General features: G+C 72.7%; 103 protein-coding genes and 2 pseudogenes (2 of these 105 only partly in view). 49 read left to right on the top strand and 56 right to left on the bottom strand.

Annotation, left to right across the window (positions count from 1 at the left end; all coding sequences use genetic code 11):
- Nucleotides 1-109 carry the start of a TetR/AcrR family transcriptional regulator C-terminal domain-containing protein gene (locus tag ABT118_RS08660; RefSeq protein ID WP_350646007.1) on the bottom strand. 587 nt of this gene lie to the left of the window's left edge, so 109 of the gene's 696 nt are visible here — the first part of the coding sequence; its start codon is at nt 107-109; the stop codon falls past the left edge of the window.
- 119 nt (nt 110-228) lie between these two features.
- Here ABT118_RS08660 and ABT118_RS08655 point away from each other — a divergent pair, with 119 nt between their 5' ends.
- Nucleotides 229-945: a DUF4386 domain-containing protein gene (locus ABT118_RS08655; RefSeq protein ID WP_350646006.1), complete on the top strand. Its 717-nt coding sequence runs from the start codon at nt 229-231 to the stop codon at nt 943-945.
- Here ABT118_RS08655 and ABT118_RS08650 read toward each other — a convergent pair.
- Nucleotides 891-1,280, bottom strand: coding sequence for a hypothetical protein (locus ABT118_RS08650; protein WP_350646005.1), 390 nt, complete (start codon nt 1,278-1,280; stop codon nt 891-893). The genes ABT118_RS08655 and ABT118_RS08650 overlap by 55 nt on opposite strands.
- Before the next feature lie 96 nt (nt 1,281-1,376).
- Here ABT118_RS08650 and ABT118_RS08645 point away from each other — a divergent pair, with 96 nt between their 5' ends.
- From ABT118_RS08645 to ABT118_RS08630, 4 genes are all read left to right on the top strand, one after another.
- Nucleotides 1,377-1,835, top strand: a complete 459-nt coding sequence (locus ABT118_RS08645; RefSeq protein ID WP_350646004.1) for a hypothetical protein — start codon at nt 1,377-1,379, stop codon at nt 1,833-1,835.
- Between the two features lie 23 nt (nt 1,836-1,858).
- Nucleotides 1,859-2,269: a pentapeptide repeat-containing protein gene (locus tag ABT118_RS08640; RefSeq protein WP_350646003.1), complete on the top strand. Its 411-nt coding sequence runs from the start codon at nt 1,859-1,861 to the stop codon at nt 2,267-2,269.
- A gap of 154 nt (nt 2,270-2,423) precedes the next feature.
- Complete coding sequence (locus ABT118_RS08635) at nt 2,424-3,137, top strand: carbon-nitrogen hydrolase family protein (protein WP_350646002.1); 714 nt, start codon at nt 2,424-2,426, stop codon at nt 3,135-3,137.
- A 189-nt stretch (nt 3,138-3,326) separates the two neighbouring features.
- A complete protein-coding gene (locus ABT118_RS08630; RefSeq protein ID WP_350646001.1) occupies nt 3,327-3,557 on the top strand; it encodes a hypothetical protein in 231 nt (76 codons plus the stop codon).
- 40 nt (nt 3,558-3,597) lie between these two features.
- On the opposite strand, the gene ABT118_RS08625 is transcribed toward ABT118_RS08630, so the two are convergent.
- Complete coding sequence (locus ABT118_RS08625) at nt 3,598-4,119, bottom strand: DUF1877 family protein (RefSeq protein ID WP_350646000.1); 522 nt, start codon at nt 4,117-4,119, stop codon at nt 3,598-3,600.
- 145 nt (nt 4,120-4,264) lie between these two features.
- Between ABT118_RS08625 and ABT118_RS08620 the strand changes: the two genes are divergently transcribed.
- Nucleotides 4,265-5,131 carry a GNAT family N-acetyltransferase gene (locus ABT118_RS08620; protein ID WP_350645999.1) on the top strand — a complete coding sequence of 289 codons (867 nt, stop codon included), beginning with the start codon at nt 4,265-4,267 and terminating at the stop codon, nt 5,129-5,131.
- Between the two features lie 123 nt (nt 5,132-5,254).
- Here ABT118_RS08620 and ABT118_RS08615 read toward each other — a convergent pair whose 3' ends face one another.
- The 4 genes and pseudogenes from ABT118_RS08615 to ABT118_RS08600 form a co-directional block, all read right to left on the bottom strand.
- On the bottom strand, nt 5,255-5,503 hold the full coding sequence (locus tag ABT118_RS08615; RefSeq protein WP_350645998.1) for a hypothetical protein: 249 nt from the start codon (nt 5,501-5,503) through the stop codon (nt 5,255-5,257).
- A 70-nt stretch (nt 5,504-5,573) separates the two neighbouring features.
- A pseudogene (locus ABT118_RS08610) lies at nt 5,574-5,747 on the bottom strand (IS982 family transposase); the annotation flags it as partial.
- 62 nt (nt 5,748-5,809) lie between these two features.
- Nucleotides 5,810-6,934, bottom strand: coding sequence for a glycosyltransferase (locus tag ABT118_RS08605; protein WP_350645997.1), 1,125 nt, complete (start codon nt 6,932-6,934; stop codon nt 5,810-5,812).
- A 113-nt stretch (nt 6,935-7,047) separates the two neighbouring features.
- On the bottom strand, nt 7,048-7,821 hold the full coding sequence (locus ABT118_RS08600) for a methyltransferase domain-containing protein (protein WP_350645996.1): 774 nt from the start codon (nt 7,819-7,821) through the stop codon (nt 7,048-7,050).
- Between the two features lie 277 nt (nt 7,822-8,098).
- Here ABT118_RS08600 and ABT118_RS08595 point away from each other — a divergent pair, with 277 nt between their 5' ends.
- The 3 genes from ABT118_RS08595 to ABT118_RS08585 all read left to right on the top strand — a co-directional run bounded on the left by ABT118_RS08595 (nt 8,099) and on the right by ABT118_RS08585 (nt 11,746).
- On the top strand, nt 8,099-9,538 hold the full coding sequence (locus ABT118_RS08595) for a cytochrome P450 (protein WP_350645995.1): 1,440 nt from the start codon (nt 8,099-8,101) through the stop codon (nt 9,536-9,538).
- 5 nt (nt 9,539-9,543) lie between these two features.
- Nucleotides 9,544-10,491 (top strand): terpene synthase family protein, encoded by a 948-nt coding sequence (locus ABT118_RS08590; protein ID WP_350645994.1) that lies wholly within the window; start codon nt 9,544-9,546, stop codon nt 10,489-10,491.
- A gap of 226 nt (nt 10,492-10,717) precedes the next feature.
- A complete protein-coding gene (locus tag ABT118_RS08585) occupies nt 10,718-11,746 on the top strand; it encodes a helix-turn-helix domain-containing protein (protein WP_350645993.1) in 1,029 nt (342 codons plus the stop codon).
- Between the two features lie 76 nt (nt 11,747-11,822).
- Here ABT118_RS08585 and ABT118_RS08580 read toward each other — a convergent pair whose 3' ends face one another.
- On the bottom strand, nt 11,823-12,344 hold the full coding sequence (locus ABT118_RS08580) for an ArsR/SmtB family transcription factor (RefSeq protein WP_350645992.1): 522 nt from the start codon (nt 12,342-12,344) through the stop codon (nt 11,823-11,825).
- Between the two features lie 105 nt (nt 12,345-12,449).
- Here ABT118_RS08580 and ABT118_RS08575 point away from each other — a divergent pair, with 105 nt between their 5' ends.
- Nucleotides 12,450-13,679, top strand: coding sequence for an MFS transporter (locus ABT118_RS08575; RefSeq protein ID WP_350645991.1), 1,230 nt, complete (start codon nt 12,450-12,452; stop codon nt 13,677-13,679).
- A 73-nt stretch (nt 13,680-13,752) separates the two neighbouring features.
- Here the strand turns inward: ABT118_RS08575 and ABT118_RS08570 are convergent, their stop codons facing one another.
- From ABT118_RS08570 to ABT118_RS08550, 5 genes are all read right to left on the bottom strand, one after another.
- Nucleotides 13,753-16,668 (bottom strand): polysaccharide lyase family 8 super-sandwich domain-containing protein, encoded by a 2,916-nt coding sequence (locus ABT118_RS08570; RefSeq protein WP_502884502.1) that lies wholly within the window; start codon nt 16,666-16,668, stop codon nt 13,753-13,755.
- 183 nt (nt 16,669-16,851) lie between these two features.
- Nucleotides 16,852-17,901 carry a LacI family DNA-binding transcriptional regulator gene (locus ABT118_RS08565; RefSeq protein ID WP_350645990.1) on the bottom strand — a complete coding sequence of 350 codons (1,050 nt, stop codon included), beginning with the start codon at nt 17,899-17,901 and terminating at the stop codon, nt 16,852-16,854.
- 57 nt (nt 17,902-17,958) lie between these two features.
- A complete protein-coding gene (locus ABT118_RS08560) occupies nt 17,959-19,977 on the bottom strand; it encodes a glycosyl hydrolase family 28-related protein (protein ID WP_350645989.1) in 2,019 nt (672 codons plus the stop codon).
- A gap of 174 nt (nt 19,978-20,151) precedes the next feature.
- The gene (locus tag ABT118_RS08555) at nt 20,152-20,979 is read right to left on the bottom strand and encodes a sulfurtransferase (RefSeq protein ID WP_350645988.1); all 828 of its coding nucleotides are present in this window, start codon (nt 20,977-20,979) and stop codon (nt 20,152-20,154) included.
- 95 nt (nt 20,980-21,074) lie between these two features.
- Nucleotides 21,075-22,466: an NsdA family TPR-like regulatory protein gene (locus ABT118_RS08550; protein ID WP_350645987.1), complete on the bottom strand. Its 1,392-nt coding sequence runs from the start codon at nt 22,464-22,466 to the stop codon at nt 21,075-21,077.
- 266 nt (nt 22,467-22,732) lie between these two features.
- On the opposite strand from ABT118_RS08550, the gene ABT118_RS08545 reads away from it, so the two are divergent.
- From ABT118_RS08545 to ABT118_RS08535, 3 genes are read left to right on the top strand one after another with little or no spacing between them, the layout of a single operon-like run.
- Nucleotides 22,733-24,499 (top strand): asparagine synthetase B family protein, encoded by a 1,767-nt coding sequence (locus ABT118_RS08545; RefSeq protein WP_350645986.1) that lies wholly within the window; start codon nt 22,733-22,735, stop codon nt 24,497-24,499.
- 28 nt (nt 24,500-24,527) lie between these two features.
- On the top strand, nt 24,528-24,971 hold the full coding sequence (locus ABT118_RS08540; protein WP_350645985.1) for an NUDIX domain-containing protein: 444 nt from the start codon (nt 24,528-24,530) through the stop codon (nt 24,969-24,971).
- A gap of 60 nt (nt 24,972-25,031) precedes the next feature.
- Nucleotides 25,032-26,351: a UDP-glucose dehydrogenase family protein gene (locus ABT118_RS08535; RefSeq protein WP_350645984.1), complete on the top strand. Its 1,320-nt coding sequence runs from the start codon at nt 25,032-25,034 to the stop codon at nt 26,349-26,351.
- Nucleotides 26,352-26,426: 75 nt separating this feature from the next.
- On the opposite strand, the gene ABT118_RS08530 is transcribed toward ABT118_RS08535, so the two are convergent.
- Nucleotides 26,427-27,074: an NAD(P)-dependent oxidoreductase gene (locus ABT118_RS08530; protein ID WP_350645983.1), complete on the bottom strand. Its 648-nt coding sequence runs from the start codon at nt 27,072-27,074 to the stop codon at nt 26,427-26,429.
- A 98-nt stretch (nt 27,075-27,172) separates the two neighbouring features.
- On the opposite strand from ABT118_RS08530, the gene ABT118_RS08525 reads away from it, so the two are divergent.
- Both ABT118_RS08525 and ABT118_RS08520 read left to right on the top strand, forming a co-directional pair.
- Nucleotides 27,173-27,553 (top strand): winged helix-turn-helix transcriptional regulator, encoded by a 381-nt coding sequence (locus ABT118_RS08525; RefSeq protein ID WP_350645982.1) that lies wholly within the window; start codon nt 27,173-27,175, stop codon nt 27,551-27,553.
- Nucleotides 27,554-27,727: 174 nt separating this feature from the next.
- Nucleotides 27,728-28,282, top strand: coding sequence for a DUF5919 domain-containing protein (locus tag ABT118_RS08520; protein WP_350645981.1), 555 nt, complete (start codon nt 27,728-27,730; stop codon nt 28,280-28,282).
- 215 nt (nt 28,283-28,497) lie between these two features.
- On the opposite strand, the gene ABT118_RS08515 is transcribed toward ABT118_RS08520, so the two are convergent.
- Nucleotides 28,498-29,430 (bottom strand): quinone oxidoreductase family protein, encoded by a 933-nt coding sequence (locus ABT118_RS08515; protein WP_350645980.1) that lies wholly within the window; start codon nt 29,428-29,430, stop codon nt 28,498-28,500.
- Nucleotides 29,431-29,519: 89 nt separating this feature from the next.
- Here ABT118_RS08515 and ABT118_RS08510 point away from each other — a divergent pair, with 89 nt between their 5' ends.
- The 3 genes from ABT118_RS08510 (at nt 29,520) to ABT118_RS08500 (ending at nt 31,618) form a co-directional block, all read left to right on the top strand.
- Entirely contained in the window at nt 29,520-29,966 is a 447-nt protein-coding gene (locus ABT118_RS08510; RefSeq protein ID WP_350645979.1) for a MarR family winged helix-turn-helix transcriptional regulator, read from the top strand.
- 216 nt (nt 29,967-30,182) lie between these two features.
- Complete coding sequence (locus ABT118_RS08505) at nt 30,183-30,560, top strand: hypothetical protein (protein WP_350645978.1); 378 nt, start codon at nt 30,183-30,185, stop codon at nt 30,558-30,560.
- 158 nt (nt 30,561-30,718) lie between these two features.
- Nucleotides 30,719-31,618 carry an NAD(P)-dependent oxidoreductase gene (locus ABT118_RS08500; RefSeq protein ID WP_350645977.1) on the top strand — a complete coding sequence of 300 codons (900 nt, stop codon included), beginning with the start codon at nt 30,719-30,721 and terminating at the stop codon, nt 31,616-31,618.
- A gap of 113 nt (nt 31,619-31,731) precedes the next feature.
- On the opposite strand, the gene ABT118_RS08495 is transcribed toward ABT118_RS08500, so the two are convergent.
- Together ABT118_RS08495 and ABT118_RS08490 are read right to left on the bottom strand one after the other, a co-directional pair.
- Entirely contained in the window at nt 31,732-32,433 is a 702-nt protein-coding gene (locus ABT118_RS08495) for a response regulator (RefSeq protein WP_350645976.1), read from the bottom strand.
- 77 nt (nt 32,434-32,510) lie between these two features.
- Complete coding sequence (locus ABT118_RS08490) at nt 32,511-33,332, bottom strand: sensor histidine kinase (protein WP_350645975.1); 822 nt, start codon at nt 33,330-33,332, stop codon at nt 32,511-32,513.
- Between the two features lie 139 nt (nt 33,333-33,471).
- Between ABT118_RS08490 and ABT118_RS08485 the strand changes: the two genes are divergently transcribed.
- From ABT118_RS08485 to ABT118_RS08475, 3 genes are all read left to right on the top strand, one after another.
- Nucleotides 33,472-34,182, top strand: a complete 711-nt coding sequence (locus tag ABT118_RS08485) for an ABC transporter ATP-binding protein (protein ID WP_350645974.1) — start codon at nt 33,472-33,474, stop codon at nt 34,180-34,182.
- Nucleotides 34,179-36,488: an ABC transporter permease gene (locus ABT118_RS08480; protein ID WP_350645973.1), complete on the top strand. Its 2,310-nt coding sequence runs from the start codon at nt 34,179-34,181 to the stop codon at nt 36,486-36,488. Before ABT118_RS08485 ends, ABT118_RS08480 begins: the two co-directional genes overlap by 4 nt.
- Before the next feature lie 153 nt (nt 36,489-36,641).
- Nucleotides 36,642-37,013 carry a hypothetical protein gene (locus tag ABT118_RS08475; RefSeq protein WP_350645972.1) on the top strand — a complete coding sequence of 124 codons (372 nt, stop codon included), beginning with the start codon at nt 36,642-36,644 and terminating at the stop codon, nt 37,011-37,013.
- On the opposite strand, the gene ABT118_RS08470 is transcribed toward ABT118_RS08475, so the two are convergent.
- The 6 genes from ABT118_RS08470 to ABT118_RS08445 all read right to left on the bottom strand — a co-directional run bounded on the left by ABT118_RS08470 (nt 37,010) and on the right by ABT118_RS08445 (nt 44,809).
- A complete protein-coding gene (locus tag ABT118_RS08470; protein ID WP_350645971.1) occupies nt 37,010-37,582 on the bottom strand; it encodes a copper resistance CopC family protein in 573 nt (190 codons plus the stop codon). The genes ABT118_RS08475 and ABT118_RS08470 overlap by 4 nt on opposite strands.
- Complete coding sequence (locus ABT118_RS08465) at nt 37,579-38,163, bottom strand: hypothetical protein (RefSeq protein WP_350645970.1); 585 nt, start codon at nt 38,161-38,163, stop codon at nt 37,579-37,581. Before ABT118_RS08465 ends, ABT118_RS08470 begins: the two co-directional genes overlap by 4 nt.
- A gap of 194 nt (nt 38,164-38,357) precedes the next feature.
- Entirely contained in the window at nt 38,358-41,252 is a 2,895-nt protein-coding gene (locus ABT118_RS08460) for a hypothetical protein (RefSeq protein WP_350645969.1), read from the bottom strand.
- Nucleotides 41,252-43,111, bottom strand: coding sequence for an HSP90 family protein (locus tag ABT118_RS08455; RefSeq protein WP_350645968.1), 1,860 nt, complete (start codon nt 43,109-43,111; stop codon nt 41,252-41,254). The genes ABT118_RS08460 and ABT118_RS08455 overlap by 1 nt, the downstream gene beginning before the upstream one ends.
- 223 nt (nt 43,112-43,334) lie before the next feature.
- Nucleotides 43,335-44,261 carry a hypothetical protein gene (locus ABT118_RS08450; protein ID WP_350645967.1) on the bottom strand — a complete coding sequence of 309 codons (927 nt, stop codon included), beginning with the start codon at nt 44,259-44,261 and terminating at the stop codon, nt 43,335-43,337.
- 203 nt (nt 44,262-44,464) lie between these two features.
- Complete coding sequence (locus ABT118_RS08445; protein ID WP_350645966.1) at nt 44,465-44,809, bottom strand: hypothetical protein; 345 nt, start codon at nt 44,807-44,809, stop codon at nt 44,465-44,467.
- A 210-nt stretch (nt 44,810-45,019) separates the two neighbouring features.
- Here ABT118_RS08445 and ABT118_RS08440 point away from each other — a divergent pair, with 210 nt between their 5' ends.
- The 3 genes from ABT118_RS08440 to ABT118_RS08430 are packed head-to-tail and all read left to right on the top strand — an operon-like array spanning nt 45,020 to nt 49,523.
- Nucleotides 45,020-46,903: an FAD/NAD(P)-binding protein gene (locus ABT118_RS08440; RefSeq protein ID WP_350645965.1), complete on the top strand. Its 1,884-nt coding sequence runs from the start codon at nt 45,020-45,022 to the stop codon at nt 46,901-46,903.
- On the top strand, nt 46,904-48,121 hold the full coding sequence (locus ABT118_RS08435) for a putative PEP-binding protein (protein ID WP_350645964.1): 1,218 nt from the start codon (nt 46,904-46,906) through the stop codon (nt 48,119-48,121).
- Nucleotides 48,122-48,140: 19 nt separating this feature from the next.
- Nucleotides 48,141-49,523, top strand: a complete 1,383-nt coding sequence (locus ABT118_RS08430) for an MFS transporter (protein ID WP_502884501.1) — start codon at nt 48,141-48,143, stop codon at nt 49,521-49,523.
- Here the strand turns inward: ABT118_RS08430 and ABT118_RS08425 are convergent.
- The 8 genes from ABT118_RS08425 to ABT118_RS08390 form a co-directional block, all read right to left on the bottom strand.
- Nucleotides 49,509-50,039 carry a hypothetical protein gene (locus tag ABT118_RS08425; RefSeq protein WP_350645962.1) on the bottom strand — a complete coding sequence of 177 codons (531 nt, stop codon included), beginning with the start codon at nt 50,037-50,039 and terminating at the stop codon, nt 49,509-49,511. The two genes, ABT118_RS08430 and ABT118_RS08425, sit on opposite strands and share 15 nt — an antisense overlap.
- A gap of 35 nt (nt 50,040-50,074) precedes the next feature.
- A complete protein-coding gene (locus tag ABT118_RS08420; protein WP_350645961.1) occupies nt 50,075-50,485 on the bottom strand; it encodes a Cif family virulence factor in 411 nt (136 codons plus the stop codon).
- 85 nt (nt 50,486-50,570) lie between these two features.
- Nucleotides 50,571-51,569 carry a methylmalonyl Co-A mutase-associated GTPase MeaB gene (gene meaB / locus ABT118_RS08415; RefSeq protein WP_350645960.1) on the bottom strand — a complete coding sequence of 333 codons (999 nt, stop codon included), beginning with the start codon at nt 51,567-51,569 and terminating at the stop codon, nt 50,571-50,573.
- Nucleotides 51,570-51,581: 12 nt separating this feature from the next.
- Complete coding sequence (scpA, locus tag ABT118_RS08410) at nt 51,582-53,822, bottom strand: methylmalonyl-CoA mutase (RefSeq protein WP_502884500.1); 2,241 nt, start codon at nt 53,820-53,822, stop codon at nt 51,582-51,584.
- Entirely contained in the window at nt 53,819-55,699 is a 1,881-nt protein-coding gene (locus ABT118_RS08405) for a methylmalonyl-CoA mutase family protein (RefSeq protein WP_350645959.1), read from the bottom strand. Before ABT118_RS08405 ends, scpA begins: the two co-directional genes overlap by 4 nt.
- A gap of 111 nt (nt 55,700-55,810) precedes the next feature.
- Entirely contained in the window at nt 55,811-56,356 is a 546-nt protein-coding gene (locus ABT118_RS08400) for a hypothetical protein (protein WP_350645958.1), read from the bottom strand.
- Nucleotides 56,357-56,427: 71 nt separating this feature from the next.
- Nucleotides 56,428-58,434, bottom strand: coding sequence for a SpoIIE family protein phosphatase (locus ABT118_RS08395; protein WP_350645957.1), 2,007 nt, complete (start codon nt 58,432-58,434; stop codon nt 56,428-56,430).
- A gap of 102 nt (nt 58,435-58,536) precedes the next feature.
- Complete coding sequence (locus tag ABT118_RS08390; RefSeq protein ID WP_350645956.1) at nt 58,537-59,505, bottom strand: GlxA family transcriptional regulator; 969 nt, start codon at nt 59,503-59,505, stop codon at nt 58,537-58,539.
- An 80-nt stretch (nt 59,506-59,585) separates the two neighbouring features.
- Here ABT118_RS08390 and ABT118_RS08385 point away from each other — a divergent pair, with 80 nt between their 5' ends.
- The 6 genes from ABT118_RS08385 to ABT118_RS08360 all read left to right on the top strand — a co-directional run bounded on the left by ABT118_RS08385 (nt 59,586) and on the right by ABT118_RS08360 (nt 67,392).
- On the top strand, nt 59,586-60,518 hold the full coding sequence (locus ABT118_RS08385) for an NADP-dependent oxidoreductase (protein WP_350646302.1): 933 nt from the start codon (nt 59,586-59,588) through the stop codon (nt 60,516-60,518).
- A 69-nt stretch (nt 60,519-60,587) separates the two neighbouring features.
- Nucleotides 60,588-61,328: a VOC family protein gene (locus ABT118_RS08380; protein WP_350645955.1), complete on the top strand. Its 741-nt coding sequence runs from the start codon at nt 60,588-60,590 to the stop codon at nt 61,326-61,328.
- 103 nt (nt 61,329-61,431) lie between these two features.
- Nucleotides 61,432-61,929, top strand: a complete 498-nt coding sequence (locus ABT118_RS08375) for a hypothetical protein (RefSeq protein ID WP_350645954.1) — start codon at nt 61,432-61,434, stop codon at nt 61,927-61,929.
- 77 nt (nt 61,930-62,006) lie between these two features.
- Nucleotides 62,007-62,540, top strand: a complete 534-nt coding sequence (locus tag ABT118_RS08370) for a hypothetical protein (RefSeq protein ID WP_350645953.1) — start codon at nt 62,007-62,009, stop codon at nt 62,538-62,540.
- 158 nt (nt 62,541-62,698) lie between these two features.
- The gene (locus tag ABT118_RS08365) at nt 62,699-63,580 is read left to right on the top strand and encodes a GNAT family N-acetyltransferase (protein ID WP_350645952.1); all 882 of its coding nucleotides are present in this window, start codon (nt 62,699-62,701) and stop codon (nt 63,578-63,580) included.
- Nucleotides 63,581-63,834: 254 nt separating this feature from the next.
- Nucleotides 63,835-67,392 (top strand): S8 family serine peptidase, encoded by a 3,558-nt coding sequence (locus ABT118_RS08360; RefSeq protein WP_350645951.1) that lies wholly within the window; start codon nt 63,835-63,837, stop codon nt 67,390-67,392.
- A gap of 66 nt (nt 67,393-67,458) precedes the next feature.
- Here the strand turns inward: ABT118_RS08360 and ABT118_RS08355 are convergent, their stop codons facing one another.
- Nucleotides 67,459-67,833 (bottom strand): hypothetical protein, encoded by a 375-nt coding sequence (locus ABT118_RS08355; RefSeq protein ID WP_350645950.1) that lies wholly within the window; start codon nt 67,831-67,833, stop codon nt 67,459-67,461.
- A gap of 224 nt (nt 67,834-68,057) precedes the next feature.
- Between ABT118_RS08355 and ABT118_RS08350 the strand changes: the two genes are divergently transcribed.
- The gene (locus tag ABT118_RS08350) at nt 68,058-69,458 is read left to right on the top strand and encodes a uracil-xanthine permease family protein (RefSeq protein WP_350645949.1); all 1,401 of its coding nucleotides are present in this window, start codon (nt 68,058-68,060) and stop codon (nt 69,456-69,458) included.
- A gap of 127 nt (nt 69,459-69,585) precedes the next feature.
- Nucleotides 69,586-69,786, top strand: a pseudogene (locus ABT118_RS08345) (transposase); the annotation flags it as partial.
- 161 nt (nt 69,787-69,947) lie between these two features.
- Here ABT118_RS08345 and ABT118_RS08340 read toward each other — a convergent pair.
- The 8 genes from ABT118_RS08340 to ABT118_RS08305 all read right to left on the bottom strand — a co-directional run bounded on the left by ABT118_RS08340 (nt 69,948) and on the right by ABT118_RS08305 (nt 74,319).
- A complete protein-coding gene (locus ABT118_RS08340) occupies nt 69,948-70,400 on the bottom strand; it encodes an ATP-binding protein (RefSeq protein WP_350645948.1) in 453 nt (150 codons plus the stop codon).
- 107 nt (nt 70,401-70,507) lie between these two features.
- A complete protein-coding gene (locus tag ABT118_RS08335; RefSeq protein WP_350645947.1) occupies nt 70,508-70,936 on the bottom strand; it encodes an STAS domain-containing protein in 429 nt (142 codons plus the stop codon).
- Between the two features lie 43 nt (nt 70,937-70,979).
- Nucleotides 70,980-71,870, bottom strand: coding sequence for a SigB/SigF/SigG family RNA polymerase sigma factor (locus tag ABT118_RS08330; protein WP_350645946.1), 891 nt, complete (start codon nt 71,868-71,870; stop codon nt 70,980-70,982).
- Between the two features lie 719 nt (nt 71,871-72,589).
- Nucleotides 72,590-72,856 (bottom strand): DUF4235 domain-containing protein, encoded by a 267-nt coding sequence (locus ABT118_RS08325; protein ID WP_350645945.1) that lies wholly within the window; start codon nt 72,854-72,856, stop codon nt 72,590-72,592.
- On the bottom strand, nt 72,853-73,317 hold the full coding sequence (locus tag ABT118_RS08320; protein ID WP_350645944.1) for a DUF3618 domain-containing protein: 465 nt from the start codon (nt 73,315-73,317) through the stop codon (nt 72,853-72,855). The genes ABT118_RS08325 and ABT118_RS08320 overlap by 4 nt, the downstream gene beginning before the upstream one ends.
- A complete protein-coding gene (locus tag ABT118_RS32735) occupies nt 73,314-73,550 on the bottom strand; it encodes a phage holin family protein (protein ID WP_502884514.1) in 237 nt (78 codons plus the stop codon). Before ABT118_RS32735 ends, ABT118_RS08320 begins: the two co-directional genes overlap by 4 nt.
- Before the next feature lie 215 nt (nt 73,551-73,765).
- Nucleotides 73,766-74,068: a WhiB family transcriptional regulator gene (locus ABT118_RS08310; RefSeq protein ID WP_350645943.1), complete on the bottom strand. Its 303-nt coding sequence runs from the start codon at nt 74,066-74,068 to the stop codon at nt 73,766-73,768.
- An 80-nt stretch (nt 74,069-74,148) separates the two neighbouring features.
- Nucleotides 74,149-74,319 (bottom strand): hydrophobic protein, encoded by a 171-nt coding sequence (locus tag ABT118_RS08305; RefSeq protein ID WP_350645942.1) that lies wholly within the window; start codon nt 74,317-74,319, stop codon nt 74,149-74,151.
- A gap of 372 nt (nt 74,320-74,691) precedes the next feature.
- Here ABT118_RS08305 and ABT118_RS08300 point away from each other — a divergent pair, with 372 nt between their 5' ends.
- From ABT118_RS08300 to ABT118_RS08270, 7 genes are all read left to right on the top strand, one after another.
- Nucleotides 74,692-75,810, top strand: coding sequence for a carboxylate-amine ligase (locus ABT118_RS08300; RefSeq protein WP_350645941.1), 1,119 nt, complete (start codon nt 74,692-74,694; stop codon nt 75,808-75,810).
- A 475-nt stretch (nt 75,811-76,285) separates the two neighbouring features.
- A complete protein-coding gene (locus ABT118_RS08295; RefSeq protein ID WP_350645940.1) occupies nt 76,286-76,828 on the top strand; it encodes a hypothetical protein in 543 nt (180 codons plus the stop codon).
- A 256-nt stretch (nt 76,829-77,084) separates the two neighbouring features.
- A complete protein-coding gene (locus tag ABT118_RS08290; RefSeq protein ID WP_350645939.1) occupies nt 77,085-77,399 on the top strand; it encodes a hypothetical protein in 315 nt (104 codons plus the stop codon).
- Nucleotides 77,400-77,543: 144 nt separating this feature from the next.
- On the top strand, nt 77,544-77,966 hold the full coding sequence (locus ABT118_RS08285) for an MscL family protein (protein WP_350645938.1): 423 nt from the start codon (nt 77,544-77,546) through the stop codon (nt 77,964-77,966).
- 204 nt (nt 77,967-78,170) lie between these two features.
- Nucleotides 78,171-78,590 carry an SsgA family sporulation/cell division regulator gene (locus tag ABT118_RS08280; protein WP_350645937.1) on the top strand — a complete coding sequence of 140 codons (420 nt, stop codon included), beginning with the start codon at nt 78,171-78,173 and terminating at the stop codon, nt 78,588-78,590.
- Between the two features lie 537 nt (nt 78,591-79,127).
- A complete protein-coding gene (locus ABT118_RS08275; RefSeq protein ID WP_502884499.1) occupies nt 79,128-80,711 on the top strand; it encodes an FMN-binding glutamate synthase family protein in 1,584 nt (527 codons plus the stop codon).
- Nucleotides 80,712-80,730: 19 nt separating this feature from the next.
- A complete protein-coding gene (locus ABT118_RS08270; RefSeq protein ID WP_350645935.1) occupies nt 80,731-82,458 on the top strand; it encodes a thiamine pyrophosphate-dependent enzyme in 1,728 nt (575 codons plus the stop codon).
- A 382-nt stretch (nt 82,459-82,840) separates the two neighbouring features.
- Here the strand turns inward: ABT118_RS08270 and ABT118_RS08265 are convergent, their stop codons facing one another.
- The 7 genes from ABT118_RS08265 to ABT118_RS08235 form a co-directional block, all read right to left on the bottom strand.
- Nucleotides 82,841-85,270, bottom strand: coding sequence for a SpoIIE family protein phosphatase (locus ABT118_RS08265; protein WP_350645933.1), 2,430 nt, complete (start codon nt 85,268-85,270; stop codon nt 82,841-82,843).
- A gap of 5 nt (nt 85,271-85,275) precedes the next feature.
- Nucleotides 85,276-89,862 carry a HAMP domain-containing protein gene (locus tag ABT118_RS08260; RefSeq protein ID WP_350645931.1) on the bottom strand — a complete coding sequence of 1,529 codons (4,587 nt, stop codon included), beginning with the start codon at nt 89,860-89,862 and terminating at the stop codon, nt 85,276-85,278.
- A 398-nt stretch (nt 89,863-90,260) separates the two neighbouring features.
- A complete protein-coding gene (locus tag ABT118_RS08255) occupies nt 90,261-90,584 on the bottom strand; it encodes a plasmid stabilization protein (RefSeq protein WP_350645929.1) in 324 nt (107 codons plus the stop codon).
- Between the two features lie 55 nt (nt 90,585-90,639).
- Complete coding sequence (locus ABT118_RS32730; protein ID WP_502884498.1) at nt 90,640-90,843, bottom strand: hypothetical protein; 204 nt, start codon at nt 90,841-90,843, stop codon at nt 90,640-90,642.
- 179 nt (nt 90,844-91,022) lie between these two features.
- Nucleotides 91,023-91,169: a hypothetical protein gene (locus ABT118_RS08245; RefSeq protein ID WP_350645927.1), complete on the bottom strand. Its 147-nt coding sequence runs from the start codon at nt 91,167-91,169 to the stop codon at nt 91,023-91,025.
- Nucleotides 91,170-91,445: 276 nt separating this feature from the next.
- On the bottom strand, nt 91,446-91,817 hold the full coding sequence (locus ABT118_RS08240; RefSeq protein WP_350645925.1) for a low affinity iron permease family protein: 372 nt from the start codon (nt 91,815-91,817) through the stop codon (nt 91,446-91,448).
- A gap of 485 nt (nt 91,818-92,302) precedes the next feature.
- Nucleotides 92,303-92,479 (bottom strand): DNA topoisomerase IB-related protein, encoded by a 177-nt coding sequence (locus tag ABT118_RS08235; RefSeq protein ID WP_502884513.1) that lies wholly within the window; start codon nt 92,477-92,479, stop codon nt 92,303-92,305.
- Nucleotides 92,480-92,920: 441 nt separating this feature from the next.
- Between ABT118_RS08235 and ABT118_RS08230 the strand changes: the two genes are divergently transcribed.
- From ABT118_RS08230 to ABT118_RS08200, 7 genes are all read left to right on the top strand, one after another.
- Nucleotides 92,921-93,184: a hypothetical protein gene (locus ABT118_RS08230; protein WP_350645923.1), complete on the top strand. Its 264-nt coding sequence runs from the start codon at nt 92,921-92,923 to the stop codon at nt 93,182-93,184.
- Between the two features lie 97 nt (nt 93,185-93,281).
- Nucleotides 93,282-93,566, top strand: coding sequence for a hypothetical protein (locus ABT118_RS08225; protein ID WP_350645921.1), 285 nt, complete (start codon nt 93,282-93,284; stop codon nt 93,564-93,566).
- Nucleotides 93,567-94,406: 840 nt separating this feature from the next.
- Entirely contained in the window at nt 94,407-95,537 is a 1,131-nt protein-coding gene (locus ABT118_RS08220) for an AI-2E family transporter (RefSeq protein ID WP_350645919.1), read from the top strand.
- Nucleotides 95,538-96,102: 565 nt separating this feature from the next.
- The gene (locus ABT118_RS08215; RefSeq protein WP_350645917.1) at nt 96,103-98,076 is read left to right on the top strand and encodes an APC family permease; all 1,974 of its coding nucleotides are present in this window, start codon (nt 96,103-96,105) and stop codon (nt 98,074-98,076) included.
- A 304-nt stretch (nt 98,077-98,380) separates the two neighbouring features.
- Nucleotides 98,381-99,010, top strand: coding sequence for a GNAT family N-acetyltransferase (locus tag ABT118_RS08210; protein ID WP_350645915.1), 630 nt, complete (start codon nt 98,381-98,383; stop codon nt 99,008-99,010).
- A gap of 900 nt (nt 99,011-99,910) precedes the next feature.
- Nucleotides 99,911-100,180, top strand: a complete 270-nt coding sequence (locus ABT118_RS08205) for a three-helix bundle dimerization domain-containing protein (protein WP_350645913.1) — start codon at nt 99,911-99,913, stop codon at nt 100,178-100,180.
- The gene (locus ABT118_RS08200) at nt 100,177-100,551 is read left to right on the top strand and encodes a helix-turn-helix domain-containing protein (protein ID WP_350646300.1); all 375 of its coding nucleotides are present in this window, start codon (nt 100,177-100,179) and stop codon (nt 100,549-100,551) included. Before ABT118_RS08205 ends, ABT118_RS08200 begins: the two co-directional genes overlap by 4 nt.
- 95 nt (nt 100,552-100,646) lie before the next feature.
- Here the strand turns inward: ABT118_RS08200 and ABT118_RS08195 are convergent, their stop codons facing one another.
- Nucleotides 100,647-101,027, bottom strand: coding sequence for a winged helix-turn-helix transcriptional regulator (locus ABT118_RS08195; RefSeq protein ID WP_350645911.1), 381 nt, complete (start codon nt 101,025-101,027; stop codon nt 100,647-100,649).
- A gap of 116 nt (nt 101,028-101,143) precedes the next feature.
- Here ABT118_RS08195 and ABT118_RS08190 point away from each other — a divergent pair, with 116 nt between their 5' ends.
- Nucleotides 101,144-101,551, top strand: a complete 408-nt coding sequence (locus tag ABT118_RS08190; protein WP_350645909.1) for a RidA family protein — start codon at nt 101,144-101,146, stop codon at nt 101,549-101,551.
- A 26-nt stretch (nt 101,552-101,577) separates the two neighbouring features.
- Here the strand turns inward: ABT118_RS08190 and ABT118_RS08185 are convergent, their stop codons facing one another.
- Entirely contained in the window at nt 101,578-102,426 is an 849-nt protein-coding gene (locus tag ABT118_RS08185) for an alpha/beta fold hydrolase (protein ID WP_350645907.1), read from the bottom strand.
- 42 nt (nt 102,427-102,468) lie between these two features.
- On the bottom strand, nt 102,469-103,155 hold the full coding sequence (locus ABT118_RS08180; RefSeq protein WP_350645905.1) for an alpha/beta fold hydrolase: 687 nt from the start codon (nt 103,153-103,155) through the stop codon (nt 102,469-102,471).
- A gap of 210 nt (nt 103,156-103,365) precedes the next feature.
- Here ABT118_RS08180 and ABT118_RS08175 point away from each other — a divergent pair, with 210 nt between their 5' ends.
- Nucleotides 103,366-106,149: an ATP-binding protein gene (locus ABT118_RS08175; RefSeq protein WP_350645903.1), complete on the top strand. Its 2,784-nt coding sequence runs from the start codon at nt 103,366-103,368 to the stop codon at nt 106,147-106,149.
- Between the two features lie 24 nt (nt 106,150-106,173).
- Here the strand turns inward: ABT118_RS08175 and ABT118_RS08170 are convergent, their stop codons facing one another.
- The 4 genes from ABT118_RS08170 to ABT118_RS08155 form a co-directional block, all read right to left on the bottom strand.
- Nucleotides 106,174-108,471 carry a helix-turn-helix domain-containing protein gene (locus ABT118_RS08170; RefSeq protein WP_350645901.1) on the bottom strand — a complete coding sequence of 766 codons (2,298 nt, stop codon included), beginning with the start codon at nt 108,469-108,471 and terminating at the stop codon, nt 106,174-106,176.
- A gap of 677 nt (nt 108,472-109,148) precedes the next feature.
- Nucleotides 109,149-109,631 (bottom strand): acyl-CoA thioesterase, encoded by a 483-nt coding sequence (locus tag ABT118_RS08165; protein ID WP_350645899.1) that lies wholly within the window; start codon nt 109,629-109,631, stop codon nt 109,149-109,151.
- Nucleotides 109,632-109,654: 23 nt separating this feature from the next.
- Complete coding sequence (locus ABT118_RS08160) at nt 109,655-110,539, bottom strand: class I SAM-dependent methyltransferase (protein WP_350645897.1); 885 nt, start codon at nt 110,537-110,539, stop codon at nt 109,655-109,657.
- A gap of 80 nt (nt 110,540-110,619) precedes the next feature.
- Nucleotides 110,620-111,573: an acyl-ACP desaturase gene (locus ABT118_RS08155; RefSeq protein WP_350645895.1), complete on the bottom strand. Its 954-nt coding sequence runs from the start codon at nt 111,571-111,573 to the stop codon at nt 110,620-110,622.
- Between the two features lie 245 nt (nt 111,574-111,818).
- On the opposite strand from ABT118_RS08155, the gene ABT118_RS08150 reads away from it, so the two are divergent.
- Nucleotides 111,819-112,646 (top strand): class I SAM-dependent methyltransferase, encoded by an 828-nt coding sequence (locus tag ABT118_RS08150; protein WP_350645893.1) that lies wholly within the window; start codon nt 111,819-111,821, stop codon nt 112,644-112,646.
- Between the two features lie 55 nt (nt 112,647-112,701).
- Here the strand turns inward: ABT118_RS08150 and ABT118_RS08145 are convergent, their stop codons facing one another.
- Together ABT118_RS08145 and ABT118_RS08140 are read right to left on the bottom strand one after the other, a co-directional pair.
- Nucleotides 112,702-112,827 (bottom strand): hypothetical protein, encoded by a 126-nt coding sequence (locus ABT118_RS08145; protein WP_350645891.1) that lies wholly within the window; start codon nt 112,825-112,827, stop codon nt 112,702-112,704.
- Between the two features lie 115 nt (nt 112,828-112,942).
- Nucleotides 112,943-113,085, bottom strand: the final stretch of a protein-coding gene (locus tag ABT118_RS08140; protein WP_350645889.1) for a hypothetical protein. The gene runs 520 nt beyond the window's last position; only the last 143 of its 663 coding nucleotides appear in the window; the start codon falls outside the window, past its right edge — the gene reads right to left on this strand; the stop codon is at nt 112,943-112,945.

Genomic DNA, 113,085 nt, shown 5'->3' with positions numbered 1-113,085 from the left:
GCATGCTGAGCGCCTCGATGCCGATCCCGTCGGCGAGCGCGACGGCGGCGCCGAGCACCCGGTCCCGGTTCAGCGGGGTCCGGCCGGTGGTCCCGGTCTGCTGGGCCATCTCTGTCTCCCTGGTGGTGGGCGGGCCGGTCGGCCCTTGACGAGTGTACGGCGTACGCCTACCTTGGGCGCAGCAGGTGTACGCCGTACACCTCGTACGTCTCGAAGGGGAGGAAGCCGATGGCTCCGCTGGGCTCCACCAGAAGAACCGCCGTGGTCACGGGAGTTCTGTTCCTGATCACCGAGGTCGCCGCGGTCGCCGGCCTGAGCCTGTACGGTCCGGTGCTGAAGGGCGGGGACTACGTGCTCGGCCCCGGCGCCGACGGCCGGGTGTTCCTGGGCGCGCTGTCCGAGATCGTGCTCGCCCTGGCCGTGGTCGGCACCGGCGTCGCGCTGTACCCGGTGGTCAAACGGCAGAACGGGGCGGCCGCGCTCGGCTACGTCTGCGGCCGCCTGCTCGAAGCGGCCGTCATCGCGGTCGGGATCGTGAGCGTGCTCGCGGTGGTGACCCTGCGGCGGGAGGGAGCGGCCGACGCCGGCGCGCTGGTGACGGTCGCTCAGGCCCTGGTGGCGGTGCACGACTGGACGTTCCTGCTCGGGCCGAACTTCTTCCTCGGCGCCAACACCCTGGTGCTGGCCTGGCTGATGCACCGCTCGAAGCTGGTGCCCCGCTCCATCGCCGTGCTGGGGCTGGTCGGGGGTGCGCTGATCTGCGCCTCCGCGACCGCCGTGCTGTTCGGGGTGTACGAGCAGGTCTCGGTGCCGGGGTCGCTCGCGGCGCTGCCGGTGTTCGCCTGGGAGGTGACGCTCGCGGTGCGGCTGATCGTCAGCGGGTTCGGCGCTCAGACCCGCTTGACGGTGAGCGCGAACGGATCTTCGGGCAGGAAGCAGCCGTAGTCCTGCAGCAGTTCGGCCTCGCCGAGGGTGAGGTGCTGCATCCGGCCCGCCGGGGAGAGCCCGTCCGGACGGTCCTGGAACCGGCGTCCGGGGAGCAGGCCGGGCGGGCCCGGCTCGTCGGCGGTCAACCCGCCGTGCCGCTCCACCAGGACGAAGGCGGCGTCCCGGACATCGCGGACGTTCTCGGCCAGCTCCTCCTCGGTGGCCTCGGGATAGAGCTCGCGAAACGCGGCCCGGGCCGCGGCCAGGAAGCGCTCCGGGTCGACGATCACCACGTCCTGCCGGGTCCGGAGACTGAGCGTCATGCCTGCTGCGGGGATCACCAGGTCGTCCACCGGTTCAAGGTACCGCCCCGGTCCGGCAGGTGGCAGGGTGGTGGGACCCCTGGCCCGGGTCGTGAGTATGGTCGTGCCGTCTCACGAGGGGGGAACATGGGAGTCCGGTTCAAGGTCGTGCTGCGCGGCGTGCTGTTCGGTGTACTGCCGGGGGCGGTGCCCGCGCTGGTGCTTGCCTGCTTCGGGTTGGCGAGCGGAGACGGCGGGCTGCTGAGCCGGCTCGGGACGGCGCTCGCGCTGGTCGCGTCGGGTGCGTCGGTGGGGTTCCTGCCCGGTACGGCGGTCGGGGTGGCGCTGGCGTTCTCGCCGCAGACGGTCTGGAACCGTCCGGCCCACGCGAGCGCGGTGGCGGGCGGTGCGGCGAGCGGCGTGATGCTGCTGGTGACCCTGTCGCTGGCCGTGGCCTCGGGCAGCGGCGTCTGGGCCGCGGCGGCTCTGGTCGGCACCCCGCTGTCGTTCCTGATCGGATGGTTCGTCAGCACGCCGGTCGCGGCGCCGCTGCGGAAGCAGTTCGAGGCGGCGGCCGAACCGGTGGCCGAACCGGTGGCCGGCTAGCGGTGTCCGGCCCGGGACGACCGGTGGCGCCGAGGGACTTCCTCGTCTCGCGCCGTCGGCACGCCACCGTCGAGCGGCAGTCCTTCGAGGGTGCGGACCTCGCTGCGGTGCGCGTGCAGCCGCTGTGGTTCACGCGCTGCACCTTCCGCGGGGCCGATCTCCGCCAAGCCACGCTCGACGGCTGCCACTTCAAGCTGTGCGACTTCCGCGACGCCGATCTGGGCGGCGCCTCCCTGCGGGGAGCCGGGCTGGCCGGCTGCGACCTGACCGGCGCCGACCTCCGGGCGGCGGACCTGACGGATGCCCGGCTCGGCCTGGTCCTCACCGGCACCCCGCCGTACGGCCGCACCGACGCCACCGGCGTCAGACTGGAGCACGCCGTGCTCCGGGGCCTCCGGCTCGACCAGGTGATCGGGTGGCCCCTGGCCGGGTAGCGGCCGGTGGGTGGCCGGCAGGTGCACGAGCGGCGCCAAGTCGGCTTCGGAGATCGCCACTTCACGGGCAGGCATCGACCGGGTCGGGTGCCCGTACTGCTGGTGAGGGGACCCGGGGTTTCCTGTGGCCCGGTTGGCGGCGATGATGTAGGCCATGATCGTTGCAGCCACCCAGTTCGCCCCGGTCGCCGGGGACATCGATGCCAACGTCCGTACCATCGCCGGGCTGATCCGGGCCGCCGGGGCCGACGGCGCCCGCATGGTCGTCTTCGCCGAGCTCGCCGTGACCGGCTACGAGCCGACGCTGATCCGGGACCTCCCCGACCTGGTCCTCACCGAGGACGACGCCCGCCTGGAACCCGTGCGGGAGGCGTGCCGCGCCGTCTCGGCGGCGGCGGTCGTCAATGCTCCCGTGCACACGGCGGAGGGTCGGCCCGCGGTCACCTCGCTCGTCATCGGTCCGGACGGCGGACTCCTCGCCCGCTACGACAAGCAGCACCTGTACGGCATCGAGCAGGAGGTCTTCGCAGCGGGCGCCCGGGACGGCCGCTTCGAGCTGGACGGCACCCGGTTCGCGCTGGCCACGTGCTACGACAACCGCTTCCCCGAACTCGCCGAGCGGGCCGCCGCCGACGGCTGCACGGTCTATCTGGCGAGCTCGGTGCTCTCCGCCGACAACGACTCGTTCGAGCAGGTCTATCCGGTGCGGGCCCGGGAGTTCGGCCTCCACGTGGTGCTCGGCAACGTCCTCGGCACCAACGAGGACGGCGTGGGCGGCGGCGCCGCCGGTGCCTGGGGCCCGGACGGCGGACGGACCGCCGACGCGGGCACCGAGACACCGGGCCACGTGCTCACCGAGGTCGGCTGAACCGGCGACGTACCCCCGCTCGCCGAGAACCGCCGGACCCTCCCGAGCCAACCCCGTCGGTGCGGAGCGGCGGGGGCCAGGTGGTCACCACCGGGGTGTCCGCCGTGCCGGCGGGGGTGCTGAGGGTGCTGGGCGGGTATCGGTAGGGGAACGGTTGGTGGGCCCGGTTGGCGAAGGGTGGGGGCGGACGTGGTCAGACGCATCCTCGGTATTGTGCTGGGGCTGGTGTTGGCGGGGATCGCCACGTTGTTGATGATCCAGGTCGCTCATCATCGCTATGTCTGGTCCTACTTCATCGCCTTGCCGTTGTACCTGGCGGCGGTGTTCTGCGCGGGCGCGCCGTTCTTCGAGGACGAGGACGGCCCGGGCGGCGGTGGGTCGGACTACAAGGGCGACGGCGGGGTCGGGCTCGGTCTTTGACAGCGTCCGCCGCCACGCGGCGTCGAGCGGAGGCGTTCGTTCAGGCCGACTCGAACTTGACCACCGCGTCGCCCGCTTCTGCGGCAGCGAGGAAGAACGTGCGGAGGGCGGCGAGGTCTTCGACCAGCGACTCCGCCCGGTCCGCGTCCCAGCGGCGGGCGAAGCCGGGCGTGTTCACCTCCAGGGCCAGGGCGCTGTCCTGGGTCCATACGCAGGTCTCGATGTCCAGGTCCCGCAGGAAGCGGGCGGCCTCCCGGACGCCGGGCGGATCGAGCACCCACAGCTCGGTGCCGACGAATCCGTACTCGGGGTGCTCCTCGCCCTCGGTCAGGAACTCGCCGCCGAAAACCGGCAGTTGAGCGGGGCCGGTCGCACTGCCGAAAGCGGTGAGGGCGCAGTGCATCAGGTAGCCGTTGCGCTCGACGCCCAGCACCAGGCCGGCCGCCCGGAGCGGGTCGAACTCCGGGTCGGACCAGTAGGGCACCAACGCCGCCAGTTCCCTGGGTGACCGCGCAGCCGGCACCTCGCCGGAGACCCGCCGCCAGAAGAAGTCCACGCTCACACCGGCTCCTCGCCCCGCGCCCGAACCGGGCACCCGCTGCCCGACGGCCGCCAGGCTACGAGCAGCCACCGACACGGCCGACCGGAGCGGCCGCCGGAGGGTAAATCGGTTGCGGGGCTTGGTGATTCGCGGTCTGATCCGGACCATGACGATTGTGCTGGGTACGCCGACTGCCGACGGGGTGCGCGGGGCCATGGCCTCGGTGCGGGAGTGGCAGGACGACGAAGCGCCGATGCAGTTGCACTCCGGGGACATCGGCTGGAACTACCGGTTCGGCACGGCCGAGACGGCCGCGGTGCTCCGGACCTGGAGCCGGGACGGGCGGATCCTCGCGGTCGGGATGATCGACTCGCCGACGCTGGTACGGCTGACGGTCGCTCCGGATGCCTTCCAGGACGGGGACTTGGCGCGACGGCTGGTCGAGGACCTGTCGCTGCCCGAGCGCGGCGTGCTGCCGGAGGGGGCCGTGTCCGTCGAGGCGCCGCTGGGCCTGCGGCTGCACGACCTGCTGGGCCAGGAGGGCTGGGGCGTCGACGAGCCGTGGACGCCGCTTTTCCGCGACCTCACCGAGCCGGTGGAGGACCCGGGCGTGCGGATCGAGCCGATCGGCCCGGAGCGGGCGCAGGACTTCGCGGACGTCCTGCGGTCGGCGTTCGCCACCTCGCGGCCCACGCGCGCGTACTGGCAGGCGATGTCGGCGGGACCGTTCTACGCCGACGCCCGCTGCCTGGGCGCCTACGACGACCAGGGCAGCGTGGCGGCGGTGGTGACGGTGTGGTCGGCCGGCCCGGGCAGGCCGGGGCTGGTCGAGCCGATGGGCGTCCACGGGGACTTCCGCGGCCGCGGCTACGGCCGGGCGATCACCCTGGCCGGGGCGGCCGCGCTGCGGGAACTGGGCGCGTCGAGCGTGCGCGTGTGCACGCCGAGTTCCAACGTCGGCGGCATCGCCACCTACCGGGCGGCCGGGTTCGAGCTGCGGCCGGAGGTGCGGGACCGCCTCCGGCCTGCCTGACGCCGGAGCTGATACAGGAACTCACTGCCGAAGAACGGCAGTTGATTGGGCTGAGTCGGGAACAAGGCCGTCTTCGATCAGGGGCTTCGTTATGGCCCGCGGCCACCGCACGATCCGTACGTATCAGGCGTCGTAGTACTCACCGTCATCGCCCTGAACCCGCGCGCCCAGGGCCTTCGCCAGCTCGCTCATCGTCGCGATCACCGGATCGCTCGGGTTCTTGGACACGATCCGCCCGGCGTTCCACCACAGCGGAACCGCCATGAGGCCGGGAGCAGCTGCGACCACCGCTTCCCACTCCGCCGCGCTGATGTCCTGGCCCTCTTCATCCCACCAGTTCTCACGGCGGGTGATGTACACGTCGTAGCCCATGACCAGCAACAGTAGGCCGCGAGACCGACATGATCGCGAAGTCACACCGGAGTACTGGATGATCTGCTCTGGCGGTGAGCCGGGGCTCGATGGCGAGCAGGTCAAGCAGCCGCTCACGCTCATCGGCCTCTGCTCCGGTCGGCGCGAACGCGACCGGTAGGCCGTACAGGTGCAGCGGCAACGCGCAGCAGTAGCGCGTGTGGCTGGCGCAGTACCCGTACTGAGCCCCTCCGGCCAGTGCGGAGGGAGTCCAAGTCGGTCCTCAAGCAGCGACCTTGGACTCCCTCCTCCCATCCGCGCAGGCCGTCATGACCGGTGGAGTCCTTCGAGCAGGGGAATGGTCTGCTCGGGTCCCGGTAGCGCGTTGATCTCCTCCCGGATCCGTTCGGAGGCTCGGCGGTAGTCAGCGTCGGCGAGCACAGCAGATACCGTCATGCGCACTTCCTCCGAGGTGACCGTGATCGGGTCCAGAACTCGGGCGGTACCGAGTTCCATGCACCGCTGCGCGTTGTACGGCTGGTCCGCGCCGAGGGGGAACAGGACCGACGGCAGGCCGTGGGCGAGGGCTCCCATGAGGGTGCCGGAGCCTCCGTGCGAGACGACCAGATCGCACTGCGGCAGCAGCAGTTCCTGCGGAACGAACTTCTCGACCCGGACGTGGTCGGGCAGCGGCCCGAGATCTGCGGGGTCGACGCGCTCGCCCACGGTCACGACCACGTTCACGGGAAGCTCCTGGAGTCCGGCCAGGACCCGGGAGAAGAGGTCAGTGGTGTTGTTCACGGTGCCGAGGGTGAAGTACACGGTGGGTGTGCGCGGCGTGGTGTCGGCCGGAACGGTGGCTGTCGGTCGGAACGAGAAGGTGCGGGCCGGCAAGGGGAAGCACGGGTTTCGGAAGCTCGGCGGGAACGGCGACAGGACCAGGCCCCGTTCCAGCACGGCGAGTTCGGGGTCCGATGGCAGGCCGTGCGCGGATCGCAACTCGTGCAGGGGCTCGGCGACGACTTCCTTGCGCAGAAAGCCCCCGGCTGCGAGCACGAGGACAGTCGCGCAGGGGAGTCCGAGCGATTCGGCTGCGATCGCGGTGCCGAAGTCGACCTCGTCACGCACCAGGACATCGGGCTTCCACGCACGGGCAAGTTCAAGGACTGCTGCGGCCTGCCGACGTGCCCCGCGCCGGGCGAACCCCTCGGCGAGTTCCCGAATGTCCGCTGCCGGATCGGGTGTCTCCACCGTCGCCCGCTCCGCGGCTTCCGCCGGTCTGCGCGGCTCGCTCGTGGCGAACGCAGTGAATCCGGCGGCCGCGATCTCGGGACCCCTCCCGCCCGAGCCGGCAACGGCGACCGTGTGTCCTGCGGCCTGAGCTGCTCGGGCCACAGGGATGAGAGGGCGGAAGTGACCGCTGCCACCGATGAACGTGAACAGGATTCGCATCGGGCGAGGGTACCGGCAACGAAGGCGCCCGCAACCAAAAGCTTCGTGCATGACTGGGATCCCGGCCGACGCCACCGCTCGCCGTGTAGGTCGGCCGGGGTGCGGAGCCCCGGTCAGCGGGTGGCGATGACGGTGACGAGGGTGAAGGTGGCGAAGAACGGGCCCTCGGCGAGTGCGGCGAACCAGCGGCGGCCGCGGGCCTCTTCGATCCGGCCGGCGTCGATGGCCCGGTGCAGGTTGCGGCCCAATGCCAGGGTGTGGTCGGCGTCCTGGAAGTCGCGGAACACCGGTGCGGCGGTGAGTACGGTCTCGACGGTGAAGCCCGCGTGCTCGGCCAGCCTGGCGAGGCTGCGTCCGACGGTGGCGTTCCGGACCACGTCCGAGGTGGTGTAGCGGGTGAAGTCGCGGCTCGTGTCGAGGTCGTCCGCGTCGACGGCCAGGGTGTCCCAGTCGGGTTCGGCGAGCGCGATCCGGGAGCCGGGGCGGGTGGCCAGGTGGAGCTGCCCGAGGACGGCGGCGGGATCGGCGACGTGCATCAGGACCCGGTCGATCTTGGCCCGGTCCACGGACCCCGGTGCCACCGGCAGCGCGTGCAGATCTCCGGCGCGGAGCTCCACGCCCGGCAGCGAGTCCACCCGGCGACGGGCCTGGTCGAGCATGGCCGGATCGTGGTCCACCCCGATCACCGTGCCGTCCGCACCGGCGAGGGCGGCCAGGTGCGGAAGATCCGTGCCCGGCCCGCAACCCGCGTCGAGCACGGTCTGGCCCGGCCGGATCTCCAGCAGGTCGAGCAGGCGCTGCTTGTAGGCGCGGCCGGCCTCGCCGGCGGCGGCCCGCAGCATGTAGGCGGCCTGATCGGGTCTGGGTGCTCCGAGAGTCGACGACATGACGGGCAGTCAAGCACGGGCGCGGCGAACGAGGCCAGGAGGGACCGCCGGCTGCTGGGAGCTGGTCGGTCCTGGCGGGCGCCCGGCGGAATACTATTCCGTTCGCCTTGAATTTCTTGTGGTGGTGCGGGAGTTGTTCCTAGGGTCCTTTTCGAGGCGCCCACCGAATTGCGTGCGAAATCGGCCCCACAGGTATTCCGGCGGAGAAGTTCCCAGGCCCGGACGGGTGAGTTCCTCCACACCTCTCGTGTGCCGTGGTCATCGGGAAGGAACCACCGTGCGTATCTCGAACCCCAAGCCGACCGACCGTTTCCGGACGACCCGGGAGACCCTCAGGACCGCTTTCCGGCTCTCCCACGACCCGCTCGGATTCCTCCGCGCCCTGCCTGCCGGAGGAGGGGTGGTCCCGGTCCGGCTCGGCCCCTTCGAAGCGCTCGTGGTCACGGACCCGGAACTGACCCGGACGGTGCTGCTCGACGACCGAGTGTACGACAAGGGCGGGGCGCTCTACGACCGCATCCGCGAGATCACCGGCGACGGGCTGGTCAGCTGCCCGCATCAGCAGCACCGCCGCCAGCGCAGGCTGCTCCAGCCGGCGTTCGGCCGGGAACTGACCGAAGGCCACGTCCGGACCATGAGTGCGCAGGCCGGTGCCGCCGCCCGGTCCTGGAGCGCGGCCGGACCGTTCGACCCGCTGGTCGAACTCCTGGCTCTGACCACCCGCACCCTGGTCGGGACGATGCTCTCGGACGCGCTGACGGAGAGTCGGATCCGGCAGGCGGTCGAGGACTACAGCACCATCCTGAAGGGCCTGTACGCGCAGGCCGTCCTGCCATCGCTGCTGTCCCGGCTCCCGGTGCCCGCCAACCTGCGCCACCGGAGGGCGCGGGCCCGGCTCAGGAGCACCCTGGCCGAGGTGGTGGCGCAGCGCCGGGCCGACGGCCGGACCGACCGGGCCGACCTGCTCTCCGCTCTGCTGCCCGGGCCGGACGCGCCCGGCGGCCCGGGGGAGGTCCCGTTCACCGACGCCGAGATCTGCGACCAGCTGGTGACCTTCCTGATCGCGGGCTCCGAGACCACGGCGGTCGTACTCGCCTGGGCGGTGCACTTCCTGGCCGCCGACCGGCAGCTCCAGCAGCGCCTGCAGGCGGAGGTCGACGGCCTGCGGCTGGACGGGCGGCCCATGGACAGTGGCGACGTGGCGGCCCTGCCGCTGACCACGAACACCGTCACCGAAGCGCTCCGCATCCGTCCGCCGGGATGGATCTTCAGCCGGCTGACCACCCGGCCCGCGATGCTGGGCGAGTACGCCGTCCCGGCGGGCACCACGGTCCTCTACAGCCCGTACCTGATCCACCACCGGGCCGACCTCTACCCCGATCCCGAACGCTTCGACCCCGACCGCTGGGCGCCCGATGCCCCCGGCCGGCCGCAGCGCTCCGCCTTCATCCCGTTCGGGGCGGGGGCGCGCAGGTGCATCGGCGAGCGGTTCGGCCTGGCCGAGGCCGTCGTCATCCTGGCCACCCTCGTCTCCCGCTGGCAGTGGGAGGAGCTCCCCGGTTCGGACGCCAGACCGGTGGCCGCCGTCTCGCTCCGGCCGAGGGGGCTGCGCGTACTGCTGACCGAACGGACCGAGCCGATCGAGCGGGCCGAACCGATCGAGCCGATCGAGCGGGCCGAGCGGACCCCGGGGTCCGTGCCGGCCGAGGGGATGTGACGGCCGTGCCCCAGGACGTCGACCTGCCGATCCCGTTCCCCAGCCGGATCAGCCTCGACCACGAGCGTGCCAGGGACACCCACCTGGCCTGGCCCCGTTCGTACGGACTGCTGCCGACCGACAGCGCCGCCGAGCGGCACGCCCGGGGCGACTACGCCGGCCTGGCCGCGAGGTTCCATCCCCCGGCCACCGGAACGGAGTTGGACCTGGGGGTGGACCAGCAGAGCTGGTTCTTCCTGTTCGACGACACCTTCGACGGGCCGCCCGGCCACGACCCCCAGGGGGTCCGGTGCACCGTCCGCTCGCTGCTGGACGTGCTCGCGGGCGGAGCCGCGACCGATCCCATGCTGTGCGCCTTCGCCGACCTGCGGCGCCGCAGCTGTGAGGGGATGTCCCGGCAGTGGCGGCAGCGCTCGGCCCGGGCCTGGCGGGAGTACTTCACCGGCCACATCGCCGAGGCGGTGGGACGCCGGGACCGCACCAGGTACTCCGTCCGGCAGTACTTCGGCATCCGCCGGGACACCATCGGTGTGACGCCGACCCTCGACCTGGGGGAGCGGGTGCGGCACGCCGAGGTGCCGGACCTGATGCACCGTCATCCGGCCCTGGCGGCGCTGCGCACCCTCGCGTGCGACCTGGTCATCATCGACAACGACATCGCCTCGGTCGAGAAGGAGTGCGCGGCCGGCGAGCTCAACAACGCCGTCCTGCTGCTGCGGCACGAGCGGGACTGCTCCACCGCCACCGCCGTCGCGCTCCTCCGGGAGGAGGTCGCCGCCCTGCTCGGGCGCTTCGAGCGGGACCGGCTCCGGCTCACCTCCGGCCGGGCGTACCTCGCCCTGCCGGGCCCGGACCGGGCCCGGGTGGACGGCTACCTCGCCGACGGCGTCCAGGCGGTGATCAGAGGCGCCTTCGACTGGCACCGGCAGTCCCGCCGCTACGTCCTGCGCTGAACCCACCGCCCACCACCCACCGCCCAGCTCTCACCACCGGCCGGGTCGACGCGGACCGGCCTCACCCGCACGAGTGACAGTCCGTCGAGGGCCTGCGAAGGGTCCACGCCGGGGACCAGACTCGACCCCGACCGTCTCCCCGCACGGTGCCCGCCCCGGCGGCCCACCGCGTGCGGTGGCGGCGGTCGGCGTGTCAGGAAGACCCCGGGTGGAGCGCGGAGGCGGCATGACGCCGTTCGGACGGACGTTGCGGCTCCTGCGTCGGCGCGCGGGCCTGTCCCAACCTGCGCTGGCGGCACGGGTGTTCGTGTCGCAGTCGACCGTCAGTCGGATCGAATCGGGCACCCGGACGCCCGACCCGGCGCTGGCCCGCCTACTCGACCAGGCACTCGCGGCGCGCGGCGCGCTGGCCGCCCTGATCCCGGCCGACCCCGACCGGGCCGCCTTCCAGGCCCGGCGGCCGGACCTGGTGGACCGGACCACGATCACCCACCTGGAGTCGGGCCTGGTCCACCTGCGCAAGCTGGAGGACACCTCCTCCTCCGCCGACGTCACGCCCATGGTGGCCGCCAGGACCGGGGCTGCCGTCCAGCTGGCCAGGAACGCGCCGTACGCCCTGCGCCCCTCGGCGATCGGCGCGGCCGCGATGGGCGCCGCCTACCTCGGCTGGTGCCACTTCCTGGCCGGACGGTACGCGGAGGCGGAGGCGGAGCTGGACCGCGCGGTCGCCTACGCCTACGAATCCCGGGCCCCCGACCGGCTGGAGCGCACCATGAGCTACCGGGGCGTCCTGGAACTGGTCTGGGGCAGCCCCGCCGCGGCGGCGAGCATGCTCGGCGCCGCCCGTCGCGACACCGGCGCCCACCCCGCCCTGCGCGCCTACGACGCGGGCCAGCAGGCCCGCGCCCTCGCCCACGCGGGTGAGACCCGTGAAGCCGACCGCGTCCTGTTGGAAGCGGACCGGCTGGCCGAACGGATCGACTACGCGGACCTCCCGGTGGGCGCCTACTGGTACACCCCCGGCTGGCTGGCCCTGCGCCGGGGCGTGGCGATGCTCGCGCTGGGCCGAACCGCCCAGGCCCGGCGCGAGATCGAACAGGGCTACGCCGCCATGCCGACGGAACACCAGGGGGCGCACTGGGCCCGCCAGTGGATCGACGTACTGGCCGCCGACCGGCCGCCCGCCGACCTGATCCTGCCGCCGCACCAACGCGGTCGGCCCACCTCGTCCGCACCCCGCCGCCCGGTGCCGTGAACGGTGGGTCAGGGCCGCGCCGCCGCCCGGGCCGCCGGCTTCGGGAGGCTTCGGGAGGCTTCGGCCGCCGTGGCGGTCAGGCCTCCTCGGTGCGGGGCCCGTCGTCGAGGGGGAAGGCCATCAGGCTGACGCCGACCGGGTGGGTGCCGGGGGTGTGGGCGGGGCGGGCGGCGGTGTGCAGGTCGTCGGCGAGGGCGGCCAGCCGGGACCTGATGTCCTGCCAGGCCTCGGGGGCGAGCCAGAGCTCGGCGTCGACGGTGACGCCCTCGCTCTGCGGCGCGCGCCGGGCGGCCCGTTCGCGGAGGGCGCCGGCCATGGTCTCGGCGAGCAGCGGGGAGGCGTCCTGCCGGTCGGAGAGCGGGGTGCCGCGGACGGTGCGGTAGCGGCGCTCCCGGCCGCCGCGGCGGGTGCGTTCCTCGGCAAGCTCGACCAGGCCGCTCGCGTCCAGGCGGCGCAGGTGCTGGCTGGCGAGGGCGTGCGAGACGTCCAGTTCGCGGGCGAGTTCGGCGGCCGACATCGGCCCCGGCCACATCAGGCTGAGCATCCGCAGTCGCAGCGGATGGGCGAGTGCGCGCAGCACCGGATCGGTCTCGGTCATGCAGGCCAGTAAACCGTGCGGGAGAGACGGGGCAGGTCGGCCCTACCCCCAAGCAAGTCATTGGGGGTAGGGTGTGCGCGATCGCCGGACCGCGAGGGGGAACTGATGGGCCGACAGCTGGCCACCGTGCTGCGCGACCGCAACGCGGTGCTCTACCTGGGCGGGGTGGTGCTCTCCGGCTTCGGGGACACCGCGATGGCGCTGGCCGCCGGGATCTGGGTCAAGACGCTCACCGGCTCGGACGCGCTCGCCGCGCTGGTCGGCCTGGGCCTCTGGCTGCCGACCCTGCTCGGCCCGCTGATCGGGCCGTTCGCGGACCGGGTCCGCCGCCGCCCGCTGCTGGTCGCGGTCCACCTGGCGCTCGCGGTGGTCATGACCGCACCGCTGGCCGTGCGCACGGCGGACGACGTCTGGCTGCTGTTCGCGGTGCTGACCACGGTCGGCGGGGGAGTGGTGCTCGCCGACTCGGCCGAGACCGCGCTGGTGGTCACCGTGGTGCCGGCGGAGCTCCGGGGCGACTTCAACGGCCTGGTGCACACCGCGATGGAGGGCATGAAGCTGATCGCCCCACCGGTCGGCGCCGCCCTGTTCACCGCGTACGGCGGCCCGGCGGTGGCCGCACTCGACGCCCTCACCTTCCTGCTGGCCGCAGCGGCCTACCGCTGCCTGCGGGTCCGGGAGAGCGCACCCGCCCCGCGCGAGCGGCGCAGTTGGAAGGCGGAGACCGCCGAGGGCCTGCGCTTCCTGCGCGAGCACCCCGTGCTGCGCCCGCTGCTGCTGACCGGTGGGACGGCCATGCTGCTGGCGGGGCTGAGCAGTTCGGCCACCTTCGCGGTGATCGACCAGGGGCTGGGGCGGAGCCCGGCGTTCTCGGGTGTCCTGATGCCGGTTCAGGGGGTCGGCTCGGTGGTGGCCGGTCTGGCTGCCGGGCCGCTGATGCGGCGGCTGCCGGAGCGCGGCTTCGCCGCCGCCGGGCTCGCGCTGTTCGCGCTAGGGGTGCTGGCCCGGGCCACCCCGTGGCTGCCGGTGGTGCTCGGCGGCAGCCTGGCGATCGGGCTCGGGCTGCCGTGCACGCTGATCGCGGCCATGACGGCGGTTCAGCGCGAGACCCCCGGTGAGCTGTTGGGCCGGGTGGCCGCCACCGCCGGCACCCTGCTGTACGCCCCGACCGGCCTGGCCCTGCTGCTGGGCGGTGCGATGGTGGCGGAGCTGGACTACCGGGTGCAGACCGTCCTGGCCGGGACGGCCGGACTGGTGGTCGCCGGCCTGGTCCTGGCGGGGCTGCTGGGACGCCGGACGGCCGATGCCCAGCAGCCCGAGGCCTCGCTCCCCTGACGGAGCCCCCGCCGTCGGCCGGGAGACGGCCGGTGGAGCCCAGCTGTGGCGGGGCCCACCGGCCGACGGTGTGTCAGGAGCTGATGACCTGGAGGAACGGCCGGTCGGCCGGGTGCTCGCGGCTGTTGAGGTTGACGGCGAGGCCGACGGCGCCGAGGGGTTGCCAGACGGTGAGGGTGGTGGCGGGGCCGGTGAGGGCGGCGGTGACGTCGAGGGCGGTCCAGTCGGGGGTGGTGGAGAGCCGGCCGGTGCCCAGGGCGGCGGCCGGGGTGGGGGCGCTGTTCCAGGTGAGAGTGGACTCGGCCCAGGGGGTGGGGGCGGTGGCGAAGGCCTGGAGGGTGGTCTGGGTGCCGCCGGAGTCGGCGACGGCGCCGTGCAGCCAGAGGACGGCGCGGCGGACGGTGCCGGGGACGGCGGAGGTGTCGAAGGAGAGCAGGGCGCGCCGGTCGAAGCCGCTGGCAGTGGAGTTGGTGTTCTTGACGGTGAGGGTGGTGGCGGTGCCGTAAGCGGTGTCCGCGTACGAGCCGTCGCGGACGAAGGCGTCCCGGACGGGGGCGAGGGCGGTCGCGGTGGCGGCCGGTGCGGTGCCGGTCCGGCGCAGGGTGACGGTGCGTCCGGCGCCCTGGGTGCCACCGGTCTCGACCAGGAGGGTGACCGAGCCGTTGAGCGAGAGCACGTTGACGCCGGGAGAGGTGTCGGCCGAGGTCCAGCCGGCCCGGGCGAGGGTGACCGTCACCGTCGCGGCCAGCCGGGACGGGTCGGCGACGGTGACCGTGAGCGTCCCGCCGGACTCCCGGAACAGGACCGAGCAGGGCGCCGAGACGGTGATCGGACCGGCCGTCCCGGCGGCGAAGAAGTTGGCTCCGGTCACGCCGGAGGCGGAGTCCGAAACGGCCTGCACCGAGGCCGAGTTGGCCAGCACGGTGGTGGTGGGGGCGGCGGCCCGGGCGGCCGCGGCGGCGGCGGTGGCACCCGGCATCAGCAGGTACTCGTACCCGGCCCCGGCCGGATCGGTCCCGTGGTCGAACCAGAGTGTCAGGTAGCGCCGGGTGAGCTGCTCGGTGGTCCCGTTGCCGTTGATGTCGTGCCAACTGCCGGTCCTGGACTCGCGCTTGGCGCGGAGTGAGGTGCCGGTCGGGAACACGTACCCGCCGAAGCCGGTCAGCGCCACCGACCGGGCGCCGGTCAGCTGCTGCGACCAGCCGAGGGTGGTGGGCTGGGCGACGCCGTCCACGGTGAGCGCATGGGTGCCGGTGGCGCCGAGGTTGCGGTTGTCGATCACGGTCTCGACCGGGACGCCGTCCGTGCAGGTGATGCCGGCGCCGAGGCAGAGCACCGAATCGTCCAGCAGGAACCAGGACTTCCGCCCGCGGAGGGTGGAGGAGAGGCCGCGCAGGTCCTGGCCGACGGCGGCGTAGGTGCCGTCGGTGCTGCCGCCGGCCCAGACGTTGTCCGGCCGGGCCGCGCCCCAGGCGCCGCCGGCTGCGTCGGCCAGCGGTTTGGTGGAGACGGTGGTGCCGGGCATCCGGTACGGGTCGACGGTGGGCCAGAAGGCGTCGGAGTACTGGCCGTTGCCGTAGTTGGAGCCCCACCAGTTCAACAGGCCGCTGTTGGTGTGCCAGCCGCGCAGGTGCTCGCCGTTGCCGGTCTCGTAGAAGGTGGTGCGGGCCGAGCAGAGGCTCAGCGAGGCGGCCCAGCCGGCGCGGCGGACCACCGCGCGGTCCATCGCGAAGACCCGGGCGCCGGCCGGCTCGGCGGCCGGGGTGACCGAGGCGTCGGCCAGCAGGGCCTGGGCACGGGCCAGTTCGGGGACGTCGAGGTAGGCGTTGGTGAGGTAGGGGCGGTACTGGTCGCGGGTGATCCAGCCCTTCACGGCGGCGCGCCACCCGGCCGACTGGGCAGCCGACGCGGCACCGGAGTCGGCCAGCCGGAGGATGTGGCCGAGGATGGTGTGCCCCCGGGTGTGGTCGTCCTGCTGGAGCTGGAGCAGGTCGCCGACCTGGCGGCCCCGGCTGACGGAGCGTCCGCCCACCGCGTCCATCACCAGGCCGTTGTAGAGGAACGGCGCCCAGGCGGTGGCGATCGAGTCGAAGACGTTCTGCCGCTGCGGGTCGGTGACCTGCCAGGCCGACCCGGCCAGCAGCGCGAACAGCTTGCTCAGCCCGCCGAGCAGCACCTCGCCGTACGAGCCGGTGTAGGGCACCCAGGTGTGCTGGACGAACGAGCCGTCGGCGTACAGGCCGTCGCCGCTGAGCACGTACGGGAAGACCGGGGAGAGCGCGGTGGAGGCGGCGCCGAGCCGGGCGGAGTTGCGGCCCAGGACGCCGCAGAGCGCGATCACCCGGCACAGGTCGACCCGGTTGGCGCCGGTGCTGGTGCCGGTGTAGGAGGTGAGCCGGGAGTCGGGGACGGCGTGGGCGACGGCGCCGAGGTAGCCGGTCAGCTGAGCGGCCGTCAGGCGGTCGTGCACCAGCACGCAGACGTCGAGCAGGGCCTGCGGCGAACCGATCTGCCAGTCCCACCAGTTGCCGTACGCGGTCGCGGTCGGGGTGTAGGCGTTGGCATGCAGGTGGTCCAGGCCGGTGGCGATGGCGGTGGCCAGGGCCGGGTCGGCGGTCAGGCCGGTGCCGGGCTGGGACCAGGCCAGTGCCATGGTCCGCAGCCTGACGTAACTTCCGGTGATGTTTGCGGAGTTGGTGCCGAGCGGCAGGTCGGGCCAGAGCGATCCGGGGCCGGGGGCCATCGCGGTGTACTGGGCCAGGGCCCGCTCGCCGAGGCCGCGCAGGGTGCCGGCGTACGGCTCGGCGGCGGGGTCGAAGCCGGTGCCGGTGAGCAGGTCGCGCCAGCGCAGCCGGAGGGTGTCGTAGGTGTCGGCGGCGGCCCGGGCGGGCCCGGCGGCGAGCAGGACGGCGCCGAGGGCGACCGAACCGGTGGCGAGTCGGAGGAGACGGCGGCGGGAGAGCAGCGGGCTGGGCGGCACGGTGTTCAAGGGGGCCTCCTGGCCGGACGGGGGATCCGGGCACGGCGAACTGGCCGCTGGGCGCCGTGGGGGTGGGCGCGGCGACGCCCGGCCGGAGCCGCTCCGCTCCGGGCGCCATGACGGTAAGCGCTTTCCCGAGCGGGCGTCAACGGTCCGAGCAGCGGAACGGCCAGGAGAACGGGGGGCGGTGCGTCAGTGCCGGGGTGCGCCGGTGGTCCCGCGCAGCACCACCTCGACCGGAAGTTCGACGGTTCGTACCGTCCCGACCCCCGGCGCCTCAAGGGCCAGCGCGACCGCCTCGGCGCCCATCCGGCCGAGCGGCATCCGGACGGTGCTCAGCGGACGGCTCAGGTCCTCCGCGAACGGGATGTCGTCGAAGCCCGCCACCGACAGCTCGCCCGGCACCTCGACCCCGCGGGCGCGCAGCTCCGCCAGTACGCCCACCGCGCAGACGTCCGACAGGGCGAGGACGGCGGTCGGCCGGGGGCGGTCGGGGAGGGGTCGGCCGGGCGACGGCGGACCGAGCAGCCCGGCCATCGCCCGCCGCCCGCCCTCGCGGCTGAACTCGGTCCGTACGACCGCCCGTTCACCCAGCGCCAGCCCGGCCTCGATGAGCGCGTCCCGGACCCCGGCCAGCCGTTCGCCGGGCACCCGGAGCCGGTCCGGGCCGGTGATCACCGCGAACTCCCGGTGGCCGAGCGCCAGCAGAGCCCGGGTCAGCTCGGCCGCGCCGGACCGGTTGGCGGGTCGGACGGTGGGGTACCCGGGGCCGTGGTCGGTCACCGCCGCCACCGAGCCGCCGGTGGCCCGGTACTCGGCCAGGGCGGCGTCCAGCCGGGCGGCGGCGACCGGGTCGGTGTAGCCGGAGCCGGCCAGGATGATCGCGCGGACCCGCTGGGCGTGCAGCATCCGCACCCCGCGCAACTCGGCGGCCGGGTCGCCGTCGGTGTTGACCACCAGCGGCAGCAGCCCGGCCGCCACGGCGGCGTCGCAGGCGCCCCGGGCCAGCGCGGCGAAGTAGGGGTCGGCCAGGTCGTGCAGCAGGACCCCGACCGTGGCGGTGGAGGAGCGGGCCAGGGCCTGGGCGGGCGCGTTCGGCAGGTAGCCGAGGGCGTCCGCGCAGGCCCGGACCCGCTCGGCCAGCTCCGGTCGGACCGTCCGGGCCGAGCCGTTCAGGGCCCGGGAGGCCGTGGCCAGGGACACCCCGGCCTCCCGGGCCACGTCGCCCAGCGTCACGCCCACGTCCGACCCCGTTCAGCAGTGGCAAGATCCTTGGACCAGGGCGGCCAGGCTACCCGTTCACCAGGCGGACGGGGCAGGGGGTGCGACCACCGGCGGGCGGTCGTCGCAGGTGATGGTGTTGGGCAGTTCCCAGGGCGCGAGCCAGGCGCCGGTGGTACCGCCGCCGTCGTTGCCGCCCAGGTCGGTCAGGGCGAACTCGGAGCCCGCCGGGGTGAAGTGGAAGGTGCCGCAGTTGTTGACGCCGACCGCGCCGACGTTGCGGGCGTCGACGTTCTCGAAGTCCGCCGAGCCGGCCGCGCGGGCGCTGAGCACGGAGGTGCCGGTGCCGTCGATCCGCAGGTCCTTGAAGTGCAGGTTGGTGATCGAGTACTGGTCCTTCACCGGCCAGTCGGCCACCAGCATCACGGCGTTGTAGGTGTTGTCGAGGAAGGCGTTGCCGGTGACCCGGGTGTCGGCCTTGATGTCCTTCTCCAGCGCGTAGAACCAGAGCGCGCCCAGGCCGATCTTCCAGTTCAGCTCGAACGTTCCCGAGCGGACGGTGGTGTTGTCGGTGATCCACAGGTGCCCGGTGAACGCCTCGGCACCGAACCGGGAGCCGACCTGGATCGCGCTGCCCTCCCGGACCGGGTCGGCGACCAGGTTGGCGGAGACGGTGTTGTCGGTGCCGCCGTAGAGGGCGATGCCGTTGGCCAGCACCGGGCTCTGCACGGTGTTGTGGTCGAAGGTGTTGCGGGCGTTGCCGGTCTTCTCCGACCACATCGCCAGACCGTCGTCGCCGGTGTTGCGGACGAAGTTGTCGGCGACCAGCGAATCGGTCACGCCGGTGTGGAAGTTGAGGCCGTCGGCGATCTGGTCGGCGATCACGTTGCCGGTCACCTTGAGGTTGGTCATCGGCCCGTCGAACCAGAGGCCGACCTTGGTGCGGTGCAGGTACAGCCCTTCGATGGTCGAGTCGCTCATCGCGCCGCCGATCGCGTTCACCTGGTCGGTGTCGATCCGCTCGCGGACGTCGCCCTCGATCGTGAAGCCGGAGAGGTGGACGTTGCGGCTGCCCCCGGCGGCGGCGTCCTTGCCGTAGAAGCCGACGCCGGTGTGCACCGAGCCGTCGGGCGCGGGGGTGGCCAGGTCGACCTGGTGCCCCTTGACGACGGTGTACCAGCTGCCCGCGCCGACCACGGTCACGTCGTCGACCACGATGTGTCGGTTCACCTGGTAGGTGCCCGGCGGGAGGTAGACCTTGAGCCCGACCCGGCGGGCGAAGGCGATCGCGCGGTCGATCGCGTCGGCGGAGTCCCGGCGCCCGGTCGGGTCGGCACCGAACAGCAGCACGTTGGCGGCGGCGAGTTCGACCTTCGGGGCGGCGACCAGCTGGGAGTCCAGCAGGTCGATCACGGTCCAGGCGGCCTTGCTCCCGGCCGGCACGGTGAGGCGGACCCGGTCGCCCGCGCGGTACTTCTTGCCGAGCAGCAGGCGCTGCTCGTCGTAGAAGTGGTTCGGCCGGAACGGGGTGGCGATCTCCGGTGCCGGGGTGGTGGCGGCAGGGACGCAGGAGCACTCGGTGATCCACCAGTCCGGGTGCAGCAGACCGGCCTTGGGGTCGTTGGAGAACGGGTACTGGTTGTAGAGCCAGGAGTACTGCGAGGTCAGCGTCATGGTGCGGCGGTCGCGGCCGTTCACCGTGACGTCGAGCGGGGCGGTGATCCCGCCCCCGTCCGGAGCGTCCGGGATGCTGTACCGGACGGTGAGCGCGTTGGCCGCGCTCGGCAGGGTGAACTCGACGTACTGACCGGGCGTCAGCTTGACCGCCTGCCGGCCGGAGGCCTCGGCGGGCAGGGTGTAGGCGGTCCGGTCCGGGCCGATCACGGTGCCGTCGGTGGCGGCGTGCTCCGCCTCCTGCTCGGCGAAGTCGACCCTGGCCCCCCGCCCCGCGACCAGCGCGGGGGCGAGGCCGGCCCGGGTGACCACGGGGGCGGGCGCGGGGGCGGGGGCGGCGAACGCCGTACCGGTGAGCACGGGGCTCAGGCCGATGACGGCGGCGGTCAGCGGGGCCACCGCTCTGGTGATGTTCCGTGACATCAGGTGCCTGTCTCTGGTGGGAGGTTGCGCGCGCCGGGGGACGCTCCGGGCCGCGCGGACGCCGGGAGGGTGAGGCGACAGTAGAGCCCTCGCACCATCCACCACAAGGTTCTTGCAGCGGGGTGATGAGAATATGCGTAACTGAGTCCAAGATTTGCAGCCGTGGGGTTCTGCTCAGATCGTCACCGGCAGGTCGGACGGCTGACCCCACTCGCTCCACGAGCCGTCGTACACCGCGAGGTCGCGGTAGCCCGCCAGTTCGGCGCCCAGAGCGAGCACGCAGGCGGTGACGCCGGAGCCGCAGCTGAACACCAGCCGCTCCCGCTCGCCGACCAACTCGGCGAACCGGGACCGGAGTTCTGCGGCGTCCTGCATCCGTCCGGCGGTCTGCAACTCCCCGAACGGGAGGTTGAACGCGCCCGGCATGTGCCCGCCGCGCAGGCCCGGCCGGGGCTCCGGGGCGGTCCCCGCGAACCGCCCCCGGGTCCGGGCGTCCAGCACGGCCGAGGAGCCGTCGGCGAGCGCGGCCAGGACGGCGGCGCTGTCGACGATCAGGCCCGGGCGTGGTGCGGCGGTGAAGTCGCCGACGGTGGCGGTTGCGGAGGCGGAGGTGGTCTCTTGGGGCAGCCCGGCTGCCGTCCAGGCGGGGAGGCCGCCGTCCAGGACGGCGACCCGGTCGAAGCCCATCGCCCGGAACATCCACCAGGCCCGGGCGCTGGAGTAGATGCCGGCGGCGTCGTAGACCACCACGGTGCTGCGGTCGCCGACCCCGAGTGCACGGACCTCGGCGGTGAACTGCGCGGCGTCCGGCATCGTGTGCGGACGGGGATCGGCATGGTCGGAGAGTGCGCCGTCCAGGTCGAATACCCGGGCTCCGGTGATCGGCGGCTCGCCCCGGTGGTCGCCCACGGAGGCGTCCAGCACCACCAGGCCGGGATGGCCGAGGTGTTCGGCCAGCCAGTGGACGTCGACCAGCGGACCGGGCAGGGGCAGCGGGCTCATCAGGCATTTCCTCGGGAATCGGGGCGGACGGTGCTGCCCCGATTCTGGCGCACCCGACGGGCGGTCAGCCGTGGCTGCCGGGGTCTGCCGACCGGTCAGGCGGCGATCCCGAGCTCCTTGCGGGTCCGGTGGAGGAACTCGGCGACGCGGGGCTCGCGGCGCCAAGGGGTGAGCGCGGTGTTGAACTCACGGACGTAGTCCAGGGCCCGGCTCGACTGAACGCGCGCGAGGATGTCGACAGCCTGGTTGCCGAGCTCAAGCCCGTGGTCGAGGTCGCGGTCCTGGAGATGGGCGGTGCCGACGATGGCCGAACGCATCCCGACCGAGCGGGTGAACACCCCGGTCGGCATGGCGGCGGCCTGCGCGTTCCAGGCCAGGGCGGCCCTGGGGTTCCTCAGGTCACGGAAGATTTCGGCGGCGTCGGCCGACAGCCGGGCGTGGTGGTAGAAGTCGATCCACGCCGGTTCCTCACCACCGTCGCGGGCCCGGCCGAGCAGGCTCTCGGAGGCGGCCAGCGCGGCCGAGGCGGCCCGGGCGTTGTTGTCGCGGGCATGGGCCCTGGCCTCGATGAGCCGGGTGAAGGCCAGCACCCGCGGGGCCGCTTCGCCCTTGGCGCGCTGGAAGGCGCCCTGGGCCATGTCGATGGCCTCACTGGCGAAGCCCCGCAGCAGGGTCTGCATCGCCATCGTGGTCAGGACGTAGCAGCCCAACTGCACGTCTCCGCCGGCCCGGGCCAGGCGGAGGGCCTGGATGAAGTGCCGTTGGGCGGCGTCGTGCTGGCCGACGTCGAAGGCGGTCCAGCCGGCGAGGCGGGACAGCTCGGCGGTCACCGAGAACAGTTCCCGACCGACGTCGTCGCTGAAGGAGCCGGTCAGCAGTGGGATCGCCCGCTCCTGCAGGCAGGCGGTGACGGAGTCGGCCTTCCAGTTCCCGCCGCCGTACTTCGAGTCCCAACGGCGGGCGTCGTCGGCCGCGTCCCGCAGCTCGGCGAGGTCGGCGGCCCCGACGCGCACGCTGCCACGACGGGCAGCGGTGAGGTCGGCGGGGGTCCCCAGCCAACGGGTCACCGGGGTGGCGAACGCGGAGACGGCGAAGCTCGATCCGGTGAGGAAGTCGCGGCGGTTCACGGAACTCCAGAACGAAGTGGCGACGTGCACAGCGTCGGCGGGGTCTCGCGGGAAATCCAACCCCACATCCGCATCCGGTGTCCCACCGTCAGCCATACCGATCTCTGCGAGTTCCACGGGCCGGCCGAGCCGCTCGCCGATCGCCTGTGCGAGGAGCCTTGGTACGGGCCAGTCCGGGACCATGCCCCGGCGGCACCAGTTGGCGACCGAGGTGTGCGTGTAGTTGGTGGTCAGCCCGGCTTCGAGGGCGAGCTGGTTCACGCGATGGGCCAGCGACTTGTTGCTGGCCCCCGCACACTTGTCGAGCAGCCGGATCAGGTCCGTGTTCGGCGGCCTGGTCCGGCGTGTGGTCGACGCCACGGCGTCCCCCTCGGAAGTCCCGCCGGGTCTGCGGCGGTTTCGTACGCGGCTGGCACGAGAAGTCGTACGCCCGGCATCTGACGCCGGATCATCGAGGGTATTGCCTCCGCAGTGAGCGGTGAACCGCTTTCGCGAGTTGTGAGCCCCCCCTGCGAGCCCTGCCCCCGTCCGGCGCCGAGGGGTTGTCTGGTGTTCCGGGCCTCCGCCGGGAGCTGGGAAAACCTCCCGGCGAGGCCTCCACCGATTCACTCCCGGGGGTGAGGCAGATGTGCGGAATCGCAGGACTGGCCGGACCGGACGCCGCCAGGCATGAGAGCACCGTCGCCGCGATGGCGCTGGCCCAGCACCACCGCGGACCCGACGGCACCCGCCGGCTCGCCTCGGCCGACGGCCGGGCGGTGCTGTCCATGAACACCCTCCTGATCGTCGACCGCACCGCACCGCTCGGCCCCTACCGGGACCAGGTCACCGGGGTACTGCTGACGTTCAACGGCGAGATCTACAACTACCGGCAACAGGCCGCCGCCTGGGGCATCGAGCTAGAGCGGGGGGAGACGGACGCCCACCTGGTGCTGCGGGCGTTCGTCAAGCTCGGGCCCGCCTGCCTGGATGGTTTGGACGGTATGTTCGCCCTGGCCGCCTACGATCCGCGCCGGCGTCGGCTGTTCCTGGCCCGCGACCGGCTCGGCGAGAAGCCCCTGTACTGGCGACTGGACGGCGGGCGCCTTGCGTTCGCCTCCGAGGTCAGCACCCTGACCGGCTACGGCACCGCCCCACTGGTCGTCCGCCCCGAGATGCTCTCCATCGAGACGCCGACCGGCGTCGACACCCCCTTCCAGGGCATCCAACTCCTCGCCCCGGCCACCCTGCTGGCCTTCGACGTCGCCACTGGCTCGCTCGACCAGCGGACCTGGTGGCGCCTGGAGCACTGCGAGCCCTGGCAGGGCGACTACCGCACCGCGTTGGCCCGCTTCTCGGTCCTGCTTGCCGACCAGGTCCCGCTGCGGGCTCCGGCCGGCGACTTCGCTCTGCTGCTGTCCGGTGGGCTGGACTCCGCGGTACTGGCCTACCTGATGCGGCCGTCGGTCTGCGTGACGGTCCGCTACCCGGGCCAGGACCGGCTCGACGAGTCGAGGACCGCCGCCATGGTCGCTCGCGACATCGGCGCCAAACTGGTCGTGATCGAGCCGACCGTCGAGGACTTCATCCGGTCGCTGCCGGAGATCGTGGCCGCGCTGGACTACCCGATGGGCAACGCGTCCACCTTCTCCGAGCACATGGCCTATCGCGCGGTCGCCGAGCGCGGCCTGCGGGTTGTGGTCGGCGGCCTGGGGCCGGATGAGTTCCTGATGGGCTACGTCCGCCACGCGCTGGTTCTGTTCGGCCCCGGCGCCGTGCTGACGGCGGGCCTGGAGGCATACCGGCCGCTGGCCTCCAAACTCCTGTACACCGCTGACCGGCCGCTCGGTCCGGCCGACGCGATCGTCCGGCTGATCCTGCGCGGCACCGATCCGGACGGGCGGGTCCGCGAGCTGGTCTCCGAAGCCCTGGAGCGGGCCGGCGGAGACCTGGCCCGGGGGCTGACGTTGGCGGACCTGGCCACGGCTTGGCGCCCGCTGGTGATGACGAGCGACAAGCTGGCCTCCGCGTTCGCGCTGGAGCGGCGCTCGCCGTTCCTGGCCAGGGACCTGGTCGAGTTCTCCTACCGCCTGCCGGTCGAGCACAAGATCACCGATCCGGCGGCCGGCAAGCGGATCCTGCGGGACGCGGCCAAGGCCCTCGGGCTGCCGCCGGAGGTCTGGGGCAGCCGGGACAAGCTCGGCTTCGCCTCCCCGGTCCCCAGCTGGCTGAGCGGCCCGCTGGAGGGCTGGGCAACGGCGCGCATCACCTCGGCCGTCGCCGAGGCGCCGCGCGGCCTGCGGCCCCTGCTGGAGGGCGGCCTGCGGCCGGGCGGGCGGTTCGACCGGACCCGGATGCAGGCCCTGATGGCGGCTGCATGGTTCGCCGACCAACGGGTGAGGGCCACCGCATGATGAGCCGTCAGGTCACTACCTTGGGCGGATGGATTCCCAGAAGCCTCCCGCCGAGCCGTCCGCCGCCGAGCCGCGCGGCGCGGTCGCGATCATCGCCAACCGGCGCGGCCAGCTCCTCATGCACCTGCGCGACGACCTCGGCTGGATCGCCTGGCCCGGTCACTGGAGCCTGCTCGGCGGCGGCTGCGACCTCGGCGAGCCCCCGGCCGACGCGGTGGTCCGCGAGCTGGACGAGGAGGCCGGTCTCGCCGCCGAGAACGGTCTGGTCGAGCTGTTCGAGATCAAGGACTCGTACGGCTCCGGGCAGCTGATCACCTTCTTCGCCGGCTCCTGGGACGGCGACGAGGCCGCGCTGCCGCTGGCCGAGGGCGTCAGGCTCCAGTTCTTCGACCCCGAGCACCTGAGCGCCCTGGACATCCCGCCGTTCATCCGCGACGGCATCCACCGCTACCTGGCCACCCGGCCCGCCTGACCCCCGGTGGGGGTGAGGGCGGTCCGCCTTCCCCACCCCATCCCCACCGGAGGACCCACCGTGAAGATCAGCGTCATCGGCACCGGCTACCTCGGCGCCACCCACGCCGCCGCGATGGCCGAGCTCGGCCACCAGGTGCTCGGCATGGACACCGACACCCACAAGGTCGAGGCCCTGAACAAGGGTCAGGCCCCGTTCGTCGAGCGCGGCCTGGACGAACTGCTCGCCAAGCACACCACAGCGGGCACCCTGCGGTTCACCGCCTCCTACGCGGAGGCCGCCGAGTTCGCCGACGTCCACTTCCTCGGTATCGGCACGCCCCAGCAGGCCGACAGCGGCGCCTACGACCTCAGCCACCTGCACGCGGCCGTCCGGCGTCTGGCGCCCCGCCTGCGCGACCACGCGCTGATCGTCGGCAAGTCCACCGTCCCGGTCGGCACCGCCACCCAGCTGAGGCAGATCCTGACCGAGCACGGCCGGCCCGGCTCGAACATCCACCTCGCCTGGTCACCGGAGTTCCTGCGCGAGTCCTTCGCCGTCGAGGACACCCTTCGCCCGGACCGCATCGTGCTCGGCATCGAGGCCGGCGACACCACCAGCGAGGCCGTCTTCCGGGCCGTCTACGCGGAGATCCTCGGCACCGGCTCGCCGTTGATCGTCACCGACCTGCCCACCGCCGAGCTGATCAAGGGTGCCGCGAACGCCTTCCTGGCCACCAAGATCTCCTTCATCAACGCGATGGCCGAGCTCTGCGAGCTGACCGGCGCCGACGTCCAGCAGCTCGCGCTCGGCCTCGGTCACGACCAGCGGATCGGCTTCAAGGGGATGCGGCCGGGCCTGGGCTTCGGCGGTGGCTGCCTGCCCAAGGACCTGCTCGGCTTCACCCACCGGGCCGAAGAGCTCGGCGCCGACCAGGCGGTGAGCTTCCTCCGCCAGGTCGACGCGATCAACCGGCGCCGGCGCGAGCACACCGTGCAGCTCGCCCGGGAGGTGCTCGGCGGCACCGTGGCTGGCAAGCGGATCGCGGTCTGGGGAGCCGCGTTCAAGCCTGGTACCGACGACATCCGCGACTCGCCGGCCCTCGCGGTCGCCGAAGCCCTGCACCGGGCCGGGGCCGAGGTCACCGTCCACGATCCCGCCGCGATGGAGAACGCCCGCAGGGCCCACCCGTCGCTCGACTACGCCGACGACCCGGTCTCGGCGGTCACCGGCGCCGCCCTGCTGCTGCACCTGACCGACTGGCCCCAGTACTCCGAGACGGACCCGGCCGAGCTGCGGCGGCACATCGCCGCCCCCAAGGCCATCGACGCACGTGGAACCCTCGACACCGACCGCTGGCGCCAGGCGGGCTGGACCTTCCGGGCCCTCGGTCGCTCCTGACCGGCGCCGGGCCCTCCACTTGCCAGGCGCAGCCTCCGAGCAGCCGGAAGCCTGGAGTGCTCCATCTTCGAAGTGCTACGGGTTGGCAGGGCTGCGGACGCCGAGGTGGACCCGGTGGTGGGCGGGTCGGTCGATCTCGTCCAGCAGGGCCACCGCCAGGTCGGGGTAGGAGATCCGGTCGGCGGCGTCCGCCGGGGCGAGGGCGTAGCGGCCGGTCCGGCCGCCCTGGTGGTCGAAGTCCCCCGAGGGGCTGACCACCAGCCAGTCCAGGCTCTCGGGTGCGGTGCGGAGCACGTCCGTACCGGCCGCGTGCGCCAGGTAGAACTCCCGGTACTCCTGCGGGTAGCCGGGCAGGTCCATCAGCAGTGCGCCCGAGGCGGTGGGCAGCACCGAGGCCAGGCCGACCGAGACCAGCCGGGGCACCCGAGCCGTGGTCAGCCCCTCGATCAGGGCGCCGGCGGCAGTGGCGAAGAAGTCGGGGGAGGGGGCGTACGCCGCGGCCACCGCCGCGTCGTGGCCGGCCGCCAGCCTGGCCACCGCCGCCGGGTCGGTCACGTCACCGGCCGTCAGCCCGCCCAGCCCGGCCGCCTCGGCGGCCAGCTCCGGGTGCGCGGCGGGGTCGCGCACCACGGCCGTGACCCGGTGGCCCCGGCTGCGGGCCTCGGCGACCGCCGCGCGTCCGGCTCGGCCCGCTGCGCCGAAGACGATGATGCTGCTGCTCATGGGGGTGTCCTTCCGTTCGGGCGCCGCCTTCCTGGCGGCACGTCAGAAGCTAGCTCCGGGCCTGGTTACCTCCGGGGTACCACGGTTAGGGTGGGCCGGTGCCCGAGCCACTGGACCCCGAGATGTTCGACCCGGTCTGCCCGTCCGACCTGTCGCCGATCCGGTTCGGCGACAAATGGGGCGGCATGATCATCCGCTGCCTGGAGGACGGGCCGCGACGCTTCTCCGAGCTGCGGGTGCCGCTGCGCGGGATCACCGCCAAGGTGCTCACCCAGTCGCTCCGGGCGCTGGAACGGGACGGGATGATCAGCCGGACCGAGCGGCCCGACCACCTGCGCTGGGTCGAGTACGGGCTGACCCCGCTCGGGCGCAGCCTGCTGGCGCCGATGGACGTCGCCTGCGAGTGGAGCCGCACCCACTGGGACGAGCTGATCGACGCCCGCGAAGCATCCGCCGGAGGACTCTCCGAAGCGGGCTGACGAAGGGGCAGATTGCTTCGGGTGCAACGAATGGCATCCCGGGTAGGTGTCACTCCGAAGACCGTGGAACGCCGGCTGGCGGATGCGTCGCTGGTGCCGCGCGCAAGGAACCGAACTGACGTATGCGCAGCCCCAGGGGTTGATGAACGAGTGATCTGGCCCGATGCCGTCCGGATGAACATCAAGACTGGGTGCGACCGTGAGGTCTTCGCCACCTACCCTTACCGATCCGCCTGCCCGTCCTCCGTGTGGGCCCAACTCATCAGCGAGGCAGAGCAGGAGGTCTTCCTCGCCGGTTACACCAACTACTTCGTCTGGCTGGAGCAGCCTGCACTGCTGCAGACCTTGCGACGCAAGGCTGAGGCCGGGTGTCGGGTCCGGTTTCTCCTGGGCGACCCGGAGTCCGAGACGACGCGGCAGCGTGAGCTTGTCGAAGACGTCGCCCTGACCGTCTCGACGCGCATCCGGATCACGCTGGAGCATCTGGCCAAGCTTGCTGATGTCGAAGGTGTCGAGGCCCGATTCAGCTCAGCCGCCGACGGGCCCAACCACGTGAGCCTGTCAGTGTTCAGGTTCGACGCAGAAGCTCTGGTCACGCCCCACCTTGCCCGGGTGGTCGGCCACGATTCACCCATGATGCATTTCCGCCGGACAGGCGAAGGGGGCATGTTCGACCGATTCGCCGAACACGCTGAGGAACTGTGGGAACGCGGAACTCCCGCCCGATAGCAGAACGCCAATGATTCCCCACAGCACGGGAGTTGGAGTGTTCCGGGCAGCCGCAGACTGCCCATAGCTCGGCAGAGTTGGGCGTGCTGCCGAGCTCTGCCTGGCGAAGTGCGACATACAGCGGCCAGAGCGGGTGGTACCGGTCTTGTCCGCCTCGTCGCTCGCCAACAGGCAATCCAGGAAAAGAAGTTCGTCACTGTCCTCAGGCGCGGCTGTCAGGTCGTGTGCAGCAGCACCCTGCCGAGGTTGCTGCGGGATTCGATCAGCTCGACCGCCTTGGCGATCTGATCGAGCGGTAGGGACTCGTGCGCCGGGCGTAGGCGGCCGGCGCCGTGCAGGTCCCACAGCTCGGCCCTTCGCTGCTCGATCAGTTCGGGCTGCTGGTGGCTGATCAGTCCGATGGAGAACCCGATGACCGACTTGAGGCCGCCGAGCAGGCTGCCGGCGTCCACGGTGCCGCCGCCCGCGCTGAACGCCACGAGCCTGCCGTGGGGCGAGAGGGCGTCCACGCCCCGCTGCACCAGATCGCCGCCGACTCCGTCGAGGACCAGGTCCACCGGGTCGCCCCAGGAATCCTGTGAATAGATCACCACCTCGTCGGCGCCGCACCCACGCACGAAGTCAGCCTTGTCCGCGGACCTGACCGCCGCGACCACGCGGCCGGCACCCAGAGTCCTGGCCAACTGCACGGCCAAGTGCCCGGCACCGCTGGCCGCTGCGGTGACCAGGACCGATTCGCCCGGCTCGAAGCGTCCGGCGCGCAGTGCGCTCAGCGCGACCAGGCCGCCGCGAACCAGTGCCAACGCCTCGGCGGAGGTCACCTTCGGCGGGACAGCAGTGACCATGGCCGGGGCAGCGAGCACCGACTGGGCGTAGACGTCCTCGAACACCACCCCGCCCACTCGGTCTCCGACCCGGAAGCCCTCCACGCCCGCTCCCAGGGCAGCGACCCGCCCCACCATCTCGCCCCCGGGCCCGGGTCCGGTTGGCGGCACCGTGCCCCCACGCAGCATCCTGACCAGGCCCAGGCTCACGCCCACGACCTCGGTGTTCACCAGCAGCTGTCCGGGACCCGGGACCGGTGCGGCCACCTCGTCGATCTCGAACGGCTCGACGGCGTCCTGCGACTGGAACCTGACCTTGCGCATGTGCGCCTCCCCCTTCTGCAATTCATTGGGCTCCCCAACGATAACCCGAATCCGTTGGGGATCCCAATGAATTCGGCTAGGCTGACCCCATGGACGCAACCCCCGCACCGCTCAGCCGTCTGCAGACCCTGCCGAGCTGGCTGCTGGGCCGCGCCTCGGCCCTCGGCCACCGCCTGGTCAGCGAGCAACTGGCCGAGGAGGGCGTGCGGATGCCGCACCACGCCGTACTCTGCGGCATCGCCGAACTCGGCCCCATCGCCCAGGCCGAGTTGTCGCGCACCGTCCGGATCGACCCCAAGGACATGGTCACGGTGCTCAACGAGCTGCAAGCCCGGCAGCTGATCAGCCGCACCCGGGATCCACGCGATGCCCGCAAGAACGCGCTCGCGCTCACCGCGGGCGGTCAGGCACTGCTGCGCAGGCTGGAGAAGCTGGGCGACCAGGCCAACGAGGCCCTGCTCGCCCCGCTGGCCCCGGCCGAACGAAAGCAACTGAGCGCCCTGCTCGCCCGACTGATCATCACGGAACAGGCGTAGACAGACGCTCGGGCGCACACCACCCCGACCCCATCGCCGGCGGCCGCGGCACCAAATGCGCGGCTACCAACTGATCCACAAGTCTTGACACTTGCTCCCCGGCACTGCCAGGAGCCACTGCCCGGTCGGCCACGGCAGGGCTGTCCGCAGCCGCCGGTAGCATTCTCGCGCCGGGGTGGGGCTCCGCGGGGCGGGGCGGGGGTCAGGGGGCCGCTGATGATGTTCGGGTATTCGGACGACTGGATGGCGGTCCTGATGATCCCGGTGGTGTTCTGGGTGCCGTTCGGGCCGTTCCTCATGGGGGCGGTGGGGGCGTGGTGCGCCCGGCGGCCCGGGTGGCGGCCGCGGCTGGTGTCGGTGCTGCTGCCGGCGGTGCCGGTCGGGGTGTCGGCGGTCAGCATGTTCCTGCCGCCCGAGAGCTGGGACGACGAGCGCTTCGTCGACGACCTGGTCGGCTACCTGATCGTCTACGTCGGGGGCATCACCCTGCTGCCCTGGCTGCTCGGCTTCCTCGGCACGCGGTACACCCGGATGTTCCGGGCCCGCCGCGCCCGCCGTTCGCTCCGGACCGGGGCCGGGGCCGGGGCGCCGTGACGGCAGGAGCCGCCCGTACGGGTGCAGCGGTCCGTATTCCCGCCTGCTTCGAAGGGATGAACCTGCGGACCGGGGAGTCCCGCAGCCGCCCCTGATCGGGCGTCACCCCGGCCCGCCGGAGGTCCGAGGGGTGCGGTCCCGGGTGGCAGGCTGGCCGGATGAACGACCAACTCACCGTCGCCGTCCTGGGCACCGGCATCATGGGCGCCGCGATGGCCCGCAACCTGAGCCGGGCCGGACACACCGTCAGGGCCTGGAACCGAACCCGGGCGAAGGCCGAACCGCTGACCGCCGACGGCGTGCAGGTGGTCGACACCCCCGCCGAGGCGGTCCGTGGCGCCGGGGTGGTGCTCACCATGCTGCACGACGGCCCCGCCGCCCTGGCGGTGATCCGGCAGGCCGGGCCCGGGCTGGCGCCCGGTGCCGCCTGGGTGCAGTCCACGACCGCCGGGATCGAGGCGCTCGGCGAACTGGCCGACTGCGCCCGCGAGTACGGGCTGGCCTTCTTCGACGCGCCCGTGCTGGGCACCAGGGAGCCGGCCGAGGCCGGGCAGTTGACGGTGCTGGCGGCCGGTCCGGCCGGGGCGCGCGGGTCGGTGCAGCCGGTCTTCGACGCGATCGGCGTCCGGACGGTGTGGACCGGCGAGGACGGGGCGGCGGGCAGTGCCACCCGGCTCAAGCTGGTGGCCAACAACTGGGTGCTGACGGCCACCAACGCGGCCGGCGAGGTGCTGGCGCTGGCCAAGGGCCTGGGGGTGGACCCGCAGAGCTTCTTCGACCTGATCGCGGGCGGCCCGCTCGACCTGGGCTACCTGCGGGCGAAGGCCGCGCTGGTGCTGGAGGACCGGCTGTCGCCGCCCTCCTTCGCCCTGGACACCGCTGAGAAGGACGCCCGGCTGATCATCGAGGCCGGGCAGCGGCACGGCGTCCGGCTCGACCTGGCCGCCGCCGGGGCCGAGCGGTTCCGCCGCGCCGCCGCCCAGGGGCACGGCGCGGAGGACATGGCCGCCGCCTACTACGCCAGCTTCGAGGAGGAGACGGCCCGGGACGGTGCCTGACGGCGGCTCAGCGTCGGCGGCGTACGCCGGATCGCGGACTCCAGGGGATCTCGGAGGCCGCAGGAGAGCCCGCTGCCGTCACGCCCGTCACACCCGTCGCTCCGGGCCGCGTCCTAACCCGACCGCTGCGCCGCGCCCGGGGCGACCAGTCCGGTCTCGTAGGCGAGCACCACCGCCTGGGCGCGGTCGCGGAGCGAGAGCTTGGCGAAGATACGGGCCACGTGGGTCTTCACGGTGGCCTCGCTCAGGGTGAGTTCGCGGGCCAGCTCGGCGTTGGAGCGGCCGCTGCCCATCAGGGTCAGCACCTCCAGCTCACGGGCCGTCAGCGGGGTGAGGTCGCGGTGCACCGCCGGGGCGGCGGGGGTGGTGGGGGCGGCGCCCGCGAAGCGTTCGACCAGGCGGCGGGTGATGGACGGGGCGAGCAGGGCATCGCCGGTGCAGACCAGGCGGACGGCGTTGGCCAGGTGCTCGGAGGTCACGTCCTTGAGCAGGAAGCCGCTGGCTCCCAGGCCCAGCGCGGTGTAGACGTAGTGGTCCAGGTCGAAGGTGGTCAGCATGATCACCCGGCAGTCCGGCACCTCGGCCAGGATGCGGCGGGCCGCCTCCAGGCCGTCCATCACCGGCATCCGGATGTCCAGCAGCACCACGTCCGGCCGGTGCCGGCGCACCGCCGCGACCGCCTCCGCGCCGTCGGCGGCCTCGGCCACCACGTCGATCCCACGGGCCGTCAGGATCATCTGGAAGCCGGTGCGGACCAGCTCCTGGTCGTCGGCGATCACCACCCGGGGCGCGGGCGGCCGCTGATCCCCCGTCACGGCCGGTCCAGACCGATCCCCGGTCACGGCCGGTCCAGACCGATCCCCGGTCACGGCCGGTCCAGGGCGTTCCGCGGTCACGGCCGGTCCAGCGGGATCCGGGCGCGGACCCGGTAGCCGCCGCCGAGCCGGCGCCGGGCGTCCAGGTCGCCGCCGTAGACGGCGACCCGCTCGCGCAGGCCGAGCAGCCCGCGCCCCGCACCGTCGGCCGGGGGACGCGGGGCGGCGCCGGTGAGCACGCTCGGCCCGCTGCTCAGCACCTCGACCCGCAGACTGCCGTCCGCGTAGCGCACCGTCACCTCGGCCTGCTCCCCGTCCCCGTGCTTGAGCGCATTGGTCAGTGCCTCCTGGACGATCCGGTACGCCGTCGCGTCGATCCCGCCGGGCAGCGGCCGCGGCTCGCCGGAGATCCGGACCTCCACCGGCAGGCCCGCGAAGGCGATCCGGTCCACCAGCGGGCCCAGCCGGGCCAGCCCCGGCTGCGGGGCGAGCGGACCCGCCGCGAGGCTGTCGGAGCCGTCCGCCGCCGGAGCCAGCAGGCCGAGCAGGTGCCGCAGTTCGGTCATCGCGTCGCGCCCCGCCGCCTCGACCGCGGCCATCGCCGCGGCCGCCTGGTCCGGTCGGACGGCCAGCACCTCGCGGGCCGCCCCGGCCTGGACCACCATCACGCTCACGTTGTGGCTGACGATGTCGTGCAGCTCCCCGGCGATCCTGGCCCGCTCCGCGTGCACGGCGGCTTCGGCCGCTCCCGCCCGCTCGCGCTCCAGCAGCCAGCCGCGCTCCTCCAGCGCCGTCCGGTGCCGCCGCCGGGCCCGCACCAGCGCGATGCCGAGCCAGCCGGCCACGCCCCCCGTGGCCGCCAGCGCGGCCGCCAACCCGTCCGATCCTGATCCCCACACCCGGCCATCCTCGCAGGCTGGGACGGGCACCGTCGTCGGCCCCCCGGTGCAGCTCCGTACATCTGTGGGATGACGGACCGTCGGGATTGCATCCGGGGAGGGATGCCGCCGCTGCGCCCCGGCTCCTAGGTTTCCTGCCATGACTACTGATCACGACCGGGACCGGCAGGTGGTCGTCCGCCTGGACGACGTGCACAAGGAGTACGGCGACCTGAAGGCCCTGGACGGGGTGTCGCTGGAGATCAGGGCGGGCGAGGCGGTCGCGGTGATGGGGCCCTCGGGCTGCGGCAAGTCCACCCTGCTGAACATGGTGGCGGGCCTGGACCGGCCGAGCGCGGGCACCGTGCAGGTGAACGGCCACGACCTGGGCGGGCTGAACGAGACCGGCCTGGCACTGTTCCGGCGGCGGCAGATCGGCATGGTCTTCCAGTTCTTCAACCTGCTGGACGACCTCCCGGCGCTGGACAACGTCGCCCTGGCCGCCCAGCTCACCGGCACCCCGGCCAAGCAGGCCAGGCACCGCGCGCTGGAACTGCTCGACGAGCTCGGCATCGCCGACCGCCGCAACACCTACCCCGCCGCCCTCAGCGGCGGCGAGCGCCAGCGGGTCGCGGTGGCCCGGGCGCTGATGAACCGTCCGGCCCTGCTGCTGGCCGACGAGCCGACCGGGGCGCTGGACAGCCGCTCCGGCGAGCAGGTGATGGACCTGCTGATCGACCTGAACCAGATCGGGCAGACCCTGCTGATCGTCACCCACGACCCGAAGCTGGCCGACCGCTGCGCCGGTCGGCTGGTGGAGTTCGCCGATGGCCGGGTGGCCCGCGAGAGCGTGCTGGAGCACCGGTCGTGAGCGCGGTGTGGCGCGCGGCGCGCGCGGCCGTGAAGCGGCGCCGGCTGCAGACCGTGGTGATCGGACTGGTGGTGCTCTGCTCCACCACCACGGTGCTGCTCGCGCTGGGGCTGCTGGACGCGGTCTCCAACCCCTTCGACAAGGCCTTCGAACAGCAGCGCGGCGCCCAGGCGACGGTGGTCTTCGACGCCGGCCGGGTCACCCCCGGGCAGCTCGCCGACACGGCCGCCCGGCCGGGCGTGCAGGCGGCGGCGGGCCCGTTCGACCGGGCCACCACCCGGCTGGCCGAGCGCGTGCCCGGGCTCGGCGACGGTGTGTTCCAGGTGGTGGGCCGGGCCGATCCGGGCGGACCGGTGGACCGGCCCGCCCTGGTCGGCGGGCGCTGGGCCGCCGCGCCGGGCGAGATCGTGCTCAACCAGGAGACCTCCCACCCGGTCCTGCCCGGACTCCTCGGCTCGAAGGTCCGGTTGACCGACGGCCCCGAGCTCACCGTGGTCGGCGTGTACACCAGCATGAGCGGCTCCGCCGACGCCTGGGCGGTGCCGGAGCAGATGGCCGCACTGCACCCGACGGCACGTCAGATGCTGTACCGCTTCGACTCGGCCGGTACGGAGCAGGAGCTCGACCGCAGCCTGGACCGTGCCACCGAGGGGCTGCCGGCCGGGGCGCGGACGGCCGTGAACACGTCGTTCGTGCTGGAGCGGGCGTTCTCCGCCTCGGCCAAGGCGTACCTCCCGTTCATGGGCCTGTTCGGCGTGCTCGGGCTCGCGGTGTCGGTGCTGATCGTGGGCAACGTGGTGAGCGGCGCGGTGGTCTCCGGCTTCCGGCACATCGGTGTGCTCAAGGCGCTCGGCTTCACCCCGAACCAGGTGGTGGGGGTCTACCTGACCATGGTCTCGCTGCCCGCCGTGGTGGGCGCCGCGCTCGGCACCGCGCTCGGTGCGGCGCTCGCGGAACCGGTGCTGCGGGTGGCGTTCCAGGGCGTGATGCGGGGGACCGCCGAGATCGGGATCAGCCCCTGGGTGTACCTGGTCGGACTGCTCGGCCTGCCCGTGCTGGTGCTGCTGGCCGCGCTGGTCCCGGCCCTGCGGGCGCACCGGCTCCCGGCGGCCCGGGCGATCAGCGCGGGCAGCGCTCCGCGCTCCGGCCGGGCGCTCCGGGTGCAGCAGTGGCTCGGGGGCACCCGGCTCCCGCGCGCGGTCAGCCTGGGCCTGGGCCAGCCGCTGGCCCGGCCGGCCAGGACCGCGCTCACCATGGCGGCGATCCTGCTCGGCGTGGTCACGGTGACCCTGACCACCGGCCTCACCAGCACCATGGTGGCGTACGCCGAGGCCGGGAAGAGCGAGAGCGGGCCCCGGCTGGCCGTCTGGGCCGGCCGGGCCGGATTCGACCAGACCGAGCCGAAGCTGACCGACCGACAGGCGGAGGAGCTGCTGCGCTCGCTGCCGGGCGCGGCCCGGGTGAGCGCGGACGCGATCACCGAGGTCGGCCTGGCCGGGTACACCCAGCCCGGCGGCGGCTTCTTCCGGCGCGGCGACCAGGACCCGGGCGCCGCCCGGCAGATCGCCGAAGGGCGGATGCCGACCGGTCCGGGGGAGCTGGCCGCTTCACCGACCTTCCTGAGCCGGCGCGGTCTCTCGGTCGGCGACCGGGTCACCCTGCAGCTCGACGGCCGCCGGACCGAGGCGACCGTGGTCGGGCGGACCATCGACGGCGATGGCCGGTTCCTGTACTCCACCTGGTCCACGCTGGCCGAGCTCGACCCGGCGGCGGAAGCAGCGGTCTACCAGGTCCAGTTGAAGCCCGGCACCGACGTCCAGGCGTACATCGACGCGGTGCGGGCGGCCGACCCCGGCCTCTATCCGCAGCCGGCCGACGACGGCAGCCTGCCCGCCGAGACGGTGGTGAGCTTCGCCTCGGTGTTCACCGTGCTGCTCACGGTGGTGGCCTGCCTGGGCGTGTTCAACACGGTGCTGCTGAACACCCGGGAGCGCCGCCGGGACCTGGGCATGCTCAAGTCGATCGGCATGACCCCGCGTCAGGTCACGGTGATGTTCGTGACCTCGATGGCCGCCCTCGGCCTGGTCGCCGGGCTGATCGGCATCCCGGTCGGGATGGTCGCGCACCGGCTGCTGGTCGACCACGTCGGGGCGATCGACTTCCCGGCCGCGATGAAGGACGTCTGGCACCTGCCCGGACTGGCCCTGCTCGGGCTCGCGGGCGTGGCGATCGCCGTGCTCGGCGCCTTCGTCCCGGCCCGCTCGGCGGCCCGGCTCACCATCGCCAAGGTGCTGCACAACGAGTAGGCCGGACCAAACTGCCCGGCCCGGAAGGGAGTTGTTGCCAGGCGGCACCGGGGAGCCTAGCCTCGGGGTGCTGTACCGGGGCCGCACCGACCCGACCGGGGCCGCCCGGGACTGCTGCCCGGCCCGCACATCCGACGCCCGAGAGGACCCGCCATGACACCCCGCCCCGAGAACGGCAGCTCCAACCGCCGCACCCGCACCCGGCTGGCCATCGCCGGCGGGGCCATCGCGGCCCTGCCGGCGGCCGGCCTGCTGGCGGCCTCCCCGGCCGCCGCCACCGGAGCCGAGCCGCCGAAGCCGCCGATGAAGGTGGCCGCGTCGTCGGTCGAGCCGCCCAAGCCGCCGATGAAGGTCGCCTCCCCGAGGGTCGAGCCGCCGAAGCCCCCGGTGAAGGCTGCGGCAGCGAAGCCGCCGGTGAAGGCTGCGGCAGCGAAGCCGCCGGTGAAGGCCGCGGCGGCCAGGGTCGAGCCGCCGAAGCCCCCGGTGAAGGTCGCCGCTGCCAAGCGCAGCAGCGCCGCCGGTTAGACCGGGGGCCGGCGGCGGGGTCGGCGGAGGACCAGGAACAGGGAGCCGACCACCAGGACCGCGTCGACGCAGAGCAGGGCGACGTTGAACGGCCCCTCGAATCCGTGGTCGTGGGTCGAGGAGGCGGTGTCGGAGGCGGCGGCCGGGGCGATGCCCGTGCCGACGGTGAAGGCGGTCACGCCGGAGAGCTCACCGCCGTCGGCCAGGGTGAGGCGGTAGGTGGTCAGGTAGCTGCCGGGGCGGGTGATCCGGACCGGGACGGTGAGCCGGCGGCCGTCCAGGAGGGCCGGGCCGCGACTGACCTCGGGGCCGCCCTCGGCGGCGACCCGGAGGAAGACCGAGCTGATCGCCGGGTCGCCGCCGAAGGTCAGTGCCACCTCGTCGGGCGCGTCGGTCAGGGCGCTGCCGTCGGCCGGGGCGGCCGCCGAGAGCCGGACGGGCTCCTCGGCGCTGACCCAGGCCAGTGAGACCAGCAGCAGCACCAGCAGGCCGAGCGCGGCCGCCATCCGGAACTGGAAGGTCCGCGCCGGTCCACCGGACCGGCGCGGACCTTCCGGGGCGAGCGTCACGCGTCGGCCAGGTGCCGCTCGGCGGAGGAGTGGCAGCTGCAGCTGGACTCCTCCAGCTCGGCGGCGTTGGGGCGCAGGTGCAGGTACATCGCGATCACCATCGGGATGAACACGATGGTGTTGTAGAAGAGGTGCAACTCGACTCGCGGGAACACGAGTTGGAGCACGCTGGTGGGTACCGCCTTGCCGAACAGGAAGTGGTGGCTCTGCGCCTGGACGAACAGCAGCAGGTGCTCGATGTGGTGCCAGAACTGGATCGTCAGCGCGACCGTCCACCAGGCCTTGTTCCGCCCGACGAAGCCCCGGCGCAGCAGGAACAGCCCGATCAGCATCACCAGGGCGTAGCCGTAGTGCATCCACTCGGAGGTGACCAGCCAGGGGTAGGCCAGCCCGAGCATGCCCTTGGACTTGGGCACCGGCCAGCCGAGCACCCAGATCTGGTACGCCTGGGTGAGGTGCTCGGCCCAGTGTCCGATGACGATGACCAGAAAGACGTTGAGTGAGGCCCGGTGGTACGGCCCGTTCAGTAGATCCAGTAATCCTCTGGGGCGGGTGGTGGCGGGCGTGAGCAGTTCGGTCATGGGACGGACCTCCGGGGGAGCGGATGCGAGGGTTGCACCGGCCTGTGGGGGACCAGAGTGCCCACGGATCGGCCCCCGAAACTTCTTCCAGCTTGCGCACGTCCGTCCGTCCGGTGCCTTGACATGCCGGAGGTCCGTACCCGGAACGGGAACGGACCTCCGTCACTTTCTGACTGGTCGTCAGTTGCCCCAGGTCAGTGGCCCTCCGCCAAGTGCTCGCGGACGGAGGTCAGTTCGGCGGCGGCGTCGGCCAGACCGGCCCGCTCGCAGCGCTCGATCGCGGCGGCCAGCCGCGCGCGGGCCGCGTCCGTGCGCCCCAGCGTGCGCGCCTCGACCAGGGCGGCCAGCCGCACCGTCTCGGCCCGGGGCGCCTCGCCCTCGGGGCCGCCCTCCTCGTACCCGGTGATCGCCGCCTCGGCGGCGGCCAGGGCCTCCTCGCCCCGGTCCGCCATCGCGTGCACCCGGGCCCGCTCGTACTGGGCGGCGGCGTCCAGCCGCCAGTAGGGCAGCTCCTCGCCGTTGCGCTCGGCCTGCTCGCGGACCCGGCCCGCCTCGTCCAGCCGCTCCAGCGCCTCCGGCAGCCCGTCCGGGCCCTCGGCCGCCACCGTCAGCCGGGCGAACTCGCGCAGCACCGCGACCAGTTGCTCGGTCCTGGGGGCCTTGCGCTGGGAGGCGAGGGCCCGGTCCAGGGCGGCGTTCGCCGCGTCCCAGAGGCCGGCCTCGGCCAGCGCGACGGTGGCCTCGGCGGCGACCATGGTGTGGGTGTCCTGCTCCTCCCAGCCGGCCACCGCATCGGCCAGCCGCAGGTACTCCTCGGCCGCGTCCCGGTGTTCGTTCAGGGTGAACAGCCCCCGGGCCAGGTCGAGTCGGACCTGGGCCAGCAGCCGCTCGTCCAGCTCGGCCGCGCCGGGGTCGAGCAGTACCGACTCCAGCACCGCGACCGCGTCGGCCGCCCGGCCGGTCTCCCGCAGCACACCGGCCAGTTGGAGCCGGATCTGGGCGGCCTCCTCGGTCGCGCCGTCCCGGTCGAACCGGGCGGCCGCCTCCGAGAGCGCCCGGCCGGCCCCGGCCGCGTCGCCCAGGTGGCTGCTGGCGCCGCCGAGCAGGGCGTACGTCGGCCCGAACGGGAAGTCGGTGTCGCGCCAGCGGACCGCCCCGGCCAGCGCCCGGTGCAGCAGCACGACGGCCTCCTCCGGGCGGTCCAGCCCGAGCTTCACCTGGCTCGCCATCGCGAGCAACCGCGGCTCGTGCCACGGCTGTTCGGCGGCGGCCAGGACCGCCTGGGCCTGCTCCAGCTCCGCGTCGGCCTCCTCGAACCGCCCCTGCCGGCCGAACTGCTCGGCGAGGTACTGGTGGGCGGTGGCGATCCGGCCGGGGGAGTCGGCCTCGACGGCCGCGGCCCGGTAGTCCGCGATCGCGGCCTCCAGCTTCGCGGTGAGCTCGGCGGACGGCTCCGGCTGGGCCGCCACCAGGTCGTGGTGGGCGGCGAAGGCGCGGCACTGAAGGACGATCAGATGGTTCTCCGGCTTGGAGGACCCGGCCGCGCGCAGCTCGGTGCTGCGGGCGACCAGGGCGTCCAGCGCGGGCCAGTCGACCGTGCTCCCGTCCTGGTCCAGGTCCCGGACCAGGTGCCGGGCCCGGCAGGAGAGCGCCCGGCCGGGCAGCCCGGCCTGCTCGAACAGGTCCGCCGCAGCCAGGAGTTCGGCCTTGGCCCGGTCCGGCTCCTTCTCCTCGAAGGCGTTGAAGGCCCGCTCCAGCGCGAGCTCGCCCTGCAGCTCCGGCAGGCCGCGGACCTCCGGGTCCTCGGGGTGCCGGTAGTCCTCGGCGGCGACCCGCTCGCCGACCACCCGCCAGAGCACGTCCGCGTCCGGGTGCCCGGTGCGCCGCAGTTCGCGGGCCCGGAGCAGCAGGGTGCGGAAGTCCTCGGGCACCGGCTCGGTGACCGCCTCGGCCACCGCGGCGAGGGGGACGGCCGGGGTGACGGTCGCGGCCCGCACGCCCAGGGCGAGCGGCTCGGCCAGCAGCGGCTGCTGGGCCAGCCGCCGCCGGCGCCGGGCGCCGACCGCGTCGGTGCCGTTGCGGGCGTCGAACTTCGCCGCCAGGGCGCCGGCCTCGGTCCCGACCCAGGCCAGCAGCGAGTCCGCGGTCCAGGTCGTCCCGGGCGGTCCGCTGACCGGCAGTGCGCCGTGCCCGCGCCCGGCCAGGCCCGTCACCAGCAGCTCGACGCCGGTCAGGAACTCCAGCCGGGCCAGCGGGTCGCCGAGCCCGTCGAACAGGTCGCGGTTCTCCGCCAGGATCTCCAGCCCGCGCGCCTCGTTGCCGGACAGCGCGCAGAACTCCAGGTGCAGCCCGATCTGCCGCGCGGTGCTCGACTTGCCCCGGGCGTACCGGTAGCCGACCAGGTGGCTGGAGACGGCCTCCTCGGTCCGGCCCTGCCGCAGCAGCGGCAGCAGCGCGTACGCGTGGCTGGTGTACGGCTCCTCGGAGCAGGTGCGGCGGCCGTCGAAGACCGGCTGCCAGGCCTCCAGCGCCCGGGCGTCCTCGCCGCCGCGCACGTGGTGGGCGGCCTGGGCCCGGATCTCGCAGGCCAGGCAGTCGCTGTACTCGGTCCTGGCCCGCCCGGCCCAGAGCTCGAACGCCTCGGTCTCCCCGCTGCCGAGGTGGGCCGCCAGGTGGAACCGCTGGGCGTAGTAGGGCTGGAGCCCGTGGCCCGCGTCGCGGTAGCGGTCGCGCATCTCGGTGTGCCAGCGCCGCACCGCGTCCAACGGGACGTCAGGCACGCTCAGCAGGGCGGAGGCGACCCACTTGAACCGCCAGAAGACCTGCCGGGCGGCCCACTCGCCGAACTCCTCCGGGCTCTTGTCCCAGAGCTTGAGCACCCGGGCGAAGACCACCGGCGACTTGCGCTGCTCGCCGTCGTACTCGTACGCCTCCATCAGGTCCAGCAGCGCGGCGACCAGCAGCGGGGTGTCGTCGAACTGCTCCGCCGCCGCGAGGATCTCCTCGGCGGCGACCGTGCGGGGGCGCCCGTACGGCAGGGCGTCGTTGGCCCGCAGGGCCTCCTTCACGGCGTCCGTCGTGTCCAGCATTACGACTCCTCCTGCGGCGCGATCGCCTCGTGGCCGAGCATGGCGTGGTCGAGCAGGCTGATGAACGACCGGTTGAGCAGCGCGCTCTCGCTGGAGCGGAGCGGGCGGCGGGTGAGCAGCACGGCCTGGCCGTACAGCGCCTCGACCGCGGTGACCACCAGCTCCCGGTGGCCGATCGAGGCGGCCCGGCGGACCAGCGGGTTGAGGTGGTTCAGCACCAGTTGGGCGCGCGGCACCTCGGCCCGCAGCGAGCCGAGGATGTCGGCCCACAAGCCGTCGGCGTCGTCGGCCAGTTGGGCCCGGGCCCGCTCGTGCCTGGCCTCCCGGTTGTCCAGCAGCAGGGCGGGGGCGCTGGCCGGGTGGAAGCTGCGCAACGCGACGTCGCAGTCGAACCGGCCGACCACCTCGCGGGCGATGGCCAGGAAGGCGGCGGCGGCCAGCTCGGCCTCGGGGGCGACGGCGTCCAGGTGCGCGGTCACGGTGCCGGGGTCGAGGTCGGCCACCGAGCTGCCGGGCCGGATCTCCGGCAGCCGGTGCACCAGGTCGCGGTCGTAGGTGTAGCCGCCGTTGACCACCCCGAGCCCGGCCGCGGCGGCGATCGGCGCGACCTGGCGGAACTCCTCCACCGTGCGGGCCACCAGGATCACCGGGTGGGCCCGGGCGAACTCGTCCAGCGTGACGTTGCCGTCGGTGGTCTCGAACGGGAGCCAGGGCAGCAGCATCCGCAGCAGCTCGTCGTCGTGCCGGGCCAGCGACTTGACGGCCAGGTGGTGCACGCCGAGGAAGCGGTGCAGCAGGGCCGGGTCGCTGGCGGACAGGCCGGTCAGCCAGTCCCGGATCCGGGCGCCGAGCGCGTCCCGGACGGCGGCCAGGGTCTCGTCCTCGTACAGGCCCTCGCGGGAGGCGGTGGGCCGCAGGTTGTCGGCGTCGACCACGCAGCGGACGAAGAAGGCCCAGTCCGGCAGCAGTTCGTCGGCCTGGTCGGAGACCAGCATGCCCTTGAGGTGCACCCGGTGCCCGGCCCGCCGGGACGGCGGCACGGCGTCGGGCAGCACGTACGCCGCGCCGCGCAGGCCGACCAGCGGCAGGTCGAGCTCGATGGTGTCCAGCGGGGTGAAGTCGAAGGTGGAGCGGCAGTACGCGGTCAGCGCCTCCCGGCGGGCGATCGGCGAGCCGTGCCGGTCGGCCCAGGGGGCGGCGACGTTGACGGTGGTGCTGTTGCCCCGGCCGTCCTCCACCGTGACCTGACGGCGCAGCAGGCTGCCGTAGTGCCGGGCCAGTTCGACCACCTTGCCGGGCCTGGTCCACTCGGCGGCGTCCGCGCGCGGGACCAGGGTGACGGTGGTGCCGGGCTCGGGCTTGGCCGAGGCAGGCAGGGTGGCGATGGTGTACCGGCCGTCGGAGCTGCCGCGCCACTCGATCACCGGCGCGTCCGGGGTGGCGGCGGAGCGGGTGACCACGGTGATCTCGTCGGCGACCACGAAGCAGGCCAGCAGGCCGATGCCGAACTGGCCGATGAAGTCCCCGCGCGCGGAGGCCAGCCCGGCCCCGTCCAGCCGGCCGTCGGCGTCCCGCTTGGAGCTGCGGCCGATGGTGGCCAGGAAGGTGTGCACGTCCTTCTCGGTCAGGCCGACCCCGGTGTCGGTGACCGAGAGCCGGTCGCCCGCCACCACCGTGATGGTGGCGGGCGAGGAGGGATCGAGCGCCTGGCGGGCGGAGATCGCGTCGACCGCGTTCTGCAGCAGTTCGCGCAGGTAGACCCGGGGGCTGGAGTAGAGGTGGTGGGAGAGCAGGTCCACCAGGCCGCGCAGGTCCACCTGGAAGGTGTGGGCGGCCGTGGGGCTTTCGGAAGGGGACACCGGTACGGGTTCTTTCGGTCGGCTGGTGCAGAAGTGGGGCGGGGGCAGGGCGGGCTGCGGGCTGGGCCTTTCTTTCGGATCACGTCGGATGAGCGGGCGTCGTTGGGGTGCGTGGCTCGGCGGCGCCGAGGAGGGAGTCCATGCGGAGCATCGGCGACTGACGAGAAGCCGGTGAGGTGCGTGCCCCGGCGGCGGCCGCCCGGCGTGATCCGAAAGAGAGGCCCTAGCGCGCGCACCTGTCCCGGAGGCGGGTGTAGGCCTCGGCCGGGTCGTCACCGTTCAGGTACTGCCAGGGGGACTTGGTGACGGTCCCGTCGATCGCCTCGAACAGCGGGCGGGCGGTCCACTTCTCGCCGACCATGGCGAACAGCATGGCGAAGGTGTTGTACGCGGACTTCCAGTCGCGCGGCCGCCGGTAGTCGGGGTGCAGGATCGAGCGGGCCAGCGCCTCGTGCAGCTCGGCCAGCACGTCGGGGCTGGTCAGGTACGCGTGGTCGGCGCCGGAGGGCAGGTCGAGCCAGTGCTCCAGGTGCCCGAGCGCGACCAGCTCGCCGAGCGGGCTGCCCGCCGGGGCGGCCAGCATCGAGCTGCGGGCGAAGGCGTGCATCTGCTCGTGCGAGCCGCCCCACTTGGCGCACAGCTGCTGGAGCCGCTGCTTGTGCGAGGCCAGATGGCCGGGGGAGCGGCGGACGGCGGCCTCGAAGCGGTACCGGGCGGCCTCCGGGCCGACCGACGCGCCCCGGCCGCTGATCTGCAGGAAGTACCAGGGGGCGAGCCAGTCGGGCTCCCGCTCGGCCACCTCGAACAGCTGCTCCTCGGCGACGTCGAGCCGCTCGCCGAAGACCTTCCACTGCTCCTCGGAGACGTGCTGGGAGCGGGCCCCGGTCCTGGCCTCCCAGGCCCAGGCGATCTGCCGGGCGCCGGAGAGCAGCAGCGGCAGCGCCGAGTCGGGCTCCTCGGCCACGGCCTTGGGGATCCACTCCTCGATCCCGCCGGTGTTCGACACCGTCGCCAGCAGCCAGGTCAGGTCGGCGGGGTCCTCGACGGCTGTCAGTCCGGCCCGCAGCCCGGCCCAGTCGCCGGCCTCGGCCTGGCGGAGCAGCAGGGCCGTGGTCCCGTCCCCGAAGGCCGGGTCGACCGTGGGCGGCACGCTCCGGTCACGTGACCTCCACCGGAAAAAGCTCATGCTACGGCCCTCTCGCCTTCGTTCGCGGACTGCACCGGGCCGTTCGACAACCGCCCCCGTCAAGGAGTGCTTATCGCCCCTTCGCCTGTGTGTTCAACGGATTATCACTGATCGAACGAACGGCGATGAAGGGTGGGCGTGCCTTGAGGCGGGTCGGCCCGCCGTGCTCAGGCGCGTTCCACGTGCACGCCGCCCAGCAAGCCCCAGGCCGACACCCGCACCGTCGGGCCCCCCGCCGTGCTGGGCCCCTCGTCGCTGACGCCGCCGAGGCGGAGGCCGCTGACCCGGACCCGGACGTCCGGACGGACCTTCAGGTGGACGCCGCCCATCAGGCTCAGCTTGGTGATCCGCAGCTCGTCGTCGAGCGGGAGCTCCACGTCGGTCAGGTCGACGTGGAGGCCGCCGATCAGTGCGGCGGTCACGGTGCGGCGGTGGACCGCGGTTCCGGTCAGCCGGGTACCGCCGACGATGCTCAGGTGGACGTCGGTCTCGTGCTGCTGCTTGTTCGTCATGTGTCCCACCGTAGGGGGGTGTTGGGGGACGGGTGCAGTGTGCGACGGCAGCTCTGCGGCATGACGGCTGTCATACCGGCCGGGTGGGGGCAGTGTCGGCAGTGTTCCTCCGGACGGGTGGTGCACCCCCTAGCCTGGGCACGGCAAATCCGCGTCCGCAGCACGTCTTTCATGCGCCGGGTCCCAGTGCCCCGGTGGGGAGGATCGACCATGAGTGGAACAGGCATGGGTCCAAGGGTGCTCATCGTCGGGGCCGGCCTGGCCGGTACGGCCACGGCGATCCGGCTGCTCCGGTTCGCCCGCAGGCCGCTGGAGGTGGTGCTGCTGGAGCGGCGGCCCGACTACCGTTCGGCCGGTGTCGCGTACCACCGGGACGGCAACCCCTGGGACCACGTGTTCAACATCCAGGCGGGCCGGATGTCGGCGTTCCGGGAGGACGTCCACGACTTCGTCCGCTGGGCCAACTCCGAGGCGGACCGCCGGGGTTGGCCGGAGCCCTGGGCCGGGTTCGAGTTCGTGGAGGAGGGCCCGGCGCCCCGGCGGATCTTCCAGGACTACCTGATCGACCGGCTCGCCGAGGCCCGGCGGGAGGCCTGCCCCGGGGTGGTGCTGATCGAGGCGGACGGCGAGGCGGTCGACCTGGAAGTACGGTCCACCGGCGTGGACGTGACGATCGACCAGCTGGTGGGGGAGGGCCTGGCCGGCGGCCCGGGGGCGACGGTGCTGCCCGCCGACCACGTGGTGCTCGCGACCGGCCTGGAACTCAGGGAGCCGCCGTTCGCCACCGAGGTGCGGACGCACCCGTCCTTCGTACGGAACCCTTACTCCGCCGCCGGTGTCCGGAAGTTGACGGCACTTCCGCCCGAGGCGACGGTCGCGATCGTCGGGTCCGTGCTGAGCGCGTACGACTCGGCGGGCCTGCTGTTACGCCGGGGGCACACCGGACCGATCCACCTGATCTCCAAGACCGGGACGATGTTCCGGACCTACCCGGGTGGACACGAGCACGGGGTGATCAGGCTCCCTTGTCCGAAAACATTGTTGGAGCCGTACCGGAATCGTGCGGAATTCCTCGCCCGGGTCCGGGCCGAATGGGAGCAGGCCTGCTCCACGGTCGCGCGGAATCACCCCGAGGTCGATCCCGGCGTGGTTCCGGAACGGGTGGCCAAGGCCTGGGAGCCGCATCTTCCCGAGGCCATCGAGCGTATTCCGTCGGATGAACTGCGTGGTCTGCTGGACGAGTTCGGTACGGCGATCGCCGCGTTCCGGGTCGGTGCGGTGGAGTACACGATGGCGATCATCGAGCGGGCGATGCGTCCGGCGGGCGGGCCGGTGGAGCTGGTGGTCGGCAAGGTGGAGGGGGTCACCCCACTGGAGTCGGGGCGGCTGGCCGTCACGGTGGCGTCCTCCGGCTCGGGGGAGCGGCAGCGGATCGAGGCCGATCTGGTGGTCTCCAACTTCGGCCGGGAGTCGGACTACAGCCGGGTCGGCGGCCCGCTCTGGCGCAACCTGCTGCGCCGGGGGACCGCGGTGCCGCACGGGCGCACCGGGCGCGGTCTGGAGGTCGACGACCAAGGGGCGCTGCTGACCCCCGAGGGGGAGCCGGCCGGTCCGATCTCCGCCGTGGGCGTGCTGCGCGAGGGCGACGAGATCGTCCGCAACGGCCGGACGGGTGCTTTCACCTTCAATCTCGCCGCCATCAAGAACCATTCGATCGCGGTCGCGGCCCGTGCGATCGAGCAACTGGAACTGCGGGAAGACGGTTTGGCCCGAAACATGGCTGAATTCGGCGGACATGTCAGCAACATCGAGGAAGCGGTGCACCAGGGATTCGAGGAGGCTGTGGTCCTGGAGGTGAGAAGGTTGGCCACGCGCGCCCGAACCGAGCGGGAACTGCTCGATTCCCGGCTGGAGGCGTGCATCGGGTCGATCGGTGAACTTCCGGCTCTTCCGACCGATGCTCCCCGGCGCGGCCTCCTGATCAGGACGGTCGTCAACCGGGTCGCGGTCGAGCGACTGACCGACGTCTCCGTGACACCGCGGCAGCTCCGTCGGCAACTGGGGATAGTGAACGCCGAAGATCTGGAGGTCTAGATGAACGGGCGACGGATTCAGGGATTCCTTTTGACCGGCGGTGCGCAGAGCGTGTTGAGAGGGACGTGCAACCGCACCAGAAGTCCGCAGGAGGGATCCATTCTCGTCGCCCCTTCGCTGGAGGCGGGTCTGTACGAAGCGATCGTGGCCGCGAGTGCGGTGGTCTGCGGTGCGGGCGGGCTCACCGGCCACATGCAGTCGCTCTGCCGGGGCCGGGGGATCCCGGTGCTCCGGGTCGACCAGGCCGATCTCGCCGACCTGGTCGGCGAGGTGACGCTGTACCTGGAGAGCCAGTCGATCGTGCTCGGCTCCGACGCGACCGCCGGGATCCCCGGCCCGAGGACCGGGAGCCCGACCCCCGACGACCTCGGCTCGGCCTGCGCGGTCATCGCCGACCTCCAGGACATCCAGACCATCAACTCCTCCGGCCCGAACGCCAAGCGGGTCGAGTCCTTCTTCATCCGGGAGGAGTTCCTCTGCCTGGCGGCCGGGCTGCGCCCGCTCGACGCGCTGGACGGCGGCCCGGCCGCGATCGCGGCGTACGGGCAGGCGATCGCGGACCGGCTGTGCACCTTCGTGGAGGCGCTGCTGCCGGACCAGCGGCTGGTGCTGCGCCTGCTCGACCTGCGCTCCGACCACGCCGCCGGCGTCACCGAGCAGGCCGAGGTGGCGGTCGAGCCCAACCCCGAGCTGGGCCTGCACGGCGCCCGCTGGCTGCTGGGCTCGGCCGCCTATCGGGACGCGCTGCACGCCGTGCTGGGGTCGCTGCGGGAGCGGCTCGGCGAGGTGGCCGGCCGGGTGCACCTCTCGGTGCCGTTCGTCAACGACGCGGAGGAGTTCGCCCAGCTCCGGGCCAACCTCCAACTGCCGGACGAGGTGCCGATGTCGGCGTTCATCGAGACGCCCGCGGCGGTGCACGCCGCGATGGCGATCTGTGCCGCCGGGGCGAGCGAGCTGTTCGTGGGCACCAAGGACCTGATCCAGTTCTACCTGGCCGCGGACCGGAGCAACCACCTGGTGGCCGAGTCCTACCAGACCCGCCACCCGGCCGTGCTGGACGGCGTCCGGCGGGTGGTGGAGTCCGGGAAGGCGGTCGGCACGCCGGTGCGGGTGTTCTCGCTCGGGTCCGACTTCGCCCACTACCTGGACCGGCTGCCGACCCCGGACGGCTACATGATGTGCACCGCCGAGCTCCGGGAGGTGCTGCTCCAGCCCTGACCGCTCCCCGCCGGGTCTGTTGATATCAAGTATCTTGACGTCGAGATGCATGTGGTCCAGGCTGCTCCCGTACCGAACGGACGACGGGGGCAGGACCATGCGTGATCGACGAGGCGGCGGACTGCTGGCGCAACTGCGCCGGCCGCCGGGCGGACGGGACGGGCGGACCATGCTGCTCGCCCAGTTCCTGGACCGGCTGGGGACGGGGGTGTGGGCGGCGGCCTCGGTGCTGTACTTCACCTTCGTCTCCCGGCTGGACGCCGGGCAGGTCGGGCTGCTGCTCGGCGTCGCGGCGGTGGTGGGCATCGCGGGCTCGCCGCTCGCCGGGCAGCTCGCCCAACGGTACTCGGCCCGGTACCTGCTGATCTGGTGTCACCTGCTCCGGATCGGCACCATGCTCCTGCTGCTGGTCTGCCGGAACTACGCCGCGCTGCTCGCCGTGATGGCCGTGACCTGCCTGGCCGAGCGGGGCGCCAAGACACTGGAGATCCTGTTCGCCACCCGCGCGACCGACGGACAGCGCGCCACCTACCAGGCGCTCGCCCGCACCGCCATGAACGCCGGGTACGCCGTCGGCGCCGGGCTCGCGGCGATCGGCCTGGCCGTCGGGACGGCCGACGCGTACCGGGCGCTGGTGCTCGCCAACGCGCTGTCCTTCGCGGTGACCGCCGTCCTGGTGCGGCGCACCGGGGAGCAGCGGGCCGCCGGGCCCGCTGCTCCGGCCGCTCCCCGGGCGGCTGCACGCGGGGCGAGCCCGTGGCGGGACCGGGGCTACCTGCGGTTCGTCCTGCTCGACGTCCCGATGAGCCTGGACGACTCCGTGCTCGGCGTGGGCCTGCCGCTCTGGCTGATCACCCGCACCGAGGCCCCGCACGCGCTGGCCCCGGCCTTCCTGGTGCTCAACACCGTGCTCGTGGTGGTGTGCCAACTCCGGATCTCCCACTGGGCGGAGGGAGTGCGCCGGGCGACGGCCGCCGTCACCCTGAACGGACTCGCCATGCTGCTCGCCTGCGCGCTGATCGCCTTCGGCACCGGTGGCGGGCCCTGGAGCGCCTCGGCCGCCCTGCTGCTCGCGGCCTTCCTGGTCTCGGGCGCCGAGCTGATGCGCTCGGTCAGCTCCTGGGAACTGGCCGTCTCGCTCGCCCCCGAGGAGTCCCGGGCCTCCTACCTCGGTGCGGCGGGCATGGCCCAGTCCGTGCAGAAGTCGCTCGGCCCGCTGCTGCTCACCGGCGCGGTGCTCACCACCGGTCCGCTCGGCTGGCTCGCCCTCGGAGCCGGGATCGCCGGGCTCTCGGTGCTCCAACGCAAGGGCTGCGAAGAGCGGTTGGCCGCCATGGCGGCGAGCCGGCACCAGGTCGTGCCGACACCCGTCGCCCTCGCGGGCAGCTCACCCCGTCAGTGAGGTGACGAAGGCGGCCACCAGGCAGAGCAGGGCGCACGCGGCCAGCGTGACCGCCGCACCGACGGCGACCTGCTCCGGGCGGCGGGTCCGGATCACCGCCCGGGCCAGGCCGAGCAGGATGCCGCAGCCCGCTGCCACCACCGCGAGGGCCGCGAACGCCCCGGCCGCCCAGGCGACCCCCACCGAGGTCTCGACCGAATGGCAGGTCCTGCCGTCGCAGCGGACCGCGACCTCCTGGCCGAGCGCCACCCGGCTGTTGATCCGGGCCTCGGGCACGGCCGGTGCGTCCGCGTCGGGATGGAAGACGCCCCGGCAGTAGCTGACGGTGTTGGCCTCCGCCGGGTCCAACTCGCAGGAGGCGGCGACCAGATGGCCGGGCGTGCCGGTGAATCCGGCCGAGTAGGCGAAGCCGGTGGTAGCCGTGACGGTGCCCCAGACGCCGAGCCCGCACAGGGTGAGCGCCGCCGCCAGGATGCCGAGCGCGCGCCTCAGCGCCCGTCGGATGTCCGGGTCCATTGCCGCCCCCTGCTGTCTGTTGCCGCTCGGATCGGTCAGGGCTGGTCGTACCAGGAGAAGGCGGTGATCCGCCAGCCCTCCGGGGTGCGGGCGAACTGGATGGTCTTGGTCCCGCCGCCCTCGAACGCTTCGCCGTCCAGCACCCCGGCCTTGCGGTACTCGCCGAACCTCGACGCGATGTCACCGACGATGTCGGTCCGCTCGGAGGTCTCCCACTCCGAGAACTCGACCAACCGCCCGTCGGACAGCAGCCGTTCGCGCGGCTCGACGAACTCGTCCACGGTGTACGCCGTGAACTTCGGCCCGGTCGAGACGATGATCCCGCCCGGGAGCATCAGCCGCCTGATCCGGGCCACATCGGCGGCCTTGCCGCCCCGGTTGTCGAAGGCGCCGAAGAACTCGGCCGTCAGCGCGTCTATCTCGGTCTTGGACTCAGTCGTGGACATGCGCGGGACAGTAACACCTCCGGCCCGGCGGATGCGGGCTGTTCCCGACCGCCCCGGACCTCGGGCAGCAACTCCCGCGTACGGCTCAGGGGTTGACGGTCGGCGAGTGGAAGGCGGCGGTGATCAGGTCGGCCGCGGTGGTGGCCGTGAGGGTGCCCTCGCGGACGCGCTGCTCCAGCCCGGGGGCGAGGCGGCGGACCTCGGGGTGCTCGTGCAGCCGGGCGAGCAGCTGGTCGTGCACCATGGCCCAGGTCCAGTCGACCTGCTGGCTGCGGCGCTTGGCGTCCAGGCCGCCGGTGGCGTCGAGGATCTCGCGGTGCTGCCGCAGCCGCTCCCAGAGCTCCTCCAGCCCGCTGCCGTCGCGGCCGCTGCAGGTGAGCACCGGCGGAGTCCAGGCCGCGTCCGGCGCCTGGAGCAGGCGCAGCGCACCGGCCAACTCCCGTGCGGCGGCCCGGGCCTCGGTCTCGTGCGGACCGTCGGCCTTGTTGACCGCGACCAGGTCGGCCAGCTCCAGCACGCCCTTCTTGATGCCCTGGAGCTGGTCCCCGGTGCGGGCCAGGGTGAGCAGCAGGAAGGAGTCGACCATGTCGGCGACGGTGGTCTCGGACTGCCCGACGCCGACCGTCTCGACCAGCACCACGTCGTAGCCGGCCGCCTCCATCACCACCATGCTCTCCCGGGTGGCCCGGGCCACCCCGCCGAGCGTCCCGGCGGTGGGGGAGGGCCGGACGAAGGCGTTCGGGTCGACCGCGAGCTTCTCCATCCGGGTCTTGTCGCCGAGGATCGAGCCGCCGGTCAGGCTGGAGCTCGGGTCCACGGCGAGCACCGCGACCCGGTGGCCGCGCGCGGTGAGCATGGTGCCCAGCGCCTCGATGAAGGTGGACTTGCCCACCCCCGGCACCCCGGTGACCCCGACCCGGACCGCCCGGCCGCTGTGCGGCAGCAGCCGGGCGAGCAACTGCTGGGCCAGCGCCCGGTGGTCGGGCCGGGTGGACTCCACCAGGGTGATGGCCCGCGCGATGTAGGCGCGCGAGCCGTCGAGGACCCCGGACAGGTACTGGTCGAGATCGATCGTCCTGGCCATCGGTTCAGCGGCTCACAGCTCGGGGGCGAGGTCGGGAGCGGCGTCGGGGCCGAGTTCGAGGCCGAGCTCGGCGGCCAACGAGGTGAGCAGGTCGTAGGCGGCGTCCGGGATCACCGTGCCGGGCGGGAACACCGCGGCGGCCCCGGCCTCGTACAGCGCCTCGAAGTCGCCCGGCGGGATGACCCCGCCGACCACGATGGTGATGTCCTCCCGGCCCGCCTCGGCGAGTTCGGCCCGCAGGGCGGGCACCAGGGTGAGGTGTCCGGCGGCGAGCGAGGAGACGCCGACGATGTGCACGTCCGCCTCGACGGCCTGGCGGGCCACCTCGGCCGGGGTCTGGAACAGCGGGCCGACGTCGACGGTGAAGCCGAGGTCGGCGAAGGCGGTGGCGATCACCTTCTGGCCGCGGTCGTGCCCGTCCTGGCCCATCTTGGCGACCAGGATGCGCGGGCGGCGGCCCTCGGCCTCGCCGAAGCGCTCGACCAGGTCACGGGTGCGCTGCACGGCGGTGGACGGTCCTGCCTCGTCTCGGTACACACCGGAGATGGTACGGATCTGGCTGGAGTGCCGACCGTAGACCTGCTCCAGTGCGTCGGAGATCTCGCCGACGGTGGCCTTGGCCCGGGCCGCGTCCACGGCCAGCGCCAGCAGGTTGCCCTCCAGCGAACCGCCGCCCTTGGCACCGGCCTCGGCCGAGGCGGTGAGGGCGCGCAGGGCGTCCTGGCAGGCCTGCTCGTCGCGCTCGGCCCGGAGCCGGCGCAGCTTCTCGATCTGCTGGGTGCGGACGGAGGAGTTGTCCACCTTGAGCACGTCGATCTGCTCGTCGGTGGCGACCCGGTACTTGTTGACGCCGATCACCGGCTGGCGGCCGGAGTCGATCCGGGCCTGGGTGCGGGCCGCGGCCTCCTCCACCCGGAGCTTGGGGATGCCCGCGTCGATGGCCTTGGCCATGCCGCCGGCCGCCTCGACCTCCTGGATGTGCTGCCAGGCCCGCGCCGCCAGGTCGTGGGTGAGCTTCTCCACGTACGCGCTGCCGCCCCAGGGGTCGATCACCCGGGTGGTGCCCGACTCCTGTTGCAGCATCAGCTGGGTGTTGCGGGCGATCCGGGCCGAGAAGTCGGTCGGCAGCGCCAGCGCCTCGTCGAGCGCGTTGGTGTGCAGCGACTGGGTGTGGCCCTGGGTGGCGGCCATCGCCTCGACACAGGTGCGGGTGACGTTGTTGAAGACGTCCTGCGCGGTCAGCGACCAGCCCGAGGTCTGCGAATGGGTGCGCAGCGACAGCGACTTGGCGTTCTGCGGGTCGAACTGCTTCACCAGCTTGGCCCAGAGCAGCCGGGCCGCCCTGAGCTTGGCGACCTCCATGAAGAAGTTCATCCCGATCGCCCAGAAGAACGACAGCCGGGGCGCGAACGCGTCCACGTCCAGACCGGCCTCCAGCCCCGCCCGCAGGTACTCGACGCCGTCGGCCAGGGTGTACGCCAGTTCCAGGTCGGCCGTGGCCCCGGCCTCCTGGATGTGGTAGCCGGAGATGGAGATCGAGTTGTAGCGCGGCATCTTCTGCGAGGTGTACGCGAAGATGTCCGAGATGATCCGCATCGACGGCTGCGGCGGGTAGATGTAGGTGTTGCGGACCATGAACTCCTTGAGGATGTCGTTCTGGATGGTCCCCGCCAGCTTCTCCGGCGGCACCCCCTGCTCCTCGGCCGCGACGATGTAGAGCGCCAGGATCGGCAGCACCGCGCCGTTCATGGTCATCGACACCGACATCTTGTCCAGCGGGATGCCGTCGAACAGCTGGCGCATGTCGTAGATCGAGTCGATCGCCACGCCCGCCATGCCGACGTCGCCGGTCACCCGGGGGTGGTCGCTGTCGTAGCCGCGGTGGGTGGGCAGGTCGAAGGCGACCGACAGGCCCTTCTGACCCGCCGCCAGGTTGCGGCGGTAGAAGGCGTTCGACTCCTCGGCGGTGGAGAAGCCGGCGTACTGGCGCACCGTCCACGGCTGGTTGACGTACATGGTCGGGTACGGGCCGCGCAGGTACGGGGCGCTGCCCGGGTAGGTGCCCAGGAAGTCCAGCCCGGCCAGGTCCTCGGCGGTGTACAGCGGCTTGACGCCGATGCCCTCCGGGGTCTCCCAGACCTGCTTGTCGGCCTCGGTGCCGGTGGCCTGCTGCCAGGCGGCCCGCCACTGGTCGCCGGTGGAGGACGGGGCGTCCTCCGGGTCGAGTCCGATCTCCGCGAAGTCGGGAATCACGGGGCCACTCCGATCTCGTCGAGGAGGGCGGACAGCAGCGCGACCGCGTCGCCGCCCGCGAACACGAACTCGTCCACACCGGCCTGCCGGAGGTCGTCCTCCAGCGCACCGGGGCGGCCCGCGAGCAGCACCCGGCCGGCACCGGCGGCCTTCAGCGCGGCCGCGACCGGCGCGGCGTGCTCCGCGTACCCGGGGTCGCTGGAGCACAGGCAGGCCACGCCCGCGCCGTCGGCGCGGAACGCCTCGGCCAGCGCGGCCGGTTCGGTGCCCTCGACGGTGACGGTCTCGATGCCGCCGGCCTGGAACAGGTTGGCGGCGAACGAGGACCGCGCGGTGTGCACGGCGGCCGGGCCGAGCGCGGCCAGCACCAGCCGGGGCCGGGCGCCGGTGGCGGCCAGGTGCGCGTCGGAGCGCGCGCGGAGCAGCTCGAACGCCTCGGCGTACCGGACCCGGGGCAGCCCGCCGCCGAGCGGCGCGGGGGCCGACTCGCGGACCAGCGGCTGCTCCTTGAGGTTGGGGAACTCGCTGACGCCGGTGACGGGTTGGCGCCGTTTGGCCAGCGCGGTGGAACGCTTGGCCCAGGTGGCGGCGATCCGCTCGCCGACCAGGCCGCCGGTCAGTGCGGCGCGCTGGCCGCCCGCCCGCTCGATCTCCTGGAACCAGGCCCAGGCCGCGCGGGCCAGCTCGTCGGTGAGCCGCTCTACGTACCAGGAGCCGCCGGCCGGGTCGATCACCCGGGCCAGGTACGACTCCTCCAGCAGCACCGCCTGGGTGTTGCGGGCGATCCGCCGGGCGAACGCGTCGGGCAGGCCGACCACGCTGTCGAACGGCTGCACGGTGACCGAGTCGGCGCCGCCGACGCCGGCCGCCAGGCAGGCGACCGTGGTGCGGAGCATGTTCACCCACGGGTCGCGCTCGGTCATCATCACGCCCGAGGTCACGGCGTGCTGACGCTGCGCCAGCTCCGGCGAGGCGCCGGAGGCCTGGGTGACCCGGGACCAGAGCCGCCGGGCGGCACGGAACTTGGCGATCGAGAGGAACTGGTCGCCGTCGGCGGCGTAACGGAACTCCAACTGCGCACAGGCGGCGTCGACCGACAGGCCGGCCGCGGTGAGCTCGCGCAGGTACGCGACACCGGTGGCCAGCGAGCAGCCGAGCTCCTGGGCGGGGGAGGCGCCCGCGTCGTGGTAGGCGAGGGCGTCGACGGTCAGGGTGCGCAGGCCCGGGTACTCCCGGCCGACCCGCGCCGCGAGGGCGGTCGCCCCGGCGAGCAGCGCGTCGGTGCCGGCGTCGTCGCCGGTCCGGGCGAGCAGGCCGAGCGGGTCCGCGCCGAGGTTGCCGGCCGCGGCCTCGGCGGGTACGCCGCGCTCCCGGTACAGGTGCAGCAACTGCTCGGCGGCGTCGGCGAATTCGGCACCGGCGTCGAGCACCACGGCGGCCAGGTCGAGGTAGACCCCGTCGAGCACCTGCGGCAGCGCGGCCACGGCGAGCCCGTCGCCGCCCAGCTCCAGCCAGAGCGAGGTGACGCCGTGCTCCAGGTCGGCCAGCGCGGCCTCGTTGGCCCGGGCCGGGTCCGGGTCGGTGAGCCGCTGGCGCACGTCCCAGCCCGATTCGGCCGAGCCCTGCGGCCTGCCTCCCCGGACGAACGGCGCGAAGCCCGGATGGCCGGACACCGCCGGGCTGTCCTCGGCGGTGTACAGCGGACGGACGCGTAGTCCGTCCTGAAGCTCGGTGGAGAGCACATCCTCCGCCTGGTCGCCGGAGAGGTCCTGCGCGCCGGACTTGCGCAGGACGCCTTGGACCAGGTGCTGCCACTGCTCACGGGAGGTTTCCGGGAACTCGGCGGCCAGAGGGAGCCCTTGGGGCAGGACCGTCATGGGGGAAGGTTAGTGGTCATGAACCGAATCGCAGCAGATCTCCACGGTGTGAGCTTGGCCTCGCTGCACTCCGGCCCCGCCGGAGTGCCGGGGCGCGCCGGGGACGGTCGGTCAGGCCGCGGCGGGGGCGAGGTAGAAGGGGACCTCCAGGTACACGGCGCGGTGCGGATCGTCCGGCTGGACCCGGACGGGTGCGTGCGGGGTGACGACCCGTCCGCCCAGCTCCCGCTCCTGGCCGGCCAGCCAGTGCGCCCGCAGGAGCAGGAAGCAGGCGAAGGCGGCGAAGGCCGCGCCGACCGGCGCGCCGGTCGTGAAGGCCAGCGCGAGCCCGATGGCGAGACCCAGCGCCAACGGCTTGGTGAGCGCGCGGGAGAACAGGTCGAAGGTCTCGTCCGGGGGCACCACGGTGGCGTTGAGCGGCGGTGCCGTCATCGCCTGCAGCCTGGTCCGGTACCAGGACTTCGGCCGGGCCTTCAGCATCGCCCCGAACGAGATCGCGAACAGCAGCACGCCCACGGCCACGGAGGTGGTGAGCTCCGGGCCGGGTGCCCTGCCGACGAAGGCGGGTGCGCAGCTGACCAGGCTCGCGGGGAGGACCAGCGCGGCCTGTATCCGCCCACTCGCGACGGCCCCGACCAGGGGTGGAGTGCTGTTCATGGGTGTCCTTCCGGGTTCGATCAAGATCGGAAGGATCGTAGCGGCAGCTCGGGGCCGGCCCGGCGGCGGGCTCAGACCGGCTCGGGAGCGGGGCGGAAGGCGATCATCGCCACGTCGTCGCGGCCGTCGGCGAGCGCCTGGAGCCGGTGCAGCAGCTCGGGCAGCGGGTGGCGGCGCTCGACGTCGGCGGTGGCCGCGAGCCGGGCCAGGCCGAGGGTGAGGGTGGTGGTGGGCGTCTCGATCAGGCCGTCGGTGTAGAGCAGCAGGGTGTCGCCGGGGGCCAGGACGCGGTGGTGGGTGGCGCGCGGCGTGCTCGCGTCCACGCACAGCGGGAGGTCGGCGCCGGCGGCGGTCAGGTAGCGGGGCGGTCCGTGGGCGGGCAGGAGCAGCGGAGGAGGGTGGCCGGCGTTCGACCAGGCCAGGTTCCAGTGCCCGTCCGGCCTGCGGGTGAGGTGACTGTGGACGGCGGTGGCGAACGGCGCGGTGGCGAGCCCCTCGGCCACGGTGTCCAGCCGGCGCAGCACGTTGCCCGGGGTGACGGTGCGGGGGTGGTTGTAGGCGAGCGCGCGCAGCATGCTGCGCATCTGCCCCATCGCGGTGGCCGCGCCCAGGTCGTGTCCGGCCACGTCGCCGATGTCGAGCACCAGGGTGCCGTCCGGGTGCAGGAAGGCGTCGTACCAGTCGCCGCCGATCTCGCTGGTGCTGCTGGCGGGGCGGTAGCAGGCCGCCACGGTCGCGCCGGTGACCTCGGGCGGCCGGGTGAGGTGGGCGCGCTGCAGGCTGAGCGCGGTCTGCCGGGCCTTCTGGTGGTCGAGCACCTTCCGGAGCGGCTGCTGGGCGTGGTGCAGGATGTCGCGCAGCAGCTCGGTGTCGCCCGGCCCCGGCGGCGGGCTGTCCCCGCAGCTCGCGACGGCGGCGTACGCGAGCGTGGTGTCGTCGACGATCAGCGGGATGAGGGTGAGGCTGGTGGCGCCGACGGTCTCCAGCCAGCGGGCCGAGACCTCGGGCACCAGGTCCGGCGGGACCGGGCGGCCGGGGGCGAGCAGGAAGGTGCGCGGCGTACGGTCCCGGATGATCTCCTGCATCAGCGGAGTGAGCGTCAGCTCCTGGTGGCGCAGGGCCGGTGGCGGCGGCAGGCCGGGGCGGGTGGCGGTGGCGATCCGGGTGGCCGAGCTCGGGGGGTGGCCGGCCAGTGCGTCCTCGTCGTGGGGCAGCAGCAGGATCAGGCAGGCGTCGGTCAGATCCGGGACGACGGCGCTCGCCATCGCGCCGAACGCCTCCTTGAGCCCGGGGCCCGCGGTGGCGGCGATCCGGGCCAGCAGCCGCTGGCGCAGCCGGGTCCGCCAGCCGTCCTCGACGTCGGCGGTGGCGCCGATCCATTCGGCCACCCGGCCGTGCTGCAGCACCGGGACGGCCCGGGTGCGCAGGTGGCGGTACTCGCCGGTGGCGGTGCGGGCGCGGAAGACGCACTCGAAGACGGTCGGCGGATCGGCGGCCTCGGCCCAGGCCCGGCGGAGCAGCCCGCGGTCGCGCGGATGGATGCGGTCGTACCAGGCGCCGTCGGCCTGGGTCCGCCAGGGCGTGCCGGTCACGCGCTCCCAGCCGGGGACGAGCTCGTGCATGGTCCCGTCGGGACGCATCACCCAGACCATCTGGGAGACCGCGTGGACCAGCGCCTCGTAGCGCTGCAGGGCCTGGGTCTCGTTGGTGGTGTCCACCGCGATGGCCAGGATGCCGGCCCCCTGCCGGGTCGTCACCGGGCTGCAGGAGTAGACGAAGTGACGGGGTGTGACCGGCTCGCGGGGCGCGGTGGTGCGGGCGGTGGTGACCTGGCGGGGGCTGTTGGTGTCGCGGACGGTGTCCAGCAGGTCGAGGAAGGGCTCGGCCTCGGGTTCGGGGAACGCCTGCCGGGCGGGCAGCCCCACCCGGTGCGGGCCGAACAGCCCGGTGAAGGCCGTGTTGGTGTAGACGAGGTCGTGCTCCGGGCCGGTCAGCAGCGCCACCGCCACCACGGCGGTGTCGAACACCTCCGGGTCGAGAACGTGCCGGGTGCGCACGCCGGGCTGACGTTCGGGCATCGGCGGATCCTCATCGCTCAGAGTTCCCATCGTTTCAGAGCGAGCGGCAGCCAGCCATGCGGCGGGAGCGGGACGGGGGCTGGGGATGAGGATGGTGGCGGCTCAGGCCCGGAAGGTGCGGCGGTACGCGCCGGGGGAGACGCCGATCGCGGCGTGCAGGTTCTGCCGCAGGGTGGCGTCGGTGCCGAAGCCGACCCGCTCGGCGATCCGGGTCACCGGCAGTTCGCTGCTCTCCAGCAGCTGCCGGGCCAGCTCGACGCGCTGCTGGGTGAGCCACTGGCCGGGGCTCAGCCCGACCTCGGCGCGGAAGCGGCGGGTGAAGGTGCGGCGGCTCATGTCCGCGTGCCGGGCCAGGTCGGCCAGCTGGAGCGGCTCGTGCAGCCGGTCGAGCGCCCAGGCGCGGGTGGACGCCGTACCGGTGCCCGAGCTCTGCGGCACCGGCTGCTCCACGTACTGCGCCTGGCCGCCCTCCCGCTGCGGCGGGACCACGCACCGCCGGGCGACGTGGTTGGCGACCGCGCTGCCGTGGTCCTTGCGGATCACGTGCAGGATCAGGTCGATGCCCGCCGCCGCACCGGCCGAGGTGAGCACCCGGCCGGAGTCCACGAACAGGACGTCCGGGGCGAGGGCGATGCCGGGGTACTGGCGGCGGAAGTGGTCGCTGTGGTGCCAGTGGGTGGCGGCGGCCCGGCCTTCGAGCAGACCGGCCGCGGCCAGCAGGAAGGTGGTGACGCAGATGCCGACGATGCGGGTGCCGGGCCGGATCAGGCCCAGCGCCTCGGCCAGCCTGCGCGGCAGCACGTCCGGTCCGGTGATCGCGGTGAACTCCTCGGCCGGCGGGACCACCACGGTGTCGGCGTCGGCCAGTGCCGAGGCGTCGCGCTCGACCGTGATGGAGAAGTCGGCGGCGGTCCGGACCGGCCTGCCGTCCAGCGAGCAGGTGACCACCTCGTAGAGCCGCCGCCCGTCCGAGTCGGTGGCGACGCCGAACAGTCTCGACGCCAGGCTCAGCTCGAACGGGATGACCCCGTCCAGGGCCAGGACAACGACGCGGTGCACGGAAGGACTCATGGCCCGATTCTTTCACATGCTGGCCCCCGGGCCACTGTCACCGCAGGTCGGAGCCGGGACATCCTGGGTCCATGACCACGATGAACGCGATCACCCAGTCCAGCTACGGCGGCCCGGAAATCCTGCACCAGGCCGTACTCGACCGCCCGGCCCCGGGCCCCTCGGAGGTACTCGTCCGGGTCCGGGCGGCGGGCATGAACCCGACCGACTGGAAGCACCGGCAGTTCCCCGGCTTCCTCGACCGCCTGCCCCTGGTGCTCGGCTGGGACGTCTCCGGTGTGGTCGAGGCGGTCGGCCTCGGAGTGACGATCCATCAGCCGGGCGACGAGGTGTTCGGCATGCTGCCCTACCCGCACGGCGTCGGCTCCTTCGCCGAGTACGTGGTCGCCCCGGCCCGGGCGCTGGTGCGCAAGCCGGCCGCGATCGACCACGTCCAGGCGGGCGCGATCCCGCTGGCCGCCCTGACGGCCTGGCAGGTCCTGGTGGGCGCGGCGGACGTGCAGCCGGGGCAGCGGGTGCTGATCCACGCGGCCGCGGGCGGGGTCGGGCACCTGGCCGTCCAGATCGCCAAGGAGCGCGGCGCGTACGTGATCGGCACCGCCAGCGCCCCCAAGCACGCCCTGCTGCGCGAGCTCGGCGCCGACGAACTGGTCGACTACCGGACCGAGGACTTCACCGCGATCGACCCGGTCGACCTGGTCCTCGACATGCTCGGCGGCGACACGGCCACCCGCTCCCTGGACGTGCTGAAGCCCGGCGGCGAGCTGATCTCCATCGCGGTCACCAGCATCCCCGAGGGGCTGATCGAGCAGGCCGCCGCCCGTGGACTCCGGGCCCGGGGGCTGCTGGTCGAGACCGACCGGGCCGACCTGCAGGCGATCGCCGACCTGGTGGCCGCCGGCCGGCTGCGGGCCGTCGTGGAGGCCGCCTTCCCGTTGGAGCACGCCGCCAAGGGCCACGCCCTCGGGGACACCGGGCGGGTGACGGGCAAGGTCGTCCTCACGGTCGGCTGAGCCCGATGCGGGGGCCCGGGCGACGACCCGGAGCCCCCGCTCCGACGGCTGCTCCCTAAGATCGTCGGTATGGCAACGCGACTTGTGCAGATCAACATGAAGGCCCGGGACGACTCCGCGCTGGGCCGGTTCTGGGCGGAGGCGCTCGGCTGGGGCCTCGACAGCGAGGGGCCCGGCGTGACCAACCTCGAACCCGTGGGCTTCGCCTACCCCGACCCCACGGCCGTCTGCATCGACCTCGTCGCCCGCCCGGAACCCAAGACGGTGAAGAACCGGGTGCACCTCGACCTGGCCACCACCTCGCCCGCCCATCAGCGGGAGCTGGTCGACCGCCTCCTGGCCCTCGGCGCGACGTTTGCCGACGTGGGCCAGGGCGAGGACGTCCCCTGGACGGTGCTGGCCGACCCGGAGGGCAACGAGTTCTGCGTCCTGGAGCCCCGCCCGCTCTACCGGGACACCGGCCCGATCGCCGCCGTGGTGGTCGACTGCACCGACCCGCGGGCGATGGCCCGGTTCTGGGGCGAGGCGATGGACTGGACGGTGCACGAGGTCGCCGACGACCACGCGACCCTGCGCTCCGCCGCAGGCGTTGGGCCCTACCTCGAGTTCCTCCGCACCCCGGACCGCAAGAGCGGGTGGAACCGCGTCCACCTCGACGTCCGCCCGTACCCCGGTGACGACCCGGCAGCCGAGGCGGCCCGGCTGCGCGCCCTGGGTGCCACCGACCCCGGGATCGACCCGTCCGCCATCTCCTGGACGGTGCTGGCCGATCCGGAGGGAAACGAGTTCTGCCTCCTCACGCCTGGCTGACGTGTGCCCGACGGTACTCACCGTCCCCCCGGCCCCCGGGCCGCAGCCGGGCCGCCGCCAAAACGGCTGGCCACCGGCTCGGCCCGGGCGGCAGGATGGCGTCATGGACGCCGCTTTCACCCTGGCCTGGCAGTACGCCGCCCACCAGGTCCGCTCGGAGGACCTGCCGATGGCCGCAGCCCGGCTGCTGGCGGGGGATCACGATTCGCCCGCCCTGCGGGAGTTGGCCGGATGCAGTGGACGGGAGCGCTGGAGCGACCTCGACCCGATGATCCGCCAGGCCCTGGACGAACTCGGCCACCCCGTCCCGTCCGGGGCCGCCGCCGAGCGCCACCTGGTGCACCACCTGGCAGGCCGGTTGGCCGCCGACGAGCTCACCCCGTCCGAGGTCTACGCCGAACTCGGCACCCACACGACCGGCGACCTCGCCACCAAGGCCGAGGAGCAGCTGATCGGCGTCGTCGCCCGGGCGGCCTGCTGCCGGTCCTGCTTCAGCGAGTTCGAGGAGTTCTCCCCCGGGGAGTTCCGTACCTGGGAGGCCGACGTCCGGTCCGCCGCAGCCGCCCTGCTGACCTCCGGCGACGACCCGTCGGTCACCTGACCATCCGTCAGGGACGTGGTGCCGCCGCGTCAGGTCCAAGTCCTGTGATGGGAAGCACTGATGGATGGAGGTGGGGTATGGCGGTCAGCGCATTGGTGCGCGCCGAACTGGCCCGGCACGACTGGACTGCGTTGAGGTGCATCTGTGGTGACTCGGCGGAGCACGTGCCCTTGCTGTTCGAGGCGCTGCTGACTGCCGAGACGCCCCGGGACGCATTCGGCTACAGCCTCGACGGCCACGTCGAAGAAGGCACTGTCATCCACGAGTGCACCCCGCCGGCTGTCGGCGTCATCCTTGCGGCCCTGGCGGGCGAGGTGGCACCGACGGTTCGTAGGGAGTTCCTCGACACGCTGGTCCGGGTGGCCGCCGGTTCGGACTGCACAGACGCGTCGCCGGTGGAGTGGGCGGGCGACGAGTGCCGTGCCGTGGCGCAGGAGGGCTTCTGGTTGCTCGTGCAGATCGGCCTCAGCGGCAGCGCGGACGACGCCGATGCGGTGGCCGACATCTGTGAGTACTTCAACCTCGGCGGCCAGAAGTCGGCCCACTACCAGGCGTTGCTCCGCGAACGTGTGCAGGCGAAGACAAAGCGCCGAGCGCCGGTCACTCGTTAATCCTTTGCCGAGGAACCGAGGGTCAGCTAGCCTCGCCCAGCCGTCCCGAACGTTCCGGACCGGCGCTGTCGACGAGGAGGTGTGGAGCAGATGCGCAGGAGTGCCAAGCAGGTGAGTCCGAGCGTTGACCTCTGCCACTTCCTCACGACGGAGACCCCTTGTCGTCTCGTATCACCCCACTGACCGACCCCGCTCACGGCGCGAACAGCCGGCGACTGGCATGGCTGGCGTCCGACGCCGATTCCATCCCCGTCGGGACGGCCTTTCTGCGCCTGTTCGACAGTCCTGAACAGGAACACCTGGCCGAACTGACCCTCCAGGTCCATCCGGTGGAGCGACGCCGGCAGGTCGGCTCGCAGCTCCTCGACGCCGCCGTGGCCGCGGCCCGGGACAACGCACGCCGTTGCGTCATCGCGCAGGCCGAGGACGGCGCGCCCGGTGACCGGTTCCTGGCGGCGCGCGGCTTTCGCAGGGTCCTCACCCTGGTGTTCGCCCGCCTGCCGCTGGCCGAGGTGGACACCGCCCGCCTCACCGGGATCGTCGAACAGCCGCATCCCGGCTACCAGTTGGCGGCCTGGCAGGGAACCGTCCCCGACGACCTGGCCCGAACGTTCGCCGCCTCACGGCGCGCCATGGACGACATGCCCATGGAAGACACCGACTACGGCACCGTGGCCTGGGACGTGGACCGGGTCCGGGCTGCGGCGAAGGCCATCGAGATGCGCGGCGAGCAGCTGCACACGGTCGTCGCCATCGACACCTCCAACGGCTCGATCGCCGGATTCACCGAACTCGTCACCCCTGGCAACGGCACGGGCGACGGTCAGCACTACGGCACCGGCGTCCTGCCCGAGCACCGTGGGCACGGCCTCGGCCGCTGGATGAAGGCCGAGTCGATCCGGCAGGCCTGCCGGCACCAGCCGGGCCTCGACGGCCTCCTGACCGACACCGCCGCCAGCAACGGGCCGATGCGAGACATCAACGACAGCCTCGGCTACACACCCACGCACACCACCCACCAGTACCAGCTGGACCTCTAGCCGCAGCTCGACGGGCCGGGCCGGGCATCGCCCGGCCCGTCGACGCGTTGTGCCGGTTACTGCAAGTGCACCCCGGCTGACCATACGTCAGAAAGCTGAGCGGCGGCCTCATGTGCATGCCATGGCATGGCCACGCCACCAGGATCCGGTTTCCCGGGCGCGTGCTCCCGGGCAGGGATGGCGACCGCACCACTGTTCTCACCCGTCCGCGCGGCAGCCGAACTCGGCTGCCGCCACTGCGTGAAGGAGAATCCGTGGCATTACGCGCCAGCCGTTGGCGAACGGCCCTGACCGGGCTGCTCGTCGCGATTGCCCTCCCGACGGTCAGTCTCGCCGCACCGGCATTCGCAGCCGTACCCGCGCCCCCGGCATCCCCCGCACCCGCCGCCAAGATCGAGGCGAAGGTGCTGGAGCAACTGGCCGACGACGACAAGGCGGTGTACTGGGTCCAGCTCAACTCCCAGGCCACCACGGTGGATGCGCAGCGCGCCACCACCAAACCGGCCAAGGCCGCGGCGCTGCTCCGGGCCAAGACCGCGCACGCCGACGCCACCCAGGCCAACCTGCGCGGGCTGCTGGACGCGGTGCGGGCGGACTACCGCTCGTACTGGATCGTCAACGCCATCCGGGTCACCGGTGACCGCAAGCTGCTGGAGCGGATCGCCGAGCAGCCCGAGGTGGCCTCGATCCGGGCCGAGCAGACCGTGAAGCTGGACGAGGTGGTCCCCGGGACCGCCGAGCCCAAGGCGCAGGACGCGGTCGAGTGGAACATCGACCGGATCGGTGCGCCGAGGGTCTGGGACGAGCTGGGCGATCGGGGTGAGGGTATTGTCATCGCCAATATCGACTCGGGTGTGGACTACACCCACCCGGCGGTCAACGCCCAGTACCGGGGCCGTAGTTCGGACGGCGCCTACGACCACAACTACAACTGGTTCGATCCGGCGGCGATCTGCCCCGCTGCCGCACCCTGCGACAACAACGACCACGGCACCCACACCATGGGCACCATGGTGGGATCCGTCGGGGTGGACAGGATCGGGGTGGCTCCCGGCGCCCGCTGGATCGCGGCCAAGGGTTGCGAGAGCAACAGCTGCTCGGACGCCTCGCTGCTCGCCGCCGGCCAGTGGGTGATCGCGCCCACCGACCTGAACGGCAACAACCCCCGGCCGGACCTCGCCCCCGACGTGGTGAACAACTCCTGGGGCGGCACGCTGTACGACGACTGGTACCGGCTGACGGTGCAGGCGTGGGTGGACGCCGGGATCTTCCCCGCGTTCTCCAACGGCAACAGCGGCCCCGGCTGCAACTCCAACGGCTACCCGGGCGGTTACGGCAACGGCTACTCCTCCGGCTCCTTCAACAGTGCCGGCGCCATCTCCAGCTTCTCCTCCCGCGGCCCCGGCGAGAGCGGGCAGATCAAGCCCGACCTCGCCGCCCCCGGTGAGAACGTCCGCTCCAGCGTGCCCGGCGCGGGCTACGCCTCCTTCAGCGGCACCTCGATGGCCTCCCCGCACACCGCCGCCACGGTGGCGCTGATCTGGTCCTACTCGCCGTCGCTGCGCGGCAACGTGGCCGAGACCCGGGCGCTGCTGGACCGCACCGCCATCGACACCGACGCCACCGCCTGCGGCGGCACGGCCGCGAAGAACAACATCTTCGGCGAGGGCCGGCTCGACGCCTACGCCGCCGTCTCCAACGCGCCGCACGGCCCGGTCGGCACCCTGGCCGGCCACGTCAGCTCGGGCGGCGCCGCGCTGGCCGGTGCCACCGTGCTCGCCCACGGCGCGATCGACCGCACCGCCGTCACCGCCGCCGACGGCTCGTACAGCCTGACCAACCTGGCGGCGGGCGCCTACACCCTCAAGGTCACCAAGTACGGCTACCTGCCCGCCACTTCGGCGGTGACCGTGGTCGCCGACCAGACCCTCACCCAGGACCTCGCGGTCGAGCAGGCACCCTCGGCCACCGTCACCGGCACCGTCCGCAGCGGCGGCACCCCGGTGGCCGGCTCGGTGGTCACCGCCGTCGGCACCCCGGTCAGCGCCAGCTCCGACGCGGCCGGGCGCTACAGCCTGACCCTCCCGCTCGGCGAGTACCAGGTCACCGCGAGCTCCCCGTACCGCTGCGCCGACCCGGCCCAGCAGGCGCTGTCGCTCACCGGCAACACCACCGCCGACATCGAACTCCCGGTCCGCACCGACACGTTCGGGTACCGCTGTGCGGCCACCGCCGACGCGTGGGTCGGCGGCAGCACCAAGCTGGCGCTCACCGGCGACACCGCCGCCGAGCAGGTCGCGCTGCCCTTCGCGGTCCCGCTGTACGGGGCCGTGTACACCGCCGGCTACGTCAGCACCGACGGCGTGCTGTCCTTCCCGGCCGCCTCCACCGTCTACAGCAACGGCGCCATCCCGGCCCCCGGCCTGCCGAACGGCGCGCTCTACCCGCTCTGGGACGACCTCTACCTGGACGCCAACTCCGGTGTGTACACCGCCAGTACCGGCACCGCGCCCAACCGGGCCTTCGTGGTCGAGTGGCGCAACGTCGCCTTCTACTCGGACCGCACCCAGCGGCTGTCCTTCTCGGTCACCATCGCCGAGGACGGCAGCTTCACCTACCGGTACAAGGACGTGGCCGCCGCCGGCCTGGCCGCCGGATCCGGCGCCACCATCGGCCTGGAGAACGCCACCGGCACCGACGCGCTCCAGTACTCGCTGAACAGCGCCGTGCTCACCAATGGACTCGCCGTCACCTTCCGACCCGGCCGGACCGGTCTGGTGCGCGGCACCGTGAACGACGCCAACGACGGCAAGCCGCTGGCCGGCGCCGCCGTCAAGCTGCTCACCGCGGCAGGCGCGACGGCCGGCACCGCCACCAGCGGTGCGGACGGCGGCTATCTGCTCCAACCCGCCGCCGGTGACTACCGGTTGGAGACAGGAGCGGCCAACTACACCACCGCCAACAGCCCGATCGCGGTCACCGCAGGGGCGGTGCAGCGGCCCGTCACGGCCCTGGCGACCGGACGGGTCACCGCCTCGGTGCCGACCCTGACCGCCGTGGTGCCGGCCGGACAGACCCGGACCCGCACCTTCGAGCTCGCCAACTCCGGTGCGCCGACCGCCTACACCGTCACCGAAGCGGTCGACGCGGCCTGGCTGGCGGTCGAACCGGCCGCCGGCGAGCTGGGCACCGGCGCGAAGCAGCCCGTCAAGCTGACCCTGAACACCGCGGGCAGCGCACCCGGCACGGTGCTGACCGCCCAGCTGCTGATCCGCTCCGCGAGCGGCCGGACCCCCCAACTCACCGTCCCGGTCACGGTGGTGGTCCCCGGTTACCAGGTCGCCCTGGACGCCGGTGGCACCGGCAGTTTCACCGACTCGTTCGGTGACGGCTGGACCAAGGACCGTGAGTTCAGCACCGGCAGCTACGGCTACCAGGGCCGCTCCTCGCTCCAGGACACCCGGGAGGCCATCGCCGGCACCACCGACCCGAAGCGGTTCCAGACCGCGCGCGAGGGCATGTACGGCTACGCCTTCGACCAGGTCCCCAACGGCGTCTACACGGTCGAACTGGACTTCGCCGAGGTCGACCGCAAGTCGCCCAACACCCGGATCTTCGATGTCCTGATCGAGGACCGGGAGGTGATCCCCGACCTCGACATCGCCCTGCGGTCCGGCTACCGCAAGGCGCTGACCCAGAGCTTCACGGTCACCGTGACGGACGGTCGCCTCGACGTCCGGTTCGTCTCCGCCAAGGGCAAGACGCTGCTCAACGCGATCCGCGTCACCCAGCGGCCCGACCTCACCGGCTGAGCCGTCCCAACGGCCGGGCCGCACCCCCGACTCGGGGGTGCGGCCCGGCTCCGCCGTTCCGCTTTCTCAGAGCGGGGTGAGGATGTCCTGCCGGGCCTGGTCGAGGACGAAGCCGTTGTCCAGCCGGACCCGGACGGTGGCGCGGTCGGTGCGGGCCTGCTGGGCGGCCCACTCCGGTTCGAGCGCGGCCACCTGTGCTTCGAGCCGGTCCCGGCTGGCCGCCGGCATGGTGTGCCCGTAGTCCTCGAACAGCGCCCTGAGCCGCTGGTACTCGCGCGACTCCGCACTCGGCTCCAGCTCCCCGTCCACCCGCTCGACGGTGCCTTCGAGCCCGGCCGCCAGCGAGAGGTACCCGACGGAGGCCCCGGGTTCCCCGGCGAACGCCTCGCCGATCGCGAGGTCCTCGGCCAGCCTGACGCGTCGGCCTTCCTCCAGGGTCATCGGTTTCGCTGCCTCTCCGTCGATGTCGATCGGTGCCGCCGACGCGGTCGGCCGGCGGCCCGGCCATTATCCGTGCCCCGGACCTGGACCAGGGCCGCGCCTGACGTCCTGACGGTCCGTTCGGCCGGTTTGCGGGTGGCAGGTTTGGTGCGGGCCCGCGCGCCGTGATCAGCTGATGCTCCGATCTGCCCGGGGCCGGGCAGTGGTGTGGGAGGAGCGTGACCATGGCGGGCTTCGCGGGCTTCGGGTGGAAGCTGCACGGGGACGGCCGGAGCCCGGCACCGGGCGCGGTGGTGAAGCCCGACGAGCGGCTCTCCTGGGGACGGACCGTCGGACTCGGCGCGCAGCACGTGGTGGCGATGTTCGGGGCCACGTTCGTGGCGCCCGTCCTGATGGGGCTGGACCCCAACCTCGCGGTGATGGTGTCGGGCGTTGCGACCGTCTTCTTCCTGCTGGTGACGGGTGGTCGGATTCCGTCGTACCTGGGGTCGAGCCTGTCGTTCGTGGGCGTGGCGGCCGTTATCAAGACCCAGGGCGGGGACGCGGCGACGCTGACCGGTGCACTGCTGGTGGTCGGCGCGGCGCTGGCGGCGTGCGGGGCGGCGGTGCAGGCGCTGGGGGCGCGGGTGATCCACGCGATCCTGCCGCCGGTGGTGACGGGCGCGGTGGTGATGCTGATCGGGTTCAACCTGGCGCCGGTGGCGGCGGGGACGTACTGGCCGCAGGACCAGTGGACGGCGCTGCTGGTGATGGCGTTCACGGGGTTCGCGCTGGTGGCGCTGCGGGGGTTCTGGTCGCGGATCGCGATCTTCCTGGGGCTGGTGTTCGGGTACGGGATCTCGTGGGTGTTCGACCGGGCCTTCGGGCAGATCCACTCCGCGAACGGGGCGGGTCAGGTGGTCGACCACTGGCGCCTGGACCTGTCGGGAGTCTCGAAGGCGGACTGGATCGGCCTGCCGACGCTGCACGCGCCGAGCTTCTCGGCGTCGGCGGTGCTGGTGGCGCTGCCGGTGGTGGTGGCGCTGATCGCGGAGAACGCCGGGCACGTGAAGGCCGTGGGCGAGATGACGGGTGATCGGCTGGACGACCGGATGGGTGTGGCGATCATGGCGGACGGCGCCGCCACCGTGATGTCGACGGCGGTCGGCGGCCCGGCGACGACCACGTACGCGGAGAACATCGGGGTGATGGCGGCGACCCGGGTGTACTCGACGGCCGCCTACTGGTGCGCGGCCGGCTTCGCGATCCTGTTCGGCCTGTGCCCGAAGTTCGGCGCGGTGATCGCGGCGATCCCGGGCGGGGTGCTGGGCGGGATCACCGTGGTGCTGTACGGGATGATCGGCCTGCTCGGCGCCCAGATCTGGGTCAACAACAGGGTCGACCTCTCCAACCCCCTCCACCTCGTGCCGGTGGCGGCGGGCGTGATCGTCGGCATCGGGAACGTGACGTTGAAGTTCACGGACGACTTCGAGCTGTCGGGGATCGCGCTGGGCACCGTCATCGTGCTGACGGGGTATCACGCGCTGCGCGTGCTGGCGCCCGCGCACATGAAGCAGCAGGCCGAGACCCCGCTGCTGGACGGCGGCACCACCGACTACGACGACCGGCCCACCACCCACCACTGACCGCCCGCCGTCTCGGCAGGTTCCCCCAACCCTCCGGGGCTGATGACGACCGCCGGAGTCCGCGGGCCAGGGGAGCAGGGGAGCAGGGGGATCTGAGCCATGGACGGTCGACGATGAGCCGGGGGCGGTGATCAAGCCGCTGCTGCCTGAGGTCGAGTGTCGAACCCGGCATCCCGGCCGCAAGCGACACCCGGACCGGCTGGTGTTCCAGGGCATCCTGTTCGTGCTGCATACCGGGATCTGCTGGGACCACCTACCGCAGGAGCTCTGCCCAGGCTCGGGCACAACCTGCTGGCGCCGCCTGGCAGAGCGGACCGAGGCCGGAGTCCGGCCCCGACTGAATGAGACCGTCCCGTGCCCACATGGCCTCGCGGGTGGCGTCGCGTCAGATCCGGCGCCCGGCCCGCCGCCTGGCTGGCGACCGGGGCGGCCAGCACCGATCGCCCGCTGCGTGATCGGCGCCCCGACGGGGCCTGTGGTGAGGGCCGGTCAGGGGAGCTGCGGGACCGGGGCGTCGATCTCGGCCCAGACGGTCTTGCCCCAGGGCTGGGGTGCGGCGCCCCAGCGGTCGCTGGTGCCGGCGACGATGTGGAGGCCGTGGCCGCCCGGTCGTGCGGGAAGGTGCGGCTCGCGGGCGGCGGGCAGGACGGGGGAGCCGTCGCTGACCTCGATCCGCAGCCGCTGCCCGTTGGCGTCCAGGGCCAGCTCCAGCGGGCCGTCGGCGTGCAGCAGCGAGTTGGCGACCAACTCCGCCACCAGGAGCACGATGTCACCCTGGTCGGGCCACGACCAGTCGTCCAGCGCGGTCCGGACGAAGGCGCGCGCCGCCGCGACGGGCCTGCGCTGCCCGGCAAGTGGCAGCCGACGGCGCTGCCCGCTAGGCGGCAACGTCAGTGCGGCCGTCGGTCCATGGCCGTTGAGGGTCGGCCCGGGTGTGCTCATTCCGTCAGCCCTTCGTATCAGCGGTCTTGAGCCTCGGCTGCCCGCTGTGCTCCGACTCAGTCGACAAATCTGCCGATACCGCCCAGCCGGTGGCGCGGCGACGGTGTTCACGACGCGTCCGGGAGAGCGGCCCGCACGGTGGGGCGGGCATCGAAGACTGCATCGGTGCCGGTGATCTCCAGCAGCCGCCGCACCGGCTCCGACACCGCCGCCAGCCGCAGCTGCGCGCCGGCGGCGATCGCGTTCGCACGGACCCGCAGGAGGAGGTTGAGGCCGGAGGAGTCGCAGAAGGTGACCCGTTCGAGGTCGGCGATCACGACCTGGTTGTCCCAGAAGGCGCGCTCCAGCGCCTCCTTGGCGGGCAGCAAGGTCTCGATGTCCAGGTCGCCGGATATGACGACCACGGTGTGGCCGGGCGCTGGCTGCACCTCGACGTGGACACCCTCCTCGTCGATGTCTGCTGTGCCGCGTGTCGTCGGGTCATGGTGTGCCGACATCTTCATCCCCTTCTGGAACTTCGTCGTGTCTGGCCCCATGCCCGGGCCAGAGGGCAGCCACCCTCGGGCCCGGGCGAGTGGGTCAGGCTGTTTCCAGGCCCTTGCGGAGCTGGGTGAGGATGCGGGACAGGAGGCGGGAGACGTGCATCTGGGAGAGGCCGAGGCGCTCGCCGATCTGGGACTGCGTCAGCTCTTCGGTGAAGCGCATCGACAGGATGAGGCGGTCGCGCTCGGGGAGGGCGGCGACCAGCGGCTGGAGCGAGACCAGGTCCTCGACCAGCTCGAACCGGCCGTCGGTGGCGCCGAAGCGGGCGGCGAGTGCACCGGGGCCCTCGCCGCCGTCGTCACCGGCCGGCACGTCCAGGGAGTCGGTGCTGTGCGCGTTGGCCGCGGTGAGGCCCTCGATGACCTCCTCCTGGGACAGGCCCACATGGGCGGCGAGCTCGGCGACCGTCGGGGCCCGGTCCAGGTTCTGCGCGAGCGCGTCCTGGGCCTTGGCCAGGGTCAGGCGCAGCTCCTGGAGACGGCGGGGGACGTGGACCGCCCAGGTGGTGTCGCGGAAGTGGCGGCGGATCTCGCCCAGGATGGTGGGCACGGCGAAGGTGGTGAACTCCACCCCTTGGTCGAGGTCGAAGCGGTCGATGGCCTTGACCAGGCCGACCGCGCCGACCTGCATCAGGTCCTCCATGCTGTCGCGGTGCGCGCCGAAGCGGCGCAGCACGAACCTCACCAGGGAGAGATTCAGCTCCACCAGGGAGCCGCGGACGTAGGAGTACTCGCGGGTGCCCTCCTCCAGCGAGGCCAGCCGCACCAGCAGCACCCGGCTCAGGTCCCGGGCGTCCTTCGGTGCCACCTCGCGCAGTTCGCCGAGGCCGGCCAGCTCCGGGGCGACGTCGGACGGCCGGCGGTGCGCGGTGACCTTCTCGGCTCGCGTGCGCGTGTCCTGGCGGCGTACGTCACTGGCGACGGCCATGTCGGTCCCTTCCCTCAAGCTGTACAGTCCGCCCCCGACTACCCCCGGCGTCCAGATCCACTCCCCCCGTTCGGGTGAAGGTTCTGTGCAGGCCCGCCCGCAGCGGCCCAAGCGGTTCACCGGGCCAACCTACGCCCCCGGCGGGCAGGGCGGTCCGGCCCAGGCGCTGCAGCCCGGCAGGGGTTCCCGGGTGAGGGTGAGGAAAAGGCGGTGGGTCAGCCAGTGGATGAGCAGGGGTGACGCTCGGCGGGTGCGCGGGCCGCAGGAGGGGGCGGATCGCGGCCGCCACCGCGATCCGCTGCCCGCTGTCCAGGGGCGCGGTGACCCAGGGGGTGCCGTCGGCCAGGCGCACGAGCAGGCGCTGCGGGGCGCTCGGCGGTCCGAGGAAGCCCGGCCGGGGTGCAGCCGCCCGCCGACAGCCAGGGACGTTGCCCATGGGCGGTATGGGATCGGTAGGTGGCGTCCGGCGGGAGCGGCGAAATCGACCTGTACTTCGACCGGGCCGGCGCGCATCAACGCATCCGCCGCCTTCGATACCTCGGTGAGGTGGGCATCCTCCAGAGCTGATGGTGGCGAGCGCGGCGCGGCCACGGATCCGGCCACCCCGCGCCGGCGGCCGCAGGCTTCCCGCACGTCCGCACCGTGGTCAACGGCGATCGCCTCATCGCGGCGGCGGCGACGGAGCCGGGCGCGACGTCGCGTGGCGTGCGGGGCGCGGGTCAGGCGGGCCAGGTGCCCGTCAGGCGCCTGACGCCGGTCGCGCCTCCCCGGTCGACGGCGGCCTTTACCAGGCCGAAGATCGCGCCTTGGAGAGCTGCGGCGAGGAGGACCTCCCGCCAGGTGCGGTCCTCGTCGGTGGCATCGGGGGCGTCGTCATCGTGCCCGGCCACCTTCCACAGCTGCTTGAAGGCCGCGCCGGCGAGCATGCCGCTCGCCGCTCCCAGGAGCAGGCCGACGGGCTTGTAGGCGATCTTGGACTTCTTCACTGGTGCCTCCGTCCCCGCCGCACGAGCAGGACCAGAGCGAGAACGGCGGCTGCGGCGAGCAGCGGGGTCCGCCGGGCGCGGGCCTGGGCGGCGAGGCGGCCAGCCGTCTCCCGCACGCTGTCGGGGGCCTGGTCGACGGCGAGGTATCCGGCGCGTGCCGCCGCCTCGTGCAGGTGCTCGGCCGCGCTGGCGGCCAGGTCGAGGACCGGATCGGGGGTCTTGTCCTTCAGCAGTTGGACGGCCTGCTCGGCGCCGTCGTGGAGCCGGTGGTTGAGCTGCGCCGTCTTCTCGGCGGCCTGCTCCTTCAGGGCGGTGGTCTGCTCGTGCAGGCCGGCCTTCACATCGGCCTTGTCGGCCAGGGGTTCGAGGGCCTGGCCGAGGTCGTCGCGGGTGTGCTCGACCTGCTCACGCAGGTGCTCGGGGATGGGCGTGGGCTCGTCGCCGGGGGGCTGGGTGGTCATCGGTGTGTGTGCTCCTTGATCGGGGCCACGTCGGCCTTGACGCTTTCGATGGTCTGCTCCGGCGCGGGCGGGCCGGCCTTCGCGTTCTGCTTCTTGCCGGCCATCGCCGCGATGGCAGCCGCCACTGCCAGGAGGGCAGCCACGATCAGCGCCGCCGCCCACAGCGGTAGCAGCAGGTACAGAGCGGCGATCGCGGCACAGGTGAGGGCTTGCGACGCGAGGAAACCCGTCAGGCCGTCGCCGATCCCGTACCGCTTGCCCTACTCGGTCATCTCCGCCCGGGCCAGCCGCACCAGCTCCGACATCTGCTGGGTCGTCTGTGCCACCAGCGCGCCCACCGAGTTCTCGGCTTCGTGGACGTGCCGCTCAGCAACACTCATGTGTCTTGCCGCGCGGCCGGGGACGGCGGGGTACTGGCCACCGCAGGGCCCGAGGGGCAGACGGTCCGTCAGGCCGCGCGTGCGGTGCGTGCCGAGCGGACGGGCCCGAGCAGGGCGGCCCGTTCCTCCTCGGCGAGGCCGCCCCACACGCCGTACGGTTCGCGCACCTGCAGGGCGTGCCGCAGGCACTCCTGCTGCACCGGGCAGGTGTGGCAGATCCGTTTGGCGTTCTCCGCGCGTTCGCCGCGGGCCTCCCCGCGTTCGCCGGGGGGATGGAAGAAGACGGCGCTGTCGAGGTCCCGGCACCTCGCCGCGAGTTGCCAGTTCCAGTGGTGGTTGAAGGCACCCGGCAGGCGCGCGATGTCGGTCACGGTGTCTCACCTCGGCAGATCGGCAGGTCGGCGACAGGGCACGGCCGGGGCTCGGATCGCCGAGCCCCGGCCGACGGGTACTACCAGCGGTACCAGCGGCCGCGGCTGCCGGAGGCACCGGTGCTGCGGGCGAAGAAGCCGATCAGCCAGATCGCCAGGATGAACACCGCCACCCACCACAGTGCCTTGAGCGCGAAGCCGGCGCCGAACAGGACCAGAACCAGCAGCAGCACAAGAAGAAGGGGAACCACGCGTACCTCCAGAGTCGGTGTCGGCGGCTCGCCTGCCCAGGGTGGCGGAACCCATGCGTGGAAACTTCGTCGGCCCCCCGAACAGCGCACCGGTCCGCGCATGCGCGTGGTGTCCCGTCGCGGAGGTGCCCGCAGGCCGGCTGCACACCTTCGACGCGCTCCTGCACCCAGCCCGCAGCCCCGGGGGACTCGGCATCGGCAGACCCCGGTGGCTGTCGGCGCGTGCTTCCGCGACGCCGTCGGCACCGGTACGCCTGGCCGGCCGGTCTCGACCCGGTGAAACGGATCGCCGGTCTCGAACCGGAGCGCCGGCCGTCCACCGTGTCGGAGGCGCGGCCGTGTGAAGTGATCGAAACCGGGTAGCCGGGCGGCATGCTGACTCTGGGAGTCGAAGAGGAGTACCTGCTGGTCGACCCGCGTGACGGCGCGCCGGTCCCGCTGGCCGCCGAGGTGCTGGCCACGGCCGGGCTGGCGCCCGCGCTGCGCGAGCAGGAGGCGCAGCACGAGCTGCTCCAGGCGCAGGTGGAGACCGCGACCCCGGTGTGCGAGGAACTGGCCGAGGTGCAGCGGCACCTGGCCAGGGTGCGTGGCGGCCTGAGCGTGGCGGCGGCCCGGCACGGCTGCCGGGTGGTGGCCGTCGGGTCGGCCCCCTTCGACGCGGAGCAGCCGGTCGGGGTGACCGACGTGGCCCGCTACCGCCGGGCGGAGCGTCAGGCGCCGCTGCTGGTCGACGACTTGCTGCTGAACGGGATGCACGTGCATGTCGGCATCGCGAACGAGGAGGAACGGGTCGCGGTGCTCGGCCGGCTGCGGCCCTGGCTCCCGGTCCTGGTCGCGATGGCCGCGAACTCCCCGTACCGGGGCGGGACGGACAGCCGCTTCGCCAGCTGGCGCACCGTGGAGTTCGACCGCTGGGCCGTCAGCGGGCCGCCCCCGCACTTCGCGGACGCGGCCGACCATCGGGCCCGGCTGCACGCCCTGGAGGAGTCCGGCGTCATTGCGGACCGGGGCCAGCTGTACTGGCACGCGCGACTGTCGGCCCGCTACCCCACCGTCGAAGTCCGGGCGGCGGACGTGCAGTTGACGGTGGCCGACGCCGAACTCCTCGCCGGTGTGATCCGCGGGCTGGCGGCCTCCGCCCTGCTCGCCGCCCGGGCCGGGCGGCTGTGGCCGGTCCCGTCCGAGGAACTGCTGCGCGGCGCGACCTGGCACGCGGCCCGCACCGGCCTGACCGGTTCGCTGGTCTCGCCGCTCACCTCCCGCGCCCGTCCGGCGGCGGAGGTGGTGGCCGAACTGTGGGAGTACGCGGCACCCGGCCTGGCTGCCGCCGGGGACGCCGAACGGGTGGCCGCGCTGTGGCGCGGGTTCACCCGGGAGGGCAACGGCGCGCAGCGTCAGCGCCGCTGGTACGCGGAGGGTGGCCGACAGGGGCTGACGGAGCAGCTGCTGGCGAGCACGATGTCGCCTGGTCCGGGTACGCCGGTGAGCTGAGCCCCGAGCGGCGCCGGGCCCGGCGGGCCGTCAGGGCGAGGACGGCACCGGTGGCGAAGGCTGCCGGGACGGTGGCGCGCACGGTGAGGTGGACCACCGGGGCGCGGAGGCATCGGCGCGGGTTCGAAGACGCGGTCGCTCGTACATCGGCCGTTCTCCGCAGCTGTCCCTCCGGCGGGTCGCCGGCCGTGAGGTGCCGCACGGCGGACGGATCGTCAGGTTTGGAGTCGCCCGGACGGGTCAGACGGAGGAGCGGGTGCAGGAGCGGCCCGCCGATCCCCCCTCGGCGGGCCGTCGCGCCCACCGCGCAGATCCGGCCGCCGGGGCACCCCGTCCCGGCGGCCGGGGCCTGCGCCGGCCGAGCGGACGGTCGACCGCAGTCCGGTGCCGAGGGTCCGTTCGTCGACCGGCGGGCACGGGGTAGGCGCGCGGATGCCCTGCTCTCCGTACCGCTCTCGAAGAGGACCCCATCACCATGACCTCCCCGTACCGGCTGTCGGCCGGTTACCTCAACGACCACCTCGCCGCCGCGACGGCAGCCGCCCGCCGGGCCTGCCGCACTGCGGAGGCGCTCCTCGACGCGGACGCCCGTCCGCCGCTGCGCCGGTTGGCGGCGGAACTGGAGGGCGACCTGGCCTCGCTGCGCCGGGTGATGCGTGAACTCGACGTCCCCGAACGGCAGTCGGCCGTCTGGCTGGCCCGCGGCGGCGAACTGCTGGGCCTGCTGAAGCCCAACGGCTCGCTATGGCACCGCACCCCGCTCACCGACCTGGTCGAACTGGAGGCGCTGCGGCTCGCGGTGCTCGGCAAGCGCCAGCTCTGGACCGCCCTGAGCGGCCACCATGGCCTGGGTTGCCGCCTCGACCGGCAGCGGCTGACGGAGCTGGTCGCCCGGGCCGACCACCAGGCCGAGACCCTGGAGGAGCTGCGGCTGCGGGCCGCCCGCACGGTGGGTCGGGTGGCGGTCGGGCCCGGCCTGCCGGGTGGCTGGGCCACGCGTCCGGCACGACGTCGGTGACCAGGAGGGCCTGAGAGGTCAGGGCCCGCGCGGCAGCCGGAGGGCATCGTGACGCCGTGGCGTCCGCCCAGCGCCAATCGTGTTCCTGGGGCCGGCCCACGTCCGTTGGCGGCAGGAACCGACGTGGGCCGTTCTCCCCGGCCGCGGCGTCCGGTTGACCCGCCGAACGCCCTTCAGAGCGCTCTGGTCGTACGCCGTGCGGCTGAGGTGAACGCCGATCGGGTTTCGCGTGCCGCTGAGAGGTCAGACGCAGGGCATGGGCAACTACGTGATCACTGTTCCGGGAACGGTTCCGAACCCGATGGAGGAGGCGGCGCGCCGCAGACTGCTCGCCGTTGTGCGCGGCGCGGACCCGAGCGAGGTCGGCGAATCGGTACCCGACCTCGACGTCCTGACCCTCGACGAGTCGGAAGGGACGTTCGTGCTGCGCCTGGAGGTCAAGGCCGACGACCGCACCGCCGCGGGCGCGGCGGCGACCGACCTGGCGGAGCGGGCCTTCGGCGCCGCCGGCTACCCGCCGGGCACGGTGAGCATCGGCGCTGCGGTGGTCACTGGCATCGACATCGGCTGAGAGTTCCGCCGAACCCGGTGGTGAGAACAGTCGCATCGGTGGATCAGTTGGCAGGTCGCACCCCCCAGGGGCTGCCGCAAGCCGCTGCCCGCCGGCCCCGGACCGGCCCGTACGGGCGACGCACCAACGGAAAGGCAGCCGTCAGTGAAGGGCTTCCGTGACTTCGTCCTGCGGGGCAACGTCGTCGAGCTCGCCGTGGGCATCGTGATCGGGGCGGCCTTCTCGGGCGTCGTGAGCGCGCTGGTGCGCGCCTTCCTCACCCCGCTGGTCGGCCTCGCCACCGGCGCGACAGGCGACTTCAGCAGGCGCACGATCACCGTCCACCACGTCGAATTCCCCTACGGCGGCTTCGTCGACGCCGCCCTCACCCTCGTGCTCACCGCGCTGGTGCTCTACTTCGTGGTCGTCCTGCCGCTCACCAGGTTGCACGAGCGCCTCACTCCGCGCCACGAGGTCCAGCCACCCGAGCGGGACTGTCCGGAGTGCCTCTCCGTGGTGCCCGCCCAGGCGCGCCGGTGCGCGTTCTGCACCGCCGAACTCGTCGCCCCCGCATCCGAGCTTCCGTGACGCCGGGGCTGTCGGCCTGTGGCGCGGTCCGCCCCGAGAGGCGACAAGGAAGGTCGGCGTCCGGTCCGAGGAAGCACCGTCATGCCCAACGCCCCACACCCGCCGTCTTCACATGAGTGCTCCGGCGCGGACGGGGCAGCCGGTCATCGAGACAGCGGCCGGAGGAAGTGAACCCGGCCGCTCCGCCCGTCCCGAGGGGGAGCGTTGGGAGCTTCAAGGACCGTCCTGCACCACCTGGCCGTACGGGTGCTGAGCAGCCCGTACCCGGACCTGGTCCTCGCGGGCCGGCTGGCCTACGACCCTTCCGACCCGTACGCCGTGTTCCTGGGCGTGGCGGAGGTCCACCCGTTCGAGGGCGGTGAGCCGCCGGTGTGCTGGACCTTCGGCCGGGACCTGCTCGACCGCGGCCGCCGCGAGGCGGCCGGGGAGGGGGACGTCCTGATCGCCCCCGCCGCGGACGGCACGCTCCTCATCGAGCTGCACGGCTCCGCCGGCAGCGCGGTCCTCGGCGTGTCCGGAGCGCAGGTGGGCGCCTTCCTGGACGACGCCTTCGCCCAGGTCCCCGCCGGTGCCGAGAGCGGGTACCTCGACCTGGAGGACTGCCTGGCCCGACTACTGGTCTGAGCCCCACGGAGGCGCTCAGACCGGTCCGGTCGGCCCTGATGGCTGCCACTCGATCATCAGACACCGGTGGCGAACCTGTCGGGCGGCCAGCGGGCGAGCGCCTCGTCGATGGTGCGCACCAGGTCGGGGAGAGGTCGGCGCCGTCAGCGGGAACCAGGCCCGCAGGCCCGAGTTGGCGTCCTCGCCGATCCGCAGCGTCCCGGTCCGGAAGGCCCAGCCGGTGTTCTGGGTGTACCGCTGCGCGATGACAGCCATGTCGAGGGGGCCCGTCGTACGGCCCGCGGTCAGGAACTCCTCCAGGAGTTGCTCGCCGAGGCTGAGGGGCGGGGTGCGCCCCACTCGACCCCGCACATCCGCCGGGCGACGGCTGAACCCGGCCGGGCCCTGCCGAGGTTCACCGCCAGAGGGAGCCCCGAGCGGCTGTCCATCCCACCCTTGCTGCCCTCTCTGACCTTCGAAGTTCGCGCGGTCCGCGCGCGGCCGTCCGGGAGCGCCTTCAGGTGGATTGAGCGGGTCGGGTTGGGTTAGACGCGTGGTGTGCTGCGAATTCTGTGGGTTGGGTTGTTGTCGGCTGCTGCGGCCGTCGCCGTGGTGTTGGCCGGGGTCCGCGAGCCGTGGTGGTGGGTCGTGGCGGGTCCGCTGCTCGCCTTGGCCGTGCTCGCTGTTCGGGACCTTGCGCAGCGCCGGCACTCCGTGTTGCGCAACTACCCGGTGCTGGGGCATCTGCGGTTCGTGTTCGAGGCGATCCGGCCCGAGGTCCAGCAGTACTTCGTCGAGCGGAACCTGGAGGGGCGCCCGTTCGACCGGGACGTCCGCAGCATCGTTTATCAGCGGGCTAAGGGCACCGATGCCGAGGAGCCCTTCGGTACCGAACTCGACCTGTACGAGCCGGGGCGTGAGTTCCTCGTCCCGTCGATGGCTCCTGTGGCGGTGCCCACCGAGATCCCTCGGGTGAGGATCGGCGGGCCGGACTGCACCCAGCCGTACGACATGGCGCTGCTGAACGTGTCGGCGATGAGCTTCGGCTCCCTGTCGGCCAACGCGATCCTGGCACTCAACACCGGTGCCGCGCTCGGGTCCTTCGCCCACGACACCGGGGAGGGCGGTCTGTCCGAGTACCACCTGCGGCCGGGCGGCGACCTGGTCTGGGAGATCGGTACCGGCTACTTCGGCTGCCGGACGCCGGACGGCGGCTTCGACCCGGACCAGTTCGCCGAGAAGGCCGCGCACCCGCAGGTCAAGTGCGTGTCGCTGAAGCTCAGCCAGGGCGCCAAGCCCGGCATCGGCGGCGTCCTGCCCGGGGCCAAGGTCAATGCGGAGATCGCCCGGGTGCGCGGTGTGCCGCAGGGCGAGACGGTGATCTCCCCGCCGTACCACCAGGTCTTCTCGACCCCGCGCGAACTGGTCCGCTTCCTTGGCCGGATGCGCGAGCTGGCCGGCGGCAAGCCGGTCGGCTTCAAGCTCTGCGTGGGCTCGCGACGTCAGTTCCTGGCTGTGTGCAAGGCAATGCTGGAGGAGGGCGTAACCCCCGACTTCATCGTGGTGGACGGTGCTGAGGGCGGCACCGGAGCGGCACCGCTGGAGTTCGCCGACCACGTTGGACTGCCCCTCACCGAAGGCCTGTTGACAGTCCACAACGCTCTGGTCGGCAGCGGCCTGCGGGACCGGATCCGCATCGGTGCCGGCGGCAAGGTCGCCACCGGCAGCGACCTGGTGAAGCGGCTGGTGCAGGGCGCCGACTTCACCAACGCAGCGCGCGCGATGATGTTCGCCCTCGGGTGCATCCAAGCCCAGCGCTGCCACACCAACACCTGCCCGGTCGGCGTGGCCACCCAGGACCCGCGCCGGGCCCGCGCGCTGCACGTTCCCGACAAGGCCGAGCGCACCCGCCGCTACCAGGAGGCGACGGTCAAGAGTGCGCTGCAGATCATGGCGGCCATGGGCGTCGACGACCCCTCGCGGCTCGGACCGCACATGCTCCTCCGCAGGGTGGACGCACAGACCATCCTCTCCCACGCGCAGATCCACCCGCCGCTGGCGGCCGGGGAGCTCGTCGCCGGCCCGCCCCAGGACTGGGCCCAGGACTGGCACGCCGCCGACCCTGACCACTTCACCATCTGACGTCCCCGGAGGGACCACCGTGACCCGTACCGTCGCCCAGTTGATCGTCGACACCCTGGCCGAGCTGGACGTGCGCCACGTCTTCGGCGTGGTGGGCGACGCCCTCAACCCGCTGACCGACGCGATCCGCACCACCGAAGGCATCGACTGGGTCGGCTGCCGTCACGAGGAGGCAGCGGCTTTCGCCGCCGGCGCCCAGTCCCAGCTCTCCGGAAAACTCGGCGTGTGCATGGGCACGGTCGGACCCGGCTCGATCCACCTGCTCAACGGCCTGTACGACGCGGCCAAGAGCGGCACCCCGGTGCTCGCCATCGCCGGGCAGGTGCCGCTGGCGGAACTCGGCAGCGACTACTTCCAGGAGGTCGACAACGACCTGCTCTTCAAGGACGTCGCGGTGTTCCGGGCCACCATCACCTCGCCCGAGCAACTGCCGCGCCTGCTGGAGAGCGCTGTGCGGGCGGCCGTCGGTGAAGGCGGCGTGGCCGTGCTCACCGTCCCGGGCGATCTGGGCGGTCAAGAGGTCCCGGGTGACCGGAAGGTCCGCATCCCGCCCGCCCGGGCGCTCACCCGACCGTCGGAGGAGGACCTGCTGGCGGCCGCCGACCTGCTCAACGCGGGGGAGCGGGTGACCCTGCTGGTCGGACGGGGCGCCCGCGGTGCGCGGGCGCAGGTGCTGGAGCTGGCCGAGCGGCTCTCGGCGCCGATGGTGCTCACCCTGAAGGCCAAGGAGGGCTTCGAGGGGGACAACCCGTACCAGGTCGGCCAGACCGGCCTGATCGGCAACCCCGCCGCCGCCCACGCGCTGGACTCCTGTGACACCCTGCTGATGCTCGGCACCGACTTCCCCTACCGCGACTGGTACCCGACCGGCTGCAAGGTGATCCAGATCGACCTGAGGGAGCGTCACCTCGGCCGCCGCATCGCCGTGGACGCTCCACTGGTCGGTGACGTCGGGACTGCCCTGCGGGCCCTGCTCCCGCACCTGGCCCAGGTGCCCGACCGCGCGCACCTGGACGACGCACGCGAGCGCTTCGACGACTGGCAGGACAAGCAGCGCAAGCTCACCGACCCCGAACACGACCACCGCCTGCTCGGCCGCCTGCGCAGCGCCTTCGACAACCACGACGGGGACGTGCGCCCGGAGGCGCTGGCCGCCGCCGTCGACGCCTGCGCGAGCGAGGACGCGGTCTTCACCTCGGACACCGGAATGGCCACCGTCTGGCTGTCGCGATTCGTGGAGATGCGCGGCGGGCGCTCGCTGCTGGGCTCGTTCAACCTGGGCTCCATGGCGAACGCCATGCCGCAGGCCCTGGGCGCCCAACTCCTCGACCCCGAGCGGCAGGTGGTCGCTTTCTGCGGCGACGGCGGGCTGAGCATGCTGCTGGGCGACCTGATGACCATCAAGACCTACCGGCTCCCGGTCAAGCTGATCGTCTTCGACAACCGGCGACTGGGCATGGTGAAGCTCGAACAGGAGCAGGCCGGGCTGCCGGAGTTCGGAACCGAGCTGGACAACCCGGACTTCGCGGCAGTCGCCACCGCGCTGGGCCTGACCGGCATCCGGGTCACCGGCCCGGGGGAGCTGGAGGAGGGAGTGCGGCGGGCCTTCGAGACCCCGGGACCGGTGCTGCTGGACGTCCTGACGAACCCTCAGGAGCTCGCGGTCCCCGGGAAGCCGACCGTCGAGCAGGGCTGGGGTTTCGCCATCGCCAAGATCAAGGAGACCCTGCGCAGTCCCGGCCATTGACCGGGGCGCGATGCCCAGGCCGGCCCACGCCACGCACCGGCCGGAGCGCGCCGTCCGACAGTCTCCGCACCCACTGGCGGCCCGACCCTGCCGCGCCCCCGCCCACCGGAGGAGCGGACCGGCGGCACCGGTGTGGGGCGGCGAGCTGCTGACGTGCTGTCAGAGGGCGGTGCCGCTGCTGCCGTAGTAGCCGTCGACGCGGGTGATGGTGCCACCCTCCTTCGTCGTCCGGTGTCGCTCTGACGATCAGTCGCCCACCCGGGCCGGTGGCGAGCACGCCTGCGACTTTCCGAACCCCCTCACGCAGTGGGGACCTGAGTCTGCGTCACCACTGCGCAGCGGCGCTCCAGCCAGGGCGCCGTACGACGGTGGGGACCGCCGGTCAGTCGACGCGAACGCCGATCAGGCAGGTGTCGTCGTCGGTGTCGGCGTCGGCGTGGCGCAGGAGGTGGTCGAGTCGGCGTTCCAGGTCGTCCGGGCCGTTGGGCGAGCGGTCGTCCTGGGCGAGGGCGAGGAGATCATCGATCGAATCGGAGACAGGGCAGTCGCGGCGTTCGATGAGGCCGTCGGTGTACATCAGCAGGACATCGCCGCTGGTGAGCTGGATCTCGCCCTGCTGGTACTCGGCGCCTTCGACGGCGCCCAGCAGGATCCCGGCGACCGGCGGCAACGGGGTCGCGGTGCCGCCGCGCAGCAGGATCGGGGGGAGATGGCCGGCGCGGGCCCAGCGCAGGCGGCCGGTGGCGGGGTCGTAGAGCGCGCATACGGCGGTCGCGGTGACCTGGTCGGTGAAGTGGTGGGTGACGGTGTTGAGCCAGGCGAGGAGCTGGCCGGGGTCGGCGCCGGTGGTGGCCAGGCCGCGCAGGGCGTTGCGCAGGGCGACCATGCCGGTGGCGGCCTCGATGCCGTGGCCGGCGATGTCGCCGACGCACAGCAGGACCTGGCCGTTGGGCAGGGGCACCGCGTCGTACCAGTCGCCGCCGACCAGGTGGTCCTTCTCCGCCGGGCGGTAGCGGACGCCGATGCGCAGGCCCAAGAGGTCGGCGGGCCCGCTGCTGGGCGGCATGATCGCGTGCTGCAGCTGGAGGGCGAGGCGGCTCCGTTCGGCGGCCTCCTGCTCGGTGTGGGCGAGCTGGTCGCGGGTGGCGGCCAGGGCGACCTCGGTCCAGTGCTGGGCCGAGACGTCCTGATAGGCGCCGCGGACCGCGACGACGCGGGCGGAGTCGTCCAGGACCGGTTCGGCGACGACCCGGATGTGCCGGGCGAAGGTGTCGGCCCGCTGGAGGCGGAAGGCGACGGAGGCCGGACGGCCATGGTGCAGCAGGGTGCGCAGGAAACGGCCGATCGAGTGCGCGTCGTCGGGGTGGGAATGGGCGCTCAACTGGTCGAGGGGGAGGGGCCGGGCGGTCGCTGCCAGGCCGTGCAGGTCGAAGAGGGTGTCGTTCCAGGCGATCTCGCAGGTGAGGAGGTTCTCCTCGAACCCGCCGATCCGGCCCAGCCGTTGGGCGTGCTGAAGGAGGCTGGCGACTTGGGCGGCGCCGTCGTCGAGCTCCCACATGACGAGGACGTGAGCGCCTTGCCGGCTGATGACCACGCGCGCGGCGGTGGTGATGGGGATGCCGTCGACCATCGCCGAGAGGGTCATGCGGTCGGTGCGGAACGGCTCGCCGGTGGCGAGGACGTGATCGATCTTCTCGAAGAGCCCGCCCGGCTCGGCGGCCAGGGGGTAGGCGTCGAGGAGGCGGGCGCCGGCGATGCGGGTACGGGGTCGGCCGGCGAAGTCGACGAAGTGGTGGTTGACGTGGCGGATCAGGAAGTCGGCCGCGTTGCCCGCATCGTCGCTGATCGGCTGCAGGACCAGACAGGAGTCGGTCAGCGCGTCGGCGAGTTCCAGCAGTTCGGTCAGCCGAGGGTCGCGGTCGGTGGAGGCGGCCGCGTCCAGGTGGGGGGCGGTCTCCAGGGTGGCGGCACACAGCTCGGCGAGGACTTCCAGTTGCCGCTGCACCGACTGGGGCTGCTCGGGCAGCGGGTGCGGCCAGCAGATCTCCAGCACGCCGACGATCCGGCCGCCAGTACCGGCGGGCACGGCGACACGGCCGCCGCTGAGCTCGCTCTGCCCGATCGAGGCGAGGAGGGAGGCGCTCAAGGTCGGGTAGCTGAGGGCGGCCCGCTCGTCCAGGCAGCGCCGCGCGGGGGTGGGGACGCCCGGAGGCACGTGCCGCCAGCGCTGCGGTTCCTGCTGGGTGAATCCGGCACTGGCGGCCAGCGTCAGGGACTGGTCGGGATTCGCGGCCCAGATCACGACGGCAGTGGCGCCCAGCGGGTGCAGGGCGTGCTGGAGGATCGAGTCCGCCATCGCCTGCGCGTCACCCGTGGCACCTGCCTCAGCGGTACGCAGCCGCACCCCGATCGAGGGGGAGGCGGGCCTGGCGACATCGGCGACGAACTCGCGGGCCAGGTCGGTGATCCGGTCGCGGGACGCCTGGTTGACCAGGTCGGCGGCCAGCTCGATGGCCGACGAGCCGGTCTGGGCCGCCAGCGTCTCCAACTGGCCGGCGGCCTCCAGCGGGCTGCACTTCAGCCGTTCGACCAGGACACCCTTGGCCACGTCCAGGAGCGCGCGGCCGTGCGCGTCGTGGTGTGCCTGCTCCAGCTCGCGCCTCAGGCGTTCCACGGTGTCGGCGAGGCGCCCGATGGCGCCCTGAGGCGCGCCTGGCCGACCCCTCTCGCCGGCGGGGTGCGGAACGCCCGGCTGATGAAGGTCGTGCACGGCGTTCGCTCCTTGGGACGGATCTCGCGGGGATGTGGTCATCGCCGTCAGGCGGGCAGCTGTTGCTTGATCCGGTTGATCAGATCCCACGCGTCGACCGGCTTGGTGACGTAGTCGCTCGCGCCGGAGGCCAGGCTCTTCTCCCGGTCCCCGACCATCGCCTTCGCGGTGACCGCGATGATCGGGAGTCCGGCATGCTCGGGCATCGCCCGGATTGCCGCGGTGGCCGCGTAGCCGTCCATCTCCGGCATCATCACGTCCATCAGGATCACATCGATGCCGCCGTGCGCGGTCAGGGTCTCGATGGCGGCGCGACCGTTCTCCGCCTGCAGGACGGTCATCCCGTGCAGCTCCAGGATGCCGGTGATGGCGAACAGGTTCCGGTCGTCGTCGTCGACCACCAGAACGGTGCGTCCGGTGAGCGCCTGGTCGATGTCCTGCTGCGTCGCCGTCGGCAGCTCCTCCGCCCGCACCAACGGCAGGACATCGCCGGGCTGATCGGCACTCAGGTGCAGGGCGATGCGCTCGCGCAGCTCGTCCAGGCTGGAGATCAGCTCCAGCGGCTGGGAAGCGGCACGCTCCTGGAGGGCCTCCTCCTGCTCGGTGCCCAGACGGCGGTTGTTGTGCGCGAGGACCGGGACGCCGTGCAGGGCCGCGTCGCCGGCCATCTGCTCCAGCAGGCGCAGCGCGGCACCGCCGGGCAGGTCCAGTTCCAGCACGACGCAGTGGCAGGGCATGGTCGCCAGTGCGGCTGCCGCTTCCTCCGCCCCCAGGGCGGTGACCAGTTCGACCGACCCACCCTGGTCGCCGAAGTCGGCGTGGGCCGTCAGATGGGAGACCGCGCTCTCGGCGACCAGCGACAGCAGTCCGCCCGAGCGCGTCTCCACCACCAGCAGCCGCTTGGCCTGCACGGCCGGTGGCGTCGCGGTGGGCTGCGGTTCGCCCGCCGGCTCCAGCTCCAGCCCCTGCGAGGACGCGCCGCTCTCCAGGGCCGCCCGGGCGGGGGCCTGGCCCAGCTCGGCGTACTCGGGCCTGGCCACCGGGAGGTAGAGCGAGAAGGTGCTGCCCTGTCCCGGGGTGCTGGCCACGGTGATCGCACCGCCGAGCAGGAAGGCGATCTCCCGGCTGATGGACAGGCCGAGGCCGGTGCCGCCGTACTTGCGGCTGGTGGTCCCGTCCGCCTGCTGGAAGGCGCCGAACACCGTCTCCAGGTGCTGCGGGGCGATGCCGATCCCGGTGTCCACCACGTGGAAGGCGATCACCGGGCCGCCGCGCCGGGCCGCCTCCGGGGCCTGCGCCTCCCCGACCTCCTCGATGCGCAGCTCCACACTGCCCTTCTCGGTGAACTTGACCGCGTTGGACAGCAGGTTGCGCAGCACCTGGCGCAGCCGGTAGTCGTCGGTGAGAATCTCGGCGGGGACGGTGGGGGAGGTGGTGACCGCGAAGTTCAGGCTCTTCTGGCTGGTCATCGGGCGGAACGTGGCTTCGGCGTAGTCCAGCAGCTTGCGCAGCGGGATGGGCTCGGGGGTGAGGTCCATCTTGCCCGCCTCGACCTTGGAGAGGTCGAGGATGTCGTTGATCAGTTGGAGCAGGTCGGATCCGGCGGAGTGGATGATGCCGGCGTACTCGACCTGCTTGGCCGTCAGGTTGCGGCTGGGGTTCTGGGCGAGGAGCTGGGCCAGAATGAGCAGGCTGTTGAGCGGGGTGCGCAGTTCGTGGCTCATGTTGGCAAGGAACTCGGACTTGTACTTGGAGGCCAGGGACAGCTGGTGGGCGCGGTCCTCCAGTTCCTGGCGGGCCTGCTCGATCTCGCGGTTCTTGGTCTCGATGTCGCTCTTCTGGGCCTCCAGCAGCTCGGCCTTGTCCTCCAACTCGGCGTTGGAAGCCTGGAGTTCCTCCTGGCGGGCCTGCAACTCCTCGGAGCGGGCCTGGAGTTCGGCGGTCAGGCGCTGGGACTCGCCGAGCAGCTCGTCGGTGCGGGCGTTGGCGACGATGGTGTTCACGTTGACGCCGATGGTCTCCATCAGCTGGTCCAGGAAGTCGCGGTGCACCAGGGTGAAGGCGTGCACGGTGGCGAGTTCGATGACGCCCAGGACCTGCCCCTCGACGACGATGGGGAGCACGATCAGCGAGAGCGGTTCGGCGCTGCCCAGGCCGGAGGTGACGCTGACGTACCCGGCCGGCACCTTGTCGACGGCGATGGTGCGCTTGCTGCGGGCGGCCTGGCCGACCAGGGACTCCCCGAGGGCGAAGCCGCTGAGGGCGGACCCGGGCGGGAACGCGTAGGAGCCGATGAGCTGGAGGCGGGTGCCGCCGCCGCTCTCCTCGGCCAGGTAGAAGGCGCCGTACTGGGCGGTCACCAGCGGGGTCAGCTCGTCCATGATGAGCTCGCCGACGACCCGCAGGTCACGCCGGCCCTGCATCAGCGCGGAGATCCGGGCCAGGTTGGACTTGAGCCAGTCCTGCTCCTCGTTGGCCCGGGTGGTCTCGCGCAGCGACTCCACCATGAAGTTGACGTTGTCCTTGAGGTCCGCGACCTCGCCGGAGGCGTCGACGGTGATGGAGCGGGTCAGGTCACCGGCCGCGACGGCGCTGGTGACCTCGGCGATGGCCCGGACCTGGCGGGTGAGGTTGCCGGCCAGCTCGTTGACGTTCTCGGTCAGCCGCTTCCAGGTGCCGGAGACGCCCTCCACCTCGGCCTGGCCGCCGAGCCGGCCCTCGCTGCCGACCTCGCGGGCCACCCGGGTGACCTCGGCCGCGAAGGCGCCGAGCTGGTCGACCATCGTGTTGATGGTCTCCTTCAGCTCGAGGATCTCCCCGCGGGCGTCGACGTCGATCTTGCGGGTCAGGTCGCCGTTGGCCACGGCGGTGGTCACCTGCGCGATGTTGCGCACCTGGCTGGTGAGGTTGTGCGCCATGAAGTTGACGTTGTCGGTGAGGTCCTTCCAGGTCCCGGCGACGTTCGGCACCCGGGCCTGGCCGCCGAGGGTGCCCTCGGTGCCGACCTCGCGGGCCACCCGGGTGACCTCGTCGGCGAAGGCGGAGAGGGTGTCGACCATGGTGTTGATGACGCCGGCCAGCGCGGCGACCTCGCCCTTGGCCTCGACGTTGATCTTCTGCGAGAGGTCGCCCCTGGCGACCGCCGTGGCGACCTGCGCGATCGAGCGGACCTGGCCGGTGAGGTTGGACGCCATCACGTTGACGTTGTCGGTCAGGTCCTTCCAGGTGCCCGAGACGCCCCGGACGGTGGCCTGGCCGCCGAGGTTCCCCTCGGTGCCGACCTCGCGGGCGACGCGGGTGACCTCGTCCGCGAAGGCGCCGAGCTGGTCGACCATCGTGTTGATGGTCTCCTTCAGCTCCAGGATCTCCCCGCGCGCGTCGACCCGGATCTTCTGCGAGAGGTCGCCCTTGGCGACCGCGGTGGTGACCTGGGCGATGGAGCGGACCTGGGCGGTGAGGTTGTCGGCCATCACGTTGACCGATTCCGTGAGGTCGCGCCAGGTGCCGGAGACGTCCAGGACGTCTGCCTGGCCGCCGAGCCGCCCTTCGGTGCCGACCTCGCGGGCCACCCGGGTGACCTCGCCGGCGAAGGAGGAGAGCTGGTCGACCATCGTGTTGATGGTCTCCTTCAGCTCCAGGATCTCCCCGCGGGCGGTGACGTTGACCTTCTGCGAGAGGTCGCCCTTGGCCACCGCCGTGGCGACCTGGGCGATGGAGCGGACCTGGCCGGTGAGGTTGCCCGCCATGAAGTTGACCGAGTCGGTCAGGTCGCGCCAGGTGCCGGAGACGCCCTTGACGTCCGCCTGACCGCCCAGGATCCCCTCGGTGCCGACCTCGCGGGCCATCCGGGTGACCTCCCCGGCGAACGAGCCGAGCTGGTCGACCATCGTGTTGACGGTGTTCTTCAGCTCCAGGATCTCCCCGCGGGCGTCCACGGTGATCTTCTGGGAGAGGTCGCCCTTGGCGACGGCGGTCGTGACCTGCGCGATGTTGCGGACCTGGTCGGTGAGGTTGCCGGCCATGAAGTTGACCGAGTCCGTCAGGTCGCGCCAGGTGCCCGCCACGCCCGGGACCTGGGCCTGGCCGCCGAGCCGGCCCTCGCTGCCGACCTCGCGGGCCACCCGGGTGACCTCGTCGGCGAAGGAGGAGAGCTGGTCGACCATCGTGTTGACGGTGTTCTTCAGCTCGAGGATCTCGCCCCGCGCCGCGACGTCGATCTTCTGCGAGAGGTCGCCCTTGGCCACCGCGGTGGCCACCTGGGCGATGTCGCGGACCTGGGTGGTGAGGTTGCCCGCCATCGCGTTGACCGAGTCGGTCAGGTCCTTCCAGGTGCCGGAGACCCCGGGCACCTCGGCCTGGCCGCCGAGCCGGCCCTCGGTGCCGACCTCGCGGGCCACCCGGGTGACCTCGGAGGTGAACAGCGAGAGCTGGTCGACCATGCCGTTGAAAACGGTGGCGATCTCCCCGAGCAGGCCGTCCGCATCACCTGGCAGGCGGGTGCCGAAGTCGCCGTCGCGCACCGCCGTCAGCCCCGCCAGCAACTGCCGCAGCTCCGGCTCCCCGACCTGAGCGGGCCCTGAGTCCTGCGGCTTGCGTCCTTGCGGGACCGCACCGGACTTCGTCGTGCCAGCCATCGAAGGTCGCCTCCGTCGAACAGAGCAGCAAGGCCCGCAGCCCCGCAGCCCCGCGGCCCCGGCAATCGGGTCCGGCGGTATACGCCACGGATCCTGGGCGGCACGGGAACGCGCCGCGCCAGAGGCTATCCCAGCCCCATAACCCCACGCGAACCACCCACCCGCACACCGCCGGCGCACACCGCGTTCACAGCGGCGGTGTGCGCCGGCGGTGTGCCCGGGGCGCTGTTCGCACCTGGCGACCACAGCGCACAGGACGTATGCCATGCCGCAGTTGCGGGGACGGCCCCCGGGGCTCCGGACGGTCCCGAGGACCTGCTGCGGTTGGGACGGGGCCGGACCACAACAGCGCCACCGTCACCCGCCGGGTCGAGCGGGAGGGCAGGGTGCTGCGGTCCTCAGCGTCCGAGGGCCTGTTCGAGCTGCTTCTTGTTCATCGTGGAGCGGCCCTTGATGTTGCGCTGCCGCGCCTCGTTGTACAGCTGGTCGTAGGTCGGGCCCTTGGCACCGCTGTGGGAGTGCAGGCCGCCGCGGCGGGCGGAGGAGATGTCGTGAGTGGAGGAGCGGCTTGCGGTCTTCGACTCGCCGTGCCGGGCGCGTTCCTTGTTGACGGTGCGTGCGGCGATCTCCTCGGCCCGCTCCTCGCTCTCCCCGCGCTCGCGCAGGCCCTCCTTGATGTGCTCGTACTGCCGCTCGCGCTTGGGGCTGGATCCTCGCGGCATGACGCCTCCTCAGGTTCCGTCCAGGTGCCCGGTGTCGGTGTCGCCCGGGCCGGTGTCAGTCGGGGCCGATGCGGCCGCGCCAGGAGCCGGTGGCCCGGCCGCGGTTCTCGATGAAGGCCTTGAAGCGGTGCAGGTCGCCCTTGACCCGGTGGTCGACCACGCCGAGCGCGTCGGCGTGGTCGGCTCCACGGAGCGCCTGCCCGGACCCGGCGGCGTCATGCCTGCGGCCCGGCCCGATTGCGGACCCGGCCGCACGCACATCTCCGGAGAGTGTCCGGGCCGCCTGCTCGACCTCACCGGCACACGCAGTTGGTCACCCACACGTAGAGGTAGTCCATCAGGGTGGGCGCCCAATCGCTCCTGCGGGAGGAGCCGTCGGCGACCTCCTCGACGGCGTCGTCGTTCTCAACGCCGCCAGCAGGAACCGCTGGCCGAGCGTCAGCTGCCCGGCAGCGCCGCGTACAGCACGATCGCCACCACGGTGGCCACAATGCCCGGCAGGCGGGCCTCGCCTCGGCGCTGGTGGCGGGCGAACCGTTCGTTCGCCTTCACCCGGTGGTCGGGTGTCTTCCTGCCCGGCTCCATGACCTCTCCTCACGGTGTGGCCACGACCGCCCGGACGGTCGCCACCTCCACGCCTTGGCGGGTCAGCTCCTCGGAGACCACGGCGGGCAGGGCATCGGTGTTGGACGGCTCGGGGACACCCGGGCGCCAGTTCCACCGCAGTGGTCTCGATGTCGGAGCGGCGGCGGGAGGCACCGCACGCGGCCGGCCGACTTCGGCCGCTGCTGAACCGCCGGTCACAGGGCTGTGTCCGCCTGGCCGAACCGCCGCGCTGATGGCCTCAGGGCAGCCCGTCCGCTAGAGGCGCTCCTCCAGGCCGACCGCGGCGCGCAACTGCGCGTGGGCCTCGCCCTCCCTCCCGCTGTGCTGCTCCAGCATGGCGCGGGCGATCGCGTCGAGCTTGCGCTGGATGGCATGTTCCGCCCGCCGCTCGGCGTTCTTCAGCATGGCCAGCAGCAGCAGCGTCACCGCGCCCATCGAGTCACCGACCAGCAACTGCCACTCCAGCGGCAGCCCGGCCGCGTGGACGGCGAAGAACGTGACCACCAGACACAGGCACAGGAGGGCGAACAGCGGTGAACTGGTGAAGTTGGACGCCAACTCGGCGAACTTCTCGAACCTGCCGCGCCGGCCGTCCTGTCCCTTGCGCGCCGGGTGCTGCAATGCCATGCCCTGCTCCTCGCTGCCGACCTGCACTCTGCTGTGATCAGTGTTCACCTGCCCCGGCTCCCGAACGGGAATCACGGCCGGCTCGGCCAGGCCGGGCCCAATCGACCCCGGCAGAACATCGCGGCCGGCCGGGGCGTGTTGGCTGGCCGGAGAAGAGGGACGGCCCAGCTGCCCGGCGGGGCGGTGTTGTGGCTGGGCCACCCGTTGTGCTGGGCGTCCAGGGCGGCGGTGAGTGGGTGATGGTGGGGGGCGCCGTCCAGGCTGCGGGTGGCGGCCAGGGCCTGGGCGAGGGCGGCTTCACCGAAGACGTCGCCGGCCCCCTCGGGGGTCGGTGCCGGGGCCGAAGCGGGCCTCGACCGCGCCGTCGATGTGGAGCAGCAGGTAGCCCGGGCCGAGCTCGGAGCCAACGTTGGCCACCTCGGGGACTATGCCCAGCACGGTGCCGGGGGTGCCGAGCTCTTCGATGTAGCCGGCGGCGCGGCGGATCAGGGCCGGAGGGTGGCCGCCGAGCGCGATCGAGCGGTCCGCCCCCGCCGCGGTGAGGCCCGTGCAAGGAAGGCTTGCCGGGCAGATCCACCCTCGCGCCAGGCGGGCGGGATCGCCAGCGCCTTCACCCGGGCCAGCTGCTCGGCGCCGCGCAGGGGTGTCCCGTCGGTGTCCAGGTCGGTGTAGCCCCGCCCGTGCCGTACCCGCCGCTATTCCGGGCCGGCCGGATCGGCTGTACTCAGCCGGACCACGAGACCACCTTCGTTCCACCCGTCCGGGCGGGTACCCGTGCCGGACGGAGCCGGTCCCGGCCATGATCTCCGACGACCCGCCCGACGGTCCTGCAGGTTGCGTCGGGGCCGGCCCGCGTGCGGGCGGGCGGAGTGGGCAGACGGGAGGACGGCAGGAGGTACTGACCATGATCAGGCGACGAGCCGTACGTCTCCCGGGCGTGGGCCGGCCACGTCCTGCACTCGATCTTCGGACACCCTCAGGGTGTCCGCTGCCCTACTGAAGCACGACGGCCGCCGGTCCGGCTGCTGCCACGGCGGTCGGGTGTCCCCTTCACCCCACCGTCGACCGGCAGCCGCCGACGATCCACTGACGAGGAGTCACCGATGCGGAAGCAGGACCACGAACCCCGCGCCGACCGGCGGCCGGACAGCCCGGTGCCCGCCGACCGCTCGTACGGCGACACCGCCTCCGACCACGCCGAGCCGGCCGCCGCCGGGGACAACGGGCAACGGCCGGTGCGGCAGGACTACGACGCGACGGCCGAAAGCGCCGCCGCCGCGGAGCCCGGCAGCCCGTACCGCGCAGCGAGCGACGACCCGCCCACCGACGACGGCACAGGCGTCCCCGACAAGAGCCGGCGCCACTGACCGACCCCCTCCCGGAGCGGGGGGACGTACCCGCCCGCGAGCGGACCTTCGACAACGCCACGGCCGGCCCGGCCGGGATCGAGGAGCACCCACACCGATGAACACCCAGCGACCGCACGACCAGAACCGGCCCGGCGTCCAGCTGCTGAAGGACCGGGCCCCCGACCCGGTCCTCGAACGGACCGCCCGCGCCGCACTGCGACTGAACGAGCGGGCGGCCCGGACCGCCCGGCAGTGGGCCGACCGCGATCCCGGCCGCGCACCCGTCCAGGCCCGGCCGGTGAGAGACCTGGCACGGGTCCGGCGCGTCCAACTGCTCGCCGGGGCGGCCGCCGTCGTGGTGCTCCGGCTCGCCGTGGGCAGGGGCAGGAGGAAGCGCTGACGAGTCCCGCCGGGCCGGGGCCGGGGCCGCCCCCGGCCCGGCTCGGCGTCCGCCGCTGGGTCTCCTCGGCAAGACCGCGGCGCGACCGGGTTCGTGATCACTCGCGGCAGCTGATCGCGGTCCAGCTCCACCTCACCGTGCCGGACCCGCGCTCCCGGGCGTAGTGGAACGCCCCGTCGTGGGAGAAGAGCACCGACAGCGTACGACCGGCCCGGGAGAGCCGTAGGAGCCCGGCCCCGTCCTCGCGTGCGGTGTCGGCCTGTCAGTTCACCTGCCGGCCAGCGGCGGTGCCCCGCCCGCCGATCAGGATCTGCTCGGCGCTCCAGTGAACCGGCCGCACCGGGTCGTCTTTCGTCAGATCCGGCCTCCTGGGCCCCGGTCGGGTCGTCGTGCTGGGACATCGCGGCCTCCTTCGCACCGGTGCTCCCGCTCGGAGCCGGGCTCGTACCGTTCGGGTCGCGGGGCCGCCAGGGCGTCTACCCGGTGTTTCCGATCCGATCGCTCCCGTTCGTCGCGACGCGGCCGCCGGCCGACGGCACGGGGAACATCCGTGCGCATGGTCCGGCCGGGGCAGGGCATCCGGTCACCCGAACGGACTCCGGAGGTCGACGTGGCTCCCTGCTGCTCGTCCTTCTCCTGTTCGGCCTCGGGTTCGCGGTGAAGAACCCCTGGTGGGTCACGGTCGTCGTCCTGGTCGTCCGGCTGGTCGGCTTCGTGACCTGCGGCACCGGCGCCTCGGGCAGCCGGCGCGCTGGTACCGCTGGTAGCGGCCACCCAGCGCCCGGCCCGATCGGCGGCGCGCGCATCCACCTGTATGCAGTCTCCCGGAGGAGGAGGGCCATGGAGCCCGAAGCGCCCGACGACGCCCCCGTCCCCACCCTCACCGCCGCCCGGCGCGGGAGCGGCCCCCGCATGCGGCCACCGTCCACGGGCCGTCGGACACCGAAGGCCACGTCGTGGTTCGGCCTCGGCTTCGGGGTTGCCCTCGGGGCACTGGTCGCCTGGCACCTGGTGGACACGGTCCTCCAACTCAGCTCGCTGCTCACGCTGTTGCTGCTGTCCGTTTTCATCGCGGTGAGCCTTGAACCCCTGGTCGCCTGGCTTGAGCGCTGCAGGCTGCGGCGCGCCTGGTCGGTGACGGTCGTCGTCATCGGCCTGAGCGGGGTACTGGCCGGCTTCCTGGCGGTGGTCATCCCACCGGTCAGCGGTGAGGTGGGCTCCTTCGTCGAGGCCGTCCCGGGCTGGCTCCAGCAGGTGCACGACCACCAGTCCACGCTCGGCCGGCTCGAGGACCAGTACCACCTGGTCGAGCGCGCCAAGTCACAGCTCAGCGCGACCGGTTCGGCCTCGGGGGTGTTCGGCGGAGTCCTCGGCGCGGGACGCCTCCTGGTGAGCACCGTGACCGCGTCGGTGATCGTGATCAGCGTGACCCTGTACGTGATGGCGGCGCTGCCCGCCATCAAGACGTTCTGCTACCGGTTCGTCCCGAACAGCCGGCGCCCCGAGGTGGAGCGGATCACCGAGGAGATCCTCAGCCGCACGGGCCGCTACATGCTGGGCAACCTGGTGACCTCCGCCCTCGCGGGCGTGGCCACCTTCGCCTGGTGCGCGGCCACAGGCGTCCCCTACGCCGGTGCGCTCGGGATCTTCGTGGCGGTGATGGACATGGTCCCGATGGTCGGCTCGACCATCGGCGGCATCGTGGTCAGCCTGGTCGCGCTGACCGTCTCGCTGCCGATCGCGCTGGCGACCGCCGGCTTCTACATCGCGTTCCGCCTCCTGGAGGACTACCTGATCATGCCCAGAGCGATGAAGTTCGTGGTGGACGTGCACCCGATCGTGACGGTGGTGGCCGTCCTGGTGGGCGGCGCACTACTCGGCCTGGTGGGCGCCTTGGTGGCGGTCCCCGCCGCCGTGGCACTGGGCCTCGTCCTGGACGAGTACGTCTTCCCCCGCACCGACCGCGCATGACCCGCTCGACGCCTTGGTGGACGGCGACACCCGGACCTGAGCGGGCGCAAAAGTGCGACCCCGATGACGTGGACCGGAACACGGCGACGCCTTCCGGGTCAGGGCCCCGGACGAAACCGCCGACCTGCCCGGACGGGCGCGGCGGCACGTCGAGGCCGTGATTGGCCGAGCCCACGCCGACCCGTCCCCTTGAGCGCTGGACGGGGAGCACCACCGGCCCGCGAGGAGCAGGGGCAGCAGGAGGCCGCTTCCCGCCTCGATCGGCCGATCCCTCCGTGTGCCACCGCTGAGCAGCGACGACGTTCCTGCCTTCGATGATCGTCAATTCTCCTGACCGGCGGTCTTGGCGCGTGAGGAGCGTTGCGCGGGGCACAAGACGCAGGCATTGCGGTGCCGAACTGTGCCCCGGGGTCGGAAGGGTGAGTTGGGAGGTCGGATACTCGGTCCTCGTTGCGTGCCGTGAGTGCGGTGCTGGAGCTGGGTGTGCCCTGTCTGGTGGGGCTGGAGAAGGGGTTGAGGGGATATGGACGACGTGAACGCGCCGGCATCAACGGGGGTGGAGGTCGTGGATGGGCTGGCCGTGCCAGAGGTGGTGGACAGCCCAGCGCTGCGCTGGCAGCCGACCGGTGCTGTGGCGGGGTGGCTGCTGCGGCACCGGGTGCAGCCGACGGGTCCGGCGGCGGGGGAGGGGCACGCGCGGCCGCAGGTCTGGTGGAAGGTGATGTGTCTGACAGGGGTGGACTACTTCTCCAGCCTCGCCTACGTCCCGGCGATCGCCGCACTGGCTGCGGGCGCCGTCTCCCCGCTGGCGACCCTGCTGCTCGTGGCACTGACGCTGCTGGGGATGCTGCCGATGTACCGGCGGGTGGCCCGTGAGAGTCCCAACGGCGCGGGTTCGGTGGCGATGCTGGAGGACCTGCTGCCGTTCTGGCGCGGCAAGCTGTTCGTCCTGGTGCTGCTCGGCTTCGTGGCCACCTCGTGGATCATCACGATCACGCTGTCGGCGGCGGACGCGTCGGTGCACGTGGTGGAGAACCCGCTTTTCCCCCAGGCCCTGCACGGCCACGAAGTCGCCATCACCGTCGGCCTGTTGCTCCTGCTGGGCGGGGTGTTCCTGCTCGGCTTCAGCGAGGCCGTCAGCGTGGCGATCCCGCTGGTCGCGGTGTTCCTGGCGCTGAACGCCGTGGTCATCGGCGTCGGGATCGCCGACGTGGTCACCACCCCCGGCGCGTGGTCGGCGTGGACCCACTCCCTCACCGAGGGCGGAGGCGGCTTCAGCGGCCTGGCGAGCCCGGCCCTGCTGGCCTTCCCGCTGCTGGTGCTCGGCCTGTCGGGATTCGAGACGGGGGTGAGCATGATGCCGCTCATCGCCTCCGACGGCGCCGACGCCGAGCAGCGGCTCGCCTCCCGGATCCGCAACGCCCGGCGGCTGCTGACCACCGCAGCCCTCGTCATGAGCGTCTACCTGCTCGCCGCCAGCTTCGTCACGACAGTCCTCATCCCCCACCGGGAGTTCGAGGCGGGCGGCGCAGCGAACGGCCGGGCACTGGCCTGGCTGGCCCACGAACACGTCGGCGAGGCGTTCGGCACCGTCTACGACATCAGCACCATCCTCATCCTCTGGTTCGCGGGCGCCTCCGCCATGGCCGGCCTCGTCAACATCGTCCCCCGCTACCTGCCCGACTACGGCATGGCACCCGAATGGGGACGGGCCGTACGCCCGGTCGTCCTGGTGTACACCGCGCTGTGCGTCTTCATCACCATTGCCTTCGACGCCGACGTCAACGCCCAGGCCGGCGCCTACGCCACCGGCATCCTGGCCATGATGGTCTCCGGCGCGTTCGCAGTCACCGTCTCGGCCCTGCGCCGCCGCCGGCGCGCCGCCACCGCGGGCTTCGCCGCCCTCACCGCGATCCTCCTGTACGCCCTGATCGCCAACATCGTCGACAAGCCCGACGGCATCACCATCTCCGGCATGTTCATCGCCGGAATCATCGTGGTGTCACTCGTCTCCCGCGTGTCGCGCACCACCGAACTGCGCGCCGACCGCCTGGTGTTCGACGCAGAGGCCCGACGGTTCATCACCGACACCCTCGCCTACGACAACGCGATCAACATCATCGCCAACCGCCGCCAGGCCGGCGACCACGCCGAGTACGCCGACAAGGAGAGCGAGCAGCGCGGCACCAACCCCGTCCCCGGCCGTGCGGACGTGCTGTTCCTGGAGATCGACGTGGTCGACCCGTCCGACTTCAGCGAGACCCTCACCGTCCACGGCATCGAGGTCGACGGCTACCGCATCCTGCGCGCCGAGGCCCCCGCCGCACCGAACGCGATCGCCGCGATCCTGCTTGCCCTGCGCGACACCACCGGCGTCCAGCCGCACTGCTACTTCGCCTGGGCGGAGGGCAGCCCGCTGAAGCACATGTTCCGCTACTTCCTTCTCGGCCGCGGCGACACCGCACCCGTCACGCGCGAGATCATCCGCAGGAACGAACCGGACCCCGCCCGCCGGCCCCTCATCCACGTCGGCGGCTGAGGGCGACGCGGGTGGCGCCAACGGGGCCGGACTCCGCCCCGCTGGCGCCGCGTGGGGGTCCGGACGCGATGAAGGGCAGCCGCTCACCCGTCAGCGGCGAGCCGATGCGTGGCCGGCCGGTGCGGCTCTCCACGGCCAAGAGGGTCAGTGCATCACGTGGCGGCTCCGCTGCAGATCGACATCACGGCGGGGCGGTGGCTGCCAGGCCCCAGGCGGACCCAGCCGTTACTGATCGGCTTACAGCACGATCCACCTGCAACCACTTCTGCAGAGTCGCCGCTCGCCAGGTCAGTAGTGTCGCTTCATGCCGTCAACTCCTGTGCCGACTGTCCTCGAAGGCCACCACGTGCGCCTCGAACCTCTCGCCCTTTACCACGTCCCGGCTCTGTTCGAGGTGGGCGGCCGTGACGAAGAGGTCTGGCGGTGGCTGAGCAGGCCTGCTCCGGACAGCGAAGGCGAACTGCGGGAGATCGTGTCCAAGCGCGTCGAAGAAGTCGAGGCAGGCAAGCGCGTCTCCTTCGCCGTCGTGAGCCGGACCGAGGGCACAGCGATCGGGATGACCAATCTGCACAGCTGGAGCCGGACGGGCGGCCGCGTGGAGATCGGGGGCACCTGGCTGGGTAGGAGCTGGTGGCGTACCGCAGCGAACACAGAGGCCAAGCTGCTCACCATGACCCACGCGTTCGAGACCCTTGGCTTCGCAGTTGTCGCGTGGCGCATCGACGTGGACAACATCCGTTCGCAGGAGGCGATCCTGCGTATTGGCGCCCGTCTGCAAACACGCGAGCCGAATGCTCTCGTCCGGAGCGACGGGACCCGGCGCGACCTGTTCGTCTACGCCATGCAGCAAGCCGAATGGATGGTGGCGAAGGCTCGGCTCGCCGACCGGCTCGCACGGGGCCAGGAAGCTGCCGAGTCGGTCAGGCCTGGGTGAGGTGGGGCCACCACCCCCCCATCAGGTGGATTTGGCGCGTTCGTGGCGTTCGGCGGTCAGCACGTGGCGATCGCTGACGCCGACCGCTCCGGCGAGATCGACCATGACCCCGCTCGATCGGGCCCCTGTGGCGGCGAGGCTAGCTGCCGGCTGGTGAAAGTTTAATGAGGGAGAACTTCCTGGCCAACGGGACAAGTTGTGCAGTTGTGATCCTTCCTGTGCGCTCGTGTGCACACATAGTTTTGCTTCGTCTGCTGATAGGCCGGGGGAGCAATGGATAGGTCAGCCTGCGATGGCGCCGGGACGCCAGGTTTAGGCAGGGCAGGGCGCCCGGGGGACGGGTTCAGGGCTGAGCGCGGGCCCGACGGCCGGTACCGGTGGCAGCTGAAGGCGGTGAACGGACGGCCCGTGGCCGTGTCCCCCGCCGTGTTCGGGACGCTGGCCGAAGCGGAACGGAGCTTCGAGAGCCTTCGGGGGTCGTTACCGGGGCTGGCGGCCAGGATCACCCATGTCCGTGACGGCATAGGCTGGATCTGGGTGCTTCCTGGTGCTCGCGGCCGCCCTGAGGTTCGGTCCGCTCGGACCTACGAGCGGTACGCGACCTGCCAGAACGCCTTCAGGCGGTTCGTCGCACTGCTCACGCGGCCGGCTGAGCCGGACTCCGGCGATCCCGGCAACGGCCATACAGATGATGGCAGTTGAGGCCCTGCTGATCGCCTCCTCAGGAGCCGGATCACCTGGGGAGGTGTCTTGCGCCGGACAGAAATCGGAGGTTGAGGTGGCCGCGCGTTCGTCCTCCTGTCGCACGGCCCGACTGCGGTGTTCTGTCGGGCGGTTCGGGGGTAGCCGCTTCCCGAACGGTGCGGTTACCAGTTACCGGAACACGTTGTGGAGGAGCGGGTGGACCAGGACGAGTTGCGCAACGCGGCCCAGGCCGCCGGACTGCAAGCGGCGGAACGGCGAGTGCACCTGCGGTTTGACGCGGCTGCGGGCCCCGGTGCCGTCGAGGGAGCGCTGACCGAGGCACGGTCCCATTTCGACGGCAGCAGGGTGCGGACCTTCATCCCGATCCTTGTCGAGCGCCGAGCCGCCGACACCCTCGAACGAATCCGCGCCGCCCGAGAGGACGGGAAAGGCCGACGGCCCGGGCCGGCCGGCGGCGAGGGCTGAGCCAAGCCGCTGGCTGTCGTCGGGTTACGAGGACTGCGGCTGGTCCCGCGCTGTACGACCGGGCCCTGCGCAACCTCCACCAACCGCTCACCGTCGACCAGTTGGCGCGCCGGGCCGGCCTGTCCCGGCGGACCCTGATCCGCCGCTTCCACGCCGACACCGGCCAACCGCCCATGCGCTGGCTGCTCGACGCCCGGCTCGCCCGCGCCCGCGAACTCCTCGAATCCGGCGACCTCACGGTCGAAGCTGTCGCACGCCGCTGTGGCCTGGGCACCCCGGCCAACTTCCGGACCCTGTTCAAGGCGCACGTCGGGATACCGCTGCGCACGTACCGCGAGACCTTCAACGCCACTGCCATGGAAGGCCGTTGACCCGTCGATCCGGGTGGACTGCCACCGGTCGCGAGCACGCCTCTCCACACCGCGTACCCGGGACCTGCGGGTCTCCGGCTGCGAGCGGGCCCCGATCAGGCGTCGGCGCGGCGGCGGGACGCCTCGATGTGGCCGAGGTAGCGGTGGGTCCAGTCGCACAGGCCGTCGATGGTCACCCGCAGGGCCTGGCCCGGTTCGGTGAGGGTGTACTCGACCCGTGGCGGCACGACGGGGTGTACTTCCCGGTGGACCAGGCCGTTGTGCTCCAGCATGCGGAGGTTCTGGGTGAGCATCTTGTGGCTGATGCCCTCGATCTCGTCTCGGAGCTCGCCGAAGCGCAGGGTGCGGTCCCCGAGAGCCTCGACGATCAGGAGCGCCCACTTGTTGGCGAGGTCGGAGAAGATCTCCCGCGCGAGCGAGTCCGCGCGGCGGAGGTCCGCTTCGTCGGGGGAGCCCGTGAACTGCTTGGTCACCATGAGGTTCCTCAGTCACCGAAAAGTGCGTTCTTCCATGTCAACGGTCACTCTCCTACGGTTCCTGAGTAACCACAAGAGACCGATCTGCGGCGCTGCCGCTCTGGAGGAACACCGTCATGGCCGTTACCTTGTTGAACCCCGCCGGGCTGCCGGAGATCGACGCCTACCGGCAGGTGTCGATCGCGACCGGGACGAAGCTGGTCCTCGTCGCGGGGCAGGTCGCCTGGGACGCCGACGGCGTCACGGTCGGCGAAGGCGATCTCGCCGCCCAGGTCGAGCAGTGCTACCTCAACGTCAGCACCGCCCTGGCCGCGGCCGGCGCGTCCTTCGCCGACGTGGCGAAGCTGACCGTCTACGTCGTCGACTGGACCCCCGCCAGGATGCCCGCACTGCTGGAGGGGATCGCCCGGGCGTCCGCGAAGCTGGGGATCACCCCGGCGCCGCCGGCCACGCTGATCGGCGTCGCGGCACTCGACGTCCCCGAGCACCTGGTCGAGGTCGAGGTCACCGCCGTACTCGACTGAACAGCGGGGCCGGGTTCGCCGTCGGGTCAGCAGACCGTCCGGGCGGCCTCGTCGATGAGGTCGGCGACGATCCTGGGGTGACTGAGCATCACGACGTGGGAGGAGGTCGGCACCTCGACGATCCTGCGGGCGTTTGCGCGGGTGTACATCCAGCGCTCGCAGGCCGGCGGGATCGCCTTGTCGCGGCCCGCGACCAGGCCCCAGGACGGGATCGTCCGCCAGGCCGCGGCCGTCGTCGGGAAGGTGAAGGAGTCGGCGTCGAACGGGCGTTGGGTGGCCTGGAGGATCCGGAAGTCGGCAGCGGAGATGTCGGCGGCGAAGGCCGCCTGGCCGTTCGTGCCGAGGTGGAACTCGGTCCCGGTCGTACCGTCGGCCTTGGTGTACGGCACCGGCACGCTCACCGGCAGGACCTCGCTGCCGGGGAACTTGCTGATGAGCTCGCCCTGCGTCTCGCCCTCGTCGGGTACGAACGCGGCGACGTACACCAGGGCCTTGACGTTTGCCTTCCCGGCGGCGGCGTTGGTGATGACCGTGCCGCCCATGGAGTGGGCGACCAGCACGACCGGTCCGGCGATGCTGTCCAGCAGGCTCGCGATGTAGGGGGCGTCGGTCGGGATGCCGCGCAGCGGGTTGGATCCGCAGACGACGGGGTAGCCCTTGCGCTGCAGTTCGCCGATGGTGGCGGTCCAGCAGGAGGAGTCGGCGTAGCCGCCGTGCACCAGGACGACGGTGGGCTTCACCCTGGGGCTCCTCTCACCGCTGCCGGACGGGGCCGCGGCGGCGGCCGTCCCTGCGGCAGCTGCCGTCAGCGCGGCTGATCCGGCCAGCGCCGCACCTGCGGCCAGCATCGTGCGGCGGGAAAACTCCGTACTCATGGGACTCCTTGTGAGGTGGGATCGGGGGGCGAAGGGCCGGGTTCAGCCGTGCGCGGCCCGCTTGATCAGGTCGGCGGTGGCGGCGACCTGGGAGAGGTAGACCGAGTGGCTGCCGGGCGTCTCGGCGGTGGTGGCCCCGATCCGCTCGGCCATCGCGCGCTGGGCCGGCGGCGGGATCATGCGGTCGTCGGCGGCGACCAGGTACCAGGACGGCTTGAACCGCCAGGCCGGCTGGGACACCGCGCCGTTGAGGGCGTCCAAGCCCCAGGGGACCTGGGAGTCGGCCATGAAGCGGGCCTGCGCCTCCGGCAGGTCGGCGGCGAAGGACTCGGGGAACCTGTCCCGGTCCAGGAACAGGAAGCCGTCGGCCGGCGGCAGGATCGGCGGCACCGGGGCACCCGGCGCGGGGTCGGCGATCAGGGTGGCCACCGATTCGCCCTTGTCGGGGGCGAACGCGGCGATGTAGACCAGCGCCGCCACCTTCTCGTGGGTGCCGGCCTCGGTGATGACCGCGCCGCCGTAGGAGTGGCCGACCAGGGTGACCGGACCGGGGACGCCCTCGATCACCTGGTGCGTGGTGGCCACGTCGCCCTCCAGGGAGAGGGTGGGGTTCTGGACGACGGCCACGTGATAGCCGTCGGCCTTCAGCGCGTCGTAGACGCCTTGCCATCCGGAGCCGTCCACGAAGCCTCCGTGGACGAGTACGACACTGCCGCGGGTCTGGTCCATCGATCCTCCAGTCAGGTGCGGGCCGGACAACCGGTCCCGCCTGTGACGGTACGAGCGGCCGTGCCGGAGCCGCTCCCGTCATCTGACGTAGTGGCATGGGGCACTGACGATTCGTCACCACACTTTTGCCCGTGGTTCTGCCTGGTTCACCGACCTGCCCGGCGACTTCAATGAAGCCATCTCGTACACCAGCGGTGGAGGCACGGCACCATGCTCGACGAATCGGCCCCGGACCCGACGCCCGGCACCCCGCACGGGACGCTGGTCGGCCGGTCGCCGGACCTGGCGCGGCTCGACGACTTCATCGCCGGCATCCCGGACGCGGGTGGATCCGTGGTGCTGCTGGGCGAGCCCGGCGTGGGCAAGACGGCCCTGCTGGGCGCCGCGGCCGCCGGGGCGACGGCCCGCGGGCTGCGGGTGCTGCGGGCCACCGGCGTCCAGTACCGTTCCCAGGCCAGCTTCTCGGTCCTGGTGCAGCTGCTGACGGCCACGCCCGAGCTGCGCGACGCCGTGACCGGGGCGCCGGTCCTGGCCACGGCCCTGGGCATCGAGCCGGGCATCGCCCCCGGCCCCGACGCGGTCGCCGAGGCCGTGGTCCTGCTGCTCAAGAACCTGTCCACCGTCCGGCCCGGCCTGCTGGTGCTCGACGACGTGCAGTGGCTGGACCGCTCGAGCGCCGCGGTCCTGGAACGGGTCGCGCGCCGGCTCGCCGGGACCGGTACGGGGTTGGTGTGCGCGGCCAGGCCGGGGGAGGGAAGCTTCTTCGACCACGGCGGCCTGCCGGTCCACGAACTGAACCCGCTGAGCCCGGCCGACTCCGAGGAGTTGCTCACCCGCCGGTTCCCGGCGCTGGCCGCGCGGGTCCGCCGCCGGCTGATCGCCGAGGCCGAGGGGAACCCGCTGGCGCTGCTGGAACTACCCGCCGCCCTGACCGACCCTCAGCGCACCGCCGCAGTGCCGTTGCCCCAGCGCATTCCGCTGACCCAACGGCTGCAGGCGGCCTTCGCCGCCCGTATCGAGACCCTGTCGGCCCCGACCAGGCACCTGCTGCTGGTCGCGGCGCTGGAGGGCAGCGGCAATCTGCAGGTGGTGCGGCGCGCGGTGGCCGGCCGGTGCGGTCTGAAGCACCTGGCGCCGGCCGAGCGCGTGCAACTGGTCCACATCGACGACGCCACCGGCCGGCTGGCCTTCCGGCACTCGCTCATCCGCTCGGCCGTGGTCGACCTGGCGACCAGCGACCAGCGGCGGAGCGTGCACCGCGCGCTGGCCGAGGCGTGGATCGGGGTGCCCGAGCAGCGCACCTGGCACCTGGCGAGGGCCGCGATCGAACCCGACGCGGAGATCGCGTCCCTGCTGGAGGAGGCCGCCGAGGTCAGCGCCCGCCGCGGCGACGGGCCGAACGCGGCGGGGGCCCTGGTGCGGGCCGCCGAACTGAGCCCGACCGGAGCGGAACGGGCCCGCCTGCTGGCCAAGGCGGCCTACGTCGGAGCCAGCCTGACGGGGAGTCTGAGGGAGGTTCCCCGCCTGCTGGAGGACGCCCGCAGGGCCGACCCCGAGACCGACTCCCTGCCCGCGGCGATGGCCGCCTCGGTGTTCCTGCTCAACAGCTACGGCGACGTCGACACGGCCTTCCGCCTGCTCAGTGGAGCCATCACCCAGCAACGGCGGTCGGCCCGGGGCCCGGACGCGACCGTGCCCGAGGCACTCGCGGCCCTGCTCATGGTCTGCGTGTACGGAGGGCGCCCCGAACTGTGGGCCGAGTTCGATGTGTTGGCGGCCGGGCTCGACCCGCTGCCCGACGCCCTCCACCTGCTGCGAACCGTCTTCGGTGACCCGGTGCGGGCCCGGCGGTCGGACTGGGAGCGGCTCGACGCCGCAGCCGCGGCGCTGACCGGCGAGCGCGATCCGGTCCGGATCCTGAAGGTCGCCACGGCCTGCGCCTACGGCGACCGCCTGAATCTGGTCGACGAGCCGCTGCGCCGGATGGCCGCCGGTGGCAGCCGGGGCGACAACATCCTCCCGGCGATCCAGGCACTGTCCCTGCTGAGCAGCCAGGCGTGGTTCTCCGGGCAGTGGCCGCAGGCCCGCCGCCTGTGCCGGGAAGCGCTGGAGCTGTGCGAGGAGTTCGGCTACCCGTTGCGGTCGTGGACGGCGAAGTTCACCCTCGGCTGCGTCCTGGCGGTCTGCGGCGAGTTCGACGCCGCCCGCCTGCTCGCCGACCAGATGGACCAGTGGGCCGGTGCCCGGCGGGCCGAGGCGGTACGCCGGTACGCCGCGCAGGTCAGGGCCACGATCGCCCTGGCGCGGGGCGAATTCGACCAGGCGTACCGGCACGTGGGCGTCATCTCGGTGCCGGGGACGCCGGCCCCCTTCGTCGGGCAGGCCCTCTGGGTGTTCCTGGACGCCGCCGAGGCCGCCGTGCGCACCGGGCGGGGAGAGCAGGCGCTCGGCCACGTGGCCGCCGCGCGGGCCGCAGGCCTGCACACCGTCTCGCCACGGCTGGAGATGGTCGTGCTGGCCGCGGCCGGTCTGGCCGCCCCGGACGACGGCGAGGCCCTGTCGCGGTACCAGGAGGCGCTGGCGGTCGGCGGCACCGAGCGCTGGCCGTTCGAACAGGCCCGGATCCGCCTCTACTTCGGCGAACGACTGCGCCGCACCAGGGCACCTGCCCAGGCCCGGGAGCACCTCACCGTCGCGGCCGAGACCTTCGACTGGCTGGGCGCCGCGCCGTGGGCCGTCCGCGCTCGCACCGAACTACGTGCCTGCGGCGCACCGGCCCACGGCACCGGGGACCGCAGCCTGCTGACGCCCCAGCAGTGGGAGATCGCCCGCCTCGCCGCCCGGGGGCTCTCCAACAAGGAGATCGGCGCCAGGCTCTACCTGTCGCCCCGCACCGTCTCCACCCACCTCTACCAGGCCTTCCCCAAACTCGGGATCACCAGCCGAGCCGCCCTCCGCGACGCACTGGAGCAGGCGGAACCGCCGGTCCACTAGAGCCCCACCCCGCGGCGGGGCCGCTCAGCCACCGCCCGTGCCGCCCCATGCCTTCAACAGTTCCTCCGTCGCTGCGACCTCCGCAGTGGCGTCCGCCACGGAGAACCGCTCGCGCGCCGCCTCCAAGGTCGAGGTGGCCTCGGCGAGTCGGCCTCGCTGGTGCTGGAGCTGGGCCAGCTTCAGCTGGACGCGGCCCTGATGGAGCGTCATGCCGGTGCGGCCGGCGTTCTCGGCGGCGATCCGGTAGGCCGACTCGGCCAGGTCGTACTGCCGGACCGCCTGGTGCGCCGTGGCCAGGTAGAAGTGACCGGACGTCAGCAGAACGTCGGCGACGCTCTGCCAGGCCTCGCCCGCCGGCGGGCGGCGGGCGATCTCCAGGCCCGCCTGAAGCTTCTCGATCGCCGCACCGGGTTCACCGAGGCTCAGCAGCGTGACGGCGACCGACATCAGGACGCTGGTGCGGCCGGTCCAGTCGCCGACCTCGGCGAACAGCCGCTCGGACTGCTCCGCGTACGGCAGCGAGGCTGCCGGATCGGTGGCCGTCAACGCTCGCGCTGCGAAGTGCAGGGCCCAGGCCTGCTCACGTGCCGCGCCGACCCGTTCGGCGATCCGTGCCCCCTCGAGAGCGAACGTCACAGCCTGCTCGGCCTCACCGCGCTCGGCCGTGGCCCAGGACAGGTTGTAGAGCTGCGTCGCGTGCGCGACCGGGTCACCGACCCGCTGCGCGGCCGCGGCGGACAGCGTGAACAGCTCGTACCAATGAGCCCACAGCATCCACTGGTTGGAGAACCAGTGCACCGCGTCCGCCGTCTCGACCACGAGGTGGTCCCAACCTTGCGCGGCGGCGACCCGGACCGCGCCGAACCAGTTGTCCGACTCGGCCCGCAGCCACGCCTCGGCCGCCTCCGAGGTGGACAGGTCCACCGGATGCCGCCAGCGCGCCGGCCGGGCACCGTGCTCGGGGTCGAACCACAGACCGGCGGCGGCAGCCACCTCCAGCAGCCACTCGACCATCGTCCGCGTCAGGGCCGCACGCTCGGCCGGCTCCTCCTCCGCCGCGAGGCGCTCGGCGGCGAACAGCCGGATCAGGTCGTGGAAGCCGTAGCGGCCGTCGTCGAACTGGGACAGCAGCCCCAGCTCGTGCAGCTCCTCCAACACGTCCTCGGTGTCCAGCAGATCCGCGGCCTGCGGCGACCGTGCTCCGCCTAGCACCGAGGCCAGGGCCACGTCGAAGTCCGGGCCCGGGACCAGAGCGAGCCGCCGGCACAGGCACCGGGCCGCCATGCTCAGCTGGTCGAAGGACATCCGGAACGCCGCCGTGACCTGCAGGTCGCCGGCCCGGATCTGCTCCAGACGCCGTCCGGAGTCGGCCAGTCGGTGCGCCAACTCCCTTGCAGTCCAAGCCGGTCGGCTGGCCAGCCGGTTGCCGACGATGCGCAGCGCCAGCGGCAGTCCGCCGCACACCGAGGCCAGCTCGTCGAGCCCCTCACCGCGCGGGCCGTCGACGTCACCGAGGATCGACGCCAGCAGCCGCCGCCCCTCCGCAGCCTCCAAGGTCGGCACCGGCAGCCGGTGGACGGCCTCCAGACCGGTCAGCAGTCGGCGGCTGGTCACCAGCACGAGCCCCGCGCCCGCGCCGGGAAGCAACGGACGCACCTGTTCCTCGTCCCGGGCGTTGTCCAGGATCAGGACGGCGGGGTACTGCTCGAACAACGTGCGGAACTGCCCGGCCCGGCCGTCGACTTCGTCGTGAATGTCCCGGTCCGCGACGGACAGCGCCTTGAGCAGCTGGAACAGCGCCGCGTGTGCCCCCAGCGGTTCGGGATCCAGCCCGCGCAGGTTGAGGTAGAGCACCTGGAGACCGCGCGAGCCGGCGATCAGCCGCGCCGCCCGGACCGCGAGGCTGGTCTTGCCGATGCCGCCAGGGCCGGACAGCACCGAGACCGGCGCCCCCGAGCCCGTCGTCGCCAGCGCGGCGAGACGGGCCAACTCGGGCTCCCGCCCCGCGAAATCCGGGACCTCCCGCGGCGGAACGCACCAGCCGGCCGGCGCCGTCACCGGCCGCGGACGCCCGGCCTCCGCGAGCTGCTCCAGCCGGACCCGGTCCGCCTCACCCAGCCCCAGCCCGTCCGCCAGCGCCGTGACCGTCCTGCGCTGCGGCCCGAGGCTCCGCCCCCGCTCCAGCCCGCCGATGGCCCGGACGCTGATCCCGGAGGACTCCGCCAGTGCCTCCAGCGTGAGCCGCGCCCGCTGCCGCAGCTGCCGCAGCTCCGTCGCGAACGTCTGCCCGGACTGCTCGGCCTGCCCGTCAGCACGTGCCATCCCGGCAGCCCCCTCCAGTGCGTGATCAGTGGCCCGACTGTAGTCCAGGACGCTGAACGGCGAAGGCCCAACAGCGAATCGGGATGCCGCAGCGGCTGACCTCAACTGACAGTCCGTCAGGCAGTGTCGTTGCCGATCGCACCGCTTCCGCCGGCCCGGGGCGCGGTCCTGCCGGCGATCGGGGCACGGACCGGCGATCCGGCACTACCGCCATGTCGGGGAGCTCCGGAACCGGAGCGGCGCACCAAGGGACCGACTGTCCGCCTCCAGGCCGACGACCTGCACGTTCTGACCGCGGCCCTGCACCTAGATGCGAAACCCTGCGAACCACCCACGTCCTGTCCCCGACACCGTTGCTGCCCTTGCCGGGTTCCGGGTCCGGGTGCGCGAGGATGCGGGGGTGATCGATGTCGAGGAGTTCCGACGGGTGCTGTCGGGCCCGGCGGACGGGGAGCAGCCGCAGCGGCCGGTCAGCCGGCTCCGTTTCGCTGCACGGGAGCCGGCGGCCTGGGAACCCGCGTGGACACTGCGTGGCTGGTTGCACTGGTTCGCGCCGGACGGCGATGCGCTGGAACGGGGACGGACCTGGTGGGACGCGGGAGCCGAGCAGCGGACCGGGTGGATCGACGTCACTGCCGAGAGCGTCCCGTTCGCCTCGGGTGCACTGCTGTGGCTGGTCAGAGCCGCCGGGGGCCGGCCGGTCCACTCGCGTTGACGTTCGGCGTTTCGATCATCATGCAGTCCTCCGCCTTCGCACTGCGGATGGTGGCCATGAGCGGGTCCGGTGGGCGACAAATGCGCCGTGACCCGAAATCCATCCAAGCCGAGAGGGAGTGGATCTCGGCAGCGATTTCCCCATCCGCACGGGTCAGGATCTGGCGGCTGCGCCAGCGGGTGCCGTCGTCCGTCATCGAGACGGTCTCGAAGGTCACGTCGACCCGCTGGGCCAGCAGGACCTCGCGCCGGTAGTGGATTTCCTCGTTGAGCAGCACGAGGCAGATCCCGTCCTTCTGCAGTTCCTGGATGTCCCATCCGGCCTCCTTCAGGAAGAAGAGGCGGGTGGTGGTCGCGTACTCGAGGTAACGGGTGCTCCGGAGGTGCCCGTTGATGTCGACGTCATCCCACCGGACCTCGAACCGCTTGCTGAACGCCGCAGTCATGCTTCCACCTCTCGGTTCCCGGTTCACCCGCGTACGGTTCGGCGCCGCTGGAAGGTGAGGCGCAACAGGGTGAGATACCCGGCGGTGAAGTGCTCGGTGCAGATGGCCAGGTAACGCTCGTAGTGGTTGACCGTCCGCTCGCCGACGAGGTCGGCGGCGGCGGCCCGGTGCCGCCGGAGCCGGTCGAGCCAGGCGGCGCAGGCACGGGCGTACTGGTCGGGGTCGGCCCGGTGCGCGACCAGGTGGAAGTAGGGGTCACCGGCCTCGACGATCTCGTCGAAGGCCGGGATCTGGGTGTCGGGGAAGATGGTGTTGAGGATGAACGCCGACTCCGCCAGTTCCCGGCGCTCGGTGATGTCCTCCGCGCGGGCACTGGTCTGCAACGACAGGCGCCCGTCGGGCGCGAGCCACTGGTGGCAGGTGGCGAAGAAGTGACGGTATCCGGCGACGCGCGCGCTCCGATGGCCGGCGCGGCCGGCGAAGTGCTCGAACGCCTCGATGGACACGATGGCGTCGTAGGGCGCACCGGGCCGGTGGTCCTGCCAGTTCTCCAGCCTGACGTCCACCCGCGGCTCACCCGCTGCACGTACGTGGGTCTGCTGGGCCGGGCTCAGAGTCAGTCCCACAGCGTGCCGGACCTGGTGGTGGGTGACCAGCCGGTGGAGCGTGCCGCCCCAGCCGCAGCCGATGTCGAGCACCCGCGCCGCACCGACCGCCCGGGCGTGGATGGCGTGGTGGTCGACCTTCCTGGCCTGCCCCGCCTCCAGGTCGTCGTCGAGCTCCCAGAGGGGGCAGCTGTAGGTCATGCTCGGGTCCAGCCACAGCGCGAAGAACTCGTTGGAGACGTCGTAGTGCCGGCGGATCGCCTCCGCCGCCGTTCCGTACCGGTCCCGCTCATTGGTCCTCATGCGGAGCCTCCTCTATGACCGAGACGATCGCGCCCTGGGCATTACGCCGGCCAGCCGTGTCCGTGTGGGCACGGCCATGGTCAGGCGGCCCTTCGTGCGGCGGCGGCCGATGACCGCGCGGCGGCGTCCACGATGTGCTGGGTCTGTCGTGCGGCCTGTGATCGCAGGTTCTCCAAGAATTGTTCGAGGCCCTCCAGGGCGGACCTGGCGGTGGCGTCGAGGCCCTGGGTGTCGAACAGCCGCCAGTGGCGGATCAGCGGCAGGACGACCTGGCGGTGGTGGATGTCCAGGTTGTAGATCCCGGCGCACGCGATCGCGGCGGACTTGCGCCCGAACCCGGGGATCACGTGACCGGGCATCTGGAAGGCCGAGACCTCGCGGCAGACCGCGCGCACGGTGGCACTGGGGTCGATGGCGAGGGCGGCACCGACCAGGTCACGGTAGAAGACCATGTGCAGGTTCTCGTCCGCCGCGACGCGCGCCATCAGCCTGTCCCCGCGCGGGCAGTCCATCAGCCGGCCGGTGTTGCGGTGCGAGATCCTGGTCGCCCGCTCCTGCAAGGAGGTGAAGGCGATGAACTCCACCACGTCCCGGGCGTGGGCCTGCCAGCCGATCTGCATGATCCGCATCCGCTGCCGCTCCAGCTCGTCCGCGTCCACGGCCCTGGTGGTCAGGAGGTAGTCGCGGATCGCGATGGCATGGCGCCCCTCCTCGGCCGTCCACCGGTGCAGCCAGGTTCCCCAGGCGCCGTCACGACCTGCCCGCCGTGCGAGCTCGAAGTGGTAGCTGGGCAGGTTGTCCTCGGTCACCAGGTTGATCTCCAGAGCAGAGCGGACACCCGGCGGCATCGCCGAGCCGGCGGATTCCGGCTCGCCGCGGTCCGGCATCCCTTCCTCGGGCGACTCGGAGGTGTAGTCACTACCCCGGCTCCACGGGACGAAGCGGTGGGGTATCCAGTCCCTGGTGGTCTCCAGGTGCCGGTTCACACCCTCGGAGACCCAGGGCTCCAGCTCGATGGCCATGTCCAACGTCATGGGCCGTTCCCTTTCGATCCGCATCGCACAGTCACCGCAGAGAATTCAGGAATGCTGCCCGGATGCGCTCACCGTAGGGCGGACCGTTCTCGGCGGCAAAGCGGGCCGAAGGTGTGTCCGTGCTGGTAGCGGGCCGCTCGGCGCCATACGATCGTGAACGATCCAATGGATTACTGGCCGCGCCCCGGAAAGCGGAATTCGGCCATCGGAGTCGGAGTGATACCGGCGGGGTGAGAGCGGGGAGGATGACGTCCGACCGTCGTCGCGCGGAAGCGCGCTCACAGTACGTCCACGCGGTCGGTGAGGAAGCCGCCGAGCGGCTGGCGATCGCCGGCGAGATCTACCTGCCCGCCACCACCGGGCTCCTGCGCCGGGCCGCGCTGGCGCCCGGAATGCGGGTTGCCGACATCGGTTGCGGCACCGGCAACGTGACCCGGTGGATCGCCGACATCGTGGGCCCGTCCGGATTCGTCCTGGGCGTGGACTGCAGCGCCGCCCAGTTGCTGGTGGCCCAGGCGCAACCGACGGCTTCGACCCCTCCCCGCTATCGGCAGGCCGATGTCCGTGACCTCTCCGCCCTGCCGCACGACTTCGACCTGGTCCTGGCCCGCTGCCTGCTACTGCACCTGGAGGACCCGGCAGCCGCGGTCCGGCAGATGGCCTCGCTCCTCCGTCCGGGCGGAGTCCTGTGCTCTCTCGAGCCGCACGTCCCCACCTGGTCCAGTCATCCCGCCCACGGCGCCTTCACCCGTCACGTGGACCTCTACCGGGAACTCCTGCGCCTCCGGGGCGGGCAGCCGGACCTCGCGCCCACAGTGCCCGGCCTGTTCCGTGAGGCTGCGCTCACCCAGATCACCATCAACGTCGCCCAACCGCTCCTGGTGAGCGCCCGCCACCGCGCTCACCCCGCGCTGACCACCCGCGAATGCGGGCCGTCCTACCTCGCCGCCGGTCTCATCGACGAACCCTCGCTCGCCGAGCTCGTCCGCGGGCTGGAGTCCTTCGCTGACGATGACGCCGACACGACCCTGTGTGCCGGGCTGGCGTTCCAGGCCACCGGAACGAAGGCCTGAGCCGGATTCGCCGAGCCGCAGTCGCCGCACTTGTCCTGATCGCGCTGCCGGCCGCCTATCGCTGTGGGGTGATCAGCACCCGGTCGCCCAGGTGGTCGGTGTGGTGGCCGGCCTCGGCCAGTACGGCCGCGAGTCGGAGCGTCACCGTGAACTCGGGTGACGTCACCGAGGCGCCGCCCATGGCTCGGGCCTGCTCGGCCGGATCGCCTGCGACGTTCGGGACATGGACCTGACCGCTGCCTCCAGCGACTCGTGTGACGTCACCGCGCCTGGTTCCTGACGTCCGCCGCCGCTGCTCACACGGCCTTCTGGGCGGGGCGTGGGTACAGGGCGCCGACGAGTGCGCGGGGGTCGTCGGCGTGGAAGCGGATGGTGCGGGCCTCGCCGGTGCTGCCGAGGGGGCGGGTGAAGACGACGGGGTGGTTCAGTTCCAGCGTCA

This window comes from Kitasatospora sp. NPDC002040, from assembly GCF_040296785.1.
Lineage (GTDB): Bacteria > Actinomycetota > Actinomycetes > Streptomycetales > Streptomycetaceae > Kitasatospora.
This window is presented reverse-complemented; position numbering and strand designations above follow the sequence as displayed.

What these genes read in the sequence shown, in the direction of transcription:
- ABT118_RS08655 (WP_350646006.1), top strand. Translation starts at nt 229, where the DNA reads ATGGCTCCGCTGGGCTCCACCAGAAGAACCGCCGTGGTCACGGGAGTT.
- ABT118_RS08645 (WP_350646004.1), top strand. Translation starts at nt 1,377, where the DNA reads ATGGGAGTCCGGTTCAAGGTCGTGCTGCGCGGCGTGCTGTTCGGTGTA.
- ABT118_RS08635 (WP_350646002.1), top strand. Translation starts at nt 2,424, where the DNA reads ATGATCGTTGCAGCCACCCAGTTCGCCCCGGTCGCCGGGGACATCGAT.
- ABT118_RS08620 (WP_350645999.1), top strand. Translation starts at nt 4,265, where the DNA reads ATGACGATTGTGCTGGGTACGCCGACTGCCGACGGGGTGCGCGGGGCC.
- ABT118_RS08615 (WP_350645998.1), bottom strand. Translation starts at nt 5,503, where the DNA reads ATGGGCTACGACGTGTACATCACCCGCCGTGAGAACTGGTGGGATGAA.
- ABT118_RS08605 (WP_350645997.1), bottom strand. Translation starts at nt 6,934, where the DNA reads ATGCGAATCCTGTTCACGTTCATCGGTGGCAGCGGTCACTTCCGCCCT.
- ABT118_RS08600 (WP_350645996.1), bottom strand. Translation starts at nt 7,821, where the DNA reads ATGTCGTCGACTCTCGGAGCACCCAGACCCGATCAGGCCGCCTACATG.
- ABT118_RS08585 (WP_350645993.1), top strand. Translation starts at nt 10,718, where the DNA reads ATGACGCCGTTCGGACGGACGTTGCGGCTCCTGCGTCGGCGCGCGGGC.
- ABT118_RS08580 (WP_350645992.1), bottom strand. Translation starts at nt 12,344, where the DNA reads ATGACCGAGACCGATCCGGTGCTGCGCGCACTCGCCCATCCGCTGCGA.
- ABT118_RS08575 (WP_350645991.1), top strand. Translation starts at nt 12,450, where the DNA reads ATGGGCCGACAGCTGGCCACCGTGCTGCGCGACCGCAACGCGGTGCTC.
- ABT118_RS08560 (WP_350645989.1), bottom strand. Translation starts at nt 19,977, where the DNA reads ATGTCACGGAACATCACCAGAGCGGTGGCCCCGCTGACCGCCGCCGTC.
- ABT118_RS08555 (WP_350645988.1), bottom strand. Translation starts at nt 20,979, where the DNA reads ATGAGCCCGCTGCCCCTGCCCGGTCCGCTGGTCGACGTCCACTGGCTG.
- ABT118_RS08545 (WP_350645986.1), top strand. Translation starts at nt 22,733, where the DNA reads ATGTGCGGAATCGCAGGACTGGCCGGACCGGACGCCGCCAGGCATGAG.
- ABT118_RS08540 (WP_350645985.1), top strand. Translation starts at nt 24,528, where the DNA reads ATGGATTCCCAGAAGCCTCCCGCCGAGCCGTCCGCCGCCGAGCCGCGC.
- ABT118_RS08530 (WP_350645983.1), bottom strand. Translation starts at nt 27,074, where the DNA reads ATGAGCAGCAGCATCATCGTCTTCGGCGCAGCGGGCCGAGCCGGACGC.
- ABT118_RS08520 (WP_350645981.1), top strand. Translation starts at nt 27,728, where the DNA reads ATGAACATCAAGACTGGGTGCGACCGTGAGGTCTTCGCCACCTACCCT.
- ABT118_RS08515 (WP_350645980.1), bottom strand. Translation starts at nt 29,430, where the DNA reads ATGCGCAAGGTCAGGTTCCAGTCGCAGGACGCCGTCGAGCCGTTCGAG.
- ABT118_RS08510 (WP_350645979.1), top strand. Translation starts at nt 29,520, where the DNA reads ATGGACGCAACCCCCGCACCGCTCAGCCGTCTGCAGACCCTGCCGAGC.
- ABT118_RS08505 (WP_350645978.1), top strand. Translation starts at nt 30,183, where the DNA reads ATGATGTTCGGGTATTCGGACGACTGGATGGCGGTCCTGATGATCCCG.
- ABT118_RS08500 (WP_350645977.1), top strand. Translation starts at nt 30,719, where the DNA reads ATGAACGACCAACTCACCGTCGCCGTCCTGGGCACCGGCATCATGGGC.
- ABT118_RS08485 (WP_350645974.1), top strand. Translation starts at nt 33,472, where the DNA reads ATGACTACTGATCACGACCGGGACCGGCAGGTGGTCGTCCGCCTGGAC.
- ABT118_RS08475 (WP_350645972.1), top strand. Translation starts at nt 36,642, where the DNA reads ATGACACCCCGCCCCGAGAACGGCAGCTCCAACCGCCGCACCCGCACC.
- ABT118_RS08465 (WP_350645970.1), bottom strand. Translation starts at nt 38,163, where the DNA reads ATGACCGAACTGCTCACGCCCGCCACCACCCGCCCCAGAGGATTACTG.
- ABT118_RS08460 (WP_350645969.1), bottom strand. Translation starts at nt 41,252, where the DNA reads ATGCTGGACACGACGGACGCCGTGAAGGAGGCCCTGCGGGCCAACGAC.
- ABT118_RS08445 (WP_350645966.1), bottom strand. Translation starts at nt 44,809, where the DNA reads ATGACGAACAAGCAGCAGCACGAGACCGACGTCCACCTGAGCATCGTC.
- ABT118_RS08440 (WP_350645965.1), top strand. Translation starts at nt 45,020, where the DNA reads ATGAGTGGAACAGGCATGGGTCCAAGGGTGCTCATCGTCGGGGCCGGC.
- ABT118_RS08435 (WP_350645964.1), top strand. Translation starts at nt 46,904, where the DNA reads ATGAACGGGCGACGGATTCAGGGATTCCTTTTGACCGGCGGTGCGCAG.
- ABT118_RS08425 (WP_350645962.1), bottom strand. Translation starts at nt 50,039, where the DNA reads ATGGACCCGGACATCCGACGGGCGCTGAGGCGCGCGCTCGGCATCCTG.
- ABT118_RS08420 (WP_350645961.1), bottom strand. Translation starts at nt 50,485, where the DNA reads ATGTCCACGACTGAGTCCAAGACCGAGATAGACGCGCTGACGGCCGAG.
- meaB (WP_350645960.1), bottom strand. Translation starts at nt 51,569, where the DNA reads ATGGCCAGGACGATCGATCTCGACCAGTACCTGTCCGGGGTCCTCGAC.
- ABT118_RS08405 (WP_350645959.1), bottom strand. Translation starts at nt 55,699, where the DNA reads ATGACGGTCCTGCCCCAAGGGCTCCCTCTGGCCGCCGAGTTCCCGGAA.
- ABT118_RS08400 (WP_350645958.1), bottom strand. Translation starts at nt 56,356, where the DNA reads ATGAACAGCACTCCACCCCTGGTCGGGGCCGTCGCGAGTGGGCGGATA.
- ABT118_RS08395 (WP_350645957.1), bottom strand. Translation starts at nt 58,434, where the DNA reads ATGCCCGAACGTCAGCCCGGCGTGCGCACCCGGCACGTTCTCGACCCG.
- ABT118_RS08390 (WP_350645956.1), bottom strand. Translation starts at nt 59,505, where the DNA reads ATGAGTCCTTCCGTGCACCGCGTCGTTGTCCTGGCCCTGGACGGGGTC.
- ABT118_RS08385 (WP_350646302.1), top strand. Translation starts at nt 59,586, where the DNA reads ATGAACGCGATCACCCAGTCCAGCTACGGCGGCCCGGAAATCCTGCAC.
- ABT118_RS08380 (WP_350645955.1), top strand. Translation starts at nt 60,588, where the DNA reads ATGGCAACGCGACTTGTGCAGATCAACATGAAGGCCCGGGACGACTCC.
- ABT118_RS08375 (WP_350645954.1), top strand. Translation starts at nt 61,432, where the DNA reads ATGGACGCCGCTTTCACCCTGGCCTGGCAGTACGCCGCCCACCAGGTC.
- ABT118_RS08370 (WP_350645953.1), top strand. Translation starts at nt 62,007, where the DNA reads ATGGCGGTCAGCGCATTGGTGCGCGCCGAACTGGCCCGGCACGACTGG.
- ABT118_RS08355 (WP_350645950.1), bottom strand. Translation starts at nt 67,833, where the DNA reads ATGACCCTGGAGGAAGGCCGACGCGTCAGGCTGGCCGAGGACCTCGCG.
- ABT118_RS08350 (WP_350645949.1), top strand. Translation starts at nt 68,058, where the DNA reads ATGGCGGGCTTCGCGGGCTTCGGGTGGAAGCTGCACGGGGACGGCCGG.
- ABT118_RS08340 (WP_350645948.1), bottom strand. Translation starts at nt 70,400, where the DNA reads ATGAGCACACCCGGGCCGACCCTCAACGGCCATGGACCGACGGCCGCA.
- ABT118_RS08335 (WP_350645947.1), bottom strand. Translation starts at nt 70,936, where the DNA reads ATGGGGCCAGACACGACGAAGTTCCAGAAGGGGATGAAGATGTCGGCA.
- ABT118_RS08330 (WP_350645946.1), bottom strand. Translation starts at nt 71,870, where the DNA reads ATGGCCGTCGCCAGTGACGTACGCCGCCAGGACACGCGCACGCGAGCC.
- ABT118_RS08320 (WP_350645944.1), bottom strand. Translation starts at nt 73,317, where the DNA reads ATGACCACCCAGCCCCCCGGCGACGAGCCCACGCCCATCCCCGAGCAC.
- ABT118_RS08300 (WP_350645941.1), top strand. Translation starts at nt 74,692, where the DNA reads ATGCTGACTCTGGGAGTCGAAGAGGAGTACCTGCTGGTCGACCCGCGT.
- ABT118_RS08295 (WP_350645940.1), top strand. Translation starts at nt 76,286, where the DNA reads ATGACCTCCCCGTACCGGCTGTCGGCCGGTTACCTCAACGACCACCTC.
- ABT118_RS08290 (WP_350645939.1), top strand. Translation starts at nt 77,085, where the DNA reads ATGGGCAACTACGTGATCACTGTTCCGGGAACGGTTCCGAACCCGATG.
- ABT118_RS08265 (WP_350645933.1), bottom strand. Translation starts at nt 85,270, where the DNA reads ATGACCACATCCCCGCGAGATCCGTCCCAAGGAGCGAACGCCGTGCAC.
- ABT118_RS08260 (WP_350645931.1), bottom strand. Translation starts at nt 89,862, where the DNA reads ATGGCTGGCACGACGAAGTCCGGTGCGGTCCCGCAAGGACGCAAGCCG.
- ABT118_RS08255 (WP_350645929.1), bottom strand. Translation starts at nt 90,584, where the DNA reads ATGCCGCGAGGATCCAGCCCCAAGCGCGAGCGGCAGTACGAGCACATC.
- ABT118_RS08245 (WP_350645927.1), bottom strand. Translation starts at nt 91,169, where the DNA reads ATGGAGCCGGGCAGGAAGACACCCGACCACCGGGTGAAGGCGAACGAA.
- ABT118_RS08240 (WP_350645925.1), bottom strand. Translation starts at nt 91,817, where the DNA reads ATGGCATTGCAGCACCCGGCGCGCAAGGGACAGGACGGCCGGCGCGGC.
- ABT118_RS08230 (WP_350645923.1), top strand. Translation starts at nt 92,921, where the DNA reads ATGCGGAAGCAGGACCACGAACCCCGCGCCGACCGGCGGCCGGACAGC.
- ABT118_RS08225 (WP_350645921.1), top strand. Translation starts at nt 93,282, where the DNA reads ATGAACACCCAGCGACCGCACGACCAGAACCGGCCCGGCGTCCAGCTG.
- ABT118_RS08220 (WP_350645919.1), top strand. Translation starts at nt 94,407, where the DNA reads ATGGAGCCCGAAGCGCCCGACGACGCCCCCGTCCCCACCCTCACCGCC.
- ABT118_RS08210 (WP_350645915.1), top strand. Translation starts at nt 98,381, where the DNA reads ATGCCGTCAACTCCTGTGCCGACTGTCCTCGAAGGCCACCACGTGCGC.
- ABT118_RS08195 (WP_350645911.1), bottom strand. Translation starts at nt 101,027, where the DNA reads ATGGTGACCAAGCAGTTCACGGGCTCCCCCGACGAAGCGGACCTCCGC.
- ABT118_RS08190 (WP_350645909.1), top strand. Translation starts at nt 101,144, where the DNA reads ATGGCCGTTACCTTGTTGAACCCCGCCGGGCTGCCGGAGATCGACGCC.
- ABT118_RS08185 (WP_350645907.1), bottom strand. Translation starts at nt 102,426, where the DNA reads ATGAGTACGGAGTTTTCCCGCCGCACGATGCTGGCCGCAGGTGCGGCG.
- ABT118_RS08180 (WP_350645905.1), bottom strand. Translation starts at nt 103,155, where the DNA reads ATGGACCAGACCCGCGGCAGTGTCGTACTCGTCCACGGAGGCTTCGTG.
- ABT118_RS08175 (WP_350645903.1), top strand. Translation starts at nt 103,366, where the DNA reads ATGCTCGACGAATCGGCCCCGGACCCGACGCCCGGCACCCCGCACGGG.
- ABT118_RS08170 (WP_350645901.1), bottom strand. Translation starts at nt 108,471, where the DNA reads ATGGCACGTGCTGACGGGCAGGCCGAGCAGTCCGGGCAGACGTTCGCG.
- ABT118_RS08165 (WP_350645899.1), bottom strand. Translation starts at nt 109,631, where the DNA reads ATGACTGCGGCGTTCAGCAAGCGGTTCGAGGTCCGGTGGGATGACGTC.
- ABT118_RS08160 (WP_350645897.1), bottom strand. Translation starts at nt 110,539, where the DNA reads ATGAGGACCAATGAGCGGGACCGGTACGGAACGGCGGCGGAGGCGATC.
- ABT118_RS08155 (WP_350645895.1), bottom strand. Translation starts at nt 111,573, where the DNA reads ATGACGTTGGACATGGCCATCGAGCTGGAGCCCTGGGTCTCCGAGGGT.
- ABT118_RS08150 (WP_350645893.1), top strand. Translation starts at nt 111,819, where the DNA reads ATGACGTCCGACCGTCGTCGCGCGGAAGCGCGCTCACAGTACGTCCAC.
- ABT118_RS08145 (WP_350645891.1), bottom strand. Translation starts at nt 112,827, where the DNA reads ATGGGCGGCGCCTCGGTGACGTCACCCGAGTTCACGGTGACGCTCCGA.